This window comes from Corynebacterium sp. HMSC074C03, assembly GCF_001838285.1.
GTDB classification, from domain to species: Bacteria; Actinomycetota; Actinomycetes; order Mycobacteriales; family Mycobacteriaceae; genus Corynebacterium; species Corynebacterium amycolatum.
Map to the genome: position 1 here is coordinate 1 of NZ_KV836238.1, position 115,343 is coordinate 115,343.

Annotated in this window: 94 protein-coding genes and 6 tRNA genes; 26 read left to right on the plus strand and 74 right to left on the minus strand. The window is 58.4% G+C overall.

Annotated elements, in window-relative coordinates; translation table 11 throughout:
• Positions 1-114 precede the first annotated feature (114 nt).
• The 7 genes from HMPREF2847_RS07555 to HMPREF2847_RS07585 form a co-directional block, all read right to left on the minus strand.
• Positions 115-187 (minus strand) — tRNA-Glu (locus tag HMPREF2847_RS07555).
• 84 nt (positions 188-271) lie between these two features.
• On the minus strand, positions 272-1,054 hold the full coding sequence (locus HMPREF2847_RS07560; protein WP_070852017.1) for a TatD family hydrolase: 783 nt from the start codon (positions 1,052-1,054) through the stop codon (positions 272-274).
• Complete coding sequence (locus tag HMPREF2847_RS07565; RefSeq protein ID WP_070852018.1) at positions 1,054-1,833, minus strand: tRNA threonylcarbamoyladenosine dehydratase; 780 nt, start codon at positions 1,831-1,833, stop codon at positions 1,054-1,056. Before HMPREF2847_RS07565 ends, HMPREF2847_RS07560 begins: the two co-directional genes overlap by 1 nt.
• Before the next feature lie 76 nt (positions 1,834-1,909).
• Positions 1,910-1,982: transfer RNA gene (locus HMPREF2847_RS07570), tRNA-Glu, on the minus strand.
• Positions 1,983-2,033: 51 nt separating this feature from the next.
• A tRNA-Gln gene (locus HMPREF2847_RS07575) sits at positions 2,034-2,105 on the minus strand.
• A gap of 30 nt (positions 2,106-2,135) precedes the next feature.
• Positions 2,136-2,208 (minus strand) — tRNA-Glu (locus HMPREF2847_RS07580).
• A gap of 49 nt (positions 2,209-2,257) precedes the next feature.
• Positions 2,258-2,329, minus strand: a tRNA-Gln gene (locus tag HMPREF2847_RS07585).
• Between the two features lie 295 nt (positions 2,330-2,624).
• On the opposite strand from HMPREF2847_RS07585, the gene HMPREF2847_RS07590 reads away from it, so the two are divergent.
• Complete coding sequence (locus HMPREF2847_RS07590) at positions 2,625-4,037, plus strand: hypothetical protein (RefSeq protein ID WP_246821983.1); 1,413 nt, start codon at positions 2,625-2,627, stop codon at positions 4,035-4,037.
• On the opposite strand, the gene gltX is transcribed toward HMPREF2847_RS07590, so the two are convergent.
• Both gltX and HMPREF2847_RS07600 read right to left on the minus strand, forming a co-directional pair.
• Positions 4,021-5,508 (minus strand): glutamate--tRNA ligase, encoded by a 1,488-nt coding sequence (gene gltX / locus HMPREF2847_RS07595; protein ID WP_070852019.1) that lies wholly within the window; start codon positions 5,506-5,508, stop codon positions 4,021-4,023. The genes HMPREF2847_RS07590 and gltX overlap by 17 nt on opposite strands.
• A 57-nt stretch (positions 5,509-5,565) precedes the next feature.
• Complete coding sequence (locus tag HMPREF2847_RS07600; RefSeq protein ID WP_246821984.1) at positions 5,566-6,279, minus strand: TIM barrel protein; 714 nt, start codon at positions 6,277-6,279, stop codon at positions 5,566-5,568.
• Here HMPREF2847_RS07600 and HMPREF2847_RS07605 point away from each other — a divergent pair.
• Both HMPREF2847_RS07605 and HMPREF2847_RS07610 read left to right on the plus strand, forming a co-directional pair.
• Positions 6,278-7,000, plus strand: a complete 723-nt coding sequence (locus HMPREF2847_RS07605) for an SDR family oxidoreductase (protein WP_038629531.1) — start codon at positions 6,278-6,280, stop codon at positions 6,998-7,000. The two genes, HMPREF2847_RS07600 and HMPREF2847_RS07605, sit on opposite strands and share 2 nt — an antisense overlap.
• Before the next feature lie 56 nt (positions 7,001-7,056).
• The gene (locus tag HMPREF2847_RS07610; protein ID WP_048735370.1) at positions 7,057-8,289 is read left to right on the plus strand and encodes an isochorismate synthase; all 1,233 of its coding nucleotides are present in this window, start codon (positions 7,057-7,059) and stop codon (positions 8,287-8,289) included.
• A 19-nt stretch (positions 8,290-8,308) separates the two neighbouring features.
• Here HMPREF2847_RS07610 and HMPREF2847_RS07615 read toward each other — a convergent pair whose 3' ends face one another.
• The 3 genes from HMPREF2847_RS07615 to HMPREF2847_RS07625 all read right to left on the minus strand — a co-directional run bounded on the left by HMPREF2847_RS07615 (position 8,309) and on the right by HMPREF2847_RS07625 (position 11,671).
• Entirely contained in the window at positions 8,309-9,097 is a 789-nt protein-coding gene (locus tag HMPREF2847_RS07615) for a fumarylacetoacetate hydrolase family protein (protein ID WP_048735367.1), read from the minus strand.
• Positions 9,098-9,162: 65 nt separating this feature from the next.
• A complete protein-coding gene (locus HMPREF2847_RS07620; protein ID WP_070852021.1) occupies positions 9,163-9,750 on the minus strand; it encodes a 3'-5' exonuclease in 588 nt (195 codons plus the stop codon).
• Positions 9,751-9,796: 46 nt separating this feature from the next.
• Positions 9,797-11,671 (minus strand): DUF294 nucleotidyltransferase-like domain-containing protein, encoded by a 1,875-nt coding sequence (locus HMPREF2847_RS07625; RefSeq protein WP_070852022.1) that lies wholly within the window; start codon positions 11,669-11,671, stop codon positions 9,797-9,799.
• A gap of 61 nt (positions 11,672-11,732) precedes the next feature.
• Here HMPREF2847_RS07625 and HMPREF2847_RS07630 point away from each other — a divergent pair, with 61 nt between their 5' ends.
• The gene (locus tag HMPREF2847_RS07630) at positions 11,733-12,386 is read left to right on the plus strand and encodes a mycothiol transferase (RefSeq protein WP_070852023.1); all 654 of its coding nucleotides are present in this window, start codon (positions 11,733-11,735) and stop codon (positions 12,384-12,386) included.
• Positions 12,387-12,432: 46 nt separating this feature from the next.
• Here the strand turns inward: HMPREF2847_RS07630 and HMPREF2847_RS07635 are convergent, their stop codons facing one another.
• The 3 genes from HMPREF2847_RS07635 to HMPREF2847_RS07645 all read right to left on the minus strand — a co-directional run bounded on the left by HMPREF2847_RS07635 (position 12,433) and on the right by HMPREF2847_RS07645 (position 16,202).
• Positions 12,433-13,449 carry a 3-isopropylmalate dehydrogenase gene (locus tag HMPREF2847_RS07635; RefSeq protein ID WP_141765076.1) on the minus strand — a complete coding sequence of 339 codons (1,017 nt, stop codon included), beginning with the start codon at positions 13,447-13,449 and terminating at the stop codon, positions 12,433-12,435.
• A 95-nt stretch (positions 13,450-13,544) separates the two neighbouring features.
• Positions 13,545-14,483: a hypothetical protein gene (locus HMPREF2847_RS07640; RefSeq protein ID WP_070852025.1), complete on the minus strand. Its 939-nt coding sequence runs from the start codon at positions 14,481-14,483 to the stop codon at positions 13,545-13,547.
• A gap of 204 nt (positions 14,484-14,687) precedes the next feature.
• Complete coding sequence (locus HMPREF2847_RS07645; RefSeq protein ID WP_070833915.1) at positions 14,688-16,202, minus strand: acetyl-CoA hydrolase/transferase family protein; 1,515 nt, start codon at positions 16,200-16,202, stop codon at positions 14,688-14,690.
• A 289-nt stretch (positions 16,203-16,491) separates the two neighbouring features.
• Between HMPREF2847_RS07645 and HMPREF2847_RS07650 the strand changes: the two genes are divergently transcribed.
• Positions 16,492-17,568: a GTP-binding protein gene (locus tag HMPREF2847_RS07650; protein ID WP_070852026.1), complete on the plus strand. Its 1,077-nt coding sequence runs from the start codon at positions 16,492-16,494 to the stop codon at positions 17,566-17,568.
• A 151-nt stretch (positions 17,569-17,719) separates the two neighbouring features.
• Positions 17,720-19,222, plus strand: coding sequence for an acetyl-CoA hydrolase/transferase family protein (locus tag HMPREF2847_RS07655; RefSeq protein WP_070852027.1), 1,503 nt, complete (start codon positions 17,720-17,722; stop codon positions 19,220-19,222).
• Positions 19,223-19,321: 99 nt separating this feature from the next.
• Here HMPREF2847_RS07655 and serA read toward each other — a convergent pair whose 3' ends face one another.
• From serA to HMPREF2847_RS07680, 5 genes are all read right to left on the minus strand, one after another.
• The gene (serA, locus tag HMPREF2847_RS07660; protein ID WP_070852028.1) at positions 19,322-20,917 is read right to left on the minus strand and encodes a phosphoglycerate dehydrogenase; all 1,596 of its coding nucleotides are present in this window, start codon (positions 20,915-20,917) and stop codon (positions 19,322-19,324) included.
• 239 nt (positions 20,918-21,156) lie between these two features.
• Entirely contained in the window at positions 21,157-22,881 is a 1,725-nt protein-coding gene (locus HMPREF2847_RS07665; RefSeq protein WP_070852029.1) for a hypothetical protein, read from the minus strand.
• Between the two features lie 281 nt (positions 22,882-23,162).
• A complete protein-coding gene (gene ilvC / locus HMPREF2847_RS07670; RefSeq protein WP_038628558.1) occupies positions 23,163-24,179 on the minus strand; it encodes a ketol-acid reductoisomerase in 1,017 nt (338 codons plus the stop codon).
• A gap of 53 nt (positions 24,180-24,232) precedes the next feature.
• The gene (ilvN, locus tag HMPREF2847_RS07675; RefSeq protein ID WP_070549665.1) at positions 24,233-24,736 is read right to left on the minus strand and encodes an acetolactate synthase small subunit; all 504 of its coding nucleotides are present in this window, start codon (positions 24,734-24,736) and stop codon (positions 24,233-24,235) included.
• A 34-nt stretch (positions 24,737-24,770) separates the two neighbouring features.
• Positions 24,771-26,681, minus strand: a complete 1,911-nt coding sequence (locus HMPREF2847_RS07680; RefSeq protein ID WP_070852030.1) for an acetolactate synthase large subunit — start codon at positions 26,679-26,681, stop codon at positions 24,771-24,773.
• Between the two features lie 360 nt (positions 26,682-27,041).
• On the opposite strand from HMPREF2847_RS07680, the gene HMPREF2847_RS07685 reads away from it, so the two are divergent.
• From HMPREF2847_RS07685 to ilvD, 3 genes are all read left to right on the plus strand, one after another.
• Positions 27,042-28,697, plus strand: a complete 1,656-nt coding sequence (locus HMPREF2847_RS07685) for a mechanosensitive ion channel family protein (RefSeq protein ID WP_070852081.1) — start codon at positions 27,042-27,044, stop codon at positions 28,695-28,697.
• 57 nt (positions 28,698-28,754) lie between these two features.
• On the plus strand, positions 28,755-29,303 hold the full coding sequence (locus tag HMPREF2847_RS07690) for a PH domain-containing protein (protein WP_070437865.1): 549 nt from the start codon (positions 28,755-28,757) through the stop codon (positions 29,301-29,303).
• A gap of 134 nt (positions 29,304-29,437) precedes the next feature.
• Positions 29,438-31,282: a dihydroxy-acid dehydratase gene (ilvD, locus tag HMPREF2847_RS07695; RefSeq protein WP_070852031.1), complete on the plus strand. Its 1,845-nt coding sequence runs from the start codon at positions 29,438-29,440 to the stop codon at positions 31,280-31,282.
• Positions 31,283-31,297: 15 nt separating this feature from the next.
• Here the strand turns inward: ilvD and HMPREF2847_RS07700 are convergent, their stop codons facing one another.
• Both HMPREF2847_RS07700 and HMPREF2847_RS07705 read right to left on the minus strand, forming a co-directional pair.
• Positions 31,298-32,182: a hypothetical protein gene (locus tag HMPREF2847_RS07700; RefSeq protein ID WP_246821985.1), complete on the minus strand. Its 885-nt coding sequence runs from the start codon at positions 32,180-32,182 to the stop codon at positions 31,298-31,300.
• A gap of 75 nt (positions 32,183-32,257) precedes the next feature.
• Positions 32,258-33,661, minus strand: coding sequence for a DoxX family membrane protein (locus tag HMPREF2847_RS07705; RefSeq protein ID WP_246821986.1), 1,404 nt, complete (start codon positions 33,659-33,661; stop codon positions 32,258-32,260).
• A 76-nt stretch (positions 33,662-33,737) separates the two neighbouring features.
• Here HMPREF2847_RS07705 and HMPREF2847_RS07710 point away from each other — a divergent pair, with 76 nt between their 5' ends.
• Positions 33,738-34,814 (plus strand): glucose dehydrogenase, encoded by a 1,077-nt coding sequence (locus HMPREF2847_RS07710; RefSeq protein WP_246821987.1) that lies wholly within the window; start codon positions 33,738-33,740, stop codon positions 34,812-34,814.
• 12 nt (positions 34,815-34,826) lie between these two features.
• Here HMPREF2847_RS07710 and gatB read toward each other — a convergent pair whose 3' ends face one another.
• A complete protein-coding gene (gatB, locus tag HMPREF2847_RS07715) occupies positions 34,827-36,335 on the minus strand; it encodes an Asp-tRNA(Asn)/Glu-tRNA(Gln) amidotransferase subunit GatB (protein WP_016422487.1) in 1,509 nt (502 codons plus the stop codon).
• A gap of 53 nt (positions 36,336-36,388) precedes the next feature.
• Here gatB and HMPREF2847_RS07720 point away from each other — a divergent pair, with 53 nt between their 5' ends.
• A complete protein-coding gene (locus HMPREF2847_RS07720; RefSeq protein WP_070852035.1) occupies positions 36,389-37,222 on the plus strand; it encodes a class I SAM-dependent methyltransferase in 834 nt (277 codons plus the stop codon).
• A gap of 9 nt (positions 37,223-37,231) precedes the next feature.
• Here HMPREF2847_RS07720 and HMPREF2847_RS07725 read toward each other — a convergent pair whose 3' ends face one another.
• The 8 genes from HMPREF2847_RS07725 to gatC form a co-directional block, all read right to left on the minus strand.
• Positions 37,232-38,695 (minus strand): YkvI family membrane protein, encoded by a 1,464-nt coding sequence (locus HMPREF2847_RS07725; RefSeq protein ID WP_070852036.1) that lies wholly within the window; start codon positions 38,693-38,695, stop codon positions 37,232-37,234.
• Between the two features lie 157 nt (positions 38,696-38,852).
• On the minus strand, positions 38,853-39,884 hold the full coding sequence (locus HMPREF2847_RS07730) for an ATP-dependent 6-phosphofructokinase (protein ID WP_038628534.1): 1,032 nt from the start codon (positions 39,882-39,884) through the stop codon (positions 38,853-38,855).
• A 53-nt stretch (positions 39,885-39,937) separates the two neighbouring features.
• On the minus strand, positions 39,938-41,062 hold the full coding sequence (locus HMPREF2847_RS07735; RefSeq protein ID WP_070852037.1) for an ABC transporter substrate-binding protein: 1,125 nt from the start codon (positions 41,060-41,062) through the stop codon (positions 39,938-39,940).
• A gap of 10 nt (positions 41,063-41,072) precedes the next feature.
• Positions 41,073-41,768 carry an ABC transporter ATP-binding protein gene (locus HMPREF2847_RS07740; RefSeq protein WP_070852038.1) on the minus strand — a complete coding sequence of 232 codons (696 nt, stop codon included), beginning with the start codon at positions 41,766-41,768 and terminating at the stop codon, positions 41,073-41,075.
• A complete protein-coding gene (locus HMPREF2847_RS11885) occupies positions 41,746-41,871 on the minus strand; it encodes a hypothetical protein (protein ID WP_256381219.1) in 126 nt (41 codons plus the stop codon). Before HMPREF2847_RS11885 ends, HMPREF2847_RS07740 begins: the two co-directional genes overlap by 23 nt.
• A complete protein-coding gene (locus tag HMPREF2847_RS07745; protein ID WP_370523080.1) occupies positions 41,872-42,939 on the minus strand; it encodes a FecCD family ABC transporter permease in 1,068 nt (355 codons plus the stop codon).
• A gap of 115 nt (positions 42,940-43,054) precedes the next feature.
• On the minus strand, positions 43,055-44,569 hold the full coding sequence (gene gatA, locus HMPREF2847_RS07750; protein ID WP_070852040.1) for an Asp-tRNA(Asn)/Glu-tRNA(Gln) amidotransferase subunit GatA: 1,515 nt from the start codon (positions 44,567-44,569) through the stop codon (positions 43,055-43,057).
• A gap of 15 nt (positions 44,570-44,584) precedes the next feature.
• The gene (gene gatC, locus HMPREF2847_RS07755) at positions 44,585-44,878 is read right to left on the minus strand and encodes an Asp-tRNA(Asn)/Glu-tRNA(Gln) amidotransferase subunit GatC (RefSeq protein ID WP_005509328.1); all 294 of its coding nucleotides are present in this window, start codon (positions 44,876-44,878) and stop codon (positions 44,585-44,587) included.
• Between the two features lie 227 nt (positions 44,879-45,105).
• Here gatC and HMPREF2847_RS07760 point away from each other — a divergent pair, with 227 nt between their 5' ends.
• A complete protein-coding gene (locus tag HMPREF2847_RS07760; protein WP_048735304.1) occupies positions 45,106-45,771 on the plus strand; it encodes an ACT domain-containing protein in 666 nt (221 codons plus the stop codon).
• Positions 45,772-45,915: 144 nt separating this feature from the next.
• Positions 45,916-48,282, plus strand: coding sequence for a glycogen/starch/alpha-glucan phosphorylase (locus HMPREF2847_RS07765; protein WP_070852041.1), 2,367 nt, complete (start codon positions 45,916-45,918; stop codon positions 48,280-48,282).
• Here HMPREF2847_RS07765 and ligA read toward each other — a convergent pair.
• Complete coding sequence (gene ligA / locus HMPREF2847_RS07770; protein WP_141765073.1) at positions 48,279-50,399, minus strand: NAD-dependent DNA ligase LigA; 2,121 nt, start codon at positions 50,397-50,399, stop codon at positions 48,279-48,281. The genes HMPREF2847_RS07765 and ligA overlap by 4 nt on opposite strands.
• 71 nt (positions 50,400-50,470) lie before the next feature.
• Here ligA and HMPREF2847_RS07775 point away from each other — a divergent pair, with 71 nt between their 5' ends.
• Both HMPREF2847_RS07775 and HMPREF2847_RS07780 read left to right on the plus strand, forming a co-directional pair.
• Positions 50,471-51,139 carry a 3'-5' exonuclease gene (locus HMPREF2847_RS07775; protein WP_070852042.1) on the plus strand — a complete coding sequence of 223 codons (669 nt, stop codon included), beginning with the start codon at positions 50,471-50,473 and terminating at the stop codon, positions 51,137-51,139.
• Between the two features lie 140 nt (positions 51,140-51,279).
• Positions 51,280-52,440 carry an ATP-binding protein gene (locus HMPREF2847_RS07780; protein WP_070852043.1) on the plus strand — a complete coding sequence of 387 codons (1,161 nt, stop codon included), beginning with the start codon at positions 51,280-51,282 and terminating at the stop codon, positions 52,438-52,440.
• A gap of 5 nt (positions 52,441-52,445) precedes the next feature.
• Here the strand turns inward: HMPREF2847_RS07780 and HMPREF2847_RS07785 are convergent, their stop codons facing one another.
• The 8 genes from HMPREF2847_RS07785 to HMPREF2847_RS07820 form a co-directional block, all read right to left on the minus strand.
• The gene (locus HMPREF2847_RS07785) at positions 52,446-53,426 is read right to left on the minus strand and encodes a uroporphyrinogen decarboxylase/cobalamine-independent methonine synthase family protein (RefSeq protein ID WP_246821988.1); all 981 of its coding nucleotides are present in this window, start codon (positions 53,424-53,426) and stop codon (positions 52,446-52,448) included.
• 57 nt (positions 53,427-53,483) lie between these two features.
• Positions 53,484-54,623 (minus strand): tRNA 2-thiouridine(34) synthase MnmA, encoded by a 1,140-nt coding sequence (mnmA, locus tag HMPREF2847_RS07790; RefSeq protein WP_070852044.1) that lies wholly within the window; start codon positions 54,621-54,623, stop codon positions 53,484-53,486.
• A gap of 143 nt (positions 54,624-54,766) precedes the next feature.
• Positions 54,767-55,963 carry a cysteine desulfurase family protein gene (locus HMPREF2847_RS07795; RefSeq protein ID WP_141765074.1) on the minus strand — a complete coding sequence of 399 codons (1,197 nt, stop codon included), beginning with the start codon at positions 55,961-55,963 and terminating at the stop codon, positions 54,767-54,769.
• A gap of 209 nt (positions 55,964-56,172) precedes the next feature.
• Entirely contained in the window at positions 56,173-57,117 is a 945-nt protein-coding gene (locus HMPREF2847_RS07800; RefSeq protein ID WP_038628515.1) for an electron transfer flavoprotein subunit alpha/FixB family protein, read from the minus strand.
• Positions 57,118-57,171: 54 nt separating this feature from the next.
• Positions 57,172-57,957: an electron transfer flavoprotein subunit beta/FixA family protein gene (locus tag HMPREF2847_RS07805; RefSeq protein WP_049172072.1), complete on the minus strand. Its 786-nt coding sequence runs from the start codon at positions 57,955-57,957 to the stop codon at positions 57,172-57,174.
• A gap of 337 nt (positions 57,958-58,294) precedes the next feature.
• Positions 58,295-59,479 carry a THUMP-like domain-containing protein gene (locus HMPREF2847_RS07810; protein WP_070852045.1) on the minus strand — a complete coding sequence of 395 codons (1,185 nt, stop codon included), beginning with the start codon at positions 59,477-59,479 and terminating at the stop codon, positions 58,295-58,297.
• Positions 59,480-59,532: 53 nt separating this feature from the next.
• Positions 59,533-60,372 carry an NUDIX hydrolase gene (locus tag HMPREF2847_RS07815; protein WP_070852046.1) on the minus strand — a complete coding sequence of 280 codons (840 nt, stop codon included), beginning with the start codon at positions 60,370-60,372 and terminating at the stop codon, positions 59,533-59,535.
• Between the two features lie 6 nt (positions 60,373-60,378).
• Positions 60,379-61,215 (minus strand): ABC transporter ATP-binding protein, encoded by an 837-nt coding sequence (locus tag HMPREF2847_RS07820; RefSeq protein WP_038628508.1) that lies wholly within the window; start codon positions 61,213-61,215, stop codon positions 60,379-60,381.
• Positions 61,216-61,356: 141 nt separating this feature from the next.
• Here HMPREF2847_RS07820 and HMPREF2847_RS07825 point away from each other — a divergent pair, with 141 nt between their 5' ends.
• The gene (locus HMPREF2847_RS07825; protein ID WP_048735273.1) at positions 61,357-63,387 is read left to right on the plus strand and encodes an alpha-1,4-glucan--maltose-1-phosphate maltosyltransferase; all 2,031 of its coding nucleotides are present in this window, start codon (positions 61,357-61,359) and stop codon (positions 63,385-63,387) included.
• Between the two features lie 180 nt (positions 63,388-63,567).
• The gene (gene glgB, locus HMPREF2847_RS07830; RefSeq protein ID WP_070852047.1) at positions 63,568-65,763 is read left to right on the plus strand and encodes a 1,4-alpha-glucan branching protein GlgB; all 2,196 of its coding nucleotides are present in this window, start codon (positions 63,568-63,570) and stop codon (positions 65,761-65,763) included.
• A gap of 128 nt (positions 65,764-65,891) precedes the next feature.
• On the opposite strand, the gene HMPREF2847_RS07835 is transcribed toward glgB, so the two are convergent.
• Positions 65,892-67,064 carry a serine hydrolase gene (locus HMPREF2847_RS07835; RefSeq protein WP_048735267.1) on the minus strand — a complete coding sequence of 391 codons (1,173 nt, stop codon included), beginning with the start codon at positions 67,062-67,064 and terminating at the stop codon, positions 65,892-65,894.
• Positions 67,065-67,397: 333 nt separating this feature from the next.
• Between HMPREF2847_RS07835 and HMPREF2847_RS07840 the strand changes: the two genes are divergently transcribed.
• Positions 67,398-67,793 carry a TIGR02611 family protein gene (locus tag HMPREF2847_RS07840; protein ID WP_038628495.1) on the plus strand — a complete coding sequence of 132 codons (396 nt, stop codon included), beginning with the start codon at positions 67,398-67,400 and terminating at the stop codon, positions 67,791-67,793.
• Between the two features lie 35 nt (positions 67,794-67,828).
• Here HMPREF2847_RS07840 and HMPREF2847_RS07845 read toward each other — a convergent pair whose 3' ends face one another.
• Entirely contained in the window at positions 67,829-68,878 is a 1,050-nt protein-coding gene (locus HMPREF2847_RS07845) for a co-chaperone YbbN (protein ID WP_070852048.1), read from the minus strand.
• Positions 68,879-68,961: 83 nt separating this feature from the next.
• Positions 68,962-69,267 (minus strand): thiamine-binding protein, encoded by a 306-nt coding sequence (locus tag HMPREF2847_RS07850; protein ID WP_038628488.1) that lies wholly within the window; start codon positions 69,265-69,267, stop codon positions 68,962-68,964.
• Positions 69,268-69,298: 31 nt separating this feature from the next.
• On the opposite strand from HMPREF2847_RS07850, the gene mce reads away from it, so the two are divergent.
• Complete coding sequence (gene mce, locus HMPREF2847_RS07855; protein ID WP_005509354.1) at positions 69,299-69,751, plus strand: methylmalonyl-CoA epimerase; 453 nt, start codon at positions 69,299-69,301, stop codon at positions 69,749-69,751.
• Between the two features lie 364 nt (positions 69,752-70,115).
• On the opposite strand, the gene nucS is transcribed toward mce, so the two are convergent.
• From nucS to rho, 16 genes are all read right to left on the minus strand, one after another.
• A complete protein-coding gene (gene nucS, locus HMPREF2847_RS07865) occupies positions 70,116-70,808 on the minus strand; it encodes an endonuclease NucS (protein WP_070852050.1) in 693 nt (230 codons plus the stop codon).
• Positions 70,809-70,885: 77 nt separating this feature from the next.
• Positions 70,886-71,389: a DUF2550 domain-containing protein gene (locus HMPREF2847_RS07870; RefSeq protein ID WP_070852051.1), complete on the minus strand. Its 504-nt coding sequence runs from the start codon at positions 71,387-71,389 to the stop codon at positions 70,886-70,888.
• Between the two features lie 217 nt (positions 71,390-71,606).
• Positions 71,607-71,978, minus strand: a complete 372-nt coding sequence (locus HMPREF2847_RS07875) for a F0F1 ATP synthase subunit epsilon (protein ID WP_038628479.1) — start codon at positions 71,976-71,978, stop codon at positions 71,607-71,609.
• Between the two features lie 11 nt (positions 71,979-71,989).
• Positions 71,990-73,429: a F0F1 ATP synthase subunit beta gene (gene atpD, locus HMPREF2847_RS07880; protein WP_038628477.1), complete on the minus strand. Its 1,440-nt coding sequence runs from the start codon at positions 73,427-73,429 to the stop codon at positions 71,990-71,992.
• A 2-nt stretch (positions 73,430-73,431) separates the two neighbouring features.
• The gene (locus HMPREF2847_RS07885) at positions 73,432-74,412 is read right to left on the minus strand and encodes a F0F1 ATP synthase subunit gamma (RefSeq protein WP_048735250.1); all 981 of its coding nucleotides are present in this window, start codon (positions 74,410-74,412) and stop codon (positions 73,432-73,434) included.
• 53 nt (positions 74,413-74,465) lie between these two features.
• Positions 74,466-76,109, minus strand: coding sequence for a F0F1 ATP synthase subunit alpha (gene atpA / locus HMPREF2847_RS07890; RefSeq protein WP_048735247.1), 1,644 nt, complete (start codon positions 76,107-76,109; stop codon positions 74,466-74,468).
• 54 nt (positions 76,110-76,163) lie between these two features.
• A complete protein-coding gene (locus tag HMPREF2847_RS07895; protein ID WP_048735245.1) occupies positions 76,164-76,982 on the minus strand; it encodes a F0F1 ATP synthase subunit delta in 819 nt (272 codons plus the stop codon).
• Between the two features lie 5 nt (positions 76,983-76,987).
• The gene (locus tag HMPREF2847_RS07900; RefSeq protein ID WP_038628467.1) at positions 76,988-77,551 is read right to left on the minus strand and encodes a F0F1 ATP synthase subunit B; all 564 of its coding nucleotides are present in this window, start codon (positions 77,549-77,551) and stop codon (positions 76,988-76,990) included.
• Positions 77,552-77,583: 32 nt separating this feature from the next.
• The gene (locus HMPREF2847_RS07905; RefSeq protein ID WP_016422456.1) at positions 77,584-77,835 is read right to left on the minus strand and encodes an ATP synthase F0 subunit C; all 252 of its coding nucleotides are present in this window, start codon (positions 77,833-77,835) and stop codon (positions 77,584-77,586) included.
• A gap of 140 nt (positions 77,836-77,975) precedes the next feature.
• Positions 77,976-78,770: a F0F1 ATP synthase subunit A gene (gene atpB, locus HMPREF2847_RS07910; RefSeq protein ID WP_016422455.1), complete on the minus strand. Its 795-nt coding sequence runs from the start codon at positions 78,768-78,770 to the stop codon at positions 77,976-77,978.
• 390 nt (positions 78,771-79,160) lie between these two features.
• Complete coding sequence (locus HMPREF2847_RS07915) at positions 79,161-79,610, minus strand: Cg1360 family ATP-synthase-associated protein (RefSeq protein ID WP_038628464.1); 450 nt, start codon at positions 79,608-79,610, stop codon at positions 79,161-79,163.
• Positions 79,607-80,848: an MraY family glycosyltransferase gene (locus HMPREF2847_RS07920; RefSeq protein ID WP_038629508.1), complete on the minus strand. Its 1,242-nt coding sequence runs from the start codon at positions 80,846-80,848 to the stop codon at positions 79,607-79,609. The genes HMPREF2847_RS07915 and HMPREF2847_RS07920 overlap by 4 nt, the downstream gene beginning before the upstream one ends.
• Positions 80,849-80,921: 73 nt before the next feature.
• A complete protein-coding gene (locus tag HMPREF2847_RS07925) occupies positions 80,922-81,578 on the minus strand; it encodes an L-threonylcarbamoyladenylate synthase (RefSeq protein WP_038628463.1) in 657 nt (218 codons plus the stop codon).
• Positions 81,579-81,615: 37 nt separating this feature from the next.
• Positions 81,616-82,560 (minus strand): peptide chain release factor N(5)-glutamine methyltransferase, encoded by a 945-nt coding sequence (prmC, locus tag HMPREF2847_RS07930; protein WP_070852052.1) that lies wholly within the window; start codon positions 82,558-82,560, stop codon positions 81,616-81,618.
• Positions 82,547-83,620 (minus strand): peptide chain release factor 1, encoded by a 1,074-nt coding sequence (gene prfA / locus HMPREF2847_RS07935; protein WP_070852053.1) that lies wholly within the window; start codon positions 83,618-83,620, stop codon positions 82,547-82,549. Before prfA ends, prmC begins: the two co-directional genes overlap by 14 nt.
• A 114-nt stretch (positions 83,621-83,734) precedes the next feature.
• Positions 83,735-85,705 (minus strand): transcription termination factor Rho, encoded by a 1,971-nt coding sequence (gene rho, locus HMPREF2847_RS07940; RefSeq protein ID WP_070852054.1) that lies wholly within the window; start codon positions 85,703-85,705, stop codon positions 83,735-83,737.
• Positions 85,706-86,219: 514 nt separating this feature from the next.
• On the opposite strand from rho, the gene HMPREF2847_RS07945 reads away from it, so the two are divergent.
• Positions 86,220-87,938, plus strand: a complete 1,719-nt coding sequence (locus HMPREF2847_RS07945) for a long-chain fatty-acid--CoA ligase (protein ID WP_070852055.1) — start codon at positions 86,220-86,222, stop codon at positions 87,936-87,938.
• A 45-nt stretch (positions 87,939-87,983) separates the two neighbouring features.
• On the opposite strand, the gene thrB is transcribed toward HMPREF2847_RS07945, so the two are convergent.
• The 4 genes from thrB to argS form a co-directional block, all read right to left on the minus strand.
• A complete protein-coding gene (thrB, locus tag HMPREF2847_RS07950; RefSeq protein WP_005509404.1) occupies positions 87,984-88,910 on the minus strand; it encodes a homoserine kinase in 927 nt (308 codons plus the stop codon).
• Complete coding sequence (locus tag HMPREF2847_RS07955; RefSeq protein WP_048735223.1) at positions 88,911-90,245, minus strand: homoserine dehydrogenase; 1,335 nt, start codon at positions 90,243-90,245, stop codon at positions 88,911-88,913.
• Positions 90,242-91,660, minus strand: a complete 1,419-nt coding sequence (gene lysA, locus HMPREF2847_RS07960; RefSeq protein WP_070852056.1) for a diaminopimelate decarboxylase — start codon at positions 91,658-91,660, stop codon at positions 90,242-90,244. Before lysA ends, HMPREF2847_RS07955 begins: the two co-directional genes overlap by 4 nt.
• Before the next feature lie 65 nt (positions 91,661-91,725).
• Positions 91,726-93,327, minus strand: coding sequence for an arginine--tRNA ligase (gene argS, locus HMPREF2847_RS07965; protein ID WP_222866829.1), 1,602 nt, complete (start codon positions 93,325-93,327; stop codon positions 91,726-91,728).
• 263 nt (positions 93,328-93,590) lie between these two features.
• On the opposite strand from argS, the gene HMPREF2847_RS07970 reads away from it, so the two are divergent.
• The 3 genes from HMPREF2847_RS07970 to HMPREF2847_RS07980 are packed head-to-tail and all read left to right on the plus strand — an operon-like array spanning position 93,591 to position 96,687.
• Positions 93,591-94,379, plus strand: a complete 789-nt coding sequence (locus tag HMPREF2847_RS07970; protein ID WP_038628447.1) for a (Fe-S)-binding protein — start codon at positions 93,591-93,593, stop codon at positions 94,377-94,379.
• Positions 94,379-95,953: a LutB/LldF family L-lactate oxidation iron-sulfur protein gene (locus HMPREF2847_RS07975; RefSeq protein WP_070852058.1), complete on the plus strand. Its 1,575-nt coding sequence runs from the start codon at positions 94,379-94,381 to the stop codon at positions 95,951-95,953. The genes HMPREF2847_RS07970 and HMPREF2847_RS07975 overlap by 1 nt, the downstream gene beginning before the upstream one ends.
• 2 nt (positions 95,954-95,955) lie before the next feature.
• The gene (locus tag HMPREF2847_RS07980) at positions 95,956-96,687 is read left to right on the plus strand and encodes a LutC/YkgG family protein (RefSeq protein ID WP_070852059.1); all 732 of its coding nucleotides are present in this window, start codon (positions 95,956-95,958) and stop codon (positions 96,685-96,687) included.
• Positions 96,688-96,836: 149 nt separating this feature from the next.
• On the opposite strand, the gene HMPREF2847_RS07985 is transcribed toward HMPREF2847_RS07980, so the two are convergent.
• The 10 genes from HMPREF2847_RS07985 to HMPREF2847_RS08030 form a co-directional block, all read right to left on the minus strand.
• Positions 96,837-96,909 (minus strand) — tRNA-Arg (locus HMPREF2847_RS07985).
• A 94-nt stretch (positions 96,910-97,003) separates the two neighbouring features.
• Positions 97,004-97,795: an ABC transporter ATP-binding protein gene (locus HMPREF2847_RS07990; protein WP_070852060.1), complete on the minus strand. Its 792-nt coding sequence runs from the start codon at positions 97,793-97,795 to the stop codon at positions 97,004-97,006.
• Entirely contained in the window at positions 97,795-98,970 is a 1,176-nt protein-coding gene (locus tag HMPREF2847_RS07995; protein WP_070852061.1) for a FecCD family ABC transporter permease, read from the minus strand. The genes HMPREF2847_RS07990 and HMPREF2847_RS07995 overlap by 1 nt, the downstream gene beginning before the upstream one ends.
• A 30-nt stretch (positions 98,971-99,000) precedes the next feature.
• The gene (locus tag HMPREF2847_RS08000) at positions 99,001-100,203 is read right to left on the minus strand and encodes an ABC transporter substrate-binding protein (RefSeq protein WP_070852062.1); all 1,203 of its coding nucleotides are present in this window, start codon (positions 100,201-100,203) and stop codon (positions 99,001-99,003) included.
• 169 nt (positions 100,204-100,372) lie between these two features.
• Entirely contained in the window at positions 100,373-100,825 is a 453-nt protein-coding gene (locus tag HMPREF2847_RS08005; protein WP_048732801.1) for a MarR family winged helix-turn-helix transcriptional regulator, read from the minus strand.
• A 70-nt stretch (positions 100,826-100,895) separates the two neighbouring features.
• Positions 100,896-101,387 carry a MarR family winged helix-turn-helix transcriptional regulator gene (locus HMPREF2847_RS08010; protein WP_070852063.1) on the minus strand — a complete coding sequence of 164 codons (492 nt, stop codon included), beginning with the start codon at positions 101,385-101,387 and terminating at the stop codon, positions 100,896-100,898.
• A gap of 14 nt (positions 101,388-101,401) precedes the next feature.
• Positions 101,402-104,059, minus strand: a complete 2,658-nt coding sequence (locus tag HMPREF2847_RS08015; RefSeq protein ID WP_070852064.1) for an ATP-binding protein — start codon at positions 104,057-104,059, stop codon at positions 101,402-101,404.
• A gap of 3 nt (positions 104,060-104,062) precedes the next feature.
• Positions 104,063-105,238, minus strand: coding sequence for a metallophosphoesterase family protein (locus HMPREF2847_RS08020; protein ID WP_048732806.1), 1,176 nt, complete (start codon positions 105,236-105,238; stop codon positions 104,063-104,065).
• Positions 105,239-105,240: 2 nt separating this feature from the next.
• A complete protein-coding gene (locus tag HMPREF2847_RS08025; protein ID WP_070852065.1) occupies positions 105,241-106,299 on the minus strand; it encodes a hypothetical protein in 1,059 nt (352 codons plus the stop codon).
• Positions 106,299-109,538 (minus strand): DEAD/DEAH box helicase, encoded by a 3,240-nt coding sequence (locus HMPREF2847_RS08030; RefSeq protein ID WP_070852066.1) that lies wholly within the window; start codon positions 109,536-109,538, stop codon positions 106,299-106,301. The genes HMPREF2847_RS08025 and HMPREF2847_RS08030 overlap by 1 nt, the downstream gene beginning before the upstream one ends.
• A gap of 578 nt (positions 109,539-110,116) precedes the next feature.
• Here HMPREF2847_RS08030 and putP point away from each other — a divergent pair.
• The 3 genes from putP to HMPREF2847_RS08045 all read left to right on the plus strand — a co-directional run bounded on the left by putP (position 110,117) and on the right by HMPREF2847_RS08045 (position 112,984).
• On the plus strand, positions 110,117-111,640 hold the full coding sequence (gene putP, locus HMPREF2847_RS08035) for a sodium/proline symporter PutP (protein ID WP_070852067.1): 1,524 nt from the start codon (positions 110,117-110,119) through the stop codon (positions 111,638-111,640).
• A 130-nt stretch (positions 111,641-111,770) separates the two neighbouring features.
• A complete protein-coding gene (locus tag HMPREF2847_RS08040) occupies positions 111,771-112,376 on the plus strand; it encodes an HNH endonuclease family protein (protein ID WP_246821989.1) in 606 nt (201 codons plus the stop codon).
• A 107-nt stretch (positions 112,377-112,483) separates the two neighbouring features.
• Entirely contained in the window at positions 112,484-112,984 is a 501-nt protein-coding gene (locus HMPREF2847_RS08045) for a DUF2269 domain-containing protein (protein ID WP_070852069.1), read from the plus strand.
• Positions 112,985-113,145: 161 nt separating this feature from the next.
• Here the strand turns inward: HMPREF2847_RS08045 and HMPREF2847_RS08050 are convergent, their stop codons facing one another.
• Positions 113,146-115,299 carry a DEAD/DEAH box helicase gene (locus HMPREF2847_RS08050; protein ID WP_070852070.1) on the minus strand — a complete coding sequence of 718 codons (2,154 nt, stop codon included), beginning with the start codon at positions 115,297-115,299 and terminating at the stop codon, positions 113,146-113,148.
• Between the last annotated feature and the right edge of the window lie 44 nt (positions 115,300-115,343).

Consider the following 115,343-nt stretch of genomic DNA (forward strand, 5'->3'; position numbering starts at 1 on the left):
CCCGGAAAAGACACACTTTTCTTTACTTAACCCCTACTTGCCGTGTTTGTTTCGGAAAAAAACAAAAGCCTCCACTCGATTACGAGTGAAGGCTCTTGTCTTTGTATATCTTTGTACCCCGTACGGGATTTGAACCCGTGTTACCGCCGTGAGAGGGCGGCGTCCTAGGCCGCTAGACGAACGGGGCTTAGAACTTTTCATCCGCGCGCTGCGGACTTGTTAAACAATACACTAGACGTGGATAGTAACTGCAAATCGCCAGGCCAGAGCGCTAAATTCCAAGTGCTTCCGCATTTTTTGCCAGTGCGTTTTTAAGCTCCGCTTCATCCATTCTTCGCAGCGCCGCAACCTCTGCGACAGTTTCCCGCAATGCAGCGATTACCCCTGCAGCGACCACCTCCGCCGCGTCACCGCTTCCAGGCTCGCGCGGAAGGTCAGTCTCCAGCAAAAGCCTATCGACGGGAACCTGCGCCACATAGGCCCGACCGCGCTTTGTCCGCAACATGAGCGGATTGACGGAGATATAACCACCGGCGCGGATGAGCCTGGTCAGCTCATCGCTGGTGCCACCGAAGCGGTGAAAGATCGGTACGAAACCCTTAGCGGGCACTACCCCTTTGTCGGAGTCCAAGCGCAGTTCCAGCAGGTCGAGGACCATATCAGCGCTGCGAACCGTGTGAATGGACAGGATATGGGACAGACTCGAGGCTCGGACAGCATCCAGGATGCTGGTGAGGACATGGATTTGAGCCTCGGCGGAAACATCGTCAAGCCTGCGGGGCGCGAAGTCCAAGCCAATCTCGCCGACGAAACGGGTGCGTGGAAGGGCCTCGCGAAAGATCTCGAGCTCACGCTCGTAATTATCATCGATGTGCCACGGGTGATAGCCCACGGCGACCATGGGTAGGTTTTCGCCCTCTAGCTCGATAAATCCGGAGGGCCGAACCGTCTGCGCGATGATCTCTACTCCTGCCCGCGCGATACCGGCTTTGAAGCGCTCGCGCGACGCCGGTGGCAGGAAATCATAGTGAAAATGGGTATCGATGAGCCGCATTATTTTTCCGTTGGTGGCTGGTTTTCGTCGGCCGGACCGCCGATCCGCAGGGCCAGCGGGGTTTCCTCGAAACCGAGCAGACGGCGAATGACCTTTCCGGCCAGCATCTGCCCCATGATTGGCGGTATGTAGCTCATGGTACCGAGGGTTTCCGCTTTGGTGCCGCTGCCTTTGTCCGCAATTCTCACTGGTTCTTCGGAGGAGTACAGCACTTCAAGACCGCGAATGCGTCGGCGGATACACACCTGACGGACGACCTTCGCCAGCGGACAGACCTTTGTCTTATTGATTTTTGAGAAGGTCAGCCGAGATGGGTCGAGCTTATTTCCGCCGCCCATAGCGGAAATGAGGTGGATACGATTTTCCGCGCACCACTGCGCGATCTCAATTTTCCCGGTGACATCGTCGATAGCGTCGATGATGTAATCCGGACGCGGGAACTGCTCGAAGGTCTCTGACAGGTTTTCGCGTGTGAGAAAAATCTGGCGTGCATAGGTCGTACAATCCGGGTTGATATCGGCAACCATCGCCTCCATGACCTCGGCTTTGACCCGACCAATCGTGGAGACAAATGCCAACGCCTGACGGTTGAGATTGCTCGGCTCCACGACGTCGCCGTCGATCAAGATGAGGTTGCCCACGCCACCTCTCGCGAGAGCTTCGGCACAGCTCGACCCCACGCCTCCGAGTCCGACAACCATGACGGTAGAACCAGCCAACGTTTCCAGTCCCTCCTCTCCTAGGAGAAGTTTCAGCCGCGCGAAACGTTCACTGGTCATAGTCGCCCCTGGTCATAGTCGCTTCGATTCTTAAAAAACAAAAACTCCCCAGCCGACTGACTGGGGAGTATCTTTGTACCCCGTACGGGATTTGAACCCGTGTTACCGCCGTGAGAGGGCGGCGTCCTAGGCCGCTAGACGAACGGGGCTTAGAACTGAATTCGACTCAACTAATCAAGAGACTAACCAAGCGAATTCCGCTGGCCTACCAGGACTCGAACCTAGAATGACGGTACCAGAAACCGTTGTGTTGCCAATTACACCATAGGCCAATAAAGACTGGCGTTTTCACGCTGTCTTTGTACCCCGTACGGGATTTGAACCCGTGTTACCGCCGTGAGAGGGCGGCGTCCTAGGCCGCTAGACGAACGGGGCTTAGAACTTTGCAGTTAGTGAATACATTCAACAATGAACTTCTTCACTGCTGGCCTACCAGGACTCGAACCTAGAATGACGGTACCAGAAACCGTTGTGTTGCCAATTACACCATAGGCCATCGCTGCTGAACGCAACGAGGAATAATATAGCCAATTGGCGTGAACAAGAGCAAATCACCTGGTCAAAGGTTCGTTGTCAAAGGTTCGTTTAAATTCGCGAGTTCCCCACAGCCCACCTCAGCAGAGCGCATAACCAATGCATAACCAATGCAGTGCATCTAACTAACGCAGTCCCAGATCGAAAGCCCATTCGATCGCAGCTCAAAGCCGATCCGCCCTTCAGGAGACACTTCGTGGTGAAGCGGCTGGCAAACAGCCGCCGCACATCAAAAACAGACCTGAAAGGCAATCATCATGACTTCCCTCACAACAACGACAACAGCAGCCGCCCCCGTCACGCTCGAGCTGGAGTTCTCCGACATCACGGAGCAAATGAACGGCACCATCGGTCGTGTCATTGGCACTGTCACTATCCGTCAGTTCGCGAAAATCATCTCGGCTCTCAACCTCGATGCCAACCCACGCGTGTCCCGCACCGGCCGCATCACCGATGCCATCATGGAAACCATCGACACCACGCCGGAGCTCTTCGCCTACAAGTCCAAGGGTGTGCTCCTGGCCTCCACTCAGTTCACCAGTGAAGACAGTCTCTACCGCTTCACCTTCAGCAACCGTCACATCGAAGGCATCCTCGACGGCGGCCACAACTCGCTGGCTATTGCGCTGTTCGTCCTGGGCAAGCTCACTCCACCGCCTAGCCGCAAAATCAAGACGTGGTCCGAAATGAAGGAGGTCTGGATGGAGCGCTCCGAGGGAATCGAGGAATTGCTTGCCGACGCAAGCCTCACCGAGCTTGATGCCAAGGTTCCGGTAGAGGTACTCGTGCCCGGTGCTCGGGACGAAGACACTGTGCAGGACTTCTCCGATGCTCTGCTCGATATCTGTGCCGCCCGCAACAACAATGCGGAGCTCAAGGCGGAAGCAAAGCTCAATCGTGCCGGCTACTTTGACGATCTGAAGCATGCTCTGCCGCAGGGAATTAGCGACAACGTGCAGTGGCGCACCAACGATACTGGTCGACTAAAGGTGGGCGATGTCATCGCTATGGCGTGGATTCCACTGTCCTGCATTGACCTGCCGAAGGATGCCGACGGCAAGCAGATTGAAGCACCGACCCCTACCAGCCTCTACTCCGGCAAGGCCAAGCTGCTTGACCGCTTCGAGGATGTCATGAGTTCCCCGGAGGTCACTAAGCCCAGCACTGAAAGCATCAATGAGCGCACCGAAGAGGTCGTTCTCTACAACGAGAAGGTCCGCAGTGCCTTGAACCTCTCGCGTGACTTCATCGATATCTTCGAGCGCATCAACGCGGAGCTACCCGATCTCTACAACAAGAGCGGCGGCAAATTCGGCGGCATTGATGCTGTTGACAAGGCCAACAAGAAGAATCCGCGGACTGGCAAGACTTCACAGAAGTACTCGAAGTTCTACCGCCAGCCCATCGGCTACGCGATTCCGGACGGGTTCATCTACCCGCTCGTGTACGCATTTGCCGCACTGCTCAAGCGAAACGAGGACGGCACGGTCTACTGGGGAACTGACTGGCACGAGTTCTTCAACAACCACATGGGGGCGCTGGTCAAGGACTACCGCGAAACCTCCATGAATATGCTGAACCGCGACCCGCAAAAGGTGGGCAAGGAAGCGGGCTCTTACACGAACCTGCTTCGCTCAGCCCAGCTCGCACTCTTTACTGAGCAGCAGTAAAAGGAGTGACCTCGAGAGCCTTGCGCAGTCGACTCAGGCTTCGGCTGCGGCCAAGCAGCTCCATGGACTCGAACAGCGGCGGCGATACCTGAGCACCAGTTACAGCCACGCGCACCGGGCCAAAGGCCTTGCGTGGCTTCAGCTCCAGGTCCTCGATGAGGGCCTTCTGAAGTGCAGCTTCGAGCTTCTCGGTGACGAAGTCCTCTTCGCTGAGCGGCTCCACAGCTGCAATGGTGGCCTCCAGGACAGCGACGGCGTCTTCCTTGAAGTTACGGCGTGCCGAGCGCTCATCGAAGGTGAACTCGTCCTCTTCCACAACCAGGAACTTCGAGAGGTCCCAGGCGTCGGAAAGCGTCTTCACACGGGTCTGCAGCAGCGTTGCCAGGAAAGCGAACTTATCCGCCGGGTAGTCGTCCGGGAAGTCAAAGTGGCTTTCCAGGTAGGCGCGCAGACGCTGTTCGAAGTCCTTCGGATCGAGCATGCGGATGTGGTCAGCGTTGATAGCGTCGGCCTTCTTCTGGTCGAAGCGGGCCGGGTTGGACAGCACATCGTGGATGTCGAAGGCCTTGACCATCTCGTCCATTGTGAAGATGTCCTGATCACCGTCCATAGACCAACCCAGCAGAGCCAGGTAGTTCAGCAGACCCTCGCGAATGAAACCGTTATCGCGGTGGATGAAGAGGTTGGACTGTGGGTCGCGCTTGGACAGCTTCTTGTTGCCCTCGCCCATCACGAACGGCAGGTGGCCGAACTCCGGAGTGAACTTGGCGACACCGATGCGCTTCAGCGACTCGTAGAGAGCAATCTGACGCGGAGTCGATGGCAGCAGGTCCTCACCACGCAGGACGTGAGTGATCTCCATCAGAGCGTCATCCACCGGGTTAACCAGGGTGTAGAGCGGTTCACCGTTGGAGCGGGCGATGACAAAGTCCGGAACCAGGCCGGCCTTGAACTCAATGCGACCGCGAACGAGGTCCTCGAAGACAATGTCCTCGTCCGGCATGCGCAGGCGGATCACCGGCTTGCGACCCTCTGCACGGAAGGCTTCCTTCTGCTCCTCGGTCAGGTTGCGGTCGTAGTTGTCGTAGCCCAGCTTCGGGTCACGGCCGGCGGCCTTGTGGCGCTCCTCAACCTCTTCAGCGGTGGAAAAGGCCTCGTAAGCTTCACCAGCGTCAATGAGGCGCTGCAACACATCGGCGTAGATGTCCTTGCGCTGCGACTGGCGGTACGGGCCGTGCGGACCACCGACATCGATGCCCTCGTCCCAGTCAATACCGAGCCAATTCAGGGCCTCGATGATTGCCTGATAGGACTCTTCGGAGTCGCGAGCGGCATCGGTATCTTCGATGCGGAAGACCAGCTTGCCACCAGTGTGACGGGCATATGCCCAGTTGAACAGGGCGGTGCGGATGAGGCCAACGTGCGGGGTACCGGTTGGCGACGGGCAAAAGCGTACGCGAACATCTGACATGCTTTCCCACGATACCCGCCCTCCCACCTGCAGGCATGCATAGGGTTTTACATAGGGTTACAGAGTCCATTCCCCAGCCACCTCACTGGCGTATCCAGCGGCGCGCAGCCGCTCAACCCAGCTGCGCAGCGGCACCTCGCCGGTGCCCGGCGCGCCGCGGCCTGGGAAATCGGCAATCTGGACGTGCGCCGGCAGACTCACTCTTCCGGTCTCCACATCAGCGAGCCAGGCATCCACGTCCACGCCATTGGCCGCAAAGTGGTAAAAGTCCGCGAGCACGCCAGCACCAGTCTGTTGCGCTAACTCCTCGGCCTGCCAGGGATCGGTAATGGGATAGTCGCTCATCCCGGACAGTGGCTCAATCAGCGCGCGAACGCCGCTGAGCTCCAGCTGGGCAGTGATCTCAGTTAGCCTCTGCACCTGCAAGTCCGTTAGCTCCTCCGAGCGCCCCAGCAGCACGTTAGAGCATTTCAGCCCCGTGGCTCGCGCGATCTGGCTCACTGCTTCCAAGTGTCCGGCAGGCAACCCGTCTGTATCGAGCACTCCCCGCTGTCCCGCTGCCATGTCCCCTCCCCACAGGTTCATGGCATAAAGACCAAGGCTGTCGTCAAAGAGGTCACAAAAAGCGGAAACCTCATCGGGTGCGGGCACTGCGAGGTCAAATGGCCACCAGAATTCCACGGCCGCGTAGCCGTCGTCACGCGCGGCGTTGACGGCGTCGTGCGGGGACATGTGTGCGTAGACCGTAGAACAGTTAATAATGGTGCTCATGACCAAAACGGTAGTAGTAACTGGTGGCGGCGCGGGCATTGGTCGCGAAATTGCTCTGGCTTTCGCCGCCGATGGCTGGCACGTGCATATCTGCGGCAGGCGTATCGACGCGCTCGAGACTGTTGCCGCCGAAGCGGACAACATCACCTACTCCAGGTGTGACATCACCGACCCCGAACAGGTCCGTGCGATGTTTGAGAACGCGCAGGTGGCTACGGGAACCATCGATGTTGCGGTGCTCAATGCGGGGCTGCCCGGCACGCCCGCGGAGTTCGGAGAGACCGACATTGAAGACTTCCGGGCGGTCATCGATACGAATGTGGTCGGCTCGTACCTGTGTGCACGCGAGGCTTTTTCGCGGATGAAGGCGGGGTGCGAGGGGAAGACAGAGCAAGCGGGCGGCCGAATCCTGGTCAATTGTTCTATCGCAGCGCAGGTGCCGAGAGCACACACGGCGGCGTACGCGACGTCGAAAAGCGCGCTCGCCGGAATGACCCACGTGCTTGCCCTCGACGGACGCGAGTATGGCATCACGGCAACGCGCATTGATATTGGCAATGCGCAAACTGACCTGTTGGGGACGTTCACAGGCAGCGAGCCGATGTTCGATGCCAAGCAGGCTGCGGAAACTTTCCTCTACGCCGCGAATCTGCCGGCAGGTGCCGTCATCGATCAGCTTACGATTACCGCTGCGGGTATGCCCTTTTTGGGCAGGGGTTAGCCTGCCCCTTAAACTGGAGCACAACTGGGTTTAGATTGAGGAGGCGGGTTAGGGCTATGTCCATGGAAAACCACCCCTCTCTGGGCGGCGGAAACGAAGAAGAGCAGCAGGAAAACTCTCACCCGTCGAACGAGCCTGCAGCGACTCCGAAACGTTCGACGCGCTGGGACACGTCCCGCCCAACCACCGCTCCTGATTTTTTGCTCTCCCGTGCGCACGGCTCCATCCGCACGCAAGGTATTGAAGAGCAGATTTCCGACCCCTGGCTCGCAGCCGAGGGACTGCACTCGGGCATTCACAAAATGGTGGTCGGCGCCCTGCCCTTCGACTTGGACAAGCCCGCCGCCCTGACCGTTCCCCGGGAAGTCATCCGCTCCTCGCAGCCGCTGGAGCCACCCGCGCACTACCGCTGGAACGCACCGAAGCCTCACGCCAGCATCGTCGCTTACGATCCCCCGCTCGATGAGCACGCTGAGCGCATCGCCGCAGCCATCCGCACCATCGAGTACTCGGCGCTGGAAAAGGTCGTGCTCGCGCGCGCTGTGGAACTCGAAATCGATCCCCCGATTGACCCACTCCTACTCGCATCGCGGCTTATCGACGGATCCCCCAACCGCGATGGCTTTGTCGTGGATCTCTCTCCCGCCGGTTCCGATTATGAGGGCAAGTTGCTCATCGGTTCCTCCCCGGAAATGCTGGTCCGCCGTACGGGTGACATCGTCGAGGCATTTCCCTTGGCCGGGTCGCTGCCGAGATCCCGGAATGAAGACGCGGACCGGGCGTCGGCTCGTCGTTTAGCGGACTCGCGCAAGAACCTGGATGAACACGCCTTCGTTGTCGATGACATCGCCGACAATCTGGCGCCGCTGTGCAGTTCGCTGGATGTTCCGGACAGCCCCGAACTGATGAGCACCGCCGAGATGTGGCACTTGGCCACGCATATCCGCGGTCGATTGAAGGATCCGTCGCTGTCCGCGCTGGATTTGGCACTGGTGGTGCACCCAACACCTGCCATTTGTGGCACGCCAACGGAATCCGCCTTCGGTGTCATCCAGGCCGTGGAAACCGACCGGGGCTTCTACTCCGGCGCTGTCGGCTGGTGCGATGAGAATGGCGATGGTGAGTTCGTGGTCTCCATTCGCTGTGCCGAAATCGACACTGAGGGGTCCGTGGCACGACTATGGGCCGGAGGCGGCATTGTGTCGCACTCCGACCCAGAAGAAGAAGTCACGGAGACCAGCGCCAAGATGGGCACTGTGCTCCGCGCTTTTGGAGTTAAGGGCGCTTAAGCCCCTAGCCCCTAGCGGCTTAAGCCCGCTCCACCGGGTTGGCCAGCTTGCCAATACCCGGAATCTCGATTTCGATGCGGTCGCCCGGGAACATCGCAGCGGTACCGGCCGGGGAGCCGGTGCAGATGACGTCACCCGGCAGCAGTGTAATCGAGGCGGTGATGAACTCGATGACCTCCGGGATGGACATAATCATCTGGTTGGAGTTGGAGTCCTGCTTAGTCTCGGTAACACCCTCGTGAGTCAGGTGCGCCTTGATTGGCAGCTCGTTGTAGTCCAGCTCCGTCTGGATCCACGGGCCCAGCGGGCAGAAGGTATCGATGCCCTTTGCGCGTGCCCACTGACCGTCGGCGAACTGCAGGTCACGGGAAGAAACATCATTGACGATGGTGTATCCGAAGATCACATCGTGAGCGTTTTCCTTCTTGACGTTCTTGCACGGCTTACCAATAACCAGTGCCAGCTCGCCCTCAAACTCGACGTTAGTGGCGAAATCCGGAATGCGAATCGGCGCTTCCGGACCAATAACGGCCGTCGGCGGCTTAATGAACATCGTCGGCGGCAGCGATTCTGCCGACTTCTTGAACACCTCGGCGACGTGGTCAGCGTAGTTACGACCAATAGCGATGACCTTCGACGGCAGCATCGGGGCAAGCAGACGTACGTCGGCAAGCGGCCAGGAACGACCAGTCTTATTCAGCTGACCGAAAGGGTGCCCTTCGATCTCGTGCAAAGTAACTTCATTGCCTTCGCCCTCGACGAGCGCGAAGCACATGCCCTCTGGGTGGGCGATTCGAGCAATACGCATAAAAATAGGGTACACGTCACATTGCGATAATTATGCAATGACCCCCACTCTCAAACACGTACGATTTAAACTCCGCGCGATTCCTGCGCAAGCCACACCAACGCACAAGCCAGCGCATCGTTGAACGCATGATGGGCCTTAAAACGGGGAATGCCGTACTTGTCGCACAGTGACCACAACCGCAGCTCGTCACGGACCGGCTCGCGGTTGGCTCGCAGAATCGCGTCGTACTCGCGTGTCATCGTGTCCGCCACCGGCACATCAAAGCGCGCATCAAAGTACTTCCGGCACAACGGATCCAGGAAACCAACTTCCATCCGCGCGTAGTGCGCCAGCAGCTTCCGTCCCCGTAGAGCTTCTAACAGCTTGCCGACGGCCACCTCTGCCTCTACCCCGGTTGCGACCATGTCGTCGGTAAGCCCATGCACCGTCGCCGACTCGCCGACGCTCACCTCCTCGCGCTCTGGGCGGATGAGAAGATGACCCGACTCTTCCAGGACGATGTCGCGGCCTTCGACGGCAACCCAGCCGATGGAAAGCAGCTGATCTTTGGCAGGCTCCAGACCTGTGGTTTCCACATCGACCGCAAGCCACGCATTATCGCGGATAGGCGTGTCCAGGAGTTTCTTGCGGGGTTTGAAAAACTTCAACATTGCGTGCTCACACAGCTAACTCACACAACTAACTCACACAACTAAACTACGACATCGCCCGGATGGGATACTTCGCCCCGAGACTCTGCTGCAACTTGCGGATAACACCAAACGCATCGCGCAGGTGCTCCCGTTCCAGGCTTGATAGGCGCTTCGGGTAGATGTGGTTATTCGGCTGGGTGCCGGCGTTGAACTGGGCCTGCTGGTGATGAAGCTGCACCGTGCACAGGAACTCGAACGCATCCGCAAGGTCCTGAGCACCTTGGCGACTCACGCTTCCGGCTCCGGCACTTGCTGCCAAACGCTCACGTGTCGACAGCTGTGGCAGACCGGCTGCCACAGCAAATAGACGCGCCATCTGCACCACAGCAGCAGTTCCTCCCTTCTTGATGTCCAGGGTTTCCGCGTGCTCGCCGCCCTTTTCCAGCACCAGGCCACGGAAGAAGCCGAGCGGCGGCTCCCGCCAGGCCGCGAGTTTGGCCAAGTGCGCGTGCAGGCGCTGCGCTCCCTGCGCCAGCGGAAGGTAGGCGGCGCGCAGTTCCTCCACTAGTTGCACGTCGCCCGCCACCCCACGCATGTCGAAGAAGGTCTGTGCATGTAGCAGCGCCTCCGCCTCCGGTGCCGTAATCCACCCGTGGAAAGTGCGCAGCCACTGCGACTTGGTCATCCGCCACGCAGGGTTGCTGGCCATCATGTCCCCTGGGCAGAGCGGATAACCGACTCGGTCGAGGTTAGTACAAACCTCGTCGCTAAGCGCGGCGAAATAGTCAGCGTGAGCGTCGGCGTCGTAGTCGTCGGCGAGAACCAGCGCATTGTCTTGATCGGACGCGAGCCCCATCTCCCCGCGCCCGTGCGAGCCCAATACCGCAAACGCGTAGCTGACTGGCGGTGGCCCGAGCTTTTCCTCAGCAAGCGTGACCAGACGGCGAGTGACAGCATCGGCCACGGCAGTCAGCAGCTTGGCGACCTCCTCCCCCGAGTCACCCCGGTCAATGAACCGGCCGACAATTCGCCGCGCGTTCTGAGCAATCTCCGCGATCTCTGAAATATCACTCTTTCGCGCCAGCGTCGCCGTCGCGTACACGGGATCGGTGTGCAGACTGCGCAGGAGGTCACCAATGACAATCATGCCGACCACTCTCGTCCCATCGTGCACCGGCAGATGATGGTAACCGCGCTCGGCCATCAGCAGCATTGCTTCAAAAACCAACAGATCGGGACTGATGGTTTCCGGGTTTCCGGTCATCACTTCGCTTACGAGACTCTCCGCTGGCTTGGCCTTCGCCAGCACTCGACGACGGAGGTCGCGGTCCGTGATGATGCCGACGAGCGGGCTCTGGTTGGCGCCTGCAGACTCCATCACGAGCAAACTGGAGACATTCCACTCCGTCATAATCTGCGCCGCCTCTTGCACTGTCGCATCGGCGCTGCAGGTCACCAGCGACGTTTCCATTAGGTCCGCAACCCGTGTACGCAACGACTCCGATGCCGCAGTGCTCCGCAACTTCGATGCCACTGCGCGAATGCGCGCGTTCTCACCGCCGTAATAGCGCCGGACCTCTACGAACTGGTCATTGAGCTGGTTAAAGACCTCCTTGGAGATCACCAGGAATACGCAGTCCTCCACCGCCGTCATCGTGTATAGCGAAGGGTCACTGCTCAGCAGCGTCGAATAGCCGAAATGATCTCCCACATCTCGTCTGTCCAGCAGCGTGCCAGCTGGGTCGAAGAGATCCACCATGCCGGAGCGAATAATGAAACAGCTATTGTTATCCGCACCCGCCCGGATAATCTCCGTGCCACGACGGGCATAGCGCATGGTCAAAAGCGGTGGGATAGTCGCGCGCTCTTCATCGGTAAGGTCCGAAAACGGGCGAGTGCGGCTGAGGAAGTCTGCGATTTCCGCAAGCTCGACGGTCATGGGGTCAATTATCCCCTATTTTTGGCCCCAATAGGAGTGATTTGCGGGAATACTCGACCTTATGACCGATTCCACACACAGCGCTTCCACAAATCCCGAATGGCCACTCGATGCCCACATCCTCGGCAGGATGGACAAGCTCGCGGCACTCGTCGCCACGCTTGACGACGAGACCTTCAACGCAACCCTCCCCATCCCAGCCATTAACTCCCTGGCAGTGCTACTACGGCATGTGACTGGATCAGCGAGGTACTGGCTCGAGCGCGTCTGCCTTGGGCGCGACTATGTCCGTGATCGAGATGGGGAGTTTTCTGCTCATTGCAGTGTTTCGGAAGGGCTGGAGATTTACCACCGTGATCGCGCGGCTATTGAATCCGCGCTGGTGGAGCTGCAAGGCGTGGACCGCGCTGGTGCTCCTGCTGCGATTCCTACCGATAAGGACCGTTGGTGGTGCGGCAGCATCGAAGGCGTGATTGTGCATGTCTTCCACGAGGCGGCTCAGCACCTGGGACATGCGGAGATTACGAGGGATGCGTTGGTGGCAGGGCTGGGAGGAAATGGTTCCAATGGCGGCGCAGGAAGCTCATCCCCACACACCCTTGACACCATCATCAATGTGCTTGCCCAGGTAGGACATGCGTCGGACTTCATCGAGCACACCGCCGACGGTAAGACTCACATCACTACCGTCGATGGCAAAACTGTGATTGTCTAGCCCCTCCCCCTGTTTTACTGCACTACTGTTTGCACTACCGCATGCGCTACTTCAAAGCAGCAGCAATGCGGTCGCCAACTTCAGTGGTCTTAATTGGATCATTTCCACGGTTGGCCATATCGGCCTCCACCGCAGCCTCGATGCGCTGGGCGTCTTCCTCACGACCCAGGTGGCGCAACATCATGGCACCCGACAGAATAGCTGCGGTCGGGTCAGCGATCCCCTTGCCAGCAATGTCGGGCGCGGAGCCGTGAACGGGCTCGAACATAGACGGGTTGGTATTGGAGGCATCAATGTTGCCGGACGCTGCCAGGCCGATACCGCCCGAAACTGCACCAGCTTCATCAGTAATGATGTCACCGAAGAGATTGTCGGTGACGATGACGTCGAAACGCGAAGGATTAGTGACGAGGTAAATCGTCGCAGCGTCGATGTGCGAGTAATCGACATCTACCTCAGGGTATTCCTTAGCGACCTCGTCGACCGTGCGCTGCCACATACCGCCGCCGTGCACCAGCACATTGGTCTTGTGGACAAGCGTCAGCTTCTTACGGCGGGTCATAGCCAGCTCGAAGGCGTAGCGAACAACGCGCTCAGCACCGAAGCGGGTATTGACGGAGGTCTCGTTGGCAACCTCGTGTGGCGTGCCGACACGGATTGCGCCGCCGTTACCAGTGTAGGCACCTTCGGTTCCCTCGCGGACAACCACGAAATCAATTTCGCCCGGGTTCTTCAGCGGCGACTCGACACCCGGGAACAGCTTGGAAGGACGCAGGTTGACGTGGTGATCCAGCGCGAAGCGCATCTTCAGCAGCAGGCCGCGCTCGAGAACGCCCGGAGGTACGTTCGCCGGGTCACCGATGGCACCGAGCAGAATAGCGTCGTGCTCGCGCAGGGAGTCGAGGTCGGCGTCGGTAAGCAGTTCACCATTGCGCAAGTAGCGACGCGAGCCGAGGTCGTACTCGGTGGTGTCGAACTCGCCGATAGCAGCCTTGAGCACCTTCAGCGCCTCTGCCGTAACTTCCGTGCCGATGCCATCACCCGGGATGACGGCGATCTTCAGCTTTCCTACCTCAGTCATTTTTTGAGATACCCTTCTCACTATATGGACTCTCCAATCCTATCAGACAGGATTGGTTAGGTCCGAGAGAACTCAACTCATTGACTTGACGGAGGCGAATTACACAACTTCTGCCAAAGCTCTTCACCACATTGCTGGCGTCCGTCGAGTCCGCCACAGCACCGCTCACCCAGTCGCGACAGCTCCGCTTCAGGTGTTTCGACGCACTCCTGGGCAAAACCAATCGAACCATCGCTATACTCGGCGGGACCTGGAGTACCCTCGAGACACCTGACCACCGTCGGCGGCGCTGCGGGCTGATTTCCGGCTGCATACCCATCCCCCGCGCTCGGCGCCGACGCTGACTCCCAGTATTCATGGACGTCGTACACGACATCGCCGAGGTTACTTAACCCTACCGACGACAGGAACTCCCATTGTGGTGTCGAGCAATTCGTCAGCAGCATCCAGCCCTGTGAGATCTTCTCCGAGGCGACAACTTGCTGCGCCGAATTAATCAGGCTCGCGTTCAAAGATACGTCCTCGTTCACGGAACGGAATACCACGAGATACATCGCCGAACCACAGGAATTCATCGACATGGGCCACTCGCCACCATCGCGTGTCGCTCGACTTGGGCCCTGCCCCTCAAACACACGAATTCTCTCGTGCGTCGACCGCTCCAGACGGTAGTCACCCCACGTTTCCACAGCCTCAGGCGCCGACCCTGACATAATAACGTTGACACCAGCGCCCTCTAGCAACGCGTCCGAATCGACTTCCGGGGTTTCTTCAGAGCTTTCTTCACCCGATGTTGGAATGCTCTCTCTAGATGTCAAAGCCTTTGTCGACGCTCCCGAGATCTTTCTCTCACCAGTGTCGCCTCCCCGGAGCACAGCCACAGTGATAGCAACGGACACTGCGATTACTGCCAACAGCGCGACGACAATGATAATCCCCCGCAGCGTCGAAGACATCCCGGCCGAACCGGTTGCCCGGTTGTCGTCGTCAAGCGAATTTTTATCGGCGTGCGCCATAACTCTTCGGCCTCCTTTGGATGCACGAGGCAAATCTTTGTTTCCCACCCAATAATAGCCACATTTATCCAAGTCCCCCTTACCTACGCCGATACGAGTTCTCGCCTTTTGAACGTCGAGCCACTTTCCTGCAATGCCAATGACGCCCGCCCCAGCCTGAAAGACTGGAGACGGGCGTCGTAAAGCGGGAACCGCACTAGAAACCTAGTCGACCGGCTTCATCGAGCCGTTCTCAAGGAAGCGACGGTGGAAGTCGTAAGAAGTACCCAGGTCATGCGGAGTGTGCAGGTACGGAGTGGCCTTCTCAGCACGCTCAACGTACTCGAGCAGCGCCTCCTTGTACATCGGGTGAGCACACTTCTCGATAATAAGGCGGGAGCGCTGACGTGGAGCCAGACCACGGAGGTCAGCCAGACCCTGCTCAGTGATGATAACCATCACATCGTGCTCAGTGTGGTCAACATGGGAGACCATGGGCACGATAGCAGAAATATTGCCATTCTTAGCCAGCGACGGAGACACGAACGACGAAATGTAGGCGTTGCGGGTGAAGTCGCCAGAGCCACCAATACCGTTCATCAAGCGCGAACCAGCGACGTGAGTGGAGTTGACATTACCGTAGATGTCAGCCTCAATCATGCCGTTAGTGGCAATCAGACCCATACGGCGAGTCAGCCCCGGGTTATTGGAGAGATCCTGCGGACGCAGCACAATCTTGTCACGATAGTCAGCAGCATTCTCATTCATTCGAGCTGCATATTCCGGAGACAGCGAGAAAGCAGTACCGGAAGCCATGGTCAGCTTGCCAGCATCCATCAGGTTAATCATTCCATCCTGAATAACCTCAGTAAAGGAGGTCAGGTTCTCATACTTGGAGTCAAGCAGCCCCGCAAGCACAGCGTTTGGAATGTTGCCGACACCCGACTGCATCGGCAGCAGGTTCTCCGGCAGACGTCCGGCCTTGACCTCACAATCGAGGAAGTCGAGCAGGTAACCCGCAATGGCCTTAGAGTCATCATCCAGCGGCTTGAACGGCGAGTTACGATCCTCGGCGTTAGTCTCAACGACAGCAACAACCTTGTCGACATCAATCGGAACATACGGGGTGCCAATACGGTCACCCGGAGTCAGAATCGGAATCTCCTTGCGGTTCGGAGGCAGGCCGACACTGTAGATATCATGCATGCCCTCGAGGTCCTCAGATTGCCAGGAGTTGACCTCAATGATGATCTTCTCGGCGGCATTCAAATATGAAACACTATTACCAACCGAAGAGGAAAGAATCAGGGAGCCATCGGCCTTAATGCGAACGGCTTCAACGACGGCAACATTGACCGGACCAAAGAAGCCCTGCTCCGTCATCGGACCAGAGTGCGAAAGGTGAATATCACTGTAGTACGCGTCGCCCGCATTAATGAGGCTACGCATTGTCGGATCAGACTGGTATGGCATGCGCCACTCGACACCATTGGCCTTTGCCAACACGCCATCGAGCTCCGGAGCAGTAGAAGCACCGGTCAAGACCTTAATCTTGAACTCGTCACCCCGTTCGTGAGCGGCCTCCATACGCTCAGCGAGAGCCGGCGGAACAACCTTCGGATAACCGGCGCCGGTAAATCCGGCAAAGCCCACCATATCTCCGTGATTGATGAACTGTGCCGCCTCCTGCGCGGTCATCACCTTGGATTTGAGGCCGGCATGGGCAATACGATCTGACATGAACTCACCTTTCTGCATCCCCCAACGCGACTATCGGGGGTAGCACTTCGAACACCGAAGCACACCCCCAACCCTATCAACGAAGCGGTTAGCGCCCTTCATTCAGAAGCCCGAAAGCGCCCCCGTTTTAGGCACGCTCCACGCGCCACTAAAACCGACTACAACACCGTTTTATGCCCTACGTCACAGCTGGCCAATTATCAGTCATGCGACACATTTACAACCTCCCCCGCGCCTTAATTCACGCACACGTTATTGATAATCATTTTCAGTACGTTAGTCTTGTTGGGTGACTTCTACCGAATTTTCTGATATCAACACCCCAACCACTCCCGTCACCGTCCTGTCCGGATTCCTCGGCGCCGGCAAGACCACCCTCCTGAACAACCTCCTGGCAAACTCGCAGGGGCGCAAAATCGCGGTCATCGTCAACGACTTCTCGGAAGTCAACGTCGACGCCGCCCTGATCGAGCAGGGCACATATCTCGAGCGCGGCGAAGACCGTTTCATCGAAATGTCCAACGGCTGCATCTGCTGCACACTGCGAGATGACCTCGTTGAAAACGTCGGCAAGCTCGCGCGCAGCGGCAAATTCGAGCACATCGTCATCGAATCCACCGGCATCTCCGAACCCATGCCAGTCGCCGCTACCTTCGAGTGGGAATTCGACGACGGCCGTCGCCTCGCCGACATCGCCCCCATCGACACGATGGTCACGCTCGTCGACGCCTCCACATTCCTCGACAGCCTCCGCCAAGGGCGTGCACTGCCTGACGACGAACGCACGGTCGCCGACCTCCTTGTCGACCAGGTGGAATTCGCCGATCTCATCCTCATCACCAAATCCGACCTCGCAGGCGAAAAGCTCACCGGCGGTACCGAGGAAACCATCCGCGCAATGAACCCTCGTGCACGCATCGTCCGCGTGACTAACGGAGAAATCGCCACCTCCGCCATTCTCGACGCATCGCTTTACGACGAAGGCACGGCGGCCACTTTCCACGGATATGCAGAAGAACTTGCGAATCCCCACACGCCGGAGACCGAAGAATACGGTATTTCTTCGGTTGTTTTCCGAGGCAACCGCCCCTTCGACCGTGAACGACTAATCAAGGCCCTCCGCGGCACAAAGGGCCTCGTACGATCCAAGGGGCACTGCTGGATTTCCGACCGCCTCGAAGTCGCCCACGTGTGGAGTCAGGCGGGACCGAACCTGAAGATCACCCCTGCTGTCATGTGGGCACAGACCGATGTCCCACCATCCAATGAGGTCGTACTCATCGGTGTGAAATTTAACCCAGAGGCCACACTGCAAGCATTCGAGGATGCCATGCTGACCGACGAAGAAGTGCGGGAGTTGCTGTAGCAAAGCCCCTGGAAGAGCGCCGATAAACAACCAACTGAAGCGATTACTATGCCATGAATCACTTCCCAACCTGCGGGTGTGGCAACACGCTGTTAGCGCATGCTAGGTTAGGCGACAAAACTAAAGTCGAACAGTCAATCTAGGAGATGACATGTCTGATCGCATCGCACATGCCGGTTTGCGCGGCAAAGTAATGACCGCCGACGAGGCGGCACAGTTTATCAATCACGGTGATGCCCTCGGCATCTCTGGCTTCACCGGTGCTGGCTACCCGAAGGCTCTGCCGACTGCGCTGGCAAACCGCGGCAAGGAACTCCACGCCAAGGGTGAAGAATTCGCTGTCGACATCTACACCGGCGCTTCCACCGCCCCGGACTGTGACGGCGTGATGGCAGAAGCTGACATCATCCGCTACCGCATGCCGTACCAGGGAGATCCGGCACTGCGTAAGTCCATCAACTCCGGCAAGGCAAAGTACCAGGACATCCATCTCTCCCACTCCGCGCTGTACATCGAGCAGGGCTTCCTGCCGATTGACGCCGCAATTGTAGAGGTCACTCGTATTACGGAAGATGGACACCTCATTCCGTCGTCAAGCGTTGGCAACAACGTCGAGTGGATGGACAACGCTGACAAGATCATCATTGAGATCAACTCGTGGCAGTCCGAGGAACTCGAGGGCATGCACGACATCTACCGCATTCAGCACCTGCCTAACCGCACGCCGGTGCCGATCAATGCCCCGGGTGATCGCATTGGTACCCCTTACATCGACATCAACCTGGACAAGGTTGTCGCAGTTGTCGAGACCAACGCGCCGGACCGCAACTCCCCGTTCAAGCCGTTGGATGAGACCTCGAAGGCCATTGCTGGCCACTTCCTCGATTTCCTCGAGGGCGAAGTTCGCGCGGGTCGCCTGGCTTACGACCAGTACATCATGCAGTCGGGCGTCGGTAACGTGCCGAACGCTGTGATGGCGGGTCTGTTGGACTCCAAGTTCGAGAACATCAAGGCCTACACCGAGGTTATTCAGGACGGCATGATTGACCTGATTGACGCAGGTAAGATGACCGTCGCTTCGGCTACCTCGTTCTCCCTGTCTCCGGAAGCAGCCGAGCGCATGAACAACGAGGCTGCTCGCTACCGCAAGAACATCATCCTGCGCCCGCAGCAGATCTCCAACCACCCGGAGGTTGTCCGCCGTGTTGGTCTGATTGCCACCAACGGCATGATTGAGGCCGACATCTACGGCAACGTCAACTCCACCCACATCAACGGCAGCCGCATGATGAACGGCATCGGTGGATCCGGTGACTTCACCCGTAACGCCTTCGTTTCCTCGTTCATCTCGCCGTCGCTGGCGAAGGACGGTGCGATTTCGACTATCGTTCCGTTCGCTTCGCACATTGACCACACCGAGCACGACGCCATGGTCATCATCACCGAGCGCGGTTTCGCTGACCTGCGTGGCCTGGCACCGCGTGACCGCGTGGCTAAGATGATTTCCGTTGCACACCCGGAGTACCAGCCACTGCTGGAGGAGTACTACGAGCGCGCGCTGAAGACCGCTCCGGGTATGTCGACCCCGCACGATCTGCGCACTGCCTTCGACTTCCACGTCAACATGATTGAGAAGGGCTCGATGAAGGGCTAAGGCTTGTAAAACCTAGCAGGCAAACAAAAAAAACCCCTCCGGTTGGAGGGGATTTTTCATAGGCTAGGAAGTAGCTCTAAAACGCCTAGGCGCTCAAAACTAGTCCAATTCAAGCTGCAGAGCGTGGGAAGCGGAGATTTCCTCGGCAATCTTTTCGACGAGCTCCTCCGGAACCTCCTTGGAAACACGCAGCACCAGGATGGCAGTCTGATCTGCTTCCTGCGGAGACAGAGCAGCAGCCTCGATGTTGATACCGGACTCCCCCAGGGTGGTAGCTACGCGGCCCAGAGCACCCGGAACGTCCTTGTACAGCAGGAAGAGGTTACGGCCCTGAGCACGCATGTCGATGCCGCGCCCATTGATACGAACAATCTTCTCAACGCGGTTCAGGCCAGTGAGAGCACCAACGACGGTAGCGGTGGAGCCATCAGCGCCGATGACCTTGACCTCGAGGACGGAGCGGTGGGAGACGGACTCCGGCTCAGTCTCGACAGTGAAGGTCACACCCCGCTCTTCTGCAATACGCGGAGCGTTAACGAAAGTGACAGGCTCTTCCACCATGAGGGAGAACAGTCCACGGATTGCTGCCATCCCCAGAACGTTAACGTCCTCAGTGTGCAGCTCACCGCGAGCGGTGACCTCAACAGCGGCCGGAGCGCCCTCCAGCAGACCACCAGCAACCAGACCCAGCTCACGAGCCAGCTCGAGCCACAGGGCCACCTCTTCGCCAACAGCGCCACCGGAAACGTTGACGGCATCCGGAACGAACTCGCCAGCCAGTGCCAGCAGTACGGACTTAGCGACATCGGTACCGGCGCGGTCCTGAGCCTCAACGGTGGAGGCGCCCAGGTGCGGAGCACAAACAGTTTCCGGCAGGCCAAACAGCGGGGAATCCGTGCACGGCTCGGTCGCGTACACGTCGAAGCCAGCACCGCGGATGTTGCCAGCCTTAATCGCGTCGGCAAGCGCCTGCTCGTCGACGAGACCGCCGCGGGCAGCGTTGATGATGATCTGCCCCTTCTTGGCCTTGCCCAGGAGCTCAGCATCGAACATGCCAGCGGTTTCCTTGGTCTTTGGCAGGTGGATGGTCACGAAATCAGCGCGAGCCATCAGGTCTTCCAGCTCAACCAGCTCAACACCGAGCTGAGCAGCACGGGCCGGGTTCGCGTACGGATCGTACGCAATGATGTTGGTCTCAAAAGCAGCGAGACGCTGCGCAAACAGCTGGCCGATGTGACCGAAACCGACGATACCGACGGTCTTGCCGAAGATTTCGACGCCCTTGAAGGAAGAGCGCTTCCACTCCCCCTCACGCAGGGACGCGTCCGCAGCCGGCAGCTGGCGAGCGGTGGCCAGCAGCAGTGCGATTGCGTGCTCACATGCAGAGTGAATATTGGAGGTCGGAGCGTTGACAACCATGACGCCGCGCTTGGTAGCGGTATCGATGTCGACGTTATCCAGGCCAACGCCGGCGCGGCCGACAATCTTCAGATTCGGAGCAGCCTCGAGGACTTCCTGATCCACGGTGGTAGCAGAGCGGACGAGCAGTGCGTCAGCGTCACCAACCGCAGCCAGGAGCTCAGCGCGGTTCGGGCCATCTACCCAACGGACCTCAACAGAATCCCCCAATGCGTCCACTGTGGACTGTGCCAGCTTGTCGGCGATGAGGACAACGGGGCGAGCGTTCTGGCTCACAAGCATCTCCTGGTTTGTCTCGAAAAATTTATGCAGTATGTGCGGTGTCACTTAAGAAAACTACTAAAGCGTGCACGCGCATTACGTCTCATCATAAACTCTGGGGGTGAGGCACGGGGGGACTTACCTAAGCAAAACGGCGCTTACTACCCTTTGTTTAGGGAGTAAGCGCCGTTGCCCCCGACATTCAAGTCGGCAAAATCTTTCGCGTTATATTTTTATTTCTGCTGGTCTATAACCTACTGGTACGTAACCAACCAGGGACGCGGCTCAATGTTCATGGTCTCCTCAGGAGTAAACATCGGCTGGTCCTCGTCGATGAAGTTCTTCCACGCCTCGAAAATCTCCGGCTGCAAATCCTGCAGCATGACATTCCAGGTCTCAAACTTTTCCTGCGGGCTACCGTGGCCGTCGGCATGCAGAACGAATGCGAGCTCCGGATGCGACAGATCCAGCGTCTCGCGGTCGCGAATCATCTGTAGCTGGAACTGGTGCAGCATCAGCATCTTCTGCGGAAGGTTGTTCTTACGAGTCAGCTCAGCCAGCCAATCAGCAACGCGGTTTACTTCTTCAGCCTTAACGTGACCAACCTGGGTCGCCGGAACCTGCCCCGGTTCCATCTTCCACTCCGGATCCAGCGCCAGACCGACGTTTGGCATCTTCAGCAGTTCCTCGTAGAACTTGGCCTGGTCCAGGAAGTCTGCGCTACCTGGCTGCAAGTCGATGATGACGTAGCCGCCGGCCTTGGTCATGGCCTCGACGTACGGCTTCAGAGTCTCAACCGGAGCCGGCTCGGAGTAGTCACCACGCGGGCCCGGGTCAGCCTGTGCGACCGAAGCAATAATCTCGAAGGCCGGCAGTACCGGGTCATCGGCGAACTTCTCGTACTGCTTGACGTAGTCCTTCGCGCGGGCGACGGCATCCTCCGGATCATCCTCGCCCATCACACCCAACGGAGCGACACCTGGGTGACCATACGTTGCAATCAGATGACGACCGGGGAACAGCAGCGTGCCTCCACCCGGCAGCTCCTTGACCTTGTCATCCTTGGCCAGCTCGATGGACTGATCGAACTTGTCCTTATCGCCGAAAACCTTACCCAGAGCAATCAGGGACTCACCGTCACGAGCAGCCGAAATCGACTCAGAGGTAGCACGCGCGTCGCCCACCGGCAGCCAACTGACCTTCAGGCCAGCTGCTCGAGCAGTAGCAATGGAAGCCAGGCCGGTACCCGGTGCAGCCAATGCCAACTTGTCCTTAACCTCCTTCGGTGATCCCTTCGGCAGGGTGATGCTCTCCTGCCCCTTGTCATCCTGCCCATCGCTGGCGCGATCCTGAGCCTCCTGGTTGGCGCCCCCATCCTTCGTTGCGTCACCCTTGACGACAGTCGGCTTCTCCGGATCCATCTCAACGACAGCACGAGTCGGCTTCGACTCCGTCTCTTTGAGAACCTTGAATTCAGTACCGACAAGCTCCTTGAGGCCATCGGTCGTACCCGGATCTGCAATAACCTGACGCCCCTCTCCCCCGGTCAGGTCAACTGCCCCCACTGTAAGGACTGTCTTTGCGCCCAGGCGATCGATCTCTTTTTCCACATCGGCGATATCAGCGCCAGTATCGTGGCCACGAGCGTCCTTCTTCGGACTCTTGGCGGTACTGTCATCTTCCGCATCTTCGACAGAACCAGCCACCAGCATCGGCAGCCCAGCAGCAACCGCAATGCCTGCCGCCCGACGCTGCTCAGCTGCACCAGCCGAGGAAACGACAACTGCTTCCGAACTGTCGATCAGGCTTTCCGACGCTGCGATGTCGTCGCTAAGCACCGTCGACTCACCGTCCACCTTCTTCGTGGAAACAGCGCTGTCGGAATTACCACACGCGACCAGGGCGCTCGACCCCAGCGCCAGACTGGCCGTCAGAGCAACGGTTGCCGTCACGCGCCGCGCCATTGCGGATACTCGCACATTTACCTCCGTGAAATGATTCGTTTTCAACGATTAGACTATCGAACGTCTTTGCTGAGGGAGACCCTTCAACCCAGATTAGAACCCCGGATACGACTGGGGCTACACCCGTTTGGCCGTAGTTGCTTTTATCTCAGACGTTTATCCCACCCGTCTACCCCACACGTTTCAGTGAAAGAAAACGAGTAAGAGAGATACGAAAAGGGCCTCATCACGGCGGTGAAGCTCAGTGATGAAGCCCTACTTCGTGAACAAGCGAAGGATTCGCTTAAGCAACAAACTTAGGCGGTCTCAGCGCGAGCGTCGACCTTAACCCAGCTCATCAGGTCGCGCAGCTTGGAGCCGACCTCTTCAATCTGGTGGTTGTTGTAGGAAGCGCGCAGGTCCTCGAGCTCCTTGTTGCCGCCCTCGACGTTGGCAATCAGGCGCTTGGTGAAGGTGCCGTCCTGAATGTCAGACAGAATCTCGCGCATGTGCTGCTTGGTATCAGCGGTAATAACGCGTGGGCCAGACAGGTAGCCACCGAACTCAGCGGTGTCGGAGACCGAGTAGTTCATGTTGGCAATACCGCCCTCGAACATCAGGTCAACAATCAGCTTCAGCTCGTGCAGGCACTCGAAGTATGCCATCTCCGGCTCGTAACCAGCTTCAACCAGAACCTCGAAACCGACCTTGACCAGTTCCTCGGTGCCGCCACAGAGAACAGCCTGCTCACCGAAGAGGTCGGTCACAGTTTCTGCCTCGAAGGTGGTCGGGATAACGCCAGCGCGGGCGCCACCGATAGCTGCAGCGTAGGACAGAGCCAGGTCGCGGCCCTCGCCCTTCGGGTCCTGGTCAACGGCAATCAGGCACGGAACGCCCTTGCCATCGACGAACTGACGACGAACCAGGTGACCCGGGCCCTTCGGAGCAACCATACCGACGGTGATGTTGTCAGCCGGCTTGATGAGGTCGAAGTGGATGTTCAGACCGTGGCCGAAGAACAGCGCGTCGCCGTCCTTCAGATTCGGCTCGATGTCCTCGCTGTAAACCTTTGCCTGGGTGGTGTCCGGAACCAGCACCATAATGACGTCTGCCCATGCAGCGGCATCTGCGTTGGACTTAACCTCGAAGCCAGCTTCCTGGGCCTTCACAGCGGACTTGGAGCCTTCACGCAGACCGATAACAACCTCGACACCGGACTCGCGCAGGTTCTGAGCGTGAGCGTGGCCCTGGGAACCGTAGCCCAGGATGGCAACCTTACGTCCCTGGATGATGGACAGATCAGCATCGTCGTCGTACAGCAGTTCAATAGCCATTAAAATTAGCCTCTTTTCAAATCGGATTCGTTAAAAATTTTAGCGTTTAGTTGTTAGCGGGGCTGGAGCATCGGCTTCGGCCCGCGTGCCATTGCGACGGTACCGGACTGAATGAGCTCACGGATACCAAACGGCTCGAGGACCTCCAGCAGGGCTACAAGCTTCGAGCGCTCACCCGTCGCCTCAATGATGACAGACTCTTGAGAGACGTCCACCACGCGGGCACGGAAGAGATTGGCGGCATCGACGACCTGCGGACGGTTGGTGTTGTCGCAGGAAACCTTCACCATTAGCAGTCCGCGCGACACCAAGGTCTCTGGGGGTTGGCGGACCACCTTCAGCACGGGCACCAGCTTGTTGAGCTGCTTAGTGATCTGTTCGATCGGCAGCGTCTCCGTCTCAACCACGACAGTGATGCGGTTGACTCCCTCGGTCTCAGTTTCACCTGAGGTAATCGACTGGATGCTGAAACCTCGGCGGGTGAACATGCCCGCAATGCGGACCAGAATACCCGGCTCATCGAGGGTCAACACGGATAGAGTGTGCAGTTCAGCCATTTTGGGACTCACTTCCTGTTGCTTCGGATCCCGATTAGCGGGTCTTCATGGACGGGTGGTTAGCGTCGGGCTGCTTCGCGGCGTCCTCGGCGTTGTCCACAACGGTGCCGTGGATGTCAGCCGGGGTCTCGGCCGCTGAGTTTTCATCGTTGAACAGCGGGCGCAGACCACGGGCATATTCAACCTCATCATTGGATTTGCCAGCTGCCACCATCGGCCACACCTGAGCATCTTCACCGACAATGAAGTCAATAACCACCGGTCGGTCATTAATCTCGCGTGCCTTCTTAATCGCGGCCGCGACATCTTCCTTCTTGGTCACGCGAATCGCCACGCAGCCAAGCCCCTCGGAGAGCTGGACGAAGTCCGGCAGGTAGGAGTTGTCCTCCGGGCGCAGCTTGGTGTTGGAGTAGCGCTGATCGTAGAACAGCGTCTGCCACTGACGAACCATGCCCAGGTTTCCGTTGTTAATCAAGGCAACCTTGATGGGGAAACCTTCCATTGCACAGGTGGTCAACTCCTGATTGGTCATCTGGAAGCAACCGTCACCATCAATGGCCCAGACTTCCTTTTCTGGAGCAGCCGCCTTGGCACCCATCGCAGCCGGAATTGCGTAGCCCATCGTGCCGGCACCACCGGAGTTAAGCCAGGTGCGCGGGCGCTCGTACTGGACGAACTGCGCTGCCCACATCTGGTGCTGGCCGACGCCAGCGGCATAGATGGCCTCCGGGCCAACGATGTCGGACAAAGTCTGAATTACAAACTGCGGAGCGATTGCGCCATCAGTGGGCTCTTCCCACCCGAGGGGGAACTCGTCGCGGAGACCGTCGAGAAGCTTCAGCCAGTCGGCAATCAGCGGGCGGCTAAGACCGAGCTTGGTGTAGGACTCGCTAAGTGCGGCAAGGACCTCACGGGCATCACCGACGATGGGAACGTCAACTTCGCGGAGCTTGCCAATCTCTGCCGGGTCAATGTCTGCGTGGATAACCTTCGCGTTCGGCGCGAAGGAATTCAGATCACCGGTAACACGGTCGTCGAAACGCGCGCCGATAGTGATGAGCAGGTCGGACTTCTGTAGAGCAGCGACGGCGGAAACCTTGCCGTGCATGCCCGGCATACCCATATGTAGCGGATGCGAGTCCGGGAATGCGCCGCGAGCCATCAGCGTGGTCACAACCGGAACTCCAGTCTGCTCGGCGAGCTCGATCAGCTCCTTGGAAGCATCAGCCTTAATGACGCCACCACCGATGTAGAGCACCGGACGCTTGGCTGCAGCAATCATCTCAGCGGCCTCGTCAATCTGACGCTGGTGCGGAGTCGCCACAGGACGGTAGCCCGGCAGTTCAATCTCCGGCGGCCAGGTGAAGTCAATCATCGTATTCTGGAGGTCCTTCGGGACATCAACCAGAACCGGGCCTGGACGACCAGAAGAAGCCAGGTGGAATGCCTCAGCGAGCGCGCGCGGGATGTCCTCAGCTTCGGTGACCATGAAGTTGTGCTTAGTAATCGGCATGGTCACACCACGGATGTCAGCCTCCTGGAAAGCGTCAGTACCCAGCAGCGGGCGACCGACCTGACCGGTGATAGCGACAACCGGAACAGAGTCCATCTGAGCATCCGCGAGCGGGGTCACCAGGTTAGTAGCACCTGGGCCGGAGGTCGCGATACAGACACCGACCTTGCCGGAAACCTGCGCGTAACCAGTGGCAGCGTGGCCAGCTCCCTGCTCGTGGCGCACGAGAACGTGGCGGAGCTTTTCCGAGTCATAAATCGGATCGTAGAGCGGAAGCACTGCACCACCGGGAATGCCGAAGGCTACCTCAACACCAAGCTCTTCAAGGGATCGGACTATGGCTTGTGCACCAGAAATTCGCTCGGGGGCGCTGGTGCGCGCCTTAGCCGCGAATTGGGCGGGCGATGGGGTGTGCTGCTCGTGCGCGTTCACGATTTCGCTCCTGGGTCATGGTGGGCAACTACTCAACTCACATTCACGCGAAGAAGCTACGAATGTGGCGTTGGCTACAACCATAACGTCCACATAGTGAGAAGTCAATCCCGCCAATTGGACGCCCCGCCCGTTTAACACCCCGAGCACCCACCCGATTCCAACGGGAACCCCACCCCTACTTTGGGAATTACCCTACCCAGAAACTTCCCGACCACGACGCCGGGGACACCCAAACCTGCACACCCGAGCCCTACGCACCCGAGCCCCGCAAACCTCAATTCCACAGCTCGTCTGTATGCATGATTCTTTACCTTTAAACTCAGCGCACATTAAGGCGAACTACCTACAGTGGATGGCATGGAATTTTTGCAATACATGTTGTTACGGACATGGCAATGGGTGGCCAATAACGGCCTTGCCATCGCATGTCTGGCCATTCTGCTAATTCTTGTTCCCCGTATCCGACGTTTCGTTCTGGCAATTGCGGACGGAAACATCTCCTCTTCAGAGGAGCAGTCCAAGGGACGGCGCGCACTGATTGGCGCTGTGGTTTACATCGTCGAAGTCATTGCATACTTCGTCTTAATCATCGCGATTCTGTCGAAATTCGGAATCTCACTGACCGCCGCCGCTATCCCCGCGACGGTCGTTTCCGCCGCTGTTGGTTTTGGCGCACAGGGAGTCATCGCCGACTTCCTTGGCGGACTGTTCATCATTGCCGAGAAGCAGTACGGCATTGGCGACTGGGTTGAGTTCCACGCCCCTTCGGGGACCGTGCAGGGTGACGTGGTCAATATGACATTGCGCGCCACCACCATCCGAACCCTTAACGGCGAGGAAATCATCGTGCCGAACTCCGAGGCACGTATGTGTATCAACTACTCCTCACAGTGGTCCCGTGCTGTTGTTGAAGTTCCCGTACCGATGACCGCCGGTGGCTCCATTAAGGATTTGGAAGAGCGCACTGTCGCCGCCGCCAAGCGTGCAATCGCACTGGACTCCGTCAAGGATGCAGTTCTCTCCGAGATCAAGCTGCAGTCCTCCACGGAACTCAATCCGCCAACGGTTATGGGCCTGCCGTGGACCGTCACTATGCGCTTGATTGTCGACTGCAAACCGGGCGACCAATGGCTCATCGAGCGCGCCATCCGCGCCGCAGTCATCGACACTTGGTGGGATGACTACGGCGAGCGCGCCCAACAGACTCCGTTTGCCCCCGCCGAAGAAATCACCGGCCACGTCCGTGATGACACGATGATCGAACAGCTCAGACAGGCCGATGCCAAGCAGGAACAAAGACAACAGCTTGACGACGGCGACAGTGCTCCAACCGAAATTGTCGAAGCGGTAGCGAACACTACTGTCCAGCCGGATACCGCAGAAACCAAGCTGATGGAAACTCAGACCGTCGACAAGCAAGTCGGGAACGAGCGATCCGACCTGCCACATGCAGGTGCCAACCTCGATGATGCCCGACGCGAGCAGGAAGACAGCGGAAGCAACAATGTCATCCGCAAACTGGCTAGCCACCCTGACTGGAAGACACTCACGACGCGCCAGAAGGTTCGTCGAATCCTCTCCGCAGGTGGACGCGCTCGCGTTTCGACGATTGTGCTCTTGGTAACCTTACTGATTCTCTTCGTTTTGAACCTGATGACAGTCGAAACTGAGGACGGCCCATCTGGATGGTTGGCACCGAGCAGGTGGAGCGATCGGGTAACGACACAGGAAGAGGACCCGGAAGAGTCGTCAGCTCCGCAGTCATCGAACCAGCCGACTAGCACTACACAGAGTGTGCAGCCCACCGAGACTTCGCAGCAGACTCAGACGCCACAGAATCAGCCGTCCGAGACTTCACAGCAGCCTCAGAGCACGCAGAACCGCGCACCTTCGACCGCCACCTCCACCGAGCCGGACTCTGATCAGAGCAACACCGACAACGAGAGCTCTGGCGGATCACAGTCGACAGACTCCACTAACAACGCGGAACCGAACTCCGCTGATACGCAATAACGCGCAACCGCCCACCGTGCATTGGCGAATCCGAACTACCCGCTACAATCAAAGGCCATGACTGACTCGACTCCACAGCCAAAAATTGCGACGCAGCGATTTCGCCCACAGAAGACGCATCTGTTCATCGTTGCGTTCATGCTCGTGCTGTGTGTAATTGCCACCGGTTTTGCCCCGTGGCTGGCCGTTACCTTCCTGGCACCGTTGATTTATACGCTTTGGATTTTCCGAGTACGCACCACTGTGGGACCACGCGGTATCACCGCGGTGTACCTATTGGCCAAGCGCCGCTCGGTGCCCTGGAGCGAATTTGCGGGCATCTTCTTCAACAAGGGCGGTCGCGCCTTTGCAGTGACCAAGTCCGATGAGCGCATCGCCCTGCCGGCCATCTCTTTTAATTCGCTACCGGAGTTGAAGGAAGCCACCGGCGGTCTGATTCCAGATCCGATTGCTTCGGCTCGCATGGCGGAAAATGACAAGGTCGAGGTTTTCGACCGCGATGGCTACTCGGTAATGAAGAAGGTCAGTGAGGTTGAGGCCGATGCCAAGGCTAAAAGCGCTAAAGCCAAAGGTGCCAAGCCTAAAAGTGACACCACTGCCGAGTAACATATAAGCAGTCCACAAAGCCCCTAAATCTCATTATGCGGACACTAGTGACCACGAAATGAGACATTAGGGGCTTTTTGTGATTAATATGGATAATTAATTACCTTGCACCCTATCTAGGAAGGGCAGCCCCCATGATTCCCCTTCGCTCTAAAGTCACCACTGCCGGCCGTAACGCTGCAGGTGCGCGTTCCCTATGGCGCGCAACTGGCATGACCGATAGCGACTTCGGCAAGCCGATTATCGCAATTGCAAACTCTTACACTCAGTTCGTTCCGGGGCACGTGCACCTGAAGGACGTTGGCGACATCGTCGCAGAAGCTGTGACCGCAGCAGGCGGTGTCCCCCGTGAGTTCAACACCATTGCTGTCGATGACGGAATTGCGATGGGGCACGACGGCATGCTCTACTCGCTGCCGTCCCGTGAGATTATTGCTGACTCTGTGGAGTACATGGTCAACGCTCACACCGCTGACGCATTGGTCTGTATTTCCAACTGTGACAAGATCACGCCGGGCATGCTCAATGCGGCTCTGCGTCTGAATATCCCGGTGGTCTTCGTTTCCGGCGGGCCGATGGAATCTGGATCTTCGGTTGTTATCGATGGCGTCGTCAAGCCCGGCTCTGACCTCATCTCAGCTATTTCTGCATCCGCAAACGACAAGGTCGATGACAAAAACCTACTCGACATCGAGCGCTCGGCGTGCCCAACCTGCGGATCGTGCTCGGGTATGTTCACCGCAAACTCGATGAACTGCCTGACCGAGGCCCTCGGGCTGTCCCTGCCGGGCAACGGTTCTACCTTGGCGACTCAGCAGGCCCGTCGCGATTTGTTCACCCGCGCCGGTGAACTGATTGTGGACCTGGCGAAGAGCTACTACCACGATGGTGACGAGTCCGTGCTGCCGCGCAACATCGCCAACCGCGATGCCTTTGTCAACGCAATGACGCTCGACGTGGCCATGGGCGGTTCCACCAACACCGTGCTGCACATTCTCGCTGCCGCACAGGAGGGCGAGATCGACTTCGATCTCTCTGACATCGACGCCATTTCCCGCCGCGTGCCTTGTCTGTCCAAGGTGGCACCGAACTCGGACTACTACATGGAGGACGTCCACCGCGCCGGCGGTATCCCAGCCATCCTCGGCGAACTGCGCCGCGCGGGCCTGCTGCAAATGAATGTCCGCTCCGTTCACTCCCCATCTCTGGAGGAACACCTGGACAACTGGGATATCCGCGGCGGCAAGGCCACTGACGAAGCGATTGAACTGTTCCACGCAGCCCCTGGCGGTGTCCGCACCACCGAGCCATTCTCCACGTCCAACCGCTGGGAGAGCCTGGATACGGACTCCGTAAATGGCTGCATCCGCGACTTCGACCACGCCTACACGAAGGAAGGCGGTCTGTGTGTCCTGCGCGGCAACATCGCCGAAGACGGTGCTGTCCTGAAGACCGCGGGTATCGGCGAGGATCAGTTCCACTTCGAAGGCACCGCTCGTGTCGTAGAGAGCCAGGAAGAGGCTGTCTCGGTCATCTTGAACCGCACCTTGCAGCCGGGCGAAGTTCTCTTTGTCATCTACGAGGGTCCTTCCGGCGGCCCGGGCATGCAGGAGATGCTGCACCCGACCGCATTCATCAAGGGCGCTGGCCTGGGTAAGGTCTGTGCACTGGTCACCGATGGTCGCTTCTCCGGCGGTTCCTCCGGACTGTCTATCGGCCACGTTTCCCCGGAGGCCGCTGCCGGCGGTGCAATCGGTCTCGTCCGCAACGGCGACCCGGTGTACATCGATGTCGCTGAACGACGCCTCGAAATTCAGGTGTCCGACGAGGAGCTGGCCGCTCGCCGCGATGAGGAGCTCAAGCGCGACAAGCCGTTTACTCCGCACAAGCCGCGTCCGCGCAAGGTGTCCAAGGCGCTGCGCGCATACGCCAAGATGGCGTCCAGTGCGGATAAGGGCGCGGTCCGCATTGTCGACTAGCTAGATCAAATCCGCTTAAAGGCCTGTGCTTACCGCACGGGCCTTTGGCGTTTCTAGGGTAGCTTTGCGCCCAGTCTTCCGCGTGGGCTTCACCAAATCCCGGTACTCGACGTCAGCAATCCCCTCAGCGACGTCCTCGGTATGTGCATATTTGCCGCCCTCGGTAATGGCCGCCATTACATATCCGGGGCCAAAAACAACGGAAGAGTGCCACGAACGCCGGTTGGACCAGCCCATCTTCGCGCCTTCAGAACCGGGCAGGCCGGCAAGACCAAAATTCTGTCGATAGCCATCGGCAGCAATCGGCGACCAGTGTCGCATCGCCTCAAGCACCTCAGAATTAGGATGCTTCAGACGAAGCTGGGAAATAAAAGACACCACATCTTCCGCGGTGGTCCTCGATACTCCCCACTTTTCTCCGCCGGAGGTGTTGAACAGGCCGTACTCGGTCGCAATGGAATCGACCGATTCCGGGTACTTCCGGTAGAAGTCGGCTGCCAAATCGTCGTCGGAACGCGAAATCATCTTTTCGACGCGCTCGGCATCGTCGGCAGTGCCGTGCTCGAGCACATACTGACCGATATACAACTTAATCAGGGATAGCGCCGGCAGCGGGCGTTGCGATGCCTGGCTGCTGTACCCCACGCCCACCGGTTCGTAGCTCACCGCCATTTGCGTGCGTGGGTCAGTCTCAATCAACCCTTCGGCGTTGAGGTCCATGCGTGGCAGACTCACCTGATGTGTCGGCCAGACGCTTGCCGACGAGACGGAGGCTGCAACCTCACTGTGCTCGTCGGCAGCAGCTGTCGACGGTGAGTGGATCGACGTTGCCGCGCCTATCGACGACATGAAAAAGACCACCGCGAGGGTGGTCTTTAGTGCGTGTCTCGACTTTGGCATAGGGGGCATTGTACCCCGGCCCTAACCGAGAACCTAGTTTAGGCCGCTCGACTGTTTGTGTAGCTGCGAGCTGCCTTAGCCGATAAACGGCAGCGTGCCGGTCGTCAGCCACCACAGGCCAATTGCTGCAGCGATGGACAGAATTCCGAAGATCCAAGACGATGCCAGTGGGCGACGAGCCCAGCCGCGTCCGAAGTCGATGCCGATGCGGCCCGGGCCGGTGAACTGCAAGCCAAGTGCCATGGCGGTCATCAACAGTTGTAGCTGAAGGCTGCTGGAATCCTGGCCGACGATATTCACGCCATTGGCAGAGGTAGCCACATCAAACATGCTGAGGTAGGCGGACAATGCCAGCGCCAATGCTGCGGCCAGCGGTGTCGCAAGCCCTAAGATGAGCAGGGCACCCGCGATAAGCTGAACCGTTGGGATGGCAGTGGCCATCACAGGGCCGAGGGCGAAGTTGTTCTGGCTAAACTGTGTCTCCAGCGCAGTGGTGCCGCCGGAGTTGCCCCAGCCGAGCAGCGTTGTCAGGCCATGGACCAACAGCAGCGCACCCAATCCAAGACGTAGCAGCAGAAGGCCGAAATCGGTGGTGCCGCGACGGTGCTCCGGTTCGTTGTCGTCGTAAAAGTCCGTGTCTTCATCGTCGTCAGCAGCGGCGGTAGTCGTAGCAGCAGTTGCCCCGGCGGCCCCTACGCCTGCTCCTGCAACACCAGCGGCACCAGCTGCACCAGCGGTATCGCGAGAGGCAGCCGGTTCAGCGAAATCCGATTCATCGAAATACTGAGTCTCAGCTGCGGAATTGCGTGCAGAGCCATAGGTTGACTCCGCCTCATCGTCGAATGCTGACTGTGCTTCCGACTTATTTGCGGCAGTTCCCGCTGTGGACGCTGCTGCTGCTTCAGAAGCCGAGAAGGCTTGCGTCGGCTGGCTGAAATCCTCATCTGAATCAACGCGCTCGCTACGGGCCGGCTGCTCAAAGATTTCGGTCGCCTCCGACTCCGGGGCTATCTCCGACTCTTTATCGGCCGCGGGTGCCAATTCAGTTTCGGCCTGTTCATCCCGCGGCGAAGGCTTACCGGCAGGGCTAATCACCTGAGGTGCCGTGCGGCCTGCAGCGGCGTAGGCGTCGTAGCGCTTCTTCGGGGCTTCCTGAGCTTCAGGCTCCGGTTCCGAGCTCGGCTCGGTCACTGTTTCTGTTTCAGACTCGGTTTCCGCCTCGGCTTCAGCACCGCTATCGGTCTCGGCTTCCGGCGGCAGGTTTTCTTGGTCTACCTCCGCCTCCGGCTCCTCATCTACGCGCTTTTCCGGCACACCCGGAAAAATCTGCGTTGCGGTGTTGTCGCTGTCGTCACGGTTTGTTTCTTCGTTCATTGGCTCAGCGAGCTTGCGGTAGGTCGGGACGTCGAGATCGTCATCGAATCCGTCCTCCACATTCTCGAGGGCGCGGTCGTTCGGGTACTTCTCTGAGTCGCTCACATCGTCCACATTAAAACTACTGCCTCACTTTTGGTCGCAGGCGTGGCCGTGAAACGAGACTGTATTGTGTATGCCTATGGGATTCCACCTCGTCCACACCAGCAGTGCACAGGCTCGCGCTCGCGGGCGGCATCGTCGTGCTGCACTCGCTGCTGGTGTTGTCGGGATGGTCTCTCTTTCCGGCTGCATGAGTGCCTCGAGCGCGCTTGAGTTGCCGTTTACTGAAGACAAGTCAGAACCGACAGGCATTGCCATGCCGAAGTTTTCCTCCCCTGATTTGCCCTCTACCCCGGTCCCGACCACGGAAAGCAAAGCCAAAGACAAAGGTCCCTGCGACCTCGACGATGTCACTCTCGCGGCCTGCCTACCGCTTACCACCGCGCTAGCCTCAACCGGCCCTGGGGAGGCTCTCGTCGCCACCGACGACGGTGCACTCACCGTTGTCGCACCGGGTAAGACACCGCGTGAGGTCGCACGACTCGGCGCCCCTGCAAAACAATTGCTGCCCAGTCCCTCGGTTGAAGAGGACCGTCAGGTCTTTGTTTTGCGTAACGACGACACCATTGCGCGCGTCACCCTCGTGGAGGGCGGCACCGCTGATGTGCGCGAACTTCCGGACCTCAGCGAGCCCGGCATTCTCGGAATCTATTTTGACCGAACTTCGGACACCCTGTCCCCGCGCAAATTGCTCGTGGGAGATCCAGGCATTGAGTTTCAGCAGTTCTGCCATGGTCCGGACGGAATGCCGCCGTTGGCAACCGCCATTCTCGACGGCACCCCACAGCTGGTTCAGCTCACCGGCCCTGTGATTACCCCCCTCGGCGGTGTGGACCTGAACGATTCCATCGGTGGATGCGCAGTGATGGGTGACCGCGTGGTCATTGCCATCCCAGACGCGCAGAAGGTCATCTCCATGCCGGTGGGTCCGAAGTCAAGTGGGCCCGACGCGGCGTGGGAGGTCAAGGGTTCCCCTGAGGTGCTTGTCGACGGCGACTTCGGCCACATCTCGCATGTAGCGGCTGTCGCAGCGAATCAGGGTATTGAAGTTTGGGGTGCCACGACAAACAAAACCGCCGGGGCCCAACCGTCGGAGTCTGACGAGCGCGTCGTCAGACTGCCGAGCGATGGTGCCGCCGGCGGTTCCCCGGATTAGCTTTCAGGGAGGCTAGCTCAGCTTCTTCGCAATCAGCTGGTTGACCTGAGCCGGGTCTGCCTTGCCGCGGGTGGCCTTCATGACCTGCCCCACGATGGCACCGACGACCTTCTTGTTGCCAGCTCGGTACTTCTCGACGATATCCGGGTTAGCAGCCAGTGCATCGTCGACGGCCTTCTCAATAGCACCGTCGTCGCGAACGACCTCCAGGCCACGGGCAGCAACGACCTCATCAACATCGCCCTCGCCTGCGAGTACGCCGTCGACGGCCTTACGGGCCAGCTTGTTGGTCAGCTTGCCCTCTTCAATCAGTGCAATCACACGTGCAACCTGTGCCGGGGTAATCGCGAGCTCAGCCAGCTCCACGCCTGCCTCGTTGGCCTTCTGCGCCAGGTAAGCGACCCACCAGGAACGAGCCTCAGCCGGGCCGGCACCAGCCTCAACGGTGTCGACAATCAGGTCGAGAGCGCCGGCGTTAACCAGGTCGCGCATTTCCTCGTCCTTCAGACCCCACTCTTCCTGAATACGGGCACGACGCACCCACGGCAGCTCCGGCAGAGTTGCGCGGATTTCCTCCACCCACTCACGCGGCGCAATCACAGGTGGCAGATCCGGGTCGTTGAAGTAGCGGTAGTCCGACTGCGATTCCTTCGGGCGGCCCTTGGAGGTCGTGCCGTCGGTCTCCTGGTAGTGGCGGGTTTCCTGAACGATCTCCTCGCCATTGGTAATCGCAGCAGCCTGGCGCTGCATCTCGTAGCGAACAGCCTGTTCAACCGACTTCAGGGAGTTGATGTTCTTAGTCTCGGTACGAGTACCGAACTCCTCCTGGCCGATTGGGCGCAGGGAAACGTTGGAGTCCACACGCATCGAGCCCTGGTCCATGCGGGCATCGGAGACACCGAGGGACTTCACCAGGTCACGCAGCGCAGAAACGTACGCACGAGCAACCTCTGGGGCACGCTCCCCTGCACCGAGAATTGGCTTAGTAACGATCTCAATCAGCGGAATACCTGCGCGGTTGCAGTCCACCAGCGAACGCGTGGCGCCGTGAATACGACCATCGGCACCGCCCAAGTGCGTCAGCTTGCCGGTGTCTTCTTCCATGTGAGCGCGCTCGATTTCGACACGGAACTCCGTGCCGTCGTCAAGCTGAACGTCAAGATATCCGTCGTAGGCGATTGGTTCGTCGTACTGCGAAATCTGGTAGTTCTTCGGCTGGTCCGGGTAGAAGTAGTTCTTGCGCGCGAAGCGGGAGGACTCAGCAATCTCGCAGTTCAGCGCCAGGCCAATCTTGATGGCCCACTCAACGCCCTGACGGTTAACCACAGGCAGCGCGCCAGGTAGGCCGAGGCTGCAGGGATCGACGTTGCTATTCGGCTCGGCACCAAAGTGCGCCGAGGAGGAGGAGAACATCTTGGTATTCGTCGAGAGCTCGACGTGAACCTCCATGCCCATTACCGGGTCAAAACGTTCGAGGACCTCATCAAAGTCCATCAAGTCATCAGCGTATGCAGCGGTCATGTTTGTAGAGTCTACTAGCGATGGCCCCGCACGCGTGCCCTAGGGTATAAGTCGTGCCCGGAGTTAACGAACACCCCCCGATTCCACCGACGTCAGCACGCGATACGCCAACGTTCCGCGACGCCGCTGACCGCCACCGCGCAGGCGCTACTTTCGACAACGACCTGCAGGAAAGCGCCGACGGAGCCACGGGCTACCACCGCGTGCGCCCCGGATATCCTCCAACCGTCATCGAAGCGCTTACCCGCCTTGCACCGCACCCACAGGTAGTCGCCGATATCGGCGCCGGCACTGGAAAGCTCACCGCCTCGCTTGCCGACGTCTACCGCGATGCCACCCTGCTGGCACTCGATCCCTCCACCGCGATGCGGCAAGCACTGATGCACAATGTGCCAGCGGCGGAATGCCTGGAAGGCACTGCGGAGCGCACGGGACTGGAGCCCAACAGCGTCGATGTAGCAACATGTGCACAGACATGGCACTGGGTGGACCCGACAGCTGCAAGTAAAGAACTCACTCGGGTGCTACGCGCGGATGGCGTGGCTATGTTGGTGTGGAACACCTTGGATGTTTCCGTACCGTGGGTGCATCGGCTCAGCCGCATAATGCACGCCGGCGACGTGTTGCGTCCCGGCTTCTACCCCGAGGTTGACCCGGAGCTGGAGCTAGTCGATGAGGTGCGTCTGATCTGGGAGCAGACACTGACCATCGAGGACATCGTGCTGCTGGCACGAACCCGTTCCTATTGGCTTCGTTCCAAGCCCGCCACTCGCGCCAAGGTGGAGGCGAACTTGCATTGGTATCTCCACGAACACTTGGGGCACACATACGAAGAAGGCATCGCCCTTCCCTACCGGTGCGATGCCTTCTATTTTCGAGCTGCCTAGTCGCGCTAGTTACTTTTCTTTCTTCGGCTTAGGGCGAGCCACGCGCTTGAATGCATTCTTAGTCTGTCCGGCAAGCTTCTTCGGCGCAGTGGCTGTGGCCTCGCCTGGGAAGGAGTCCCTCGCGGTCTCGCGAGGATTGTCATCATCGGAGGCTTCCTCGATTTCGGAAAGTTTCTCCAGGCGCTCATTATCCTTTTCTACGATGCGCTCGGCGTCATCCTCGGTGAATTCAACATTATCGTCGCTGACCAGTTCCTCGACGATGTCGTCGCGGACGCTCTCCTGAAGATCGACGTTGGAAATGTTGGAGTTGGCCAAAGCGCGGTCGAGCTTCTTCTGATCGGCGGTGGTGAACTTCTTGTTCGGATGCATCTTCCGGCGTGCGAGCTTCCGGATACGACCGCGGCGCTTCGACTCCTCCATCAGCTTGTTGCGTCCTGCCAGGTACGCACCGCACAGAATCACGATTAGGGCGATACCGACATAGCCTAGTGCCGGGTAAATGGAGCCAACCAGAGCCTTGAACCCAAAGAAACTCAATCCAAAACCAATCAGCACGGTCACGATGAATACCAGGCGGAAACGATGCGGGGTATTGCGTGTTAAGCGGCGGCCCAGCGCGTAGAACATGCCAATGGCCGTGTTGAAAATCATGGCGTAGATGATGATTGCCATCACGGTACCCAGGACCGGGTGGATGTCATTGACGATTGCCAGGGTCGGCATATCTTCGTGGCCAACATCCTTGACCTTGAAGAAGAGGGCAAAGGTCACCAGCGTCAGCAGACCTGCATAGATGCTCCCGCCCATGAGACCACCGATGCCAGCTTCACGCGGGTTCAGGTAGCTACCGCCGATGACAATCGACATCGATACGGCCACCATCACACAGAAACCGACATAGTTCAGGGCAGAAATAGACCAGTGTGGCAGCGAGGTCGACAGTTCAGTGGTGTACTGCGCGGCCTCCGACATCGACGTGTCGGTGGTGAACAAAGTGTAGATACCGGCTCCAAGCAGGAACACGATAATGAATGGAGTGATCATGCCAATCACGCGGCTGACCTTGTCGGCATCCAGCATGCCTACACCCAAAGTCAGGGCAACCATGATGACGGCGCCGATCCACACCTCAAGTCCGAACTGCTGGTTCAAGTTCGCACCGGCACCGGCGAACATGACGAAGCCGGTACAGAACAGCGTGATCATCACGGCAATATCCAAAATCTTCGAAACCCAACTGCGGGTGATTACGTCGAAGACCTCGGAGTGCTCATCAGCCTGCAAGTAGCTGGCAATTGACAGCACTGCCAGGCCACTGGCAATCATCACGACGGAGGCAAGTACCACGCCCCACAAGCCGTTAGTGCCAAATGCCACGAAGTACTGCATCATTTCCTGGCCGGATGCGAATCCGGCACCGACAGTTAGGCCGACAAAGGCCATCGCGATTGTTGTGGCTCTTTTCCACATAACGAGAAAATCCTAAATATAAGTCTATTTTTCAAAAACCGGAACCTTACAAAGCATACTGCCCGAGCTGGTGATTGATACACCAGTTCGGGCAGTATGCCTATTTTGTTACGAAGATGTGCCTAAATGTTTAGCAACGCGTGCTTAACCGACGCGTTTAACCAAACAGCGCAGCAGCTGCGCGGTAACGGCCATCCGGCACAACCTTCAACTCAGCAACCGCATCGTCGATGTCGATACGCTCGATGTTCTCACCGTGCAGAGCGACGATCTTGCCGAAGTCCCCCTCGTGTACTGCTCGGGTGGCGTGGACACCGTAGCGGGTAGCAAGCACGCGGTCGTACGCAGTCGGCGTACCGCCACGCTGAATGTGACCCAGCACCGTGGTGCGAACGTCGTACCCGGTGCGCTTCTTAATCTCCGCACCAATAACCTGACCAATGCCGTTGAAGGTTTGGTGGCCGAACTGGTCGACACCGCCCTCTTCGTACTCCATGGTGCCCGGCTTCGGGGTGGCGCCCTCAGCGACGACGATAATGCCGTACTTCTCACCCATCTGGAAACGGCGCTCCATCGACTTCACAATCTCGTTGATGTCGAATGGCTTTTCCGGAATGACAATGTGGTGAGCACCGCCGGCCATACCCGCATGCAAAGCGATCCAGCCCACGTGTCGACCCATGACCTCAACAATCATGACGCGCTGGTGGGATTCCGCAGTGGTGTGCAGACGGTCAACCGCGTCGGTGGCAACAGCCACAGCCGTGTCGAAACCGAAGGTGTAGTCCGTACCGTTGACGTCATTATCAATAGTCTTCGGAACACCGACGACCGGCACCCCATTGTCCGAAAGCCACTTGCCGGCCTTCAGCGTACCTTCGCCACCGATTGGGATCAGGGCATCGATGCCCGCATCAGAGAGATTTTCCTTGATGCGGTCGAGGTTAGACATGAGAATGTCCGGATGCACGCGGCCGGTGCCCAGCATCGTGCCGCCACGCAGCAGCATACGGTCAATCCGCTCATCGTCGTAAAGCTGGACCCTACGGTCTTCCATAAGACCAATCCAACCGTCCTCAAAACCGACGACGGTTGAGCCGTACTCGCTCGAGCTGGTACGGACAATTGCACGGATAACGGCATTCAGACCGGGACAATCTCCACCGGAGGTAAGGGTCGCAATTCGCATGATGCCCACCTTAGTCGCGTTAGTCAGTTCGTGCTTGACGGCCTTGGTCGAAACTACTTCCGCAGGTACTCCTGCCCTGGTAGCTCGGACGGTAGCGCCATCTTCGTCGTCACCTCCGACGCCGGCAGAAGACCATATTCCTCGAGCGCCTTGCGCACGTACTCTGCGGCATCGACGTTCAGCGGAGACTCCGTCCACAATGCAATCGGCAGGTTAATAAAGCGGTTCTCCTTGACCGCCTCGAGATCCTTCGTTGCCGGATTCGTGCGCAAAACCTTGATTTTCTCTTCGAAGGTCTGACCTGGGTAGTCCACAAGCGCGATGAAGTCAGGATTCATCTCCGCGACATGCTCCCAGGAGGTCGTAGTCCAAGTGTCCTTAATCGACTCGGTCGCATTGATTGCACCGGCCTTTTCCAAGATGCCCTGCGGTGCGCCAAAGGAACCCGAGGTAAATGGTGCTTCGCCGACAGAATCAAAGAGGAAGCCCACTGGCTTCTTATCTCCCTTTGGCGCGGCATCCAGGGCTTGCAGTCGGTTATCAATATCTGCAATAACCTTGTCGCCCTCACCGTCGTGTCCGGTCAAGGTAGCGATATTCTTCAAATCAATTTTGACAGCTTCCCACGGATCCACCAGACCACGAGTATGCCCCGGGTCGCCACTGCCTTCCTTGCCCGCCGAGGCTGCGTCACCAGTACGGCAAGATTCCGTCAGGGTGTAGGCACCGATACCGTGCTCGGAAAGCGATTCCGGGGTAATGCCCTTGTCTTCACTAAAGCCATAGCCCCAGCCCGCCAGCATCACATCCGGTTCGGCCGCAATGACCTGCTCCAGATTCGGGTATTCCTTCGCGACCTCCGGCTTCTGCGCAATTGCATCGCCATAAGCTGCGGTCAACACCGGCAGATGCGAGGCCATAGAGCTCACCGCTGTGATCTCATCCGCAGCACCGACAGCCAGCGCCAGCGAAGCAATATTACCGTCATTAATCAGCAGCTTTTTAGCTACACCCGGGTAGCTGACTTCTTCACCGCAGTTGGTGAGGGTAAGGCCTGACGACGAGGCCTGCGTTCCCTCATCAGAGCCACAGGCGGCGGCTCCGAATGCCAGAGCAGCCACAGCGATACCAGCTGCTGAGGCACGAAGGGGACGTCGGAAAGCATGTGCGTTATTCAAGGGAGTACTCCTAGTTGATGGTGGCAGCATCCAGCTCGCTATCGATTGCGAGGTGGCGGCGGCCAGCGGGGGAATTGAGCTGACAGGATTCAACCTGAAAGATTTGGGCGACAAAGTCGCGGGTAAGCACTGCTGCGGGAATGCCGTCGGCCGCGATACCGCCGTCCGCGACCACGATGACGCGGTCGAAGTGGTTCATCACCAGGTCCAAGTCGTGGATCGCGGCAATGACACACGCTCCGCTGGAGCGGGCCAGACGGAGGACGGATTGTTGATGGCGCACGTCGAGGTGGTTAGTGGGCTCGTCGAGAAGCATGATTGGCGAGTCCTGGGCGATGGCACGCGCCAGACACACGCGACGACGTTGCCCACCCGAGAGTTGCCCACACAGGCGTTGCGCGACCGTTTCCAGACCTACGAGCTCCAGCGCACGGTCGACGTGGGAATTGTCCTCGGCAGTGTTGCCACCAAAAAGGCGCTGGTAGGGCAAGCGCCCCAGGGAGACAAAGTCGCGCACGCGCATTTCGGCGGGTGGAACCTCGTTTTGCGCGACGAAAGCCAAATCGCGGGCGCGGTGCTTCGAGCTGATTGAGCTCATCGATTTGCCGTTAATCTCAACCTCGCCCGTGGCCGGTTTCGTGATTCCACCGAGCGCACGCAGCAACGTGGATTTACCCGCGCCGTTAACACCAATGATGGCGGTCATGGGTTGCACCGAAGTTGAGGTTGACTCCGCTGACGATGGTGCGTCCGGCGATGTCACAGCGCACATCTTTAGCGGTGAGTACAGATTTTTGTGGGGCGCTCATTTACTCGGCACCTCCGTAGCTGTAGTGCGAGCGGCTCATGAGGTAGAGGAAAAGTGGTGCGCCAACCAATCCCGTGACTACTCCCAGCGGCATTTCCTGGCTTCCGCCCACTACGCGCGCGATGATGTCCACCCAGATGAGAAACAGTCCACCCATGAGGGCAGCAACTGGTAGGACAACGCGGTGCGCGGCCCCTACCAAGATGCGGGTCAAGTGTGGAATCACCAGACCGACAAACCCGATGCCGCCAGAGACCGCAACGAGCGTGCCAACGAGGACAGCCTGGAGCACAAATACCTGTGTGCGTAGCCGAGAAACATCAATACCTACGGCCGCGGCGGTGCTCTCACCAGTTGCCAGCGCGTCCAGATGACGGGCTTTGACCAGAAAAAACAACAGTACTGCGATGAGGACAATGAGCGGGAACAGCGTCTTCAGCCATGTCGCACCGGCAACAGAGCCCAGCATCCAAAACATCACGGACTGCGCGGCCCTCGGGTCTGGCCCAGCGAAGACCATGAAGCTACTCAGCGCGGAAAACACAGCGGAGAGCACAACGCCGGAGAGCACCAAACGCAGCGGAGTCAGCCCACCGCCTGCAGTGGCGAAAGCACCGACCGCGAGGGTGGCCATGACTGCACCGAGGAGTGCGCCGAATGTCAGCGGCGCGATGGGGCTACCGGAGAAAGCACCAAAGATAATCACCGCGGTCGCACCAGCGCCGGCGCCGGCAGAAATACCTAGCAGATACGGGTCTGCCAACGGGTTACGGACCAATGTCTGCATAGCCACACCGGAGACAGCTAGCCCCGCCCCCACAATCGCTGCGAGAATTCCCCGGGGAGCGCGGAGGTTCCAGATAATGGTGTCCGAACTGGCGGGCACAGATTCATCGAGCTCAGTGCCGAAGATGTGATGCGAGATGACCTGTGTCGTGGTGGACCAGGTGATATCCGCCGAGCCGAAGACCACCGCAGCGACCAGACTGACGGCAATGGCTATGACAATGACCAGCCCATAAATCCAAGGCATAAACCGCGGTGGGTTTTTAATTCTGACTCCCTCCATGTTTGCGTTCCTGCGCATGTATGAAACTTCCCGTGACGCGACAACAACCGCCGCTCTCCCACTTCAGTGAGAAAACGACGGTTGCAGAAAACCGACTAACGCTTATTGAGCGCTTTTATGCAATCGAGCCGCGAACCTTTTCGTAGGCAGCGCCGACCTTGTACAGACGATCGTCACCGTGGCGCGGAGCCATAATCTGCAGGCCTACCGGCAGACCCGTGTCTTCAGCCAGGCCCGACGGCACGGACATGCCACACATGCCGGCCAGGTTGAGCGGCAGAGTACACAGGTCGAACATGTACATGCTCAGCGGGTCGTCAACCTTCTCGCCCAACTTAAACGCAGTGGTCGGAGTGGTCGGCGAGATCAGGACATCTACCTGTTCGAAGGCCCGCTCGAAGTCCTGCTGAATCAGGGTACGGACGCGCTGTGCCTGGATGTAGTAGGCGTCGTAGTAACCGACCGATAGCGCGTAGGTACCGATGATGATGCGTCGCTTAACCTCATCGCCGAAACCAGCGGCACGGGTCATAGCCATGACCTCATCGGCCGAGTGCGAACCGTCATCACCAACACGCTGGCCGTAACGCATGCCGTCGAAACGAGCCAGGTTGGAGCTGACCTCACACGGCAGAATCAGGTAGTACGCGCTCAGTGCGTGGTCGAAGTTCGGGCAATCGACCTCGACCACCTCTGCGCCAGCTTCCTTAAGCTTGTCGACGGCCTCGTGGAAGCTGTCCAGTACGCCGGCCTGGTAACCCTCGGTGCGGTCGAACTGCTTGACGATGCCGACCTTAACCCCCGTGAGGTCACCGGTAGCACCTTCCTTGGCAGCAGCAACCACATCGGCAATCGGCTGCTCCGTGGAAGTCGAGTCATTCTCGTCGTGACCAGCAATGATTTCGTGCAGCAGCGCGGTGTCCAGAACGGTTCGCGCGGTCGGCCCACCCTGATCCAACGAGGAGGCACAAGCGACCAGGCCATAGCGGGATACCGTGCCATAGGTCGGCTTCACACCGACCGTTGCGGTCAGAGCTGCTGGCTGACGAATCGAGCCACCGGTGTCAGTACCGATAGCCAGCGGAGCCATACCGGAGGCCAGCGCCGCGGAAGAGCCACCGCCGGAACCGCCTGCGGTGCGCTCAACATCCCACGGGTTGTGAGTCGGGCCGTAAGCGGAGTTTTCAGTGGACGACCCCATAGCGAACTCATCCATGTTGGTCTTACCCAGGATTGGGATGCCAGCTGCACGCAGCTTGGCAGTAACCGTTGCGTCGTAAGGGCTCATGTAGCCCTCGAGCATCTTGGAAGCGCAGGTGGTCGGCGCATCGGTGGTAGTGAAGACATCCTTCAGCGCCAGCGGAACACCGGCCAGCGCGGAGGCCGGCTCCTCGCCAGCATCCAGCGACTCATCGACCTTGCGAGCTGCAGCCAGGGCCTCTTCGGCACCGACGTGCAGGAATGCGTGAATGTCCCCATCAATTGCCGCGATACGGTCGAGGAACGCCTGGGTGACCTCTACCGAGGTCAGCTCACGAGCGTGAATCTTCTGTGCGAGCTCGAAAGCGCTCAGCCCCAGAATCGGGTCCTCAGCAACAGCGGCATGCAGATTCGGGTTAGCTGCAGTCATTTCTTCCACGTACTCCTACTCGCCAAGAATCTGGGGAACTTCAAAGCGCTGGCGGTCCTGCGACGGCGCCTGGTCCAGCGCCTGCTCCGCAGTCAGCGTCGGCTTGACGACGTCCTCGCGCATCACACCGGACAGCGAAGAGGGGTGACTCATCGGTTCAACGTCATCCGCAGCCACCTTTTGAACGGCCTGGACGTGGTTAATAATGCCGTCGATCTGACCGGCGAACTCGTCGAGTTCCGCGTCAGTCAGAGCCAGACGGGACAATCGCGCTAGGTGGGCGACCTCATCGCGTGAGATAGCTGGCACGCTAGTACCCCTTTCATTTCTTCGTACGAAGCTAGTGCACAGAAGTTTAGTTGAAACTGATTTTGAACCGCGCGAGCGGGCTGTACTTGCCAACAGTAGTCGTTATCGTTGAGTCGTTGTCCGCAGGGTCTTACATTTCAAAGGTTTACCCTGTAACCTAAATCACTACTTCTATAGTTACACCGCAAGAATCACTCTCAATTATTCGAAAGGTTGTACACACAGCCATGAGTTACCTCCTTCGCATCCAGCTTCCCGACGAACCAGGCGCACTTGGCTACGTCGCGGCTGCCCTGGGCGAAGTAGAAGGTGATATTCGCAGTGTCGACGTCGTAGATTACGGCGCTAATGGCGTTGTTGTCGACGACATCGTGGTTGACCTGCCCATGGGCCTGCTCCCAGACACACTGATTACGGCGGCTCAGTCCATTAGCGGAGTGGAAGTCGATTCAATTAGGCCTTTTTCCGGCTCGGTCGACCGCCGCGGACAGATTGCGCTGCTGGCCAAGTTCTCACAGCACACGAAGAATTTGGATCGTGCCCTCGGAGATGTCGTCGACGGCCTGCCTCAGACTATGACTGCCGGCTGGGCTATCGTCCTCGGCGAACAGAGCGATGGCCGGTGGGTACGTCGCGCTTCCTCTACCGCTGCTCCAGAGGATAACGGCCGGACTCTGCCGGAAGCCCCGATTGACTCGCCACGAAACCTGGATCCGGACGAAGAAACGTGGCTTCCGGAGGACTGGACGGTTATGGACTCCTCCATTGCCGCTACCCCAATGGGCAAGGGCCTCGTTCTCGTTATTGGCCGGCCCGGCGGGCCAGACTTCCTGCCAAGTGAGGTTGAGCACTTGGGACGTATTGGCACGATTGTCGGTGCGATTATCGACTAGCAGCGGCTAGTGGGCTGCTCCCTTCTGTGGGCTGCCCCCTTCTGCTCGAAGCTCTCACCCTATGGCTCCGCCCCTATGGAGCGCAGTGATTCACGCTTAGCGGTAAAGTCTGGAAATGATACCAGACAATAAGGAGCTTCTTTGATGTCGAACTTGAGTGACCTCGTCGGATCCCACATTCGTGCCGAATCCGGCCGTGTCCCCCAGTCGTCCACTGAGATGGAATTCTGGTCCGGTCTGTCACGGGTTGTTGTCGATGACCTAGCGGACAACTGGCAGCGCACCACGGAGGCATACGCTGCTACCCGCCAGCAGCACTACTTCTCCGCCGAGTTCCTCATGGGTCGCGCCCTGCTGAACAACCTGCTCAATGCAGGCCTGGTGGATGAGGCCTCCGCTGCGGTGGAAAAGTACGGCAAGAATCTGACAGACGTGCTCGAGGCCGAACACGACGCGGCTCTCGGTAACGGTGGCCTGGGTCGTCTGGCCGCCTGCTTCCTGGATTCCTGTGCCACGCAGAATCTGCCGGTGACCGGTTATGGCATCCTCTACCGCTACGGCCTGTTCAAGCAGACCTTCGAAGATGGCTTCCAGGATGAGCACCCGGATCCGTGGATGGAAGAGGGCTACCCCTTCGTCATTCGTCGCGAGGAACTGTCCAAGATTGTCACCTTTGATGACCTGGTCGTGCGCGCTGTTCCATATGACATGCCAATTACCGGCTATGGCACCGATAACGTCGGCACGCTGCGCCTGTGGCACTCGGAGCCAATGCGTGAGTTCGACTATGACGCCTTCAACTCGCAGCGTTTCACCGACGCCATTGTCGAACGCGAACGCGTCCATGATCTGTGCCGCGTGCTCTACCCGAATGACTCGACTTATGACGGCAAGGTGCTGCGCGTTCGCCAGCAGTACTTCTTCGTCTCGGCTTCGCTGCAGACGATGATTGATTCTTACATCGAGAATCACGGCGAGGACCTGCGCGATTTCCACAAGTACAACTCCATTCAGCTCAATGACACCCACCCGGTGCTCGCGATCCCAGAGCTGATGCGTCTGCTCCTGGATGAGCACGATATGAGCTGGGACGACGCCTGGAACGTCGTGTCCAACACCTTCGCCTACACCAACCACACCGTTCTGGCAGAAGCGTTGGAGACCTGGGAATACTCCATTTTTGACCGTCTCTTCGGCCGCGTTCTGGAGATCACCCGTGAGATCGACCGCCGCTTCCGCGAAGATCTGGCGGAGCGCGGCTTCGACCAGGGCAAGATTGACTACATGGCGCCGATTTCCCACGGCCGCATCCACATGGCGTGGATCGCCTGCTACGCCGCGTACTCCATCAACGGTGTGGCTGCCCTGCACACGGAAATCATTAAGCGCGAAACGTTGAAGGACTGGCACGATATCTGGCCGGAGCGCTTCAACAACAAGACCAACGGAGTCACCCCGCGCCGCTGGCTCAACCAGTGCAATCCGCGTCTGTCCGCACTGCTGACTCGCCTGTCGGGTTCGGATGCCTGGGTCACCGACCTGGACAAGCTCGCTGAGCTCGAAAAGTTTGCTGACGACGAGGCCGTGTTGCGTGAGATTCTCGACATCAAGCACGAGAACAAGAAGGACTTCGCCACCTGGCTGGAGCACCGCCAGGGTATTTCGGTGAACCCGGACGCCATCTTCGATACCCAGATTAAGCGTCTGCACGAGTACAAGCGCCAGCTTCTCAACGCGCTCTACATCCTGGATCTCTACTACCGCATCAAGGAAGACCCAGCGCTGGACGTGCCACCGCGCGTGTTCATCTTCGGTGCCAAGGCCGCCCCAGGCTACGTTCGCGCGAAGGCCATCATTAAGTTCATCAACGCTATCGCGGACAAGGTCAACAACGATCCGGACATGGACGGTCGCCTGCAGGTCGCCTTCGTCGAGAACTACAACGTCACCCCGGCAGAGCACATCATCCCAGCCACCGACATCTCCGAGCAGATTTCCACTGCCGGTAAGGAGGCTTCGGGTACCTCGAACATGAAGTTCATGATGAACGGCGCACTGACGCTGGGCACCATGGACGGCGCAAACGTCGAAATCGTCGACGCCGCCGGCGAAGAGAACGCCTACATCTTCGGTGCGCTGGAAGAGGAACTGCCGGAGCTGCGCCGCACCTACAGCCCGCGTGGAACTTACGAAACGGTGCCGGGGCTCAAGCGCGCTGTCGATTCGCTTGTCGACGGCACTTTTGCTGACGGTGGCAACGGAATGTTCCACGACCTGCACTTCTCGCTGCTGGAGTCCAACGGGTACGAGCCAGCCGATGTCTACTACGTCCTCGGCGACTTCGCTGACTACCGCGAAACCCGCGACCGCATGGCGGAGGACTACCGCGACGAGCTGGCGTGGGCCAAGAAGTGCTTCCTGAACATCATCCGTTCGGGTCGCTTCTCCTCCGACCGCACCATCCGCGATTACGCCAATGAGGTCTGGAAGCTGGAAGAGACCAAGATTTAGGCCTGACCAGTTTCCAGCAACCGCTTGAACCCATCCTCATCGAGGATGGGCAAGCCCAACTCCTCGGCCTTTGTGGCCTTGGAGCCGGCGTTTTCGCCAACCACCACGTAGTCGGTCTTCTTCGACACCGACCCTGCGGCCTTACCGCCACGGGAGATAATGGCTTCCTTCGCGCTATCGCGTGTGAAGTCCTCCAAAGAGCCGGTGACTACCACGGTCAATCCGTCTAGCACCTGATCTGGGCGATCGGTGACCTCGTCGGCCATGCGCACACCTGCAGCTTCCCAGCGCTCGACAACCTCGCGGTGCCAGTCCACTTCGAACCAGTCAGCCACGGAATCGCCGATAATCTCGCCGATGCCGTCGATGGCCGAAATCTCTTCGCGGCTCGCAGCCCGCAGCGCCTCCATCGAGCCGAACTTCTGCGCCAAGGTCCGCGCCACCGTCGGGCCCACATGGCGAATAGACAGACTGACCAAAACACGCCACAGCTCTTTATCCTTAGCTGCCTCGATGTTGGCCAACAGCTTCTTACCATTGGCATTCAGCGTTTTGCGCGAAGCCGTGGTGTAGACCTCAGTGCCGAGCAAATCTTCCTCGGTGAGGTCGAAGAGGCGGGACTCGTCGTCAAGCACGCCGCGATGAATTAAATCGGCAGCACCCCTCTCCCCCAGGTTTTCGATATCAAACCCGGATCGGGAGGCGAGGAATTCAATTCGACGACGCAACTGACCTGGACAGTAGCGGGTATTGGGGCAACGCCAATCGGCATCGCTGTCCTTTGCCGGAGCCAAACGAGTACCGCACTCGGGGCAGAGAGTCGGGTAAACATACTTTCGCTCGCTGCCATCTCGGAGATCGGCCACGGGGCCGAGCACCTCTGGAATCACGTCACCGGCCTTGCGGATGGTCACGCGGTCCCCGATGAGCACCCCCTTTCGGTGCACTTCAGAAGGGTTGTGCAGCGTCGCCATTTCGACAGTTGATCCGGCCACGAAAACCGGCTTCATCACGGCATATGGCGTCGCACGACCAGTTCGACCGATGGAGACTCGAATATCCAGCAGGTCCGTCGTGACCTCTTCTGGCGGGTACTTATACGCAATCGCCCAGCGTGGCGCCCGCGAGGTCGCTCCCAGCGCGCGCTGCTCGGAAAGGGAGTCAACCTTGACCACAAGCCCGTCCATCTCGTGGATAGCATCGTGGCGGTGCTCTCCCCAGTACTGCATCTGCTTGACGACGTCGTCCGCGGAATGAACCTGCTTTGTATACGGCGACACGTGGAAACCCCACTCGTCCAAAGCGCGATAGGCCTCGTGTTGGGACTGCGGACGCCATCCCTCGATATGGCCAATTCCATGGCAAATCATGGACAAACGGCGCTTTGCCACTTCTGCAACGTCCTTTTGTCGCAGTGAACCCGCAGCTGCGTTACGCGGGTTCGCGAACGGCTTCTGGCCTGCGTCGACGCGGTCGGCATTGATGCGTTCGAACTCTTCCAACGAGATAAAGACTTCACCGCGTACCTCAAGCACGTCGGGGATGTTCTCGCCGCTGATTTCATGCGGAATATCTTCGATGGTGCGCGCATTAGCGGTGACGTTCTCCCCCACGCGGCCGTCTCCGCGGGTGGCCGCCCGGACAAGGCGGCCCTTCTCGTAGACCAGGTCGATTGACAGGCCATCGATTTTCAGCTCAGTCAGGTATGTACTGGCCGGAGTGCGGGCCAACCAGTCGCGCAGTTCCTGCTCATCGAAAACATTATCCAAGCTGTAGAGGCGTTCGAGATGCTCAACGGGCTCGAACACTTCGCCGTCGGCAGGCGCTTCGACCTGCGCACCGACCTGCTGCGTGGGGCTGTCCGGCACCACCAGATCGGGCCACTGCTCCTCTAAGTGCTGCAATTGACGGAACATCTCGTCGTACTCAGCATCGGAGATAACCGGCTGTGCAGTGTAGTACAGCGCAGCGTTTTCACGAATGCGAGTAGCTAGATTTTGCCAATTCTCCCGGACGTCCGCCGGCGCTGGTTCGGAGGCGGGGGCGCTGGAAAACGAAGACAAATCGGAGGTTGACAGGTCGGAGTTCTCATCGGTCGAGGAAGTCACGTCGCTCATTCTATGTCATTGCCCGGATTGGACTGTGGCGGTCGGGCCAACCAATCCGGGGTCTCCGCTAAAGTTGAGGCATGCATAATTTCGATCCGCGGCGCATGCTGGCGTTTGATCTGGAGACTACTGACACCGATCCTCACACCTGCAGAATTGTCACCTCTGCGCTGGTTCGGCTTGCTGATGGCGGCAAGGACTCCACCATCATGCTGGCTGATCCCGGGGTTGAAATCCCCAAGGCCGCCTCGGATGTCCACGGAATTACAACGGAGCAGGCTCGCGCGCAGGGCCGTCCTCATGATGAGGTCCTGGCGGACACCATTGCGGGTCTTCGCACAGCATGGCGCGATGGACTGGCGGTGATTGCGTACAACGCTGCCTATGATCTGACAGTGCTGCACTCGCAGGACCCCACCTTTACGGTTGATGGCCTGGTTGTGGATCCCTTTGTGCTCGATCATCACTTTGATCCGGACCGGCATGAAAAGCGCACGCTGACTGATGTCTGTCGCCATTATCAGGTGCGGTTGGATAACGCGCACGATGCCACAGAGGATGCACTGGCCGCTGCCCGCATTGCGTGGGTCATGGCTCGTCACTACCCAGAGATTACGGCCAAGTCCGGTGAAGAGCTGATGGAGCTCCAAGCAGTCACGTACTACCGGTACAAGAAAAACTTGCAGCAGTACCTGGCCGAAAAGGGTAAGGATACGTCGGACTTCACCTTCGGGTGGCCGATGGACTAAGCAGCGAGTTCCCCCACCCTCCCCGACCCTCCCAATATCCAGAGTTTTGTGATTATCCAACGGAAACCGGATATCCAAAATTCGGCGGAGTATCCAAGTTATCCAAGCCGATGTGGATTATCCATTGCTATGATTGATGCGTGACCACTCGCAGCGACAAGGCCATCTCCATCCCGCGCAATCCTTTCCACCCCACATTCGGCCGATCCCCGGCCGTCATCGGTGGGCGCGATGTCGAGCTGGACTCGTTTGAGCTGGCTCTGGCGGAAGGCCCCGGTAATCCCTGGCGAACCGCCCTAATTTCCGGTACCCGCGGAATCGGCAAGACGGTACTTCTCAACGAGTTTGAAGCCGCAGCAAAGCAACTGGGATGGATTGTGCTGCGTGCTCACATCGGCTCTGAAATGATTTCTGAGCTCACCGATGTCACCATTCCGCGCGCTTTCAGTGCCATTGACAGTGCACCGACGGGCAAGGGTCGTCACCTCACCGGCCTGTCCATTGCCGGCATTGGCGGGTTTAAGACGGAAGTCAGCACTTATCAGCCCGAGCCCGGCAGGAATCTGCTCAGCCAACTTCAGGATCTCTCGGCTCTCCTCATGCCACAGGAATCCGGCATCTTGCTCACTCTCGACGAGGTGCAAAGTGCAGACCCCGCACAGCTCAACGAAATTGCCCATGCAATCCAGGATCTCAATCGCGACGATGCGGAGATTGCCTTTGTCGCAGCCGGGCTGCCCAGCGGTATCGAGGACTTGCTCCAGCTAGAGGGCGCAACATTCTTACGCCGTGCCGAGCGAGTGTCTCTGGGCCGATTGGACGTGGAGACCACCAAGGACATCATTCGCAGAACTGCAGAACTCGGCGAACGCGCGATGACCGAGGATGCCGTCGAGCTGGCCGCTGAACTCAGCCACGGCTACCCGTATCTCATACAGACCATTGGCTCAGTCGCTTGGGCTAAGGCCAGGTTGGCCCACTCGGACACCATTACCGCTCAGCATGTCTCGGATGCCGGAGCGGAATCCATCCGCCGCATCGGACTGCAAGTTCATGCGCCCAGCCTGCGGAAAGTGCCACCTCGCCAGATTGATTTTCTCAAAGCGATGGCGCGCCTCTCCCCCAGTGGAAAGCCCGTGGCCACGAGCGCCATCGCAGAGACCATGGGACGCAAACTCTCTGGCATCTCACAGCTTCGCCATGACCTGATTTACCGCGAGCTGATTGTGTCAGCGTCGACGGGATACCTGAAATTCACACTTCCCTACTTCGCCGACTACCTCAATACGCTGGTGGAATAAGATCGCTATTCGTCGCGAGCCAAGTCACCGGCTGCCCGACGAAGAAGTTCCGTGGCATTACGGCCTGCGCCGAGTTGCGCCTGTGCTTCTTCATTGGAGCTGGCAGCAAAGCCGCCCATCGGCGCCAGATTCAGGCTCTCAGCAATCTGTAGGCGCGAATAGCCCAGCTCATCCCAGAACAGCGCTGCTTGCTCAGCGAGTGCTCGAGCCGGTGTCGCCACCGGGACGCCCGTGTGCTCTTCTCGCTCCGTGACCGTAACTGGCACAATACCCAGCTCCAGGGACATATCGGCACCAACCACGGCAGCCGCAAAATCCAGTTGCTGCGTGGTGGTCAGTTCTTTGCGAGGTAGCCACACTCCGGCCGCAGCGGAATCCGCCAAGGCCTGAACAGCCAGGCCATCGGGGCTCGACAGCGCGATGGTCACTTCGATGTCGTCGTCACGCAGCGGCCCCGTGACCTCGCGGAAGATCTCCGCAATCTCGCGCTGCCCCTGGGCGGGGAGATAGCCCGCGTTGCCCATCAGCATGGACGGAGCCTTGATTTTGCCCTGTGCGACTGCGCCGAGTGCGGGTTCTGCCAGAAGTACCTCGATGTCGCTGTCGAAACGCTGACGGACATCGACGATGCGGGAAGCCAATCCCGCGGCCAGCGACTGCGCGAAGTACTTCACGGCGCCGCGGTCAACGGCGATGAGATGGCCTGCGGCATTTTCCACCGAAGTCGCCATCGTCCATGGGCCGAGAGAGGTCAGGCGAATCTTCTGCGGGGTGCGTCCCCACGCTTCCTCGCACGCGTCGATGTCGCGGTGGAGATAATCAGTGGCCAAGGCACTCGCGCGACCACGACTGTCGGCGACTTTCCAGGAGCGCGCTCCCCTATCCACGACGAGGTCAGCCATGAGGGCGGCCGTGCGACCCACGGCATCGGCGCCGAGCCCACGGCGGTAGCGTGACGTGACCTTCCAGGCATTCGCCAATGACAATCTCTGCCGCCTCGTGTGGATTGCGGCCCGGCATCGGGCCAAGGCCGACAAAGGAGGTCACGACAAGTCCTCTTCACGCGCGGTCGAGACAATCGTGCCAGAACCGAGCACGTAGTCTCCAGCCGGATCAGCGTGATACAGCACCGCCGCCTGACCTGGAGCGATGCCGCGAAGCGGCTCGGAGAGCTTTAGCTCAAAAGCACCACCTCGGCCGGTGAGTGCATCCTCTGGACCAGCCTTAACGTCGACGGTGCAGTCCACAGGCTGACCGTGGGCACGCACCTGCACCTGTAGTTTCCCTGCATCTGCCGCTGCCACGACCTCCGAAGGTTCTACCAACCAGATGGCGCGGTCCGCCTGCAATACGTTGACGTTAAGGTCATCAGCGGTGCCAATGGTTACCGTTGCGGTATCCGCATCGATTCCAGTGACATAGCGTGGCTTGCCGTCAGCCATCGGCCCGGGCAGGCCAATGCCCTTGCGCTGACCAATGGTAAACCCATAAACACCATCGTGCTCAGCAACGGTATCTCCAGTTTCCTTATCGACGATAAGGCCCGGCCGGCGCCCAATTTTAGCGCCCAGAAAAGCCTGGGTATTCCCATCCGGAATGAAACAAATATCGTAAGAATCTGGTTTATTTGCCGTGCCCAGCCCCATATCGCGCGCTTCTTCGCGGATCTCAGGCTTTTCGGTATCGCCGACCGGGAAAAGGGAGTGGCTGAGTTGCTCGCGGTCGAGCACTCCAAGGACGTAGGACTGATCCTTTTTCATATCGCGGCCACGGCGCAACAGACCATCGTCGCCAAGCAAAGCGTAATGACCAGTCACCACTGCGTCGAAGCCGAGCGCCAGACCTCGTTCCAAAAGGGCTGCGAACTTAATCCGTTCGTTGCAGCGCAGACAGGGGTTGGGAGTTTCGCCGCGTTCGTAGGAGTCATAAAAGTCGTCCATGACTTCCTCTTTGAAACGCTCGGAGAAATCCCACACATAGAAAGGTATTCCCAGTTCATCACATACCCGTCGAGCATCACCGGAGTCTTCCAGAGAACAGCACCCTCGGGAGCCCGCTCGGACGGACTGCGGATCCTTCGACAGCGCTAAGTGCACGCCCACAACCTCGTGTCCTGCTGCCAATGCGCGAGCAGCTGCCACCGAAGAATCGACGCCACCGCTCATAGCCGCCAAAACACGCATAGTGAATCCTCTCTGTGATCTGTACACCTAGCCTTGCCACTGTTGGAAAGCTCGTGTCACCGTACCATCGTTGAGCGTTCCCTTAGTGGCCCGCGCCTGTAACTACGAATCGCTCGCACTTTCCGCAGCCTGAATGCTAACAGTTACGCCATACCGGCCTTGCGTGCTCGCATCACTGTTTCGGGCAGTGCTGCGATAACGGCATCGACATCGTCCTGCGTCGAGGTCCACCCCAGCGTAAAGCGGATGGCAGAACGCGCCTCGGGCTCGCTCACGCCCATGGCTGAGAGCACATGAGAAGGACGATTAACGCCTGCACTACATGCCGAACCGGTCGAGCAATCGATACCAGCAGCGTCGAAAAGCATAATGAGGCTATCTGCTTCTGCACCGGGAAAACTGGCATATACGTGACCAGCTAATGCCGGCTGAGTTGTGTGCACGATTGCACCGTCAATGCCGGCAATCGCATGAGTCAGCTGTTCAGTGAGATTCTTAACCCGGTCATGTTCGGCTTGCATGTCAGAGACCGCCGCGCGCAAACCGGCCGCCATCCCCGCTGCCGATGCAACATCCTGGGTACCGGAACGCAATCCGCGCTCCTGGCCACCACCGTTGTTGTGGGGACATAGCGTTATATCCCGGCGCACTAACAACGCCCCGATACCGCGAGGTCCACCAAACTTATGGGCTGAGATTGCCATCGTCGCGGCACCCGAAGAATGAAAATCGATAGGCACATGACCAGCGGCCTGCACAGCGTCAATGTGGAAAGGAACCCGCGCTTTTCTAGCGAGCGCTGAAATCTCACTAATCGGTTGTACAGCCCCTGTTTCATTGTTGGCCCACATACAAGTCACCAGTGCAGTGGAGTTTCTATCCAGCGTGGGAAAGGCCTCTAAATCCACTCTGCCAGAGGCATCCACCGGGGCAGGGACAATTCGCGCCCAGTGTTCCTTCTCCAAATGACGACAGGTCTTCAACACAGCGTCGTGTTCAATGGGCGGAACCACAATGTCTGAACCTGTCGCCTTGAAGTACAAGCCGGAAACTGCCAGATTGTCGGCCTCCGTGCCTCCAGAGGTAAAAACTACCTCAATAGGGTCGGCGCCAAGCAGCTCCGCAATCTCTTCGCGAGACTCCTCCAGAACTTTCTTAGCAACGCGAGCGGTAGCGTACTGCCCCGAAGGGTTGGCCAAATCTAGGTTATCGACCATCGCTGTGCGTGCTTCTGGACGCAATGGCGTAGTCGCAGCATGATCCACAAAGTGGCGTGGCTTCGCGGAAGACTTCACGTCACTCTTTTTACGTGGAACGGCTACATTGCGGTCATTAGACATGCAGGCAGTATAACGCCGGGCACGCCTAAAACTCACTACGCGCCATCACCGAGATCCTCTCACCACATGGCGTGCGATTAGTGGCGAATAATAACCGTCCCATACAAAAACGCTCGGGGCGGGAACAGACGTGGAAATCTGTGCCCACCCCGAGCAGGTCGTTGCTAACCGAGTTGACTCCCGGCTAACAGTCTTAAGGCAAGTGCGTATTACTTCAGGTTCTCGATAGCCTGCGGAACAACGTCGAACAGGTCACCGACGACACCGAAGTCAGCAATCTCGAACAGTGGAGCCTCTTCGTCCTTGTTGACCACAACGATGGTCTTGGAGGTCTGCATACCGGCCTTGTGCTGAATTGCACCGGAGATACCCAGAGCAAGGTAGAGGTCCGGGGAAACGGTCTTACCGGTCTGGCCGACCTGGAACTGACCCGGGTAGTAGCCAGCGTCAACAGCGGCACGGGAAGCACCAACAGCAGCGCCGAGAACGTCTGCCAGCGGCTCCACAACGTTCTTGAAGCCATCCTCGGATGCGACACCGCGGCCACCGGAAACAACCAGCTTAGCCTCGGTCAGCTCCGGACGGTCGCCGCCCTCAGCCGGTGCGAAGGAAACGATCTCGACAGCGTTGTTGCCGATCTCCGGGAATGCAATCTCAGTGACGTCAGCGGAACCGGACTTCTCCTCCGGGTCAACGGAACCCGGGCGCAGAGCGTAGACCGGGGATGCGCCGTAGCCGACACCGTCGACGATGTACTCGCCACCGAAGATGGAGTACTTAACGGAAGCGTCGTCGTTGATGGCAACAACGTCGGACAGCAGACCGGAACCGGTCAGTGCTGCAACGCGGCCAGCGATTTCCTTGCCGGTTGCGGAAGCGGAAACCAGCACCGGAACCTCACGCTCGGAGGCCAGGCCGACGAGAACGTCAACCTCAGGGGTGATCAGGTACTTAGCGGCATCGTCCGACTCAGCAGCGAGAATCTCGCCAGCGCCGTAGGAAGCCAGGGTCTCTGCAAAGCCAGCAGCGGTGCCCGGGGTGCCCACGACAACTGCAGCCGGGGTGCCGAATGCGGAAGCAGCAGTCAGCAGTTCAGCGGTGGTGTTCTTCAGCTCGCCATTTGCGTGCTCGACGAGAACGAGGACGTCGGTCATAGTGATCTTTCTCCTACTTGTATCTCTATTTGTCTTCTATTCGCGTCAAGCGCCTTAGATGAACTTCTGGGCCTTGAGGTACTCGGCCAGCTTGGCGCCGCCGTCTCCCTCATCGTTAATGCGCTCACCAGCGGTCTTAGCAGGCTTCGGAGTGGAGCCAGTGACACCGGTAGCAGCGTTTTCGAGACCAACCTGCTCTGCCTCAGCAGCAACATCGTCCAGGGTCAGCTCGGTGACCGGCTTCTTCTTAGCGGCCATGATGCCCTTGAAGGATGCGAAGCGCGGGCTGTTTGCCTTCTCAGTGACGGAGACGACTGCCGGCAGGGATGCCTTGAGCTGGTAGATGCCGTCTTCGACCTCGCGCTCACCGGTGATGGAGTCACCGTCGATAGCGACGGAACGCAGGTGAGTCAGAACCGGGAGGTCGCGGTAAACACCGAGGACAGCCGGAACGGATCCGGTGCCACCGTCAGTGGAGGCGTTGCCGGTGATGATGAGGTCAACATCCTCGAGGGTGTCAATGACGTTGGACAGAGCCCATGCAGTCTGGACTGCGTCAGAGCCCTCAAGTGCGTCGTCCGAAAGAATGACGGCGTCGTCAGCACCCATGGACAGAGCCTTGCGCAGTGCCTCGATGGCACGATCCGGGCCAACAGTTGCGACGGTAACGTTACCGCCGTGCTCTTCCTTCAGCTGCAGGGCAGCCTCAACAGCGTTCTCATTAATCTCGTCGAGAACTGCGTCTGCAGACTCACGATCGAGGACAAACTTGTCATCGGTGAGCTTACGCTCGGACCAGGTGTCCGGAACCTGCTTGACCAGAACCACAATGTTCGGCATTTTTCTGTCGTCCTTACTGGTTGATTACTGGTGAACGTTTATCTGACCTTACTTCGCAAGCCACCTCACAATAAAGTGAACCAGGCCACGCTCTAGGTCGTCTGTGTTGAAGATAACAGAACCTGTCGCCAATGCGAAGGTGATCCAGATAACAATGTCGTTATTTTTTTAAATTTTTTCTCACGCCACGAGCCCACCCCACCCGCTAACATGCCATTTCCGCATGTCAGAGGTTAATAATACGCAACCGATCGCAGTTGTCTCCGTGGTATTCGCCAACAGCAAACACCGATCCCCAACAGGCTACCCCCACCAATTTTCCGTCGTAACGCGGTCCTTAACCGACCTCTCGAGGCTCACAGATAAACGCCGTCGCGCTCCGCCCAATACGCGTGATCACCACCGCCAATGCCCTGGCACCTTTCAGCTTCCACTGCTTGCGCAACACGTCCGGGTTCACGTCCACACCGCGCACGAGAATCTCCGCCGCCCCGCAATCCAACGCCGCCAGCGCCTTGCGAACCTGCTTCAAACTCACTTGCTGAATAACTTCAAACCCGGCAGTGCCCTGTGGCAACGCATCACCGCTAAGATGCGCAATCCGTTCATCGAGCTGCCACAGCCCATGTGCCGCCGCAAAATGCCGCACCAGCCCGGCGCGCACGATTGCTCCGTCCGGGTCAATGATGTACCGACCGGCCGCCCGTACGTCGATGTCGTCAGGCATGGTGTCGTCGTATGTCTGCACGTTCACCGCCGACAACTCTAATGGCCTGTGCTTATCGACGGTCTGGACAACCATCGCCGACCGCGTTACGGATTGCCCCTCGGTAACTCTGACCAGCCCCGGCGTATATAGACACGCCTCCTTGACCGCACCGTCCACCGAAGTGACAGCCACTTCCCCGCTCCACTCGCTGAAGTCGAGCCCCGGCGCGCATTTGATAGCAAGTTCTCTATCTGGCCAGGCGGCTATGAGCGCCGGCAGCGACGGGAGCAAATCCTCCGGGTTGGTGATCCTACGCCCACCGGAACGGCGTGCAGGGTCAGCGACAATGACAGGTGCGTCAAAGGCCGGTTGCAAAGCATCGGCCTGCGCGAAGATGTTCTTGCCGACGTTATGCCGCGCCATGGCCAGCCGTGCAAGGTCGAGATCAGACCCGACAACGGTCAGACCCTCGTGGTCAATCGCTGCCACTTCAGTACCAATGGAGCAGGTCACATCGGCCACTGCTTCGATACCGAGAAGCGCAAGCCTACGAGCGCGAGCCAGCGCGACGACAAAGGGCGTGGCCTGTTGCGCTGCTTCGGAAGAGAAAATCCAGTCCCCTGGCAGTTTGCTGACCGCCGAACGCCGAGCCGTTGCGACTTCAATGACCGCGCGACCAAACTCGCCACAGTGTTGGCGTAGATGCGCGGAGTCTGCAATCAGAGACTTTTTAGTAAGCGCGAGTTGGTCGGCCTCATCTAGCCACTCCGGGTGAGCCGCAACAGCGGCTACCTCTGCAGCGGACAGGGACACTCGTTATCTCCTTCCAATTAGGGGTTAGCCGATTAGCGGGGTTGAGTAGTCGATTAACGGTTCATACCTTTTCGCAAATGCCCCATGTGGGTGGCAACGGCAAAGTACTCATCCATAAAAGGTTCCCCGAGGAAGTCACTACTGGTGCGTCGCACCGGAGTGTTTCTAGCTGCCTCGAGAGCCTCCGCCACAGTACTGACACCGTCCAAGCGAGTCAGTTGCGCCCAGGTCGGAGGCATGAGGCCAAGTAATCCACGGCGCCATCCATCCAAAATCGTAGTCGGGCGGAACCAACCCGAAGATGACGCCTCAGAGGTGTCACCGTCGGCCCTTTGACCGTCGGGAAGTGCGGCGAGGAAGAAATAGGTGTCGTAGCGAATGGGGTTGGATTCGGGTGTCACCCAGTTAGCCCAAGGACTGACGAGTTCGGCATCGAGCACCAAATTTTCATTGCTAAGGAAATCCGTCAATGACAACTCGTGGGCTTCCAACTGCCGTCGCTGACGGTGGAAGCGGTGGCCATCTGCGACAATCTCACCGCCAGCATCGCGAACCAACAGAGTGCCTGTTTCCTCAAAGGTCTCACGCACGGCCGCGCAGGTGAGCGCGTGCGCCCGCGCGCGGTCGACGTTAAAAGCCTGCGCGATCCGCGACTCGGGGTCGGCCTCCGACAGCTCGGTCACGGTCATGCCCTCATTCGCGACAGCGGGGAAATCACGTCGGTCTACTCCACCGCCGGGAAACACGGTCATATTGGCCGCAAAGCGCATTGAGGACACGCGTTCTTGAACGTAGACCTCGAGCCCGCAGTGGGTGTCACGGAGCAGCAATACAGTCGCTGCCAGTTTCGGCGACGCGGGCGTATTCGGAGTTTCAGGTGTCGGAACCGCCATGAGCGCCTACTTCTTCCGGTGCTTTCCAGCAGGCCGTGCCCGGCGCGCAAAGTAGCGATCATCGATGCGATCGACGACGATTTCCTGGTGGAAAGCCTTGGTCAGGTTCTCACTGGTCAGGACGTCGTCAATAAGCCCCTGTGCAATGACATTGCCTTCGTCAAGGAGCATCGCATGGGTGAAGCCGTACGGAATCTCTTCCGGGTGGTGCGTAATCATCACCATCGCCGGCGCATCCGGGTCGAGCGCGAGTTCGCCTAAGTAACCGACCAGGTCCTCACGACCGCCCAGGTCGAGCCCAGCGCCCGGCTCGTCGAGAAGCAGCAATTCAGGGTTGACCATCATGGCTCGTGCGATGAGCACGCGCTTTCGCTCTCCCTCACTGAGAGTTCCCCAGGTGCGGTCGGCAAGATGCTCAGCGCCCATGCGCTCGAGAATCTCGGAGAGCTGTTCGAAATCCATCTCTTCATAGGTCTCACGCCAGCGGCCCAAGACGGAGTAACTGGCGGAAATAACAAGGTCCGCGACCTTTTCATCATTGGGAATGCGGTGAGCAATCGACGACGACGTCAAACCGATCATGGTGCGCAAATCACGCATGTCGGTGCGACCAATCTGCTCTCCCATCACATGGGCCACCCCTGAAGACGGGAACTCCTCCGCTGCGGCAATGCGCATTAAAGAAGTCTTGCCTGCACCGTTCGGCCCCATGATGACCCAGCGCTCGTCAAGTTCTACTTGCCAATCCACCGGCCCGACCAGCGTACGGCCACCACGGATGAGGTGTACGTCGCGAAAGTCGATTAACAGATCTTCGTTAAAGTCTTCTTCCAATTCAGCCACACATCCATGGTGCCCTAACTTTGCCCAAATGTGCGCTCGGACATTCTCAACTATCCTCGATAGAGAGCAAATCGAGTTCACTCGAGATGGCTTTTGCTTCGATTTTCACCTAGCTCGCCGACAATTAGGAGAACGTCTTTTATGACTGGTCGAATCGGTATTGATGACATCCGTCCTCAAATCAACGGTGGTGCAACTCCATCGAAGGCCGTAGTGGGTGAAGTCGTCCCAACCTTCGCCGTCATTTGGCGAGAAGGCCACGACGCGATGAACGCTACGCTCAACGTTAAGGGGCCGAAGGAATCAGCTTTTGCTTCCCGCTCACAGCGCATTCCAATGCACTTTTCTGACCATGATCCAAATCAGGTCAATGCCACCTTCGTCCCAGACGTCCCCGGACTGTGGACCATTCGCATTGATGCCTGGTCAGACCCGATGGCAACATGGCGCAACGCTATCACCAAGAAGTTCGAGGCCGGTCAGAGCGAAGCTGAACTTTCTAATGATCTAGAAATTGGTGCCGCTCTCTTCGACCGCGCCGCCGCTGGTGCCGCTGCTATCCACCGCAACCACCTACGTTCCATCGCCGCAGGTCTGCGCGGCGACGGCGATCTTCGCGCCCGCATCGCAGCCGCACTTTCCGACGAGACCCGCGCCATTTTGCAGGCCCACCCGGTACGCGACCTTTTGACCCGCGGAAAGACCCGCAAGATCAAGGTTGACCGCCGCGAAGCCCTGTACTCCTCTTGGTACGAGTTCTTCCCCCGTTCTAACGGTGGTTACGGCGAAAACGGCGAGCTGCTGCACGGCACATTCAAGACCGCGGTTGCACAGCTTGATCGCGCACAGCGCATGGGCTTCGACACGGTCTATCTGCCACCGATTCATCCAATCGGTGAAATCAACCGCAAGGGTCGCAACAACACCCTGACCCCGGAACCGGGCGATGTCGGTTCTCCGTGGGCTATCGGCTCCGCAGAAGGTGGCCACGACGCCATCCACCCGAGCCTCGGTGACGAAAAGGACTTCAAGGAGTTCATCAAGGCTGCTAAGGAGCGCGATCTAGAGGTCGCTATCGACCTAGCGCTCCAGTGTGCACCGGACCATCCGTGGGCTAAGGCTCACCCGGAGTGGTTCACTGTGCTGCCGGACGGCACCATTGCCTACGCCGAGAATCCGCCGAAGAAGTACCAGGACATCTACCCGCTGAACTTCGACAACGATGCCAAGGGCCTGTACGCAGAGGTTCTGCGTGTAGTGAAGTTTTGGGTCAAGCGTGGAGTCAAGGTCTTCCGCGTGGACAACCCCCACACCAAGCCGGGCAACTTCTGGGAATGGCTGATTGAAACGGTTCACGAAACCAACCCGGAGGTCATCTTCCTCGCCGAGGCCTTCACTGCCCCGGCCCGTCTCTACGGCCTGGCCAAAGCTGGCTTCACTCAGTCCTACATCTACTTCCCGTGGAAGACTACGAAGGAAGAGCTGACCGAATTCGGCGAAGAGATTACCCGCCATGCGGACATCGCTCGCCCATCCCTATGGGTTAATACCCCAGATATTCTGCATGATTTCCTGGTCAAGGGCGGCCGTGGCGCCTTCGCTATCCGCGCCGCGCTGGCTTCAACCCTTTCTCCGCTGTGGGGCATGTACTCCGGCTTCGAGCTGTTTGAAAATGTCCCGGTCAAGGAGGGCTCCGAGGAGTACCTCGACAGCGAGAAGTACCAGCTCCGCAGCCGCGATTACGACCAGGCACTGGCGACCGGCAACTCGCTGGAACCGTTCATTGCCACGCTGAACAAGATTCGCCGGGAGCACCCGGCTCTGCAGCAGCTGCGCAACCTGCACTTCCACGACATCGACAATGACAACCTGCTGGCTTACTCGAAGCTCGATCCGGTCACCGGCGATGCCATCCTCGTTGTTCTCAACCTCGATCCATGGAATGCCCAGGAAGCTACCGTGCACCTCGACATGAATCGCATTGGACTCCGCAACCACGACCGCATGGATGTCACTGACCTGATTACCGGCAACCAGTTCAACTGGGGCAAGGACAACTACGTCCGCCTGGCACCGTGGGAAAACGTTGCGCACATCATCAAGCTGCCGGAAATCGATGTCAAGCTCCGCCACAAGTTGGCTTGGCGCAACGTCCCCGACTACGAGGGCTAGAACGCTTGCTGGGAACTTTCGGGGTTAGTGGGCCACTGACCTGACCACTGTCGCAACGATTCGTCGTTAGGCTGGCAGGTGAGCTAGCAGCCCACTGTCCCCTACCTCCCTCTATTTCTTTAGAACTGAACGCAACAACTTCACATTCACCTACCTAGAAACGCTTCGGAAGGACCTTCCATGGGAGCCCACACAGATCCCCGCCTCGCAATTGATTCCGGCGATATGGATCGCCTGCGCTACTGCACCCATCACGATCCGCACAGCATCTACGGCGCACACGTCGTGGACGGTGACACGGTAATTCGCACGAGGGTCTTCGGCGCTCAGGCAGTTACTATCGTCAGCACTCGCGGCGAATTTGAGGCGGAAAACCTGGGCGACGGTTTCTTTACCGCCCTCGTCCCAGGCGGCGATGACTTCGACTACCGCCTGCGTATTACGTGGGACTCCGGCGAAACCGTAGAGCGTGCCGACGGCTACCGTTTCCTCCCCACTATTGGCGCTGGTGACCTGCACCTAATCGGCGAGGGACGTCATGAGGACCTGTGGAAGGTTCTCGGTGCTCACCTTCGCAGTTACGACACCGAGTTGGGTACGGTCGAAGGCACCTCGTTTACTGTCTGGGCTCCGAATGCACGCGGCGTCGCCGTGGTCGGTGACTTCTGTATGTGGAACGGTGCGCAGTACCCAATGCGCTCTATGGGTGGCGCAGGTATCTGGGAACTGTTCATCCCGGGTGTTGGTGAGGGCGATGTCTACAAGTTCGCCATCACAACACCGGAGGGACAGCGCCGCGATAAGGCCGACCCGATGGCGCGTGCTGCGGAACTGCCACCAGCTACCGGATCAATCGTTGCGACCTCCGACTACACCTGGGGCGACCAAGCGTGGATGGAAAAGCGCGCTAACACAGACTGGACCGAAGAGCCCATCTCTATCTACGAGGTCCACTTGGGTTCCTGGAAACAGGGCCTGAGCTACGAGGTTATGGCGGAGAAGCTGGTGCGCTACGTGGTCGACATGGGCTACACCCATGTGGAATTCATGCCAGTATGCGAGCACCCGTTCACCGGTTCCTGGGGTTATCAGGTTTCCGGCTACTACGCTCCGACCAGCCGCTTCGGCACCCCAGATCAGTTCCGCGGTCTTGTTGATGCCTTCCACGCCGCTGGCATCGGTGTCATCATGGACTGGGTTCCGGGGCACTTCCCGAAGGACGAGTTCGCACTCGCCCGCTTCGATGGCACGGCTTGCTACGAGCACCCGGACTGGCGCCGCGGCGAGCAGCGAGACTGGGGCACCTACGTTTTCGACTTCGGCCGCAACGAGGTACGCAACTTCCTCTACGCCAACGCACTGTACTGGGCGGAAGAGTTCCACATCGACGGTCTGCGCGTCGACGCAGTGGCTTCCATGCTGTACCTGGACTACTCCCGCAATGAAGGCGAGTGGCTGCCGAACCAGTACGGTGGCCGTGAAAACCTCGATGCTGTTCAGTTCCTGCAGGAATTCAACGCCACTGTACACAAGCACAACCCGGGCTTCCTCACCGTGGCCGAAGAATCTACTTCCTGGCCGGGTGTGACCGCACCTACCGAACACGGTGGCTTGGGCTTCTCTATGAAGTGGAACATGGGCTGGATGAATGACACGCTGGAGTACTTCAGCAAGGAGCCGATTTACCGCTCCTACCACCACCATGAGCTCACCTTCGCTATGGTCTACGCCTACTCGGAAGAGTTCATTCTGCCGATTAGCCACGACGAGGTCGTGCACGGCAAGGGCTCGCTGTGGGAGCGCATGCCGGGCGGTGACTGGGATAAGGCCGCAGGCCTACGTACTTTCCTGACCTTCATGTGGGCGCACCCGGGCAAGCAGCTTCTATTCCAGGGTCAGGATCTTGGCCAGAACCACGAGTGGAACCACGATGAGTCCGTGGCTTGGGACAACCTCGAAGGTTGGGGCGGCGAATTCCACCGCGGCATTCAGCTGCTGGTTAAGGACATCAACGCCATCTACAAGGAAAACCCGGCGTTCTACACCCAGGATGACCGCCCAGAGGGATTCCAGTGGATTAACGCGGATGATTCCACAAACAATGTTGTGTCCTTTGTCCGTTATGGCACCGATGGCTCGGTCGTCGCCTGCGTCTATAATCTGTCGGGAACCACGCAGGAAATCTACAAGATTGGCGTACCGCGCGGTGGTCAATGGACGGAGATTCTGAACTCAAATGCATCACGTTACGAGGGCTCCGGCTACGGTGAAAACGGTACGGTAACCGCGGTCGAGCACGGTTGGAACGGCCAGGCTCACTCGATTGATTTGGTGCTGCCGGCCAACACCGCCGTTTGGCTGAAGTGGCAGGGCTAGTCCCGAATCCGCCCGAATAGAAGACAATCGCATAGGAATTGCCCGTGTTGCACGGTTTTCAGTGACCTGAGTTTCGGCCTGAAAACCTGACACACGGGCAATTTTGTTTTGGGGAGCGTATCCAGGTCCTATCCTCGGAACGGATTGAACCAGTCAGGTTCCAAAGATTCGTTGTAATTCGCAGAATCTGAATCATCGGTGTACGCGGATCCATCCATGCTGTCGGTTCCGATGCGATCCGGAATGCCGTCGCCATCCTCATCCGCGCTCCACGTCGCAGCCTGCTTGGCAGTCAGTGGCTTTCCATCCTCACCAAGGCGATTGTAATCCGGCAGAAGCGGGGCGATTTGGGAACCCAGCTGGCCGAGCAGGCCGTCGGTAAGCTCATTGAGTGGCACCCCATCAAAGCGCGTCGTAATTGCGTAAGCGATGGGTCCGGCCGCGGTGTACAAAATACCGTGATCATTAACGCCCTCGGCAGTGTCACCGGTCTTCTGTACCGCGGATCCGACGTACATCACAAACTTCTGCGAACCACCGTAAGTGAGGTAGGTCAATGCAGTTTGTGCCGTGTCCTTGGTAATGAAGTTGTGCTTTGAGGTGCCATCGGCCACTTCCTGGAGACGTGCCATGAACAGCGCAGCCTGAGAGGGAGTAAACCAGGACCGATCACCGCTGGGATTCGGGATGTTGAACTTGTTGCCCAGGTGGTAGCGCTTGTCATCAACACCGGCTTCCTTGATGGTTTTATTGACCTCGTCGAAACCCCCGACAGCGTCAATCAACCCATTCGCCGCGGTGTTGTCCGAATACCGCATCACGTATTGCAACAGCCCGTCGAGCGTGTATTGACCAGGACCAATCACGCTTCCGCCAACACCGTTGTCCCAATCGACCGTCACCGTCTTGTCTAGGTCATCGCCAAATTTCTTCAGCGCAGTAACCACCAACGGAGCCTTAATGGTCGATGCGGAGTACTCCTTCGTGTCCTCGCCTACCGACGCCGTGAGCCCCTTGTACGGACCGTCAATGACGCGCAAATAGGCGCCCAATTCAATGCCATAGTTGTCGGAGAAATTCTTAGCCGCGGTATCGAGGGCGTCCTGGGCATCAGGCCAGGCGACTTCCGCGGAAGCATCCCAACCGTTATCTGGAGCTTTTGGCTTTGCGGCAGCAGAGGTGGCCTTGGCCCCAGTGGCGTTTGAGCCATCGATGGTGCACCCCACCAACAGAGTCGAGGCCGAAAGCGCAACAAGGACCGAGGCGGAAGTAGCGCGAAGGGCTTTGGGGCGAAGTCGCATGCAAAACTCCTGGCTGCAGAAAACTGAAGACCGAAGGCACCTAGCGCAGTATGAACTGTCTGAGGTGAACAGGCGGATGAAAGGCAGTGGTAACTGCTGTAAACCACTATGAACTGTTGGAAGATTACCACCTTCCGAAAAATCTCGTTGCACTGGGGCGCAACTTTTGTGCAACAATGGATTAAATATAGACATGATTTAAAAAGTCAATGTCCAACGGTGCACCCAGGCAGTTGAGCTGCATATTTGATGCTTAATGCTTTAACGATGCCTCGTTCGAGACCGCTACTAGAAGTAGCGCACGGCACCGAAAATCGGAGGAAGTGAATCGCAATGGAGGAAAAGGTACATCGCTTGATGGACCGCATGCAGATTCGCCATGCCCATATGCGCAACACCTGGTACGGACCGGTGCTCTCCCCAGTTCTTCTCGTCGCAGGCTTCGCACTGCTCATTGTTGGCATTATCATTTTGCCAACTCCTGCCCCCGGATGGCTCTGCATCTTTGTTGCACTGGGAATTCTCTCGTTGGTGCATCCACCGACACGTCGCCTGAACATCTGGTTGGCAGCAAAATTGGACGCCTTTTACGCCTGGTATGCGCAGCGCCATGTGGCAATGAAAGCAACGCTTTTCCTGTTGCTGATGGCGTTTATGGCCGCTGTAATGGGCAGCGTCTACTACTTCATGGCTCCGGATGCCTGGCCGTACACCGATGCTTCTAGCTAGGAGCCTGTGCTTTCAAGGCTCCTAGTAAAGTGCTCCTAGTACAGTGCGCTAGCCATCCTCCGGCGCGCATCCAATGCCACTGGATCTGCGGTATCGAATAGCACAAGCAGCTCTAGTAGACGCGACTTGATGGCCTCACGATCATCGCCAAACACCTGCGGGAGCAACTTCAACAAACGATCGAGCGCCTTCGCCGGGTCGTCGACAAGCATCGTGACATCCGCGGCATCGAGGGCGAGCGCGACGTCCTTCGGCGCTGCGTCGGCTTTTGCAATTGGATCTGCACTGCGATCGATGTTGGCAGCGCGGGCGAAGAAGGACACATTCGCGTGAGCGCGCTTCAGACCCTGATTTGCGGGCTCGGACTGCAGCATAGCGTCATACAGCTCCAACGCCCCGTCGAAATTGCCCTCCTCGAGCAACTCTTCAGCCTGCTCCAAACGCGGGTCATCGGTGGGTACGGGATTGCCGAAGAAGTCAGTCGGCTCGGGAGCCTCCGGCTCGCTGCCCTCCCCAGCCATACGAGTTCCCGCCGGCAACCCCTTGAGACACCCCCGAGTGGCCTCCATAACCTGCGCCAGCCACTGTTCCAGCCAATCCCTGGTTTTCTCGCCTACAAACATGCCAATGGGACTGCCCATAGCCACGGCCGTGACTGTCGGCACTGCCTGCACACCGAATGCCTGGGCCAGCTGCGGATGCTCCTCAGCATCTGCCCACGCCAGAATCCAGTTCAAATTGGCCTCACGGGCCATGCCTTCTAGCTCAGCCCGAAGACGCAGCGAATCAGCTGCTCCCGCCATGCCGATTAAGACAATTACCGGTACCTGCTCCGAGCGCAGAACGACTTCTGCCTCAAGGGTCTGCGGGGCAATCTCCACCACAGGAGGAAGCCCGTCTCCCTGATCACTGGTTGCCCGCTCGATCTCCTCTCGGCGCTTACGTTCGGCTTCGGCGCGCTGGTGGAGCTGCTCCAAATCAACCGTACCGGGCGGTGGTGGCGGGGTCGAGCACTCGCGGTGACCGTGTGCTCCATGCGAGTGACCATGCGAATGGCCATGTGCGTGACCATGTCCAGCTGGCATCGTAAAAGGGTTCCTCTCCAGTGTCGTCGTAAAGCCTATGTAAAAACCTATGTAGAGCCTACGTGTCCAAGCCGAACAAGAGACTAGTCGGTAGCTTTTAGCGCATCCTCCACCGCATCGACTTTCGCACGCAGCTGCCCGGTGTACCCATTGCGAATGTCCGCTTTGATGACGAGAGAAGTGCGCGGACTGACACGGCTGACTGCTTCCGTGGCTCGCTTAACCACGTCCATCACCTCATCCCACTCGCCTTCAACAAGGGTGAACATGGCATTAGTTTCGTTGGGCAGGCCAGATTCGCGCACAACACGTACGGCTTCAGCAACGGCCTCAGCCATTCCCTGCTCAGGATCGGAGAAAGTGGGGGCAACAGAAAATGCGACAATCATGGCGCCGATAATAGCGAGTACTCTGGAAACTATGAGTGAGACACAGATTCCCGTTCCCCATAAGTACGTAGTCGCTGTTGATCACGTCGGCGTCGCAGTTCCAGATTTTGATGCCGCTATTGAGTGGTACCGCGCAAACCTGGGGTTCATCAACTACCACGATGAGGTCAATGAAGAGCAGGGCGTCCACGAGGCCATGGTCGGCCCGGCCGACAAGGTTGAAGGTGGCACTCTGGTTCAGATTCTCGCGCCGCTGAATGACCAGTCCACCATTGCAAAGTACCTGGACAAGAAGGGGCCGGGAATCCAGCAGTACGCAGTTCGCGTCACTGATCTGGAGGCTCTGATGGCACATCTGAAGGAGCAGGGCACCCGCGTGCTCTACCCGGAGCCGAAGATTGGCACCGCAGGTTCGCGCATCAACTTCATCCACCCGAAGGATGCCGGTGGTGTCCTGCTGGAGCTCGTTGAGCCGGCAAAGTAAATCTATCCCCAGCGGCGCGTGATAGTGCGGTGAGCTCTGTTGCGCCAGCAGTTAGTGTGCCAATGGCGCCGGTCATCGGCGCCTGCACCATAATCCTGTGGCCATGCCACGATGTGCGAGGTTCCAGGCATGATTTCCTGGTCGCACCCCGGACAGCGATAAACCTTATTGGACTGGCCAGCGCTGATGTTACGCACCGCAAAGTCCACGTCCTGCCAACCGGCAGGCCCGGATTCAGTGCGGGTGTTTTGAAAAGAACTGCCAAACGCGGGCAGGCTGCCGCGATTCTGGCCTTGGTTATTACGCCTGCCGCGTTGATTACCCCGTTGATTGCCGCGCCGCTTGTGGTTTCGCCTAGGCATGGCTAAAACAACCGCAATTCGTTGGACTCCAGGCCACGCAGCGCGTCGTAATCCACGGTCACACAGCGAATACCACGGTCCTCTGCCAGAGTCTTGGCCTGTGGCTTAATCTCCTGGGCAGCAAAAATCCCCTCCACCGGTGCCAGCAGCTCATCGCGGTTCAGCATCTCCAAGTAACGGGTTAGCTGCTCGACACCATCGATACCGCCCCGACGCTTAACCTCCACTGCTACAGTGGCTCCGTTTTCATCGCGGCCAAGCAGATCCACCGGCCCAATCGCGGTTGGGTATTCGCGCCGAATCAGGGTGTAGCCCTCGCCAAAAGTTGTGAACTGATCGGCAAGCAGCTCCTGTAGATGCGCTTCTACACCATCCTTCTCCAGGCCGGGATCCTCTCCCAGCTCGTAGGTGCTATCAGCTAACACCTTGCCGATAGTGATACGAAGCTGCTCGCCCTTCTTGTTCTCAACGACCCAAAGCTTTTCACCAGTGTCTTCACCCGACTCGTCGAAAATATCCTTCTCCGTCAGTGTGCACGGCGGTGTCATCCAGTTCAGAGGCTTATATGCACGGTCGTCGGCATGCACAGAGACAGACCCATCAGCTTTCACCAACAGCAAGCGCGGAGCATGAGGCAGATGGGCATTCAAGCGACCGACGTAGTCGACGGTGCATTCAGCAATCACAAGGCGCATTCCCCTACCCTAACGTGACTGCCGCGCGGGAGAAAACAATACCCGCTAGAGGCTTCGCAATAACCTGCTGTCGCAGCCTAGTACTGACTTCCCCGACCACGGTTATAAGCCGAACGAAAACGTCGCTCAATATCTGTAGGAAACTCACGAGTTTGGCGTGACGACGGCTTCGACTCCACCCACGCCACCAGCGCGGTGTCCGAGGACGAGTCCACGGCAAACTCCCACTCGGTATTTTCCCCCGATTTAATCCTGACTACCCGAAGCCCGGGCGCGAAAAAACCCGCCTCGATGTCAGTCGGATTTCGGCGATCCACAATAGCGACATCGTGACGGGCAAATTCGGCATCACAGCCAGGACGCAACGAACGTAGCTTGTACATCTTCAACGTCGACTCTGAATAAACCATGACGCCATGGCGCCAGTGACTGCCATCACCGGCAGGAAGACGACGAGCGATAACAGGGGTACCTTTTGCATGCAGGCTGGCAAAACGCCACAGGGCAAGCGCCCCGCCGACGATTAACATCGCACCGATAATCATGAGCATGATTGACATCATGGTTACGCTTGAAAACACTATCTGCCAGCCTCGCATCCGGGTGAATAGACGACGAACCTTGGTCCAAAAGCGCATTAGAGGCTTTTTACAAACCCTACCCGATTGTTGCACTGACATGAAAAATAACTAAGAAAAACGGGGCGGGGAGCTTGCAAGATTTCTCTTGCGAGCTCCCCGCCCCGTTTAAAGAAGCAGGAAGAATACGGTCGTGCGACCGGATGTTCAGGCGAACAGACTACTTGGTGGAAGCGCGACGAGCCGCGCGAACCTCCGACTCAGCCTGTGCCTTTACTGCAGGGTCATCCGAAGTCAGGTTGGACTCGGCCTCGGAGAGGTTAACCTCGTCAGCCCAGATTGCCTTATCCGCGAGGATCGAAACCTTCGAGGTAGACACGGAAATGAACCCACCCTGTACCGAAGCGACAAGAACCTTGCCGTCTGCGGTCTTGATGGTCACCGTACCGTTGTTGACCAGCTGGCCAAGCAACGGCTGGTGTCCGGGCAGCACGCCGATCTCACCCTCGGTGGTCTGAGCAGAGACCAAAGTGGCCTTGCCCTTCCAGAGCGGTCGCTCAACAGCAACCAGTTCAGCGGTGATTTCAGCCATGAGGATGCCCCTTACTTCTTCTGCATTTCAGCGTACTTCTTCTCGACATCGTCGAGGCCACCCAGGCCGTCGAAGGCCATCTCCGGGTAGTTGTCGAAGTCGCCCTTGCAGATGCGGTCGAAGGCAACAATGGTGTCCTTCAGCGGGACGTACGAACCAGGCAGACCCGTGAACTTCTCAGCAACGAAGAAGTTCTGACCCAAGAATCGCTGGATACGACGTGCACGCTGCACGGTCACCTTGTCCTCCTCAGACAGCTCGTCCATACCGAGGATGGCGATGATGTCCTGGAGTTCCTTGTTTTTCTGCAGGATGTTAATAACCTGCTGGGCAACGCGGTAGTGCTCCTCGCCGACGATCGACGGCTCGAGGATACGAGAAGTCGAAGTCAGCGGGTTCACTGCCGGGTAAATACCCTTCGATGCAATCGAGCGGTCGAGCTCGGTGGTTGCATCGAGGTGGGCGAAGGTCGTTGCCGGAGCCGGGTCGGTGTAGTCATCGGCAGGCACGTAGACGGCCTGCAGAGAGGTAATCGAACGGCCCTTGGTGGACGTAATGCGCTCCTGCAGAACACCCATCTCGTCAGCCAGGGTCGGCTGGTAACCCACGGCGGAAGGCATACGACCCAGCAGGGTCGAAACCTCAGAACCGGCCTGGGTGAAACGGAAGATGTTGTCAATGAAGAGCAGCACGTCCTGGTGCTGAACATCGCGGAAGTACTCTGCCATGGTCAGACCCGACAGCGCGACGCGCATACGGACTCCCGGAGGCTCGTCCATCTGACCGAAGACGAGGGCGGTGTCCTGGAGAACGCCCATCTCTTCCATTTCCAGGAAGAGGTCGGTGCCCTCACGGGTACGCTCACCAACACCGGCGAAGACCGAAGTACCGGAGAACTCGCGTGCAATACGCGTAATCATCTCCTGGATCAGAACGGTCTTACCGACACCGGCACCACCGAACAGACCAATCTTGCCGCCCTTAACGTACGGGGTCAGCAGGTCGATGACCTTAATACCGGTTTCGAGAATCTCGGTCTTACCCTCGAGCTGGTCGAAGGCCGGCGGCTCACGGTGGATGCCCCACTGCTCACCATCGCGACCCAGGCCCGGCTCGTCCAGGCAGTCGCCCATTGCGTTAAAGACGTGACCCTTGACGACGTCACCAACCGGAACCGAAATCGGCTTACCGGTGTCCTTGACCTCTGCACCGCGGACCAGGCCGTCGGTCGGAGCCATAGCAATGGTACGAACCATGTTGTCACCGAGGTGCTGTGCAGTCTCGAGGACAATGGTCTTGGCGACCGACGGAAGGGAAACTTCCACGGTCAGCGCGTTGTAAAGTGCCGGCAGTTCGTTACGCGGGAACTCCACGTCGACGACGGCACCGATGACACGCACAACACGGCCCACAGCCGTGGTGGTGTTCTGCTCACTTAGAGCTGTGCTCATATCTAGTCACTTTCTCCGCTGTCGTCGAGCGCACCGGCGCCACCGACGATTTCTGTGATTTCCTGGGTAATCTGTGCCTGACGTGCCTGGTTAGCAACACGCGAGAGGTCCTTGACCAGCTCGGTAGCGTTGTCCGTCGCAGACTTCATAGCGTTACGACGGGCAGCGGACTCAGAGGCAGCGGCCTCGAGCATCACTGCGAACAGGGTGCGGGACACGTACTGCGGCAGAAGCTCTGCCAACAGGGTGTCTGCATCAGGCTCGAATTCATAGTCCGGATTGAGGTCATCTGATCCATCGGACAGCATGTCCTCGCCCTGAGCAATCTCGACATCCTCGTACACAGGCTCAATCGGGAGCATCTGGTGTGCACGCGGAATCTGAGAAAGCATGGACACGAATTCCGTGTAGACAACGTGGACCTGGTCAAAGCCCTGAACGGCCTCGCCGTTGGTGCCACGCAGGCCTTCGCGGTACTTGGCAGTGCCCTCGGCCGTAGCGTTGAAACCATCAATGAGGTGACGACGCACGTCGTGGGTTGCGGCGTAGTCCGGATCCTGGGAGAAGCCCTCCCACGTACCGGCGAGCTCGACACCACGGAAGTCGTAGTAGTCGGTGCCCTTACGGCCAGTCACGTAGAGAACGACCTCATGTCCCTGCTCTTCCAGAGCGGTACGCAGCTCTGCAGCTTTCTTCAGGACGTTGTGGTTGTAGCCGCCACACATGCCGCGGTCACTGGTAACAACCAGGACTGCAACACGCTGGTTACCCTCACGCTCTACGAGCATCGGGTGATCCAACGACGAAGCCGATGCGAGACGTCCGATGACCTTCTCGATTTCGTCGGCGTACGGCTGGGAGTCTGCCACGCGACGCTGCGCCTTGGTAATGCGCGAGGTTGCGATAAGCTCCTGGGCCTTGGTGATCTTCTTGGTCGAGTTCACCGACTTGATTCGGGCTCGAAGTTCACGAAGATTCGCCATGTCCTATTCCCTCCCTTCAATTGCGAAAACGGTCATTGAATAGCTCAACCTGCCTAGTTCTGGGCAGTCTTGCGGGAGACCGTAATCTGCTGCTTCTTGAGCTCGTCCTCGTCGAGTGCCTCGACCGGGGCCTCGGAAGCCAGCGGTGCGCCCTCAGAAGTCTGGAAGGACTTCTTGAAGTTAGCGGTAGCGGACTTCAGAGCAGCCTTGGACTCGTCAGAGAAGGCAACGCCGCCGTCAATCTGCTCGAAGACTGCAGGCTGAGTGTCCTGCAGGTGCTCAAGCAGCTCGGACTCGAAGCGACGGACATCCTCAACCGGGACATCGTCGAATTCGCCCTCACCAGCGAGGTAGATGGAGGTCATCTGGTACTCGACCGGCTGCGGGTGGTTTTCCTTCTGCTTCAGCAGCTCAACCAGACGCTGACCGCGCTCCAGCTGACGCTTGGAGGCATCGTCCAGGTCGGAAGCGAACATTGCGAATGCTTCCAGGTCGCGGTAGGACGCGAGGTCCAGACGCAGGTTACCGGAAACCTTCTTCATGCCCTTGGTCTGTGCGGCACCACCAACACGGGAAACCGACACACCGACGTTAATAGCCGGGCGGACACCCTGGTTGAACAGGTCGGACTCGAGGAAGACCTGGCCGTCGGTAATGGAAATGACGTTGGTCGGAATGAAGGCCGACACGTCGTTTGCCTTGGTCTCGATGATCGGCAGTGCGGTCAGCGAGCCTGCACCCATGTCGTCGGAGAGCTTCGCAGCACGCTCCAGCAGACGGGAGTGGAGGTAGAAGACGTCACCCGGGTAAGCTTCGCGTCCCGGCGGGCGACGCAGCAGCAGTGAGATGGCACGGTAGGCCTCTGCCTGCTTAGTCAGATCATCGTAAATGACCAGGACGTGCTTGCCCTGGTACATCCAGTGCTGACCCAGTGCGGCGCCTGCGAATGGTGCAAGCCACTTGAAGCCTGCGGCATCCGACGCCGGGGCAGCAACGATGGTGGTGTACTCGAGTGCGCCCTGCTCTTCGAGGGTCTGACGCACACCAGCAATAGTGGAGCCCTTCTGACCGATAGCAACGTAGATGCATCGCACCTGCTTGCTCGGGTCACCGGACTCCCAGTTAGCCTTCTGGTTCAAAATGGTGTCCAGGCAGACCGCGGTCTTACCGGTCTTACGGTCACCAATGATCAGCTGACGCTGACCACGACCAATTGGGGTCATTGCGTCGATGGCCTTAATACCAGTAGCCATCGGCTCTTCAACCGGCTGACGCTGCAGCACGGTCGGTGCCTGCAGCTCGAGGACGCGGTCCTCTTCAGCCTCAATGTCGCCCAGGCCGTCAATCGGCTGGCCCAGGGGGTTAATTACGCGACCGAGGAACTTGTCCCCGACCGGAATCGAAAGGACGTCACCCGTCCGCTTTACCTCGTCACCCTCTTTAAGCGACTCGAAGTTACCCAGCACCACAACGCCGACCTTGTCGGTGTCGAGGTTCTGAGCGACGCCAATGACGCCGCCCGGGAACTCCAGAAGCTCATTCGTCATGACCGACGGCATTCCCGAAACCTGGGCGATACCATCAGCTGCACTGATAACAACGCCAACCTCCTCGCGGGAGGCCTCCGGGGAGTAGCTCGAGGTGTAGTTCGCAATCGCGCTACGGATCTCGTCGGAGGAGATCGTCAGCTCCGCCATGTTCTTCCTGCTCTCGGTAATATTCTTCCAGTGATTAATCGTCTAAACCATCCGTCAGCCGAGGCCGACGCGCAGCTTCTCAAGCTTTGTTGAAAGGCTACCGTCGATGACCTCGTCGCCAACCCGGATGACCAGTCCACCGAGAATCGACTTATCGATCACGGTGTGGATGGACATCGCCTTGCCGTAGACTCGGCCGAGCTTGTCCGCCAGTGCTCGCTCTTGCTCGTCAGAGACGGCCGTGGCACTGGTCACGCGAGCGACGACGTGGTTCCGCAGGCCGGCGGCTAGCCGGGACAGGGAGTCAATGTCGTCCGCGGGGCGCTTGGATGGGCGACCAACAGCCTGCAGTGCCAGGGTCTCGGTCACGGAAGTGACCTTGCCGTACAGCACAGAGGCGAGGAGCCCACGCTTGGCTTCGGGGGTTGCGGCCTTGTCGGCCAGCAGCTGTTCAAGCTGCGACTGCTCAGCCAGGATGTGTCCCAGTTGGAACAGCTCAGACTCAACAGTCTCAAGCTGTCCCTGGCCTTCGGCAGAGCGAAGGAGGGCGCGACGGCCCAGCTCTACCAAACCCTCACGCATTTCACGCGGGGTGGACCATACCTGCGCGGCAGCATCCACGACGAGGTTAAGAGTCGTCTCAGATACCTTGCCCGCGAACAGGCTCCGGACAAGGCCGGAACGCTGTTCCGCAGTCGCCGAGGTGTCGGCGACAGCGACACGCAGGCCGCGGTCGGAGTCCAGGACCTCGACGATGTCGAAAAGCTCGGAACCAGTCTGAGCAGCCTGAGCAACAGCAACATTGTCGCCGCCGATAGCGGCGTCCAGTCGCTGGCTAAGGGCTGCCAGGGATTCGCGGCTTGCTGCGTGCATGTCGCCTACTTTCCGGCCGGGGCCACGGTGTCAAGGTTGGACAAGAAGTTGTCAATCGTCGACGAGTTACGAACGTCGTCGGAGAGCTGCTCGCCCAGAAGGCGCTCAGCCAGATTGATGGAGTTCTGGCCCATTTCCTTGCGCAGCTCTGCGACTACCTGCTCACGCTGGGCAGCGAGCTGCTTTTCACCGGACTCGATGATTCGTGCGCTCTCGTCATTGGCCTTGGTCGTAGCGTCTGCAATGATGCGCTGACCCTGTGCACGGGCTTCATCGCGAATCTTTGCTGCTTCAGTACGGGCCTCTGCGAGCTGACTGTTGTACTTTTCCAGAGCGGCCTTCGCCTCGGCCTGTGCAGCCTCAGCGCGCTCAATGCCGCCCTCAATCCGGTCCTCCCGCTCGGTCAGGACCTCCTGGAACTTCGGAAGAACGAGCTTCCAGAAGAGAACCAGGATAACTACCAGCGGGACAACGGACCAGACGATGTCATAGGTCTTTGGCAGCAGCGGGTCAACGGACTCTCCCATCGGGAGGTCACCCGCCGCTAGCAAAAAGGTGAAATCTGTCATGGTTTACGTGTTCTCCGCTTGAAGGTCCGGACTTAGAAAACGAAGCCTGCGACCAGGCCGATCAGGGCGAGAGCCTCAGTGAAGGCGATACCCAGGAACATGGTGGTACGCAGCTGGCCGGCCATCTCTGGCTGGCGTGCCATACCCTCAACGGTCTTGCCGGCGACGATACCGATACCGAGGCCCGGGCCCAGGGTGGACAGACCGTAACCGATGGTCTTCAGGCCAGCGTTGGTGTCGACAGCCTGGACAGCGTCCTGGGCGGAGAGGATGACGTCGTTCATTATGAACCGTTCCCTTTCTTAAAGGATGGCCCCGGAATAAAGATTGTTCTAAGTAGGCCCGGGGCTTTGTGGGTCAAGTGGGTCTTGCTATTAAATTGGCGAGGCCTTGTTGCCGAATGTGCGGCCTCATTAGTTATGGGTTAGTGCTCGTCTGCGTGCAGCGACAGTTCGATGTAGACGGCGCTCAGCAGGGCAAAGATGTATGCCTGCAGGAAAATCACCAGCATCTCGAACAGCGTGAATGCTACCGCAGCGACAAGGGTTAACCCGGACAGGGCGGTCCAACCATTCAGCTGCCAGAAGAAGAAGTTCGTGGCACCGAAAAGCAGGACTAGAACCATGTGGCCCGCCAGCATGTTGGCCATCAGACGGATGGTCAGCGTAACTGGGCGGAGAACGAAGTTGGAGAAAATCTCGATCGGCACCACGATGAGGTGGAGTACCGGTGGCAAGTTCGGAATAACAACTGCCGACTTCACAAACTTGAAGAAGCCCATCTTCTTCGAGCCTGCGTAAATGAAGGCAACGTATGCGAACAGGGCCAGAACCAGTGGCATACCGATTCGGGCGTTCGGCGAAATATTGAGGCCAGGAATAATAGCCGCAATATTCATCGAGATAACAAGGAAGAAGATGGTGGCCAGAACCGGAAGGAAACGACGCCCCTCCTTCTTACCCAGAATCTCCTCCGCGATGTGGATGCGGACGAAGTCCAGCATCAACTCCGCAACGTTCTGCAGACCAGTCGGCACGAGCTTCGGACGACGCATTGCGACGACGAAGAACACGGCGACGATCACGGCCATCAAAAGACGAACAATCATCAGACGGTCCATGGCGTACCAGTCGCCACTGCCACCTAAAATGAAGTCGCCAAATTGTTCACCCGGGAAATACTCCTCCTGCAAGTTGGGTGAGTGAAACTCACCCCGCATCTCGGCAAGTGTTGTAACGCTCAGCGTTCTCTCCCGTGATTGGGCCGCTAGAACTATTGTCAAGCGGTGCGAAGGACGTCATTTAACGTGTCGCGCCGCGGATTCCATTCGCTCATCAGCACGGCGCTCACGGGGACCGTACCTGTGGAAATGATAGTTATTTCGATACAGGCCGTCTTACCCGAAACTCAGGATAACAGTTCTGACTCATTTTCCCCACCCGGTACACCCCCGTGTTTCCGACCCCGAAACCAACAAAGAGGCCGACGCCCCCTGTGGGTTTCGGCCTCTATTTGTGGCATCTTCTGCACAAACTCGGCAATATGCTTATTACCTGCGGTTTTAGAAGCGCATTACAGCCTCTCAGCAGGTCAACAAGTTATTAACGAGCTATTCGTCCTTCATTGGTTGCACATAAGTGAGGTTAGATTGCGACATTCCCCACACTTCTGCGCCCAGCGTCACCATCAGCGTAAGTACAACAGTGACGAAGAAAGTCATATTGTCATAAAACTCAAGATTTCTAATAACGACCAAGACACCAATTAGTACCACAATCTTCAACAGCCAGCCCCCCAGCACAACAGCGAGCGTGACAGACGGGGAAGTTCGAGCAGTAAAGAGGATGCCTAGAACGGTAAGCAATACGAAGGTTCCGCTAATGCCCGCGCCAAGGAGTACGCCCCAAACGCCGGGCATACCGTTTTTTCCACCCCAGACCAGCAGCGAAAGCACGGTAATCACAGCGAGCGCAATTGCGCCCGAGCGAGCAGCAGCCAGCAGCGGTCGCCGCGAATCGTCGTATTTAGACTCGGGCTCCGGAGTTGTTTTTTCAGTCACGGTCGAAGATTGTACCTTCTGCGTCCACGCCGACGTCCCATAACCTGCCGGCCCCCACTTCCCCTTCTGGGACGCGCTCCGCTTGAACGGTCGTCGGCAAGCGCATTGCGACGGCGGAGGGTGAAGATAACCGCGACAATGAGCAGGAACCCGAAGGTGAGAGCAACGAATTCGAAGGGGAAAACGGTGGTGGCAACGGCGGCGTACGCGACGACCGACACCCATAGGTAGAGCACCAATACCACGCGGCGATGACTGTGTCCCATCGACAGTAGGCGGTGGTGAATATGCATTTTGTCCGGCGAGAAGGGTGACTTGCCCTGGCTAACGCGGCGAACAACAGCCAGCAGCAAGTCGAGCATTGGCACACTAATTGCGGCGATGACGACCACAATCGGCGAAATCAGCGCGATGACGTCGGCAGTGCCGTACATGGAGGGTGCGATGCGTCCTGACGCCGACACCGATGCCGCTGCGAGCAGCAGTCCAATCATCATGGCGCCGGAATCGCCCATAAAGATACGTGCGGGTTCGAAGTTGTGCGGCAAGAAGCCCAGGCAAGCGCCAAGGAGACACGCGGAAATCATCGCGGGCGGATAGGCGGAGACGGTGCCGCCCTGGTCGTGGAGCATGACCATCGAATAGACAAGGATCGCCGCCGCGGCAATCATGCCGAGCCCCGCCGCAAGTCCATCGATGCCGTCAACAAAGTTGAAGGCATTAATCAGCGCCACAGTAAAGAGAACAGTCAAGACTGTGGACATGATTGGGTCGAGAATAAGTGTGGCACCACCGCTAAATGGGATATAGAGCAAATACCAGTTGACACCCATAAATGACATCAAAAGTGCCGCCGCAACCTGCCCTATAAGTTTAGTGATGGCATCTAGGTCAAAGAGATCATCCCAAATACCGACAATCAGCAATAGCGACGCAGCCGCCACAACTGCCCTCATATCTGGAGTCATGGGCGGAAAACCACGGGTGAGAGCCGGCATCACCGAGGCAAGGGCGATAGCTGCGACCACCCCGGAGTACATCGCCACGCCTCCGAGCCTGGGCTTCGGAATATCGTGGACATCGCGCGTGCGGGGCGCATCCAACCAGCCCGAGCGGACCAGTACATAACGCACTACTCCAGTGAGCAAATAACTGACAGCAGCGGAAACTAAAACGAGCATGGCGAGCTCGCGGATGGGCACACCTGCCCCACCCGACTGGGCTGCCAATAAGCTCATGTCCGCCACTAGGTACTACTCACCCACACAATCGCCGCAGATACTAAACAGGAAAGACTTTAGGTAGCCAAGATTACTGCCCCAGCAGTCGCTCGGGCGTCGTACTCAAAACCTCGGCAACCGCCGCAGCCGACACAGCGCCTTCGCGCAGAATCCTCGGCACCGGAGTCGAGATATCGACAATCGTCGATGGGGTGCCAATCGTGGCTTCGCCGCCGTCGACGTAGACAGCCGCTTCCCCACCGAGCATCTGCTTGGCACGCACGGCATTGGTGGCCGGTGCCTGGCCGGAGATATTCGCGCTGGATACCGCCATCGGACCGGTTCGGCGCAGAATCTCGATGGCGATTGGGTGCAGCGGCATGCGCAGCATGACCGTACCCGCGGTATCACCAAGGTTCCACGGCAAGCTCGGCGCCTGGTTCACAACCAGCGAAAGGCCACCCGGCCAGAAAGCCTCCACCAGCGTGCGAGCAGCTGGTGAGTATTCGCGGACGAGCCCCTCAATCGTGCTCCAGGAACCCACCAGCACCGGCACCGGCATATCTGGGCCGCGGTGTTTAGCACGCAGCAAGGAGGCAACGGCCTGGTTATCAAAGGCATCGCAGCCAAGGCCGTAGACGGTATCGGTAGGCATTACGACCAGCCGTCCTGCCTTCACAGCATCTACTGCTGCTGCAATTGCGCGTTCGCGGTTTTCATCTGTGCTGCAGTCCATAATCCTGCTCATCAGATTTTTGCTCCTGCTTCAAAGTTTGCTTTTAAGATCAATTCTTGCGCCCCACCGTAAAACGATCACGGCCTGCAAAGTCACGGCGGACCTCTACATCAGCGTAATCCCAGGTTTCCTTCAGCAGTGAACTGACATCACTGCCCGAAGAGTCATCGTGCTCAATGCCGATGACTCCACCCGGCCGCACCAGCGCATCCACTAGGTTAATCATAGGTCGAATGACATCTAGCCCATCGTCGCCGCCAAAGACCGCAGAGTGCGGATCAGCTCTCACCTCGGGGTCAACCTCCGTGTCTTCGGGCACATATGGAGGGTTGGACACAACAATGTCGGTCTCGCCTACCCAATCTGCGAGCTCACCGCCATCATCAATCAGCTGAACATCCGTGACATCGCCAGCAACTAGGTGCACACGTCCATTGCCGTACGTCTCGATGTTCTTCGCAGCCCACGCCCGTGCCCGCTCAGAGAGCTCTACAGCCACCACGTCCGCTTCGGATACGGCGTCGGCAATCGCCAACGCCAGCGCCCCAGATCCGGTACACAGGTCAACGATTTTCGGCTTGACGACGCCACTTGCGACCAGTTCACGGGCTCGATCGATTGCCCACTGCGCAAGCAGTTCCGTCTCTGGCCGGGGCACAAAAACACCGGGCCCAACCTGTAGTTCCAGGCTCATCACCGGCGCTGTACCGATGATGTGCTGCAGTGGCTCACGAGCCACTCTGCGGGCCAGCATCTCTGCCAAATGCTTGCGACCGGCCTCATCGGTGTACGGTTCGTCTCCGCGGAAGATGATGTCTGCCGGTCCCGCATTGACTGCGGCTGCAAATAGCGCCCGTGCGTCGGCATCCGGAGAAGCCAGCGCCGCGTCGTCAAGCGTGCGACGCGCATAGCGAAACAGCTCGCCGAGAGTACGGACGGAATCCGGTAACGTCGGCGAGCTATTTTCTGCGGGCGTGGGACTACTCGGCTTCAAGACGCTCAGCGCGCTCCGCGTCGTGGAGGGCCTTGAGCAGGTCATCCATGTCGCCGCCCAGCACCGAGTCCAGGTTATGAGCCTTGTAACCGATGCGATGATCGGAAACGCGGTTCTCCGGGAAGTTATAAGTGCGGATGCGCTCGGAGCGATCCATGTTGCGCACCTGAGACTTACGCTGGTCAGAGGCGGCCTCGGCCATCTCCTCCTCCTTCATCTGCTGCAGTCGAGCAGCAAGGACCTGCATAGCGCGAGCCTTGTTCTGAATCTGAGAGCGTTCCTTCTGACAGGTAACAACCAAACCAGTCGGCAGGTGCGTCAGACGAACCGCGGAGTCAGTGGTGTTAACACCCTGACCACCCTTACCAGAGGAGCGGTAGACGTCGACACGCAGATCCTTCTCATCAATCTGAATGTCCTCGACCTCGTCGGGCTCCGGGTAGACCAGCACACCAGCGGCGGAGGTCTGGATACGGCCCTGTGATTCGGTGACCGGCACGCGCTGCACGCGGTGAACGCCACCTTCGAACTTGAACACGCTCCACGCGCCGTCGCGGGACGGAGTCTTGGCACGGATGGACATGGTCATGTCCTTTACACCGCCGAGATCGGACTCGGACAGGCCGAGGATTTCGGTGGTGAAGCCGTGCTTTTCAGCGTAGCGCTGGTACATGCGTGCGAGCTCACCTGCGAAGAGAGCCGCCTCCTCACCGCCGGCACCGGACTTGAGCTCCATCACGATGTCATCGCTGTCGTGCGGATCGCGCGGAGCCAGCAGGTCAGCGAGCTTCTCCTCAAGTTCTTCGGCCTCAACAGCGAGACGTTCAGCCTCAGCTGCGAACTCGGAGTCCTCGTAGGCCATCTCGCGCGCTGCCTCCAGGTCATCCTGGACTTCAGTCAGCTTCTTGTGAGTCTGAATGACCGGCTGCAACTCATTGAAGCGCTTGCCGACCTTACGGGCAGCCTTCGGGTCGTTGTGCAGTTCGGGGTCAGCCAGCTGAGCCTCGAGCCCGTGGTATTCAGAGAGGATGTCGTCAACTGCGGAAACCTGATTAGCCATTGAATACTCCTTCAGATTGTGATGGGTGAAATGCTGGTTGGTGCTGTGGTTTCGGACGGGGTGGCGCTGTCGCACCGCTGGCACTGTGGCACCGCCCCTTGTGGCTAACCCCAGCTAAAGCATGTCATCCACATCAACGTCGGCGGCCATTGGTGCAGAAGAAGCCACCTGCATCAGGAATTCCTTGTTATTTCGGGTCTTCTTCAGCTGCTTAATCAACAGGTCGATAGCAGCCTGCGACTCCAGCGCAGAGAGGATGCGACGCAGCTTGTGCATAATGCGTGCCTCCTCGGTGCTGAGCAGCAGCTCATCCTTACGAGTACCCGACGGGTTGACATCCACTGCCGGGAACACGCGGCGCTCGGAGATTTTACGGTCGAGCTTCAGCTCGGCGTTACCGGTGCCCTTGAACTCCTCGAAGATAACGGTGTCACCTGCGGAACCGGTCTCCACCATCGCGGTGGCGATGATGGTGAGGCTGCCACCTTCTTCGATGTTTCGAGCAGCACCCAAGAAGCGCTTCGGTGGGTACAGAGCGTTGGAGTCGACACCACCGGAGAGGATTCGTCCCGATGCCGGCGAAGAGTTGTTGTACGCACGTCCAAGGCGGGTAATGGAGTCCAGCAGTACGACGACGTCCTGCCCCTGTTCCACCAGACGCTTTGCGCGCTCGATAGCCAACTCGGCCACTGCTGTGTGATCTGACGGCGGGCGATCGAAGGTGGAGGCAATGACCTCGCCACGGACACTGCGCTGCATGTCGGTGACTTCCTCCGGGCGCTCGTCGACAAGCACGACCATCATGTAGCACTCGGGGTTGTTAGTCGCGATAGCGTTCGCGATGTTCTGCAGAATCGTGGTCTTACCAGCCTTTGGCGGCGAAACGATGAGCGCACGCTGCCCCTTACCAATCGGCATAATCAGGTCGATGACGCGAGTGGTGAGGATCTTCTGCTCGGTCTCCAGACGCAGACGACGGTTCGGGTACAGCGGAGTGAGCTTAGCGAAGTTCGGGCGCTGCTTTGCCTGCTCCGGATCGAGGCCGTTTACGGTTTCGACCTTGACCAACGGATTGTACTTGCGGCGATTACGGCCGTTGCCATGAGTGACCTGGCCCGAGCCATTCTCCCGCGGCATGCGGACTTGACCGGTGACGGCATCGCCCTTGCGCAGGCCGTACTTACGAACCATTTGCGCGGACACCAGCACATCGTTAGAGCCCGGCAGGTAGCCAGACGTGCGCACGAATGCGGTCTTGTTATCTAGCACATCGACGATGCCCGCCACCGGCTGGAGCACGTCATCCTCGCGGATCTCATCCTGACCGCCGTGTCCCCCACCGTTGTTATCGCGTCCGCGACGGTCGCGGCGATTGCGACGGTTACGTCGGTTACGGTTGCCACGACCTTCATCGTCATGGTTGTTGCGGTCGTTATTTCGATTGTTGTTGCGACCACGACGGTTGTTACGGTTGCCACGACCGTCATCGTCGTTGTCTCGATCGTGGTTGTTGCGATCGTTGCGGTTATTGCGGTCGTTGCGATCACCGCGATCATTACGATCGTTGCGGTTGTCCTTACGATCACCGCGATCACCGCGATCATTACGATTGTCGTTACGCTCACCGCGGTCGTTGCCGTTATCGGAATCGTCGCGGCTATCGTCCTGATTCTCCTGCTCGCGCTGACGAGCACGGTTACGACGATTTCGACGCTGCTGAGAGCGGGACATCTCCTCGCGACCATCCGCGTTGGCGTCGTCACGCTTGTCGTTGCCCTTGTCGCTCTTGTCGGCGCTCTTGCTGGAATCCCTGTCCGCGCTTTCCGACGGCGATTCCTTGGCATCCTTCACCTTGGAGCCGGTATCCGCAGCCCCAGCCGCAGCCTTCTTCGCGCGGGATTTCCGAGCAGGCGCGGAACCAGCAGCCGGGGCACCATTCTTGATGGCCTCAATCAGCTCATGCTTGCGCATGGCGGAGATGCCGCGAATGCCCTTGCTGGAAGCGATTTCACGCAGTTCTGCCATTCGGAGGGCCGCAAGATTCTCTGGGCCGCCTGCCGTGGCAGTGGTGTCCGTATCGGTCACGGATGTCCTTTCATCGACCTTCCCTGCAGTCACTCCCTACAGGGGCTATGTCATTGACACTTTTTCGTTCTTACTGCCCGCCACCGCGTGTGCTCCGTCGTCGAACCTTTACCACGGGCGGAAAAATATCCGCAGCTAGCGGGAAATTATCGAAAAAGCCAGGCAAAAGGCCTCGACGTTGAAACTAAACCGAGGCATCTTGCCTACATTATTTCCGCATCTCAAACCTGAGCGTCCAGGTTGAAGATAGTTAGGAAATTTTAGGTCCACAGCACCGCAAGACTATGTAGTCGCACTACTGATTTATGTGTTTTCAATGTCACGTTGCACCATCGCGTTGTGTGAGCAACAGCGAAGGTCAACGGCATGCGGAGTACATGAAGAAGTACGTATCTAACCGCGTATTGAAAACGACCTATTGCCCAAGGATAGTCACCAAATAGTCAGGTAGCAACACTAGTTCTCACCTGCGTTTCGCTAGGTCGCGCGGCTGCGAGTCGGTACTGTAGAGCTCATGCGCAGTACGATGCCTCATATTCCTCTCAATATCGCTCAGATTGTGGAATACGGTCGCACCATTCACGGTCGGACTCCGGTGACCTCCTGGAACAGTGACGGACCCGAGACCACCACTTTTGCCGCCATCGCCGCGCGCGCAAGTGCGCTCGCACATGCACTTCGCGATGAGCTCGGTATCGACGGCGACCAACGCATCGCTACCCTGATGTACAACTGCGCCGAACACTTCGAGGTCTTCCTCGGCGTTGCCTCCATGGGCGCAGTATTCCAGCCGCTGAACAAACAGCTCATGCCGGATCAGATTGTGCACATTATCAATCACGCCGATGACCAGGTCATTATCGCAGACCAGACCGAGATTGAACTGCTCGCCGAAGTTCTTCCGCACTGCCCGCGCGTCCGCGCTGTCATCATTATCGGTATCGGAGATCTGTCCGACGTGGCCGAGCATCTGCCAGATGGCATCCCGTGGTACTCCTACGAATCACTCATCGACGGGCGCCCTAGCCGCTTCGACTGGCCTGAGCTCGACGAAAACTCCGGCGCAGCCATGTGCTACTCGACGGGTACCGAGGGCGCACCTAAAGGTGTCGTCTACAGCCACCGCTCGCTGTACTTGCACAGCCTGAATATGCGCACCACTGACTCCTTTGCAATTTCGCACGGAAACCCGTGGCTGTGCTGTGTGCCCATTTATCACGTCCTGTCCTGGGGCGTGCCGCTGGCCTCCTTCATGTGCGGGGCATCGCTGATTTTCCCCGGCGCGGACCTCTCCGCGCCGCGTCTGGCAGAAATCATCGAAACCTCAATGCCACGCGTAGCTCAGGGCGTGCCGACGCTGTGGATTAACCTCATGGCGCACTACCTCAGCAATCCTCCGAAGCGCATGAGTCTCCAAGAGATTTTCTCGGGCGGGTCCCCTGTTCCACCTGCGCTGATTCGACTATGGGAAGAGCGTTACGGTGTCGACGTCATCCACTTCTGGGGTATGACCGAGACTTCGCCTATCGGTACCGTGGCACGCCCTCCGTACGGCGCCTCCGGTGAGGCCCGCGAACGATACCGTGTCAGCCAAGGGCGTTTCCCGGACCTCATGCAATTCCGCATTGTTGATGACAACGACCGCGTGCTCGACCTGCATGACCGCAACCAGGGGGAGCTGCAGGTGCGCGGCAACACGGTCACCGGAGGCTACTACAGCTCTCCGGAGGCTCAAGCTGGAGGCACCGCTCACTTCTTCCGCGGTGCGGAGGTCGACGAGGCTAGCGAACAGTTCACCGAGGACGGCTGGCTACGCACTGGCGATGTCGGCTCGATTACGCACGACGGCTACCTGACTATTCATGATCGTGCTCGCGATGTCATTCGCTCTGGTGGCGAGTGGATCTACTCCGCCCAGCTGGAGAACTTCGTAATGGAAAGCACACAGGTACTCGAGTGCGCGATTATCGGCATGCCAGATAAAAAGTGGGGTGAGCGCCCGCTGGCAATTACGGTGCTGATGCCGGAAGTTGAACCGAGCAAAGAGACCGCGGAAATGCTCCGCGATGAGCTGCGGCCAAAGCTGCCGAAGTGGATGCTGCCGGAATACTGGGCCTTCGTGGACTCAATCGATAAGACCTCAGTGGGCAAGTTCGACAAGAAAGACCTGCGCTCGCACTTGAGCGCAGGCCAGTACAGCATCGTGAAACTGAAAGGGCCGGGCGAAAAGTAGGTGGCAGGCTAAGCCACCGGCTCGGCAGCTGTCCGCAGTAACGGCTTAGCCGTCGACAACGACCTTAACCGGCTCGCCGATTCCCAGCTCCATGACCTTGATGCCAGCCTCGCGGGCATCGTCCAAGATCTTCTCATCCACTGCAGTAGTTCCCAGAACCATACAGGTCGGGCCAGCGCCCGAGAGGAATGCCGCGTAGCCACGGTTGCGCAGGCGGTTGACCCACTCTGCGGTCACCGGCAGCACGTCGGAGCGGTACGGCTGGTGCAGGCGATCTCGCGTTCCCTCCCACAGCAGTTCTGGGTGGGACTGCAGCGCTGCGGTCATAACCGCAGTACGGGAGACATTGAAACGAGCGTCGACATGCGAAACATCGCTCGGCAGCACCTGACGGACCGCATTCGTGGAGGCGTGAAATGCCGGTACGAGTGCAGTCGCCTGAATGGATTCATGCACCGGAATGCTCACTGCTCGGTACTGAGGTGCAGTGCGACCATCGACAGGCTTGTCAGTCCAGCTGACCACTGCTCCGCCGAGGACGGATGCGCCAGCGTTATCCGGGTGGCCCTCGAAGACCGAGGATTCCTGGATTACCTGGTCGTCGGTAAGCGGGAAGCCGGCCAGACCGTTAGCTGCAGCGACACCAGCGACGGCGGCTGCTGCGGAAGAGCCTAGGCCGCGCGACTGCGGAATGGTGTTATGGCAAATAACCTTCAGCCCCGGTGCCTCGACACCTGCGGCGCGAAGGCCCGCGCGAATCGCGCGCACTACCAGATTAGATTCGTTGCGCGGCAGGTCGACTTCGCCCTCACCGTGAATCTCAACGACGACACCCGATTCGATGACCTCGACCTCGACAATGTCGTAGAGCGCGACGGCCAACCCCAGGGTGTCGAAGCCCGGGCCCAAGTTCGCTGACGAACCTGCAACCGTGACAGTGACCTTCTGCCCCGGGAAAAGCTCCTGTGCCATTTAGATATCCATTCCTTCGATACGAATGACGTTGTTGACGGCCAAAACCGCGTCGTTGGCGCGCAATTCGTCGACCGTTGCTTCCAAATCCTTCTCCAGCGCCTTGTGAGTCACGATGACCAGGCGAGCACCGTTGGCGCCCTCTTCCTGGCGGACGGTGCGCAGGGAGATGTTGTGATCAGAGAAGGTGCGAGCGACATCGGCAAGCACTCCGACGCGATCGTCGACGTGCAGGTCGATGTGGTAGCGGGTGCGAACGTCACCGAAGTCGAGGATCGGCAGGTTAGCGTAGGTGGAATCCCCCGGTGCGCGACCACCGTGGACAATGTTGCGAGCGGCGGCAACAAGGTCACCGAGCACTGCGGAGGCGGTCGGGTTACCACCAGCGCCGTTGCCGTAGAACATCAGACGACCAGCGGCCTCAGCCTCGATAAAGACAGCGTTGAAGGACTCACGCACAGTTGCCAGCGGGTGACGACGTGGAATCAGCGCTGGGTACACACGGGCGGAAATGGACTCCTTGCCATTCTCGTCCATTACTCGCTCACAGGTAGCCAGCAGCTTAATGGTGCAGTCTGCGCTCTTGGCGGCTGCGATGTCGTCAGCGGTGATCCCGGTAATGCCCTCGCAGTGAACGTCATCGGCAGTCACGCGGGTGTGGAATGCCAGGCTGGCCAGAATAGCTGCCTTGGAAGCGGCATCGTGGCCCTCGACGTCTGCAGTCGGGTCGGCCTCGGCATAACCCAGGCGGGTGGCCTCTGCCAGCATCTCGTCGTAGTCCGCACCGGTGGAGTCCATCGCATCAAGGATGAAGTTGGTGGTGCCGTTGACAATGCCCATGACCGTATTGACAGTGTCACCGGCCAGCGAACGGCGCAGCGGGCCGACGACCGGAATAGCTGCAGCCACAGCAGCCTCAAAGAAAAGGTCGACGCCTGAGGAATCGGCAGCCTCAGAGAGCTCTTCGCCGTGAGCTGCGACAAGTGCCTTATTGGCGGTCACGACCGACTTGCCCGCACGCAGTGCCTCCAGCACAACGCGACGTGGGTAATCAATGCCACCGATGACCTCGACTACCAGGTCAACGTCATCGCGCTGGACCAGCGAAAAAGCATCGTCGGTAAGAAGATCCTGATCCACATTCGGACGCGGCTTGGTCTTGTCGCTCACAGCAATACCAACGACCTCGACCGGGCCGCCGATGCGGCGCTCGAAGTCCTCAGCCTTCTCGTTGAGCAGGCGGTAAACCTCAGTACCGACTGTGCCAAGACCTAAAATAGCGACACCAACTTTGTGGCCCTCGCCCTTTCCAGGATTATTCGTTGCGGCAGTCATCGTGGCGTTTCACACTCCAGGCTTAGTAAGTCTTGTACGGTTTCTCGTCTTAATATTTGGGTCACTTGACCATCGCATACCGACACTACTGGTGGTCGCGTCAGCATGTTGTAGCGGCTGGCCATTGCGTAACAGTATGCCCCAGTAGCAGCCAGCGCGAACAGATCACCCTCAACAATGTCGTCCGGGTAGTTCGCGTCATTAATCAGAATGTCTCCCGATTCACAGTGCTTTCCGACGACACGGGTGGGAATCCTGGAACCTGATACTTCGCGATTAACGACGCGACCATCATAGTTCGAGCCGTAAAGCGCCGGACGAATGTTGTCGCTCATTCCACCATCGACCGATACGTAACGACGGGTCATACCCTCATCGATGGTTACATCCTTCAAAGTGCCCACTTCGTACACCGTGACCATGGACGGGCCAACGATGGCACGACCTGGTTCAACAGCAACTGTCGGAGTTTCAATGCCGATACGCTGCGCAAGCTTGTCCACGGCAGTGAGGATCTCGTCGGCAAGTGGAGCAACGTCAAGGGGCTGCTCGCCTGCGGTGTATGCAATACCGAAACCGCCACCGAGGTCAAGGGTGTTGAAGTGTTTCGAGATTTCAGTGCCGTGGCGTTCGACGAGCTTTTCCACCAGCGAGAACACGCGCTCGGCCGCGAGAATGAAACCGTCGGAATCGACGATCTGGGAGCCGATGTGACAGTGCAGACCAATCAGGCGCAGATTGTCGTCCTCTTCTACGAGGTTGGCAGCTTCCAGCGCCGAACCGGACGCGAGGGAAAAGCCAAACTTCTGATCCTCGTGTGCGGTAGCGATGAACTCGTGGGTGTGTGCTTCCACACCGGGCTTCACGCGGACGAGCACGTCCTGCACCACGCCTGCTTCAGCCGCCACCTGGGACAGGCGACGCAGCTCCGAAGGGGAGTCAAGCACAATCTTGCCGACGCCAGCGGAGATAGCATCGCGCAGCTCTGCGGTGGACTTGTTATTGCCGTGGAAGGTCATGTCCTTGGCTGGGAAGCCCGCAGCAAGAGCGATAGCCATCTCGTTGCCCGAGGCGACATCGAGATGCAGCCCCTCCTCCATTACCCAACGGGCAATGGTCTTCGACAGGAAAGCCTTGGACGCGTAGTGGACATTCTCCGCGCCACGGAAGGCCTTGGCCATCGAGCGGCAGCGGGAGCGGAAGTCCTGCTCATCGACGACAAAAACCGGAGTGCCAAATTCTTTGGCAATGTCGACCAGGCTCACGCCGCCAATTTCCACTGAACCGGGATTCTCTTCGTCATCACCCCGACGACGGGCGGTAATTGGCCAGACATGCGCTGGTAGTTCATTAAATTGGGTGGAATCGGGCCGGGTGTAGCCACCCAGCTCGAAACCATTGCCGTCGATAGGCACGAAACAGCTCTCTTTCTCCGTTACCCGGGCGGAGCAACGGGGTGTAGTTTTACGGGCGCGTTCGACTACATGCGCTCAGGTGCGGTAACACCGAGCAGCTGCAGAGCATTGGCCAGCGTCTGGCGGGTAGCCTCAGCCAGGCCGAGACGAGCACGGTGCAGCTCGGATACCTCTTCGTCGGCCTTAGGCAGAATCTGGCAGGTATCGTAGAAGCGGTGGAAGACACCGGCGAGCTGCTCAGCGTAACGGGCAATGCGGTGTGGTTCCCGCAGGTCAGCAGCGGACTTGATGATCGCCGGAAATTCGCCGATAGTGCGGATGAGCTCACCTTCACGGTCCTCTACCAGCAGGGAGAAGTCGGCATCTTCGCTAGTCACACCAGCCTCTTCGGCACGGCGGCCGATTGAGCACAGACGAGCGTGGCCGTACTGGACGTAGTAGACCGGGTTATCGCTGGACTGCGAAGCCCACAGCCCCAGGTCAATATCCAGGCTGGAGTCCACGGAGGAACGGATTAGCGAGTAGCGAGCAGCATCGACACCGATTGCCTCAACCAGGTCGTCCAAGGTCACTACTGTGCCCGCGCGCTTGGACATCCGGACAGCCTTGCCGTCGCGAAGCAAGTTGACCATCTGGCCGATGAGCACCTCGACGCCGTCTGCGTTGTAGCCGAGCGCGGCAGCGGCGGCACGCAGACGTGCGATGTAGCCGTGGTGATCGGCACCCAGCATGTAAATGCACAGGTTGTGGCCGCGGTCGAACTTGTTCTTAACGTATGCGATGTCACCCGCAATGTAGGCTGCATCGCCGTCGGACTTGATGACCACGCGGTCCTTGTCGTCACCGTAATCGGTGGACTTCAGCCACCACGCGCCGTCAGCTTCGTAGAGTTTGCCGTTTTCCTTCAGGGAGTTGACAGCTGCTTCCACCTGACCGGACTCGAACAGCGAATTTTCGTGGAAGTAAACATCGAAATCAGTGCCGAACTCGTGCAGAGACTCCTTGATGTGCTCGAACATCATGTCCACACCGATGGCGCGGAAGTGCTCCTGGACCTCCTCCTCAGAGCCCTCGAGTGCCTGCGGGTTCTTCTCCAGCACAGCAGCAGCAATGTCCTGGATGTACTCTCCGCCGTAGCCATCCTCCGGGGTCGGCTGGTTCCGGGCGGCGGCAACCAGGGAGTCGGAGAAGCGGTCAATCTGGCGACCGTGGTCATTGAAGTAGTACTCGCGGGTGACCTTGGCGCCCGTGGCGGACAGGACACGACCGAGAGCGTCACCGACTGCTGCCCAGCGGGTACCACCCAGGTGGATCGGCCCGGTCGGATTTGCGGAGACAAACTCCAGGTTCACGTCGAGGTTGGAGTTGAAGTCGGCATGACCCCACTTCTCCCCCGCTGCCAAGACGTCCTCGACGATCTTGCCCTGGGCATCGGAGGCCAGGCGGATGTTAATAAAGCCCGGGCCTGCGATGGTTGCTTCATCAATACCTTCAGAAGCGCCGAGTGCTGTGGCAATTTCAGTTGCCAAGTCACGCGGCACCATACCGACACGCTTGCCCAGCTGCATGGCGATATTGGTTGCATAGTCGCCGTGCTCAGGGTTACGCGGACGCTCGACGGTCGGGTTTTCCGGCACGATAGAGACATCGGCATCGTGGGAAGTCAAAACCTCGACGGTGACTTTTCGGACTAGTACAGCAAGATCAGCAGGATTCACGATTGCCTATCCTATTAGGTCAATCGCAGTCGTGGAAACATCAGCCGCCAAAAGATTCATTTGAGGGGCATCTGCAGGTCGTGGAGTCCGACTGCAACTAGCCATTTTCACGATCCAGGCGAATTTGCGTTGAGAACAGATTTAATCCGGGCCTAGGCGTAGCATTCAGGTAGGAAATTATTGCCTTATCCTCAACCCATTTTGGAGCGACCGTGAAAGTAGCACTTTTCGCGACCTGCATCGGGGACATGATGTTTCCGGATGCAGTGAGTGCGACAGCCAGAGTCCTCACGCGGCTCGGATGTGATGTGGTCTTTCCGCCACAGCAAACCTGTTGTGGCCAGATGCACGTCAACACCGGGTACCAGAAGGAAATCCTTCCTCAGCTAGACACCTACGCTGATGCTTTTGCGGATTCCTCGATTGACTACGTTGTCGCCCCGTCCGGTTCCTGCGCCGGCGCCGTTCGCCACCAGCATCCGATGATCGCGGGCCGCTACGGTACCCGTGCCCAAACCCATGCGGCACAGGCCTGCGCGAACAAGACGCTGGATCTCTCCGAGTTCATCACCGATGTCGCTGGTGTGACTGACGTCGGTGCTTACTTCCCCCACTCAGTGACCTACCACTCCACCTGCCACAGCTTGCGGGTGCTCAAAGTGGGTGACCGTCCGTGGCGGCTACTCAGTGCAGTCGATGGAATCGATTTGCGCGAGCTGCCCGGCGCGGCGGAGTGCTGCGGTTTCGGCGGCACCTTCTCGGTGAAGAATGCGGAGACTTCCGCTGCAATGGTTGCCGACAAGACAGCCAATATCCGCGCTACGGAAGCGGAGTTCGTGACCGCTGGCGATGCCTCCTGCTTGCTCAATATCGGTGGTGCGCTGCGTCGCCAGGACTCTGGCGTGCATGCCATCCATATGGCCGAGATTCTGGCCTCCACCAAAGAGACCCCGTTTGATGTGGACAACCGTCAAGAAGCTTCCCTGCGAGGTGAGCAGTAATGGTCGCAATTAACGTCGGCATGCCAGCCCTTCCTCCACGCGCGCCGCACAACGTCGGGCATCTGCGCGGTACGCGCGGGTTCACGGCCGCGGCGCACGAGGAACTCAAGAACACTCGCATGCGCGAAAATGTCGGTCATGCCACGCGTTCGATTCGTAAGAAGCGCGCGCATGTCGTAGCGGAGAAGAATGACTGGGAGCAGCTGCGGCTCGCGGGCAGCCACATTAAGCGCGATGTGATGGCGCGTCTGCCAGAACTGCTGGAGCAGTTCGAAGAGTCAGTGACAAATGCCGGCGGTCACGTCCACTGGGCGCGGGATGCCGCCGAAGCAAACCGCATCATTACGGATTTGGTGAAAGAGACCGGCGAAGAAAAGGTCGTCAAGATTAAGTCGATGGCCACGCAGGAAATCGGCTTGAACGAAGCGCTTGCCGACGCCGGCATCACCGCCCGCGAAACCGACCTGGCGGAACTCATCGTTCAGCTTGCCGACGACATGCCGAGCCACATCCTGGTTCCTGCTATCCATCGCAATCGCGAGGATATCCGCGAGATCTTCCTCAATGGAATCCCCGGAGTCGACCCGGATTTGAAAGCCAATCCAGCCGATCTGGCCGAGGCGTCCCGTAAGTTCCTGCGCGAGCAGTTTATGGAGGCCAAAGTCGCGATTTCCGGTGCCAACTTCGGTGTGGCCGAAACCGGTACGGTGGCCGTCGTCGAGTCAGAGGGCAATGGCCGCATGTGTCTCACGCTGCCGGAAACACTGATTTCGGTGATGGGTATTGAGAAGCTGCTTCCCACCTTCCAGGACTTGGAAGTCTTCTTGCAGCTGCTGCCACGGTCGTCGACAGGCGAACGTATGAATCCCTACACCTCCCTGTGGACGGGAACCACGGACGGCGACGGCCCGAAGAATTTCCACATTGTGTTGCTGGACAATGGGCGCTCGGCCACCCTTGCAGATCCGATTGGGCGTGAAGCACTGAAGTGCATTCGCTGCTCGGCATGCCTGAATATCTGCCCGGTGTACGAGCACGTGGGCGGGCACGCTTACGGTTCGGTCTACCCGGGTCCGATTGGTGCAATTTTGTCCCCGCAGCTCACCGGCATGGACTCCTACGATGATCCGAATGCCTCCCTGCCCTATGCATCCTCGCTGTGTGGAGCTTGCTTTGAGGTCTGCCCGGTGCGAATTGACATCCCCGCGGCGCTGCTGGAGCTGCGACACCGTAAGGTCACGGAGCACCGCCCGCCGGTGGAGGGCAAGCTCTTTGCCACGCTCGGGTTCATCATGGGCAATCAGAAGCTGTGGGACATGAGCGCTAAGATGACCTCCCTCGCCCGCGTACTCGGGTTAAAGGACGGCGAGATTCACACCCTGCCACTTTTCCTCAGCGGGTGGTCGGATGTGCGTGATACTCCGATTCCGCCGAAGAAGCCGTTCCGCTCACTGTGGGGTTCGGAGGATTTCTCGGCGCAGCTGTCTCGCGAATCGGCAAATCAGGTTCCGACGAAGATTAATGGGCTGTCGGATGACAACAAGCAGCCCGACACGTCCGGCAAGGAGGCCTAGCGATGTCCCATTCCTCAGCATCCGCGAACATTGCCAAAAGCGAAATCCTCGAGCGTATCCGCAATGCTCAGAAGATCGCCTTCGAAGGCCGTGACTTGGCCTCTGACGCAGGCATCGTCACCGGCGAGCCCGGTACACATTTCAACATCCCCCGCGATTACGAACGCTCCTCCGACCTGACGGCCAAGGAGACCATTTCGCTTGCCGACGAACGCATCGCCGATTACAAAGCCGATGTGCGCCGCTGTGGGAGCTCGGCAACTGAAATCAATGAAGCTGTGAAGAAGGCAATTGCTGATGTCGGGGCTTCATTGATTGGTATTCCCGAAGGCCTAGACCGCGAGTGGGTTGCGGGGTTGGAGTCTGGTGGGGGTAAGGCCACCACCGAGATTCGCGTCGATACAGGTTTCACCGCCGAAGAGCTGGACGAGCTCGACGCGATTGTCACCAGCTCTGCTGTTACCTGCGCCGAGACCGGCACCATTTTTCTGGACGGTTCGGCCACTTCTGGCCGCCGCGCGCTGACCTTGGTGCCGGATATTCACATCTGCGTTGTGCCGGCTTCCACAGTTGTCTACGGCATCCCGGAGGCAATTTCCCGTCTACGCGAGAGTGATCCCACCGCTCCCATCACCATGATTTCGGGACCTTCTGCAACCTCGGACATCGAGCTTGCCCGAGTCGAAGGTGTCCATGGGCCACGCACGCTGATTGTGATTATTGCTGGCCAGTAGCACCAAGGTGAATTGTCATGGGCGACTCGAATTCCTCCGCCAGGCTGTTCCGCTGGAAGAACGGTAACTAAACGTTTCCGCTAGGTGGCCGCTAAAACAAAAATCCCTCAAGCAACCAGGAAAAACCTAATCACTTGAGGGATAGAACGTGCCCCCGAGAGGAGTCGAACCTCCGACCTTCGGTACCGGAAACCGGCGCTCTATCCACTGAGCTACGGGGGCGTGTGGCACAAGTACAACAAGTGCAACGAGAAACGATGTTACCACTTGGCTGGGGCGATTAGCGAAATGCCCCCGCGCCCCAGCCAAATCTCCACTACGCGGCTTCAGAAACCTGCTCTTCCTCAATAGGACACACCACGGGCACGCCCTCGTCATCGAGTACGCGGGCTCGAATTCCATAGACGCGGGCCAAAAGGTCCGAAGTGAGAACGTCAACAGGACTCCCCTGGGCAACCACGTGGCCGTCGTGAAGCATGACAAGCTCATCGCAGTAGCGGGCGGCGAGATTCAGATCGTGGATTGCGACGAGTGCCAAGGAGCTCCGTGAGGCGACCTCCGCGCGGACGAGCTTTAGGAGTTCCACTTGGTGACGCAGGTCGAGGGCGGAGGTGGGTTCGTCGAGAAGCATGACCTCGGGATCGCGAACAAACATCTGCGCGACCGCGACGAGCTGCCGCTGACCGCCGGAGAGCTCGCCGACGAAGCGGTCGGCGAGGTGCTCAATGCCGACCTTTCGGAGAGCCGCTGCCGTGTGCTCAATCTCGGAGCCGCGCACGCGCAGTCGCCCGGCGCGCCGCCCAGAGACCAGTACCGATTCGAATGCGGTCAGCGAGGCGCTAGCCGGCAGATCCTGCGGCACGTAGCCGACGACATCGCGCAGTTCGGAGCCGACGACCCGCTCATTGTCACGGGTCAGCACAATCTCCCCGGCCATTGGCTTTCGAATCCCCGCCAGCGTGGTCATCAGTGTGGACTTGCCCGCAGCGTTTGGCCCGAGCAAACCCGTCACCGTACCTGGCTTCAGCGTGCGTATTGACGCCCCGCGCAGCACCTTTCGCTTGCCATAGCCTGCAACTACGTCATTGACATCGAGAAATACGCCCATTAGTTCCACACCGTCCTCTTACGCAGAAAAACCAAGCCGACAAAGAATGGGACACCGACGATTGCGGTAATGATGCCAATCGGCACTGCCACACCCGGCACCACCGTGATGGATACCGCATGAGCTGCCGCAAGCAGCGCCGCGCCTGCCGCCATCGATGCCGGGGCAAAGAAGCGCTGTTCTTCACCGACGAGCATGCGTGCAATGTGTGGGCCGACCAGTCCGATGAAGCCGATGATGCCGGCGAAAGCCACTGCGGTTGCTGCCAGCAGCGAGGCTACAATCAGCGTCGCAATGCGCAGCCTATCCACATTGATGCCCACGGCTTTTGCTCGGGCATCGCCAAGCCGCAACACCGTCAGCGCCCACGCATAGCGGATGGTGAACGGAATAGCGATTAGCAGCGCCGCCGCAATGATGCCGTTGGCCACCCAGTTCGCGCGCTGTAGCGAGCCCATCGTCCAGAACACAATTTGCTGGAGCGCCTCGGTAGTCGCGCGGTATTGCAACAGCGCCAACAGCGCTTGGAATAGAAACACCAGACCAATGCCGAGCAGAATCATCGATTCCTTACCCGAGCCGCGCCATACCGACGCCGCCGCCACGATCGCCACAGCGACGACGGATGATACCCAGGCCACGGCCGCCAGGTTGAACTGCGCATGCGGAATAATCACCCAGCCCAGCACAATCGATGCCGCCCCACCGAACGCCGCTGCAGCCGAGATACCGAGCGTAAACGGCTCCGCCAGAGGGTTATCGAGGATTGTCTGCATCTGTGCACCGGCAAGCGACAGCGCTGCACCAATCAGCACTGCCATCACCGATGCGGGCAGACGCAGCTTCCACAGCACCGTACGAGTGGTTTCGTCCACATCATTCGGGCTCACGATGCCACGGACGACGTCTCCCACGCTCAGTGCCATCGGCCCTACAATCGTCGCCACCACAAACGCACACACGGCCAGACCCACCAGCACCGCAATGATGGCGATCTTCCGTGCCGAGCGTCGTCGGTACTGTCGCGCAGAGTCGTAGGTCGCGCTTGACGACGGACACTCGTGCTGTTCGGTGGCGGGCTGCGACTCTTGACCTCCACTGCCGTTGGTGGAGGTGGACTCGCGGGGTTCGTCGTCAAGCCCTGACGCAGGAGCGTGCAGATTGGTGTAAGTCATCGGATTCCTTCTTCGATGGTGGAAGATGGGCTACTTGGTCGACTCCAGCGCGGTGAAGAAGGTGCCGCTGAGTTCGAAGGGCAAGTAGTCCTTGTGGAACTCGGCGAAATCAGCGACCGGGTCGAGGTCAGCGAACTCCTCTGGGTGAATCCACTTGGCGAATTGCTCGAGGGCGAAGACGTTGTACGGCGAGTCGTAGAACTGGTGGAAGGCGGCGTACAGATCGCCCTTCTTCGGCGCGGTCAGGGTGTCAAAGCCCGGCGTCTTCAGCAGGCCTTCCAGAGTGCGCTGTGCGGTCTCTGGGGTGGCGGTGTAGCCGAGTTCGACGTGTGGCAGCACTTCCGGCTTCTTCGGGTCGAGCGCCCAAGAACCACCGGTGGCGATGATCTTCTCCGGCTGGACGGACAGGACCTTCTCTGCGGTCACGTCGCCCGATTCGGTGTCGAGGAGGCTGTCTCCGAGGTTCTCACCGCCGGCTGCTGTGACAAGGTCACCGAGGTTGGACTTGTTGACGGTCGAGCAGCAATCCTTGAGACCGGCTGCTCGCCAGACGAAGGTCTTTGGCTTGTCTTCGAGCTTGGCGGCACGTTCGGTGATCTCGTTGACGCGCTTAGTGTAGAAGTCGGTGAACTTCTTGGCATTGTCCTGCTCATCGACGATCTGGCCGAGGAGCTCGACGGACTTGGCGGTATTCTCCAGGGGCTTTTGCCGGAAGTCGGTGAATACGTACTTCAGACCTGCCTGATCGAGCTTGGTGAGGAAACCGGACTGCTCCGCGGCCTTCTTGTGGTCAAGGGTCATGACGACCACGTCTGGGTCGTGGGAGATGAGGTTTTCAACTGTGACATCGCCCTTGGCGATATTGCCGATGGTCGGCATGTCTTTTAGCTCGGGGTTCGTCTCGAAAAGCTTGGTTTCAAACGACGGCGCGCCCGAATGCAAATCGCTGCCCATGGCGACAACGTGGTCACCCGGGTTTTCTTGGTCAAGCATCGCGGTGACAAACATGGCGCGGCCTTCACCGAGCACGACCCGTTCTGGCTGCCTGTCGAAGGTCACAGTGCGACCTGCGACATCAGTGACAGTGAGTTCTCCTTTGTTGTCGGCAGCCTCGTTCGACTCTGCGTCCGCACCGCATGCTGTAGCGACGAAGCTCAGCGCTGCACACCCGATTGCGGCCAGAGTTTTGGTCTTTGGCGCGGTTTTAGCCTTGGCGAAAATATTGACTCTCATGCGTTCTTGTTTCTGCCTTGTTTATTTCTGCGTAGTTTTTGGTACTTAGGGTGCACAAAGAGAAGTGAACACTCACCCCTTTGCTTTAGGCACGCCTTACCTTACAACTTGAAACGTAGAGAAAAAAGCGCCCTGCTAGTGGTTGTTTTACTAGCAGGGCGTGGAAGTCTTACTTCCTTTCGAGAACCGACTGGAAGCACCTCAGCATCACTTCGCGGTCTTCATCAGCAAGCGGTGAAATAACTTCCTGGCGAACAGTGTCTACATAATCCGGCGCCGCCTCGGCAAACACGTGCCGACCAACGCCTGTTAAGACTACGACATAATCCGAGTCCGGGTCTTCGCCGTGGTCTTCGGTATGAATAAATCCGCGCTTTTCCAACCTGTTGGTATGCAGCAGCGCGCGGGGATGGTTCCACTTCAGTCGATCACAAATCTTGTCAACATGCAGAATCCCATCCTCTACCTCATGCAGAGCGATGAGCAGGGTAAAGTCCGCGAACGTCAGCCCGGTTCGAGTGCGTAGGCTTCGCTCGATATTGCGCTCTACCTCGCGAAAAGCAGCTACCATCGACTGCCAAAAGAGCTGTTCATCATCACTCAGCCATTCAAATGAGTTCATACTGCTCTAGGCTAATGGTGAGAGCCTCGTAGCGGAGACAAATGAGAAAACACTCACAAAAAACTTCTGGCTACTCTGCTTGTCCGTCGACTGAATCGGTGACCGTAGCATTGGCGGTCTCTGCAATCTTATCGAGCACAGCGGAAATCCCCTGATAGTCGATATTTTCACCGAGCACATCAAACAAAACATAGCGCACAAGCTTCACATGGTTCGGCGCCGCCTTCTCAATCACAGTTCGACCGTGTTCAGTAAGCGTGACATCGATACCACGGTTATCGCAGGCGCAGCGTTCCTTAGTTACTAGCCCGCGTCGCTCCATACGAGTAATTTGGTGCGACATTCGGCTGCGGTCCCATTCCAGGGATTCACACAGGGTGCGCATGCGCACTACATTGTCTTCAGCCTCGGAGAGAACAACCAGAACCGAAAAATCTGCAGTGGAAATATCGAGAGAATCTTGCAGCTGAAGGTCGATTGACCTGTCAACGGCCCGTTTAGCGTTCAGAATTGAGCGCCATAACCGCTGCTCTTCATCACTTAACCACGGAACATCTTGCATATGTACAGAGCCTACTATCTTGAAACCAAATCCTGAATTTTCATAAACTCCGCTCCCGTCACACGATCAAACCGGGCTTCATCGCACGTCAGGACTAATACCTGCATATCGCGCCCCGCTTTGGCAAGAGCATTATTCATCCGCCGCAAACGGTGTTCGTCTGAATAACCTAACGCATCATCAATAATCACCGGAGCGCCTTGCCCGCCCTCCATGACACCGGCAACGGCCAAGCGCAGCAGAATGTCCAGCTGCTCCTGCGCTCCACCAGATAGCTCATCGACATCGAACTTGCCATCGGCATTGGACCGTGACTCAATCCGCAAGTCCTCATTCATCGTGAACTGAGTTCCCGCACCGAACACACCGCCACCGTACTCTTCGAGCTTGCGGAGCAAGGGGTCAGCCAACGCATTCCGCGATGCCGCGCGTGCCTGTGTCATTACCTCCATGAGAGTCTTGGCGGCAGCTGCACGTCGACGCATTGAATTCCGATCTCGCTGTGTTCGCTCCACTACTCCCTCAGCAGCTGCCAGCTTCTCATTCGCACTGTCGAAATAGTCCAAGTGTACCCGAATCTCTTGCCGACGCTTTTCCAGCTCAGCCAGGCGATTCTCAACTGCATCCCGTCGCTGCTTAGCGCCCGCGAGCGATGCTTCCACGTCGTCGGCATCCCGCTGCGCCAGTTCCTTCTGAGCCGCAGCCAGTTGCTCTTCTGCCGCCTCATAGTCCTTGCCTCGGTTTTCCACCGCAGCAAAGATCTCGGCATCCGAGGCTTTTTCTCGCGTCGCCGTGAGCGAATCTTCGCGGACCTTCAGGACGGACCAAGCCCCTTCAAGCTCGCTGCTGGCCTTCGTATAGTTGGCGTGTGCAGGACGCTTCTCCAGCTTCGACAAGCGCATATCAGCACTGTCGCGCTCCGACTCGGCATCCCTACGCCCCACTGCAGCTTCTTCCAGCCGGGACTTTGCCGATACCAAGTCAATCTCCGTCGGCGCTTCCTCGCCCGCAAGTTCCCGATACCGCTCGCCGTGTACTCGTGCTTCTTCCTTCGCATCGTCCAACCCTGCTGTGAGCTGGTGATACTCCACACCGTCGGACACCGCAGTTATGGATGTCTCCACCTGGAATTTTGCTTTTTCCGCTTCACGACGTCGTGTGTGTGCCTTTTGTGCTTCCGCGACAGAATCAGCGCCTGCCGCCTCAAGCTGTTCTTTGAGCGATGTCTCTGCTTTTTCTAGCTTGCGCTGCTGCGAATCTGAGCCGTCTCCGGGCTGTATAGCAACCGTGACGTCGCCGACTTCGATGGCCAACGGCTTAGTAACCGCACGTTGAACTGTCTCAGCCTCCGGAGCTAGCCCCACTTTCTCGCCGTCGACCGTGACCTCCTGTGCGCTACTAGCCGAGAGCTGCACACTCGGGCTCGACGCCTCCAGCACAGCGGTGGCTGTTGCAACTTCGCGTTCGCAGGTCAACAGTTTTTCCATTACCTCCTCGGTAACGGAATTCCGAGTAATTACCTCGTTGTGCTCTGCCAATTGCGCGCGGAGCGCATCGAGTTTTTCCACTCGCTTCGACAGGGCTTCAACCAAGCCGCGCTTCTCTCCCAATGCAACTTCAGCTGCGGCCAGTTCTTCTGCCTTTCGAGCTTCGCGGTACGTGTTTACAACCGCATCGCGATCTTCCTGCGCCTTCTTTAAAGCTGCGACCTCCTTATCGAACGCTTCCTTAAATTCAGCAACTTTCTTCTCTGCGGCAGAATGCTGATCCTTGGCTTCTTGTGCCTGCTGAATGAAAGCTTCGCGCTCTTGCTGAGCCTGTTTAGCTAAGTCCAGCTGCTGCTTCGCCGCTGCAGAGACCTCCTGTGCCTGGGACACGGCAACCCTGAACTTTTCGAGTTCTTCTAGCGCCTGGCCCCAGTGCTCGACTTCGTTTTGGGCTTCTGGCAACGATGCCCGCTGCGTTTGCTGGCTTTCTTCATTACGAGCAGCTTCCTCATTGAGCGCTTCGAATTCCCGGACCTTTTTCGCCGCTTCGTCGCGCACCTGCTGGGCTTCCGCCAGCTCCTTGTCTACGTCGGTAAGCTGCTTGCGCTCTTTGCCATTTTTTTGGAAATAGTTGCCGTATTCGGCTTCAACGGCTTCAAAAAGGCCTACCTCTTCTGCGGTTTCCGCGCGCTGCCCCGATGCCGACTGCAGTGCGCTAGTGACCTGTGCATAACCGCCCAAGGAGAGAGTCTTTTGTGCTTGCCCCTGTTCAGCAACGAAAACCTTCCACAGGTTCTTGGTATCTGCATTGTGCATTCGGGCGGCCAGCCACTCCTCCGCCTGGTCATCTTTGAAAACCTCGGCTGTCGGAGAGTGGACGGTGACGATTGTGCCGGTGTCCTTGGTGCCACCAAAGATCTTGTCCAGCGTAAATTCGTAGCCGTCAAGCTCCAGCCGGAGCTTAACCTGCGGCTTTTCCTGGCTGGAGTGACTGTTCAGACTAAGCGCTTCGCTTGACTTGGACTTCCATTTTGTCGTCAGTGCAACGTGAATAGCTTTGGCGATTGTCGTCTTACCCGACTCGTTTTCACCGGAAATCACTACCACGCCACGCTCGGCGAGCCCTGTGATTGAGAGTGAATCAATCGCACGTACATTGTGTAATTCGATGTCGTGAAAACGCATGATTTATTCCTTCTCTCCGGCTAGGCGGGCCAGCAAGCGAAGCGCATCAGCTGCTGCGGTGGTTTCAGATTCTGATAGGGGGCTACCGCTCTCGGTTCGCCCTTTACTCAAGACCGTTAGTTTTTCTGCAGCTATGAGCGGATAACCGGTGAGATTGAGATTAGAGATATCTCCCTCGGACGGAACCACCGTTAAATCGGAGCCACTTTCCCGGCGATAAAGTGCAGCGAAAAGCTGTTGGTACTGCTCAAGTCGGTTTTCAAAGGTAGTCGACTCTGACAGTGTCACGGTTCCTCGCAATGAATACTTCACCGCTGTGTCTGTCTTCGCCTCGATACCGTCCAGTTCAGCAAAGAACTCATCGAGGTCTTCCGCGCCAGTGATATCCATGTCGATGGCATGAAAAGCCCACTGCCCCACTCGGTGGGAGGCCACGGTGACTGAGCCTTTTTCGGGGTCGTCCTCTGCGATGTCGACGACTAGCGCATTGCCGGAATCCCGTTCTTTGTCGTCATACGCTGTGGTTTCGTGTGCGCCGGAGAAATAAACTCTGCCAGCATGGTCAAGTTGGCTCGTGGAGTGGGAATCCCCCAGCGCCACATAGTGCAACGCCCCACGGTCAATAGCCTGTTCCAAGCTGGTCAAATCAATGGTGGCTCCCGCATCAGCACCAAAGCCTTCTACTTGGCCGTGTGCGACCATCACTCGGATTCCATCGGCCGGCTCAAGCTCCGTGGCTATTTCCGCCACGATGTCGTCTGCTGAATACTTGCCGTGTACTGGCACACCGATGAGTTCCACCCCGCCACGGATGGAAATGGGCTCGCTGTCGCGAATTACGTAAACTCCTCGGTCTTCCAAAGATTCGAAAGCACTACGTCGATAAATGGAAGAAGCATCAAGCGCATCATGATTGCCGGGCAGGAGATACACCGGCACGGGTAGCTTGGCGATTCGCTCAAGAGCCCGCAGGAACACCTTGTCCGGCAATGTGTTGGAATCGAACACGTCTCCAGCGACGACGATGAACTCAGCGCCCTCGCTGGTCGCCAACTCACCGATGCGGTCGATGGCGTTGAGGCGACTTTCGTGAAACCTAGCTTGGGCTTCACCGCCATCGAGCTCTAGGAACCACCGAGTCATTCCCAGTTGCCAATCTGAGGTGTGAATGAATTTCATGACTAGTGCTCCTTTTGTCCCAGGCTCAGCGATTCCTGCAGATGTTGCCAACAATCTTCCAAATCGGCGACTGCACGAATGGTCTCTCTCGAAATTACGCAGGTTGGCTGCAATGCTTCATGCAGCAAACTACGGTCGGTAACTGTTAGTGGGTCAATAACCTCGAGCGAAGGAACACTGACTCGTTCCAAATCATTGCCCCAGTAGTCGGCTTCGACCGCGAAAAGCTCGGCAACCTTTTTCTGCTCGTTGTCACCGCCATCATTTCCACCAGCGTCATCCGACTTCTGGGCGGTTTTAGTGGGATCCTCCCGAACCGCGCCGCCAAGCCCGAGGCGCTTTGGCGCAGTCCGGTTTCGCAGCTGTGTTAGTTCCTGAAGCCGGCGTTGCAATTCGCGCTGTGGATAATCGCGCAGCTGCATTAGCGACAGCGGATCACGGTCGATATCAGCGACAAGTTGAGCGGCGACTGCAACGGTGTGCTTACACACAGGTGCCGGGTCCGGGCAGGTGCATTCGCTATAAATATGCTCTTCACCATCGCACAACAGCATTTCCATCTGCTCATACGGCAACTCGCCGTGCTCAAACTCTGTGAAGGCCGACGGATTGTTCACCAACCACCGCAGTACGTCTTCAGTTTGTTTCTGCTCCCGCCGTGGGAACCGAATAAAGACTGAGAATGGTTCCGGCTGGCTGCCCTGCACTTCCCCGATGATGTAACCATCCGCGATTCGAAGCCCGAGCACATTGCCGTCGAACCTGTACTTCTCGCCTCTGTGAACACGACCCGAATCGGCGCCACGGATGATAAACTCCCACACCCACCGGGCAAAAGTAGTACGTGGCTCGACCGCCACACGCGCTGAGGTTCCACGTCGCTGCTGCCCGGTAAATGCACCAGCCCAGTCCTGGGTGGCCAGGAGCTTTTCAATCGTCGAGCTGGTTGCTGGTGCGCTTCGCGCCGTAGTCCTTTTACGACCGCGCTTTCCAGAGGGGCCCTTGCCAAACTCGGCAAAGATGACATTGTCGCCCCATGTCACGTCTCCGTCACCGGCCATTAATACCACCTCTTCTGGACCCTAAACGGTGTCACATTGTTGGGAATCGAATCGTCATCCGAGGTTGCGGAATCCAATGCCGTAGCCTCCGGGTTCACCCCACCGGTCACCGCCCCACCGGACTTTGACTCCGCTGCGTCCATCGATTCACGCAGTGACTGAATCTTGTCCTTGTCCAATTGCCACAGTGACCGCAAACGGTGAAAATCCATCTCCGTCAGCTTGGTTTCACCAGCGCGCACAACTGCATCCGCCAATTCTGCTTTTTCAAAAATCAGCTCGTCGATGCGTTCTTCAAGCGTTCCAACACTGACCAGCTTGTGCACATGTACGTCTTTACGCTGACCGATGCGGTAGGAACGGTCCGTGGCCTGGTTTTCAACCGCTGGATTCCACCACCTGTCAATGTGAATGACGTGGTTGGCGGCAACCAGGTTGATGCCGACACCCGCTGCGAGAGTCGACAGCAAAATGATTGGCGGACCGTCCGGGGCATTAAACTCTGCCACTACTTTCTCGCGCTGTGCCGGAGTCATTGCCCCTTGAATAAACGGAATGTCCACGCCCAAGCGCTTGCTGAAATGAGGGGCAAGCATCTTACCGAACTCCACGAACTGCGTGAATACAAGCGCGCGTTCACCGTTTTGCACAATCTCATCGACGAGCTCTTCCAACCGTGCGACCTTGCCCGAGCGATGCTGCCCATGATTAAGCAGCCCCGAGCCGTCGTGCTGGTAGTGCGCTGGGTGGTTGCAAATCTGCTTCAACTTCATGATGCCGCCGAGGATGATGCTCTTTCGCCCGAAGTTGCCAGAACGATTCCGCTTCGAGCGCTTGAGCTTGTCCTCGATATCCCTCACGGCCTCCTGATACAAGAAAGCCTGCTCCGTCGTGAGAGGAACCATCTCCACCTGCTCATTCTTCTTGGGCAGGTCCGGCGCAATAGCTGGATCCGACTTGAGTCGGCGCAGGATAAAAGGCGCTGTAATCGACTGCAATTGCAGCAGCATTTCCGCATTCCCGTCACGCTCGATGGGAATCGCAAACTTGTTGCGAAATGCATTCGCCGAGCCCAGCATGCCTGGATTACAAAAATCCATGATGGTGCGTAGTTCGCCCAAGTCATTTTCCACCGGAGTACCAGTCATGGCGATGTTGTGTCGCGAGCCCAGGCTCCGCAGCGCTCTGGATACCTGTGCGTTGGGGTTCTTGATTGCCTGTGCTTCGTCAGCAATCACATGATCCCACTGCACTTGGGCGAGTTCGTTCACATCGCGGGTAGCAACACCATAGGTCGTCACAACAACATCGTGTTTTCCGATAAATTCCTGTAGTTCTTCACCATGAGGCCGGTTTGAACCATGCAGCAGTCCAACCTTGAGCTCTGGAGTGAATTTAGCCGCTTCTGCTGCCCAATTGCGCAGCACACCTGTCGGAACGACCAGAAGCGAAGTCTTGTGCTCTTGCCCCGTCGCATCCGCTTGACGACGGCAGCGCTCATACTCCAACAGCGCCAGAATTTGCACAGTCTTACCGAGCCCCATGTCATCAGCGAGAATGACACCAAAGCCACGGTTGGACATATCCGCCAGCCACTCCACACCGCGCTGTTGATACTCCCGCAGCTCACCGACAAAACTCGGTGGCACCTCGACCGACTCTGCGAGGGCCGTGGAACCGTCTGAGTACTTCGACACCAACGCCTTGAGCCAAGAGGGATCTCTGGGGGCGACTGGCACTGCTGCTGGAGCTTGCGACTCCAAACCACCATCGAAGACCAGCTCTTTCAGGGTGGCTTGCCCCTTACCGGTTTCCTCCCCGGCCTTAGTCTGCTCCACCAAAAACTTCAGGGCTTCCCTAGCTACCTCTGGGTTCGCGTGCACCCAATGGTCTCGCAGATGCACTAGCCCCGTACTCGATGCAGCGAGTTCACGCATTTCCGCTTCCGTCAGTACGGCATCCCCCACGGCCAGCTTCCACTCGTAATCAACCAGTTGGTCAAATCCGAGTTTCGGTTCCGAACGGCGCCCAGCAGGCCCCGTCGGATCTAACTGGACGACTTCAGTGTGCAACTGTAGGGTGGTCTCCACTGACTTCCAGTTCGGCGGCAGCATCACATCGATATCGACCTTTGCCAGCTGCGAGATGCCATCAGTCATAAGCTCTATCAGCTGCTCTGAGGTCAGCAGCAGATCCAATCCCGGGTGGCCCGCTGCTTTCGCGTATTTGAGCGTTGGGAATGCCTCTTGTGCTGCCAATAGCTGCGGGCGAAGCAGCGACAGCACGGACCGGCGACACATTTCTGGATTCAGGCGCTCCGGAGCTGCGACACCGATGCGGTAGTACATCCGCAATGGCCATAGAGTCTCATGTTCCACCGCAGCTGAACGAGGATTGAAGCGAGTTACTGAGCCGCTTTCTTCATCCGCTCGATCCCGCAACTCCAACAGCTGCGGAAGATCCACATCCGGCAAGTCTTCCAGCTGGCCTTCAAAACCAACAGGTTCCTGCACCATTAGCTGCAGACGAACATCCTCACCATCGGCGGACAGCCTCCACTTTGCCAGTGACTGCGCCACCCCCGGCGTCGCACGCCCCAGGGACTGAGACTGCAACAACGACCGCACGAAACTCTGGCGCTGTTCTGCCGGTTCATCCAAATCGGCCAGGAGCGCGTTGGTGACCCAATGAAACATCCGATTGATGAAATCCTCAGCCACTGTGGCACCTCCATTATCAATCAATACCGGTGGTGTACGGGAAATGACCTGACTCTGCCAAGCAATCTCACTCAGCCCCTCCGACATCCGCCACGTCGGCCACCACTCATTGTCTTCCCATGTCAGCGCCACCAATGCCCGCCCAGAGCGTGTGAAAGCATCCAATCCCTGTACAACATCCACAAAGAACCGAAGATCCGGCGCCATCGCCGCCGAGGAAACTTCCTCCTTCAATTGCACCAGTGCTGACACCGCAGCCCATGGCGGGAACACCCATGTGGGTACCGCTTTCTCTACTGCCCGCCCCTTCGGTGTGCGCAGTTTTAGCGTCAGTTGCGCTCGACTCCCCTGGTCCAGCACTGCAAAAAGCCGACGCTGATGCGCCGGGACTTCCAGCAAATCCACGTCCGCAATAATCCGGCGCCCCTCTGGCCGCTCCACCCATAGGTGAAGACCCGAATCATCCTTCCAGACCGCGTGCAGCAGCAACGGCACCGCCGACTTAGCAACTTGGTCCATTACTTCCTCCCCACTGCTTGCTCAGTCATCACCGTCTAATCACCTGGCGACTTCGCCCCCAGATATTTGTTCAATGAAGATTCTGCCACGCACCCCGGATCAGCTTTTCCACCACACCACAATATTAGCACGCATGTTCGAATTATATATCTTGCAAAAATTACTCCCCCTCTACCCAAATACCCCTTTTCCCAGGTAATTTGTCGCACTTAACCGATTTTTAAAACTTTTTTCAACGCTTCTTATTTTGCAATGCAGCGCATCACATGAAAACGTCGTATAGGCCACAAGAATTAAAAATGTGTGACTCGTGCAGTATTTCTGCCATGGTTCGCATGTGCCAGTAGGCTCCGCTGACTGTCGAAGATAGTCCGGAAGCTGAAGCTGTGTTGGATCGCGAACCGCAGGTTCCACCGTGGACGTCGGCCACTTTTGGGCTCGATGCTGCCGCAGCGCTGTGAACGTCGTCAAGCAGACTTGATTAAGCGAAATTGAGTTATGCGCCGAAAATGCTTTTTGACGCGCTAGGTAGTGCGCGAGTCCGACTGTACGACTAATAAATAATGAGGAGTTGCCCTGTGGACCAACACACATGGTTCATCATCGCACTAGTCATTTATCTGCTGTTGATGGTCTACATCGGTTGGACCGGATGGAAAAAGACTGCAGAGTATGACGAATACATGATTGGCGGCCGCGGCCTACACCCGTTCGTCGCGGCACTGTCAGCGGGTGCATCGGACATGTCCGGCTGGCTGCTGATGGGTCTGCCCGGCGCGATTTACCTTTCGGGTCTCAACCAAACGTGGATTGCGATCGGCCTGGTCGCAGGCGCATGGCTGAACTGGAAGTTCACCGCACCGCGCCTGCGTAGTTACACCAAGATTGCTCGTAACTCGATTACCGTGCCGTCGTTCCTGGAGAATCGTCTGCACGATACGTCGAAGGTGCTGCGCGTTGCCGCAGGCCTGATTATTTTGCTGTTCTTCACCTTCTACGTCTCCTCGGGCATGGTGGCAGGTGGCCGTTACTGGGAGTCGACGTTCGGTGGCAACTACCTCGTCGGCATGCTGTTGGTTGCGGCTATCACTGTCGCATACACCCTGTTCGGTGGCTTCCTGGCTGTGTCTTACACGGACACGGTCCAGGGCATCATCATGTTCATCGCACTCCTGACGGTTCCGACCGTTGGCATTATCTACCTAATCAACAACGGCAACTCCGCCTCGGACATCTTCAGCTTTGCTGCTAACAACCCCTACCCGGGCAGCGAGGGACAGCCGGTTGAGACCTTCTTCGATCCGTTCGCTGGCATTCCGCTAATTACGATTATCGGTCTGCTCGGCTGGGGTCTGGGCTACTTCGGCCAGCCGCACATTATCGTTCGCTTCATGGCTCTGCGTAGCGCAAAGGACGCAACCGAGGGCCGCCGCTGGGGCGTTGGCTGGCAGGCACTCTGCATGCTCGGCTCGGTCCTCGTGGCTCTGACCGCAACTGTTTTCTTCGCTACGAACCCAGATGCTTCTGTCACTGATGCCTCTTCCTACGAGACCATCTTCCTGGACATGACCCGCATCCTGTTCCACCCACTGATTGCAGGCCTGATTCTGACTGCGGTTCTGGCTGCAATCATGTCCACGATTTCCTCGCAGCTGCTGGTGTCTTCCTCCGCGTTGATTGAGGATCTGTTCAAGGCAACGGTCAACAAGTCTCTGCGTCCGAAGACCTACATGACGCTCTCCCGCGTCGCCGTCGCGCTGATCGCCATCATCGCTGCGATCATCGCTGCTAACCCGAACAGCTCCATTCTGGATCTGGTTGGCTTCGCATGGGCTGGCTTCGGCTCGGCATTCGGCCCGGTGCTGCTGGCCGCCCTCTACTGGTCGCGCCTGAACACGCCAGGTGCTGCAGCCGGCATGATCACCGGCGCGGTTGTCTCCTTCGCATGGGGCATGAGCTCGCTCAGCGACACTCTCTACGAGATCGTCCCGGGCTTCGCCGCTGCAACTGTCGTGATGATCATCGTCACGCTGGCTACCAAGGAGCCGAACGAGAAGATCAAGGAAGAGTTCGACCACGCAGCAAAGCAGGCTCTGGTCTAACGCTTCGATCTAGGCTTGGCCTCCGCTAGCCCCGCAGGCTAGCCCCAGCGCATACCTACAAGGGAACCGAAAAAGTATTTTTCGCGCCCAACTAGGTATGCGCCTTTTTTTATTTGCCATCCTGGCCGTTTTGACCGCCGCCTTTGTCTCGTCCTTTGCGCTTACGCGAGTTCTCGTCACCTCCTCCCCCGCTGGGTCGGACGCGGAAGCCGTCGTCAAGCAACTGCGCACTGTGCGCGTCGTCGCCGACCGCCCCACCGTCACCGGGTACAAGCGCGAGCGCTTCGACGTCTGGGCAGGTTCTGCCGATTGCAATACACGCCATAAAGTGTTGGCGACGTGGTTCGGGGGCTCTGTATGTTCGCTTGACGACGGCTCCCTGCGCCAAATCCCCGACCCTTACACGGGTGACCCGGTGGGTGCACATGAGGTCGATATTGACCACATTTATCCGTTGGCAGCGGCGTGGGATTTCGGAGCCTACGCCTGGGATGCCGAGCGGCGTCGGCAATTTGGCAACGATATCGAGGCCAACCTCGTGCCCACCCGAAGTGCGCTCAACAGGGATAAAGGAGATGCCAGCCCGGCGGAATGGCTTCCCGAAGATGCGAAGGCGTGTGACTACTCGCAGCGTTACTTAGCGGTGGCTATTAAATGGGACCTGCCCGTATCTTCGGCAGACTGGACGGCGCTGGCAGCTGCGTGTGGGATTCCCGCGGGGAAAGGCACGAAATAGAGAAAAAGGTTCGAGCACGTTAAGTTAAGGACTGGTCTTAATTAAGAAATTCCAGGCCACTCCTCGCTTGAACGCGAGGCCTACATTCAGTCGTGGAAAGGTAATACGTGCAAAACGTAGTTTCTATGGTTCACGTCCTGGCGGCAATTCTGCTGCTTGGACCGGTGACTGTCGCAATTTCGATGTTCCCGAAGCTCGCGCTTGCAGCCCGTGGCGGAGAGGCTGGGACGGTCGGCGCCGCGCGCACCATGCACGCCATTTCGCGCACCTACGGCATGTGGTCGCTGCTCGTGCCGCTGCTCGGCTTCGGTGTCATGTTCACCAATTTGTCGAACTACATGAAGTCCGGGGCAATGCACGCCGCAATCCTGCTGGCGATCATCGCCTGGGCACTGCTGTTCTTCCTGATCATTCCGCGTCAGCGTCTGATGATGGCCGGACTCGGCATCGCTGACGAAGACGAGGATGTTGACGATCCGGAGTTCATCGAACGTCGCAAGAAGGCTGACGAGCTCGACTGGGACAAGCAGAAGGGCCAGCTGGCCATGTTCTCCGGCATCTTCTCCCTGCTGTGGGTTGTCGCCGGCATCCTGATGTTCTTCATCTAGAGCACACGCTCAGACACAATAAAATTGCCGGTGCGCCTGTACGTTTCGGCCCGACTTTTAGGGCTGGGAAGTACATGCGCACCGGCAGTTTTTTATTTTCTAGGTCAGCGCCACGGACGGTGGTCGCCTGACGACGACCCCTGCTCGCCTGCCTAACAGGTCTAGCGGCGTCCGCCTCGGTAACCACCACGGCGGTCATCCCGGTCACCACGGTAGCCACCGCGACCGCGTCCGCCACCACGACGGTCATCGCGACCGCGACCACGACCGCCGAAACCGTCACCGTCATCGAAGTTTCCACGGTAGCCACCACGACGGTCATCGCGGCCACGACCACCACGGTATCCTCCGCGACCGCGGCCGCCATCACGACGATTGCCACGGTAGCCGCCACGGCCACCGCGGTAGTCATCGCTGTCGTCGACCGAGGTGCCGTCGTCAAGCTTCAGCCCAATGAGCTGGCCGGAAATGCGGGTATCGGAGAGGTTGTTGATGACTTCTTGCGGCAGGTTAGCCGGCAGCTCGACCAGAGTGTGGTCGCCACGGATGTCGATGTGTCCGAAGTCCTTGGAGGACAGGCCACCCTCGTTGGCAATGGCGCCCACAATGGCACCCGGGCGGACGTGCTGGCGACGACCGACGCTGATGCGGTAGGTTGCGGTGCCCTCGCGTTCGAATTCGACCAGGTCAGCACGCTTGCCCTGACCGCGCTCACCACGGGAGCGGCCATCGCGGCCACGGTTGCGGTCGCGGTCGAAACGATCACGGTCACGATTGTTACGACGGCCACGCGGTGGCTCCTTCATCAGGAAGTCGCCCGACTGTGCCTGCGCAGCGATAGCAGCGGCGATATCAACCAGCGGGGTGTCGTGCTCTTCTGCGTACTCCTCGATGAGCTCGCGGAAGACTGGAACCTGCGAATCAGCAAGCGCCTCAGTCAAGTCATCAGCGAACTTCTGCTTGCGAGAGTCGTTGACCTCATCGACGGTCGGCAGCTTCATCTCGTGCAGCTGCGACTTGGTTGCACGCTCAATCGAGCGCAGCAGGCGGCCCTCACGCGGAGTGACAAAGAGCAGTGCCTCGCCGGAGCGGCCAGCGCGGCCGGTACGACCGATGCGGTGGACGTAGGACTCGGTGTCGTGCGGAATGTCGTAGTTGACCACATGGGAAATGCGGTCAACGTCCAGGCCACGAGCAGCAACATCGGTTGCCACCAGGATGTCCAGGCGACCGTCCTTGAGCTGATCAATCGTGCGCTCACGCAGAGTCTGCGGGATGTCGCCGTTGATGGCAGCAGCGGAGAATCCGCGGGCACGCAGCTTCTCGGCGAGCTCCTCGGTCTCGTGCTTGGTACGCACGAACATGATCATCGCTTCAAATTCCTCGACCTCGAGGATGCGGGTCAGCGCGTCCAGCTTGTTGCGGTGGCTGACCATCAGGAAGCGCTGGCGAATATTGTCCGCAGTGCGAGTCTGGGACTTGACGGTGATCTCTTCCGGCTCCGTCAGGTACTGCTTGGACAGGCGACGAATCGAAGCCGGCATGGTAGCCGAGAACAGTGCGACCTGCTTGTCATCCGGAGTGTCGGCAAGAATGCGCTCGACATCCTCCTGGAAGCCCATCTGCAGCATCTCATCGGCCTCGTCCAGTACCAGGAAGCGCAGGTCCGAGATGTCCAACGAGCCCTTTTCCAGGTGGTCGATGACACGACCCGGCGTGCCGACGATAATCTGCGCACCTCGACGCAGACCCGACAGCTGCACTCCGTAGGACTGACCACCGTAGATTGGCAGGACCTGAATCTTGCCCAGGTGATCAGCAAACGACTGGAAGGAATCCGCAACCTGCAGTGCCAGCTCACGGGTCGGAGCGAGCACCAGCGCCTGCGGTGCGCGGACGGAACGGTCAATGCGAGCCAGAATCGGCAGCGCGAACGCCGCGGTCTTACCGGTACCAGTCTGAGCCAGGCCGACAACGTCGCGGCCGCTCATCAAAGTCGGGATAGTTGCAGCCTGAATTGGGGACGGAGTCTCAAACCCAACCTTGCGAACTGCATTGACAATGTCATCCGGCAGCTCAAGCTCATCGAAGCCGACGGTTTCTTCGCCGTTGCTGTCTTTCTTCTTTTCGGCCTTCTTCTCGGCCTCGGCAGTCTTTTCTACCTTCTCGGTCTTTTCCTCAGCGGCCTTCTCTTCGGCCACTGGCGCTTCCTCGGCCACTACATCCTCGGCCTTCACAATTGCGTCCTCGCGCTGGTTTTCGCGCTGATCCTCGCGATTCTCCTCGACGCTGCCATTCATTTCATTATTAGCCATTTGGGGCTCTTCCTGGGCCTTTTCGCCCGCACACTCAATATTCA

Bases quoted from the DNA above. Each gene is read 5' to 3' on its own strand.
- HMPREF2847_RS07560 (WP_070852017.1), bottom strand. From the start codon at position 1,054: ATGCGGCTCATCGATACCCATTTTCACTATGATTTCCTGCCACCGGCG.
- HMPREF2847_RS07565 (WP_070852018.1), bottom strand. From the start codon at position 1,833: ATGACCAGTGAACGTTTCGCGCGGCTGAAACTTCTCCTAGGAGAGGAG.
- HMPREF2847_RS07590 (WP_246821983.1), top strand. From the start codon at position 2,625: ATGACTTCCCTCACAACAACGACAACAGCAGCCGCCCCCGTCACGCTC.
- gltX (WP_070852019.1), bottom strand. From the start codon at position 5,508: ATGTCAGATGTTCGCGTACGCTTTTGCCCGTCGCCAACCGGTACCCCG.
- HMPREF2847_RS07605 (WP_038629531.1), top strand. From the start codon at position 6,278: ATGACCAAAACGGTAGTAGTAACTGGTGGCGGCGCGGGCATTGGTCGC.
- HMPREF2847_RS07600 (WP_246821984.1), bottom strand. From the start codon at position 6,279: ATGAGCACCATTATTAACTGTTCTACGGTCTACGCACACATGTCCCCG.
- HMPREF2847_RS07610 (WP_048735370.1), top strand. From the start codon at position 7,057: ATGTCCATGGAAAACCACCCCTCTCTGGGCGGCGGAAACGAAGAAGAG.
- HMPREF2847_RS07615 (WP_048735367.1), bottom strand. From the start codon at position 9,097: ATGCGTATTGCTCGAATCGCCCACCCAGAGGGCATGTGCTTCGCGCTC.
- HMPREF2847_RS07620 (WP_070852021.1), bottom strand. From the start codon at position 9,750: ATGTTGAAGTTTTTCAAACCCCGCAAGAAACTCCTGGACACGCCTATC.
- HMPREF2847_RS07625 (WP_070852022.1), bottom strand. From the start codon at position 11,671: ATGACCGTCGAGCTTGCGGAAATCGCAGACTTCCTCAGCCGCACTCGC.
- HMPREF2847_RS07630 (WP_070852023.1), top strand. From the start codon at position 11,733: ATGACCGATTCCACACACAGCGCTTCCACAAATCCCGAATGGCCACTC.
- HMPREF2847_RS07640 (WP_070852025.1), bottom strand. From the start codon at position 14,483: ATGGCGCACGCCGATAAAAATTCGCTTGACGACGACAACCGGGCAACC.
- HMPREF2847_RS07645 (WP_070833915.1), bottom strand. From the start codon at position 16,202: ATGTCAGATCGTATTGCCCATGCCGGCCTCAAATCCAAGGTGATGACC.
- HMPREF2847_RS07655 (WP_070852027.1), top strand. From the start codon at position 17,720: ATGTCTGATCGCATCGCACATGCCGGTTTGCGCGGCAAAGTAATGACC.
- ilvC (WP_038628558.1), bottom strand. From the start codon at position 24,179: ATGGCTATTGAACTGCTGTACGACGACGATGCTGATCTGTCCATCATC.
- ilvN (WP_070549665.1), bottom strand. From the start codon at position 24,736: ATGGCTGAACTGCACACTCTATCCGTGTTGACCCTCGATGAGCCGGGT.
- HMPREF2847_RS07685 (WP_070852081.1), top strand. From the start codon at position 27,042: ATGGAATTTTTGCAATACATGTTGTTACGGACATGGCAATGGGTGGCC.
- HMPREF2847_RS07690 (WP_070437865.1), top strand. From the start codon at position 28,755: ATGACTGACTCGACTCCACAGCCAAAAATTGCGACGCAGCGATTTCGC.
- ilvD (WP_070852031.1), top strand. From the start codon at position 29,438: ATGATTCCCCTTCGCTCTAAAGTCACCACTGCCGGCCGTAACGCTGCA.
- HMPREF2847_RS07700 (WP_246821985.1), bottom strand. From the start codon at position 32,182: ATGCCAAAGTCGAGACACGCACTAAAGACCACCCTCGCGGTGGTCTTT.
- HMPREF2847_RS07710 (WP_246821987.1), top strand. From the start codon at position 33,738: ATGGGATTCCACCTCGTCCACACCAGCAGTGCACAGGCTCGCGCTCGC.
- gatB (WP_016422487.1), bottom strand. From the start codon at position 36,335: ATGACCGCTGCATACGCTGATGACTTGATGGACTTTGATGAGGTCCTC.
- HMPREF2847_RS07725 (WP_070852036.1), bottom strand. From the start codon at position 38,695: ATGTGGAAAAGAGCCACAACAATCGCGATGGCCTTTGTCGGCCTAACT.
- HMPREF2847_RS07730 (WP_038628534.1), bottom strand. From the start codon at position 39,884: ATGCGAATTGCGACCCTTACCTCCGGTGGAGATTGTCCCGGTCTGAAT.
- HMPREF2847_RS07740 (WP_070852038.1), bottom strand. From the start codon at position 41,768: ATGACCGCCATCATTGGTGTTAACGGCGCGGGTAAATCCACGTTGCTG.
- HMPREF2847_RS11885 (WP_256381219.1), bottom strand. From the start codon at position 41,871: ATGAGCGCCCCACAAAAATCTGTACTCACCGCTAAAGATGTGCGCTGT.
- HMPREF2847_RS07745 (WP_370523080.1), bottom strand. From the start codon at position 42,939: ATGGAGGGAGTCAGAATTAAAAACCCACCGCGGTTTATGCCTTGGATT.
- gatA (WP_070852040.1), bottom strand. From the start codon at position 44,569: ATGACTGCAGCTAACCCGAATCTGCATGCCGCTGTTGCTGAGGACCCG.
- HMPREF2847_RS07760 (WP_048735304.1), top strand. From the start codon at position 45,106: ATGAGTTACCTCCTTCGCATCCAGCTTCCCGACGAACCAGGCGCACTT.
- HMPREF2847_RS07765 (WP_070852041.1), top strand. From the start codon at position 45,916: ATGTCGAACTTGAGTGACCTCGTCGGATCCCACATTCGTGCCGAATCC.
- ligA (WP_141765073.1), bottom strand. From the start codon at position 50,399: ATGAGCGACGTGACTTCCTCGACCGATGAGAACTCCGACCTGTCAACC.
- HMPREF2847_RS07775 (WP_070852042.1), top strand. From the start codon at position 50,471: ATGCATAATTTCGATCCGCGGCGCATGCTGGCGTTTGATCTGGAGACT.
- mnmA (WP_070852044.1), bottom strand. From the start codon at position 54,623: ATGCGTGTTTTGGCGGCTATGAGCGGTGGCGTCGATTCTTCGGTGGCA.
- HMPREF2847_RS07795 (WP_141765074.1), bottom strand. From the start codon at position 55,963: ATGTCTAATGACCGCAATGTAGCCGTTCCACGTAAAAAGAGTGACGTG.
- HMPREF2847_RS07800 (WP_038628515.1), bottom strand. From the start codon at position 57,117: ATGACCGACGTCCTCGTTCTCGTCGAGCACGCAAATGGCGAGCTGAAG.
- HMPREF2847_RS07805 (WP_049172072.1), bottom strand. From the start codon at position 57,957: ATGCCGAACATTGTGGTTCTGGTCAAGCAGGTTCCGGACACCTGGTCC.
- HMPREF2847_RS07815 (WP_070852046.1), bottom strand. From the start codon at position 60,372: ATGGCGGTTCCGACACCTGAAACTCCGAATACGCCCGCGTCGCCGAAA.
- HMPREF2847_RS07825 (WP_048735273.1), top strand. From the start codon at position 61,357: ATGACTGGTCGAATCGGTATTGATGACATCCGTCCTCAAATCAACGGT.
- glgB (WP_070852047.1), top strand. From the start codon at position 63,568: ATGGGAGCCCACACAGATCCCCGCCTCGCAATTGATTCCGGCGATATG.
- HMPREF2847_RS07835 (WP_048735267.1), bottom strand. From the start codon at position 67,064: ATGCGACTTCGCCCCAAAGCCCTTCGCGCTACTTCCGCCTCGGTCCTT.
- HMPREF2847_RS07840 (WP_038628495.1), top strand. From the start codon at position 67,398: ATGGAGGAAAAGGTACATCGCTTGATGGACCGCATGCAGATTCGCCAT.
- HMPREF2847_RS07845 (WP_070852048.1), bottom strand. From the start codon at position 68,878: ATGCCAGCTGGACATGGTCACGCACATGGCCATTCGCATGGTCACTCG.
- HMPREF2847_RS07850 (WP_038628488.1), bottom strand. From the start codon at position 69,267: ATGATTGTCGCATTTTCTGTTGCCCCCACTTTCTCCGATCCTGAGCAG.
- mce (WP_005509354.1), top strand. From the start codon at position 69,299: ATGAGTGAGACACAGATTCCCGTTCCCCATAAGTACGTAGTCGCTGTT.
- nucS (WP_070852050.1), bottom strand. From the start codon at position 70,808: ATGCGCCTTGTGATTGCTGAATGCACCGTCGACTACGTCGGTCGCTTG.
- HMPREF2847_RS07875 (WP_038628479.1), bottom strand. From the start codon at position 71,978: ATGGCTGAAATCACCGCTGAACTGGTTGCTGTTGAGCGACCGCTCTGG.
- atpD (WP_038628477.1), bottom strand. From the start codon at position 73,429: ATGAGCACAGCTCTAAGTGAGCAGAACACCACCACGGCTGTGGGCCGT.
- HMPREF2847_RS07885 (WP_048735250.1), bottom strand. From the start codon at position 74,412: ATGGCGAATCTTCGTGAACTTCGAGCCCGAATCAAGTCGGTGAACTCG.
- atpA (WP_048735247.1), bottom strand. From the start codon at position 76,109: ATGGCGGAGCTGACGATCTCCTCCGACGAGATCCGTAGCGCGATTGCG.
- HMPREF2847_RS07895 (WP_048735245.1), bottom strand. From the start codon at position 76,982: ATGCACGCAGCAAGCCGCGAATCCCTGGCAGCCCTTAGCCAGCGACTG.
- HMPREF2847_RS07900 (WP_038628467.1), bottom strand. From the start codon at position 77,551: ATGACAGATTTCACCTTTTTGCTAGCGGCGGGTGACCTCCCGATGGGA.
- HMPREF2847_RS07905 (WP_016422456.1), bottom strand. From the start codon at position 77,835: ATGAACGACGTCATCCTCTCCGCCCAGGACGCTGTCCAGGCTGTCGAC.
- atpB (WP_016422455.1), bottom strand. From the start codon at position 78,770: ATGCGGGGTGAGTTTCACTCACCCAACTTGCAGGAGGAGTATTTCCCG.
- HMPREF2847_RS07920 (WP_038629508.1), bottom strand. From the start codon at position 80,848: ATGAGCTTATTGGCAGCCCAGTCGGGTGGGGCAGGTGTGCCCATCCGC.
- HMPREF2847_RS07925 (WP_038628463.1), bottom strand. From the start codon at position 81,578: ATGAGCAGGATTATGGACTGCAGCACAGATGAAAACCGCGAACGCGCA.
- prfA (WP_070852053.1), bottom strand. From the start codon at position 83,620: ATGGCTAATCAGGTTTCCGCAGTTGACGACATCCTCTCTGAATACCAC.
- HMPREF2847_RS07945 (WP_070852055.1), top strand. From the start codon at position 86,220: ATGCGCAGTACGATGCCTCATATTCCTCTCAATATCGCTCAGATTGTG.
- thrB (WP_005509404.1), bottom strand. From the start codon at position 88,910: ATGGCACAGGAGCTTTTCCCGGGGCAGAAGGTCACTGTCACGGTTGCA.
- HMPREF2847_RS07955 (WP_048735223.1), bottom strand. From the start codon at position 90,245: ATGACTGCCGCAACGAATAATCCTGGAAAGGGCGAGGGCCACAAAGTT.
- HMPREF2847_RS07975 (WP_070852058.1), top strand. From the start codon at position 94,379: ATGGTCGCAATTAACGTCGGCATGCCAGCCCTTCCTCCACGCGCGCCG.
- HMPREF2847_RS07980 (WP_070852059.1), top strand. From the start codon at position 95,956: ATGTCCCATTCCTCAGCATCCGCGAACATTGCCAAAAGCGAAATCCTC.
- HMPREF2847_RS07990 (WP_070852060.1), bottom strand. From the start codon at position 97,795: ATGGGCGTATTTCTCGATGTCAATGACGTAGTTGCAGGCTATGGCAAG.
- HMPREF2847_RS07995 (WP_070852061.1), bottom strand. From the start codon at position 98,970: ATGACTTACACCAATCTGCACGCTCCTGCGTCAGGGCTTGACGACGAA.
- HMPREF2847_RS08000 (WP_070852062.1), bottom strand. From the start codon at position 100,203: ATGAGAGTCAATATTTTCGCCAAGGCTAAAACCGCGCCAAAGACCAAA.
- HMPREF2847_RS08005 (WP_048732801.1), bottom strand. From the start codon at position 100,825: ATGAACTCATTTGAATGGCTGAGTGATGATGAACAGCTCTTTTGGCAG.
- HMPREF2847_RS08010 (WP_070852063.1), bottom strand. From the start codon at position 101,387: ATGCAAGATGTTCCGTGGTTAAGTGATGAAGAGCAGCGGTTATGGCGC.
- HMPREF2847_RS08015 (WP_070852064.1), bottom strand. From the start codon at position 104,059: ATGCGTTTTCACGACATCGAATTACACAATGTACGTGCGATTGATTCA.
- HMPREF2847_RS08020 (WP_048732806.1), bottom strand. From the start codon at position 105,238: ATGAAATTCATTCACACCTCAGATTGGCAACTGGGAATGACTCGGTGG.
- HMPREF2847_RS08025 (WP_070852065.1), bottom strand. From the start codon at position 106,299: ATGGCCGGTGACGGAGACGTGACATGGGGCGACAATGTCATCTTTGCC.
- HMPREF2847_RS08030 (WP_070852066.1), bottom strand. From the start codon at position 109,538: ATGGACCAAGTTGCTAAGTCGGCGGTGCCGTTGCTGCTGCACGCGGTC.
- HMPREF2847_RS08050 (WP_070852070.1), bottom strand. From the start codon at position 115,299: ATGGCTAATAATGAAATGAATGGCAGCGTCGAGGAGAATCGCGAGGAT.